This is a genomic window from Cupriavidus sp. UME77 (assembly GCF_014170355.1).
GTDB lineage: Bacteria > Pseudomonadota > Gammaproteobacteria > Burkholderiales > Burkholderiaceae > Cupriavidus > Cupriavidus basilensis.
Window position 1 is genome coordinate 1 of the sequence record NZ_LZZU01000054.1, and the last position, 112,948, is coordinate 112,948.

A 112,948-nucleotide genomic window follows, 5' to 3' on the forward strand; every position below is an offset into this window, starting at 1 on the left:
CCCCCGGTTCGTCTTACCCCGCGCCGTCATTCGCGCACCCCACGAACACTGAGGTTGTCATGCATTTCGTCCGCATTCTTGCGGCGGCTTGCCTGGTGCTCGGGCCGACCTTGTCGTCGGCCCAGTCCAGCGCACCCGCCGCCGATCCACTCGATCCGCGCGCATCCGTGCCGCCGTTGCCGGCGCCGGACGTGCTGGCGGGCTACGTGCCGTTCCAGGCGCAAGCCATCGCCCCTTGGCGCGAGTCCAACGCGCAGGTCACGCCGATGGCGGGCAAGGACGCAACGGGCGCCAATGCGCCCATGTCCATGCCCGCGTCGACACCAGCGGCCAAGCCCGCTGCCGCCGGCCACGGCCACCACCACTAAGGAGGCCGCATGTCTTTCCCATTGCCAATCCGGCCGGGACTGGCCGCGGCGGCCTGTGCCCTGCTGCTGGCCGGCTGCGCCGGATTTACCGCCGATGGTGGCTTCAGCACCGCGGCCACCGCCGCGCGCGAGCGCCTCGGCAAGGATGCCATCTGGGTCCGCTCCGACCAGGACCGCGCCGCCGTCTACGAGCGCACCCAGGCCTTGCTGGCGCAGCCGCTCGACGCCGACAGCGCTGTGCAGATCGCGCTGCTCAACAACGCCGGCCTGCAGGCGGCCTTTGCCGACCTGGGCATTTCCGAGGCCGAGTACGTCCAGGCAACGCGCCTGCCCAACCCGGGATTCTCCTTCAGCCGCACGCGCCAGGGCGACGACCTCAAGATCGACCGCGCCATCTCCGTCGGCCTGATGAACCTGCTGGTGCTTCCGCTGGCGGCCCGCATCGAGCAGGACCGCTTTACCCAAACCCGGCTCGCCGTGGCCGACACCTTGCTGCGGCAGGCGCTGGAAACGCGCAAGGCATTCGTCAACGCGGTGGCCGCGGAGCAATCGGCGCGCTATGCGGAGCAGGTCAAGAACGCCGCTGAAACAGGCGCGCTGTTTGCCCGCGACCTGGCGCGCGCAGGTAACGTCAGCGCGCTCGATCACGCGCGCGAGCAGGCCTTTTACGCCGAGGCCGCGACCCAGCTGGCCCGCACCCGTCAACGGGCACTGGCCGCGCGCGAGCAGCTCACACGCCGGCTTGGCCTGTGGGGCACCGGCGCGCAATACCGGCTCCCCGAACGCCTGCCGGACTTGCCGAAGGGGCGTCCCGCCATGGCGGACCTGGAGGGCTATGCCATCGCCAGCCGCCTCGATCTGCAAGCCGGCAAGCTGCAACTGGGTAGCCTGGCGCGCTCACTTGGCCTGACCCGCGCTACGCGCTTTATCAGCGTGCTGGACGTGAGCTACCTGCACAACTCGGAAACCGGCAAGCCGCGCGAGACCGGCTACGGCATCGATATCGAGATCCCGTTGTTCGACTGGGGCGGCGCCCGCGTGGCGCGGGCCGAGGCGGTCTACATGCAGGCCGCCAGCCGGCTCGCCGAGAGTGCCATCAATGCGCGCTCGGAAGTGCGCGAAACCTACGCCAGCTATCAGGCGCGCTACGACATCGCTCGGCATTACCGCGACGAGGTAGTGCCGCTGCGCAAGCGCATCTCCGACGAAGGCATGCTGCGCTACAACGGCATGCTGGTCAGCGTGTTCGAGCTGCTGGCCGACGCGCGCGAGCAGGTCGGCGCCGTCAACGGCTATCTCGATGCGCTGCGCGAATACTGGGTGGCCGAAACCGAGCTGCAAGGCGCGCTCGGCGGACGGCTGCCGGACGGCAGCGCATTGCCTCTGCCTGTATCCCCCTCCCCGCCCTCGCCGGCCACGCCCGCCACGCCCAAAGGACAATGACCATGGTTACCCGAAGACAATTCCTGCATGGCTCCGGCGCCACCATGCTCGGCGCGGCGCTGGTGACGCGCGCCGGCGCCGCGGTGCTGCCCGAGGCCGCGCTGCAAGCCAGCCCCGCCACCCAGCCGCCGCTCGCGCCTGCCACCGGCCGCCCGTACAACCCGGTGGTGACGCTCAATGGCTGGACCCTGCCCTGGCGCATGCGCCAAGGCTGGAAGGAGTTCCACCTGGTGGCGGAGCCCGTCGAGCGCGAGTTCGCGCCCGGCATGAAGGCGCACCTGTGGGGTTACAACGGCCAGAGCCCCGGCCCTACCATCGAGTGCGTGGAAGGCGACAAGGTGCGGATCTTCGTCACCAACAAGCTGCCGGAACACACCACCGTGCACTGGCACGGCATCATCCTGCCGGCTGGCATGGACGGTGTCGGCGGCCTCTCGCAGCCGCATATCCCGCCCGGCAAGACCTTCGTCTACGAGTTCGAGATGAAGCACGCCGGCACCTTCATGTACCACCCGCATTCCGACGAGATGGTGCAGATGGCGATGGGCATGATGGGGTTCCTCGTGGTGCATCCGAAAGACCCGGCGCAGATGCGGGTCGATCGCGATTTTGTGTTCCTGATCTCCGCCTACGACATCGACCCCGGCTCCTACACGCCGCGCGTGGCCGAGATGACGGATTTCAATATGTGGACATGGAACAGCCGCGTGTTCCCGGGCATCGACAGCCTGCCGGTACGCCTGGGCGATCGCGTGCGGATCCGCTTCGGCAACCTGACCATGACCAACCACCCGATCCACCTGCACGGGCACCGCTTTGAGGTGAGCGGCACGGACGGTGGCTGGGTGCCCCCGTCCGCGCGCTGGCCGGAGGTAACCACCGACGTGGCGGTAGGACAGATGCGCGCCATCGAATTCATCGCCGACAACCCCGGCGACTGGGCCTTCCACTGCCACAAGTCCCACCACACCATGAACGCGATGGGCCATCAACTGCCAACCATGATCGGCGTCAAGCAAAAGGACCTGGCCAAGCGGATGAACGCGCTGGTGCCGGAATACATGGCGATGGGCGAGGCAGGCATGGCGGACATGGGCGGCATGGAGATGCCGTTGCCGGACAACACCTTGCCGATGATGACAGGACAGGGGCCATTCGGGCCGATCGAGATGGGCGGCATGTTCACGGTGCTCAAGGTGCGCGCCGGACTTGGCCGCAACGACTACCGCGACCCCGGCTGGTATCGCCACCCCAAAGGCACGGTTGCCTTCGAATACGCCGGCACGCCGGGCGCCAGCCAATGACCAAGCCAGCCAGAAAAAGGAAAGACAACATGCGAAACAGGACATCCCGCGCCGCTACCGCCTGGATGGCGGTGGCCAGTGCCATTGCCCTCGCCCTCCCGTGCGCCGGCGCCTTCGCCGCCGGCAACCACGGCGGCCATCATGCCGGCGAGGCCACCAGCGCCGCCAGCCCTATTGGCGAACCTGGCGACGCGGCCAGCGTGAGCCGCACCATCCAGGTGAACATGACCGACAACATGCGCTTCAGCCCGGCCGATATCCAGGTCAAAGCTGGTGAGACCGTGCGCTTCGTGGTGCGCAACGCCGGCAGGCTCCGGCATGAGATGGTGCTCGGCACCGAGGCCGAACTGAAGGCGCACTACGCCGAGATGCTGAAGCTGCCCGAGATGGAACACGCCGACCCGAACGCCGTCACGCTCGAAGCCAGCCAGCGCGGCGAAATGGTGTGGCGCTTTACGCGCAGTGGCCGGGTGGACTTTGCCTGCCTGCAGCCCGGCCACTTTGACGCCGGCATGCGCGGCAAGGTCAGCGTGCGCTGAGCGATTTCGCGGCGCGGCGACGCCGCGCCCTGTATTCAATACCAGCCAACCAGGAAGGAGTGCAAATGAACCCCAGCAAGAACCTGCTCTCGCTGCTGCCGCTACTGGCAGCCTTCGCCACCTTGCCGGCCCAGGCCGCCACCGATGCCGGCAACGCTCTCGCCCCGGCCAGCGCGGCGCAAGCCGAGGCTTTGCCAATGACCGATGGGGAAATCCGCAAGGTAGACGCCGCGGCCGGCAAGTTGACCATCAAGCATGGCCCCATCGCCAACCTGGATATGGGCGCCATGACAATGATCTTCCGCGTGCAAGACCCAGCCCTGCTGGGTCAGGTCAAGGAAGGCGACCAGGTGAGGTTCAGCGTGATCCGGGCCAACGGCGCGCTGACGGTAACCACGCTGGTGGTGCTGCCGCCGGGGAAGTGAGAGGATTTCTATCCGATGTTTATCCGACCCGGAAGAAATCGACCGTCTGCCCCGCGTTGACTGCCCGCTGCAGCCACTCCGGACGCTCGCCGGTACCGTCCCAACTCTGGCCCATGGCGTTGCGGTAAAGCGCCCGGGCTGGCTTTTCCGCATCGGGGGCTGCCGCCGGCGCGGCGGCCGTGGACGTAACGGCCAGCGTGGCCCTTGGCACTGCCTGAGCCGGTGCCGGCGGAGCCGGGGGGGCAGCGAAACAGCCCGCTTCGAGTAAATCGTCGAGCGTGAGGCCGTGGCGATCCATCTGCTCACGGACCCACGTCGCCGCGGCTAGTTTGGCTTCATCAGACTCTGACATGACTTTCGTAATTGACTTTGCCGCCGGACAGATGGCCGGCAAAGCGGAGGAAGGGGGGCAATCCGGCGGGTCAAGCCGCCTGTGAGGCAGGATTTTACAGGGTCTTGTGTCTTTGCTGGCGTAGACATTTCCTAAGCGTTAATGCCAGTTGCCGCGCGGCCCCTGGCACTCCCTCAGATCCCGCCAATGCACTGCAAGGTGCACACTCCGTCTCTCGACGCGTGGCCTGATGCCAAGGCAGCGGCGACGCTAGGCCAGGCAGGCGGCATTGACGATGCCCGCCGCCAACGATACCACCCCCATCAGCGCCCCCATGCCGCGATTATCCGCGGTGATTTCCTCGCTGACGCCGCGCAGCGCCCGCGCCACCAGCACATAGGCCAGCCCCTGCACCACGAACGCGCCGAAGCCCCACAGCACGAACATCGAGAAGGCGGCATTGTGCTGGATGCTGGCCGAGAGCGTCAGCGAAAACCCTAGCACCGCGCCGCCCAGCGACAAGGCCGCCGCCACATTGCCCCGGCGTATCAGTTCGAACTCGCGGTGCGGCGTGATCCGCGTGTACACGAGCAAAAACAGCCCCAACATGGCGAAGCTGGAGAGAATGTAGATCAGATAGGCATAGACGGGTTGTAGGGGCAATGTCATGTGGATTCCTGGTTGGGTTGGACCGGATTTCGAGCGAATCTGAAAGGATGCGATGCAGCCTTAGCCGCCGGCTGAGCGCCCAGACCCGCCAAAGCGGCTGGTAAAGCCGCCGCGCGAGGACACCGCGGGCGCCCGGCTGACAGCAGCCGCGCGCATCGACATGCCGCTGCTCGCGCCACGCCCGAGACTGCCGCGGCTAAGCGTGGCCTCCTCGACCATCGTCGCATGCGGCGTGCCCGGCGCCTGGCTCACGCGGGTCAGGTTGCCGTTGCCGTCATAGACGCCCATGGGCCGTGAATTGCCGCTCGACATGTCGCGCCGGGTCTGCGTGCCGTCTGGGTGGTAGACGGTGCCGGACTCGGTGTAGTACGGGCCGTACCAGCGGGCCATGCTGTTGTGATAGCCGCCGTAGTAGCCGCCGCCATGGCCACCGCTGCTCGTGCTGGCGCTGCTGCCATCGCTGCCAGCCGTATCCGCCAGGCTGGAGGCGTAGATGTTGTCGACCGGCACGCCCTCGCAATCCTCGGGCGCATTCCAGTCAGCCACGCAATCGGCTTGCGAGGCATAGCTGGCACGCCGCACGGTGACGGCTTCGTCGTCGCCATCATCGCTGCATGAACCGATCACCGCCACGCCGGCTGCCAGCGCGCAAGCGCCGATCAGCCACAGCGCCGGCGAGCGGGACTTGCGCCGGAGCGCGGGCTGGGCGGACCATGCCGACTGGCTGGAGCCGCTTGCCCGCGGCTGGTAGGCGCTGCCGTACTTTGACGGCTGGCCGCCCTTCTTGCCTTTCTTCTTGGCCATTGCGCTGCGTTTCTCCTTTCTTCGGACTAGCCGTGCTGAAAATAATGCGGGACGAAGAAGCTGGTGTTCTTGGCGATCGGTCCCAGTTCCTCGCGCACGCACAGGCCACTGGGCACGTCGTCGACCAGCCATACGCCGAGCGTGGTGTAGCGATCGTCAAAGCGCTGCGCGCTCGCGTAGGCCTGGTAGATAAAGCCCTCCTCGCCGTACTCGCCGGGATTCTCGAAACGCCCCTGCGGGGTCACCAGCGCCACGCTCTCGCCCTCGCGCGACAGGAACGGCTTCTTGGCATAAGAGCGCCCGGCAAAGGTGCCTTCGCGAAACGAGGCCTCGAGCAGATTCGGATGGCCTGGGAACAGGTCCCACAGGATCGGCAGGATGGCCTTGTTGGAGAGCACGGCCTTCCAGGGTGGCTCCACCCATCGCACCGCGCTGCCTGCCAGCTCCGTGCGATAGTCGGAAGTGGCCATCCATTCCCACGGGTAGAGCTTGAAGACCAGCTCCATCGGCTGGTCGTCGCCGTCGTAGAAGCCGCCGCGCCCATCGGAGCCGACCTGCTCAAGGTCGGTCAGCTTGACCGACCACCCTGCCTGCAGCGCCGTGTCCATCAGGTACTCGACATTGCAGACATCCTCCTGGCTGTCGAACATGCAGGCGAAATGCAGGACCTTGGCGTCGCGATAGTGGCGGCGCAGCCATTGCCAGCGCGACACCAGCGCTTCATGCAGGCTGTTGAACTGGTCGGCATCCGGCCGCACCGCCTCCTTCCAGAACCATTGCGCCAGGCTCGATTCGATCAGCGAGGTGGGTGTATCGGCGTTGAACTCGTACATCTTGGGCATGCCAAGCGCATCCATGGTCATGTCGAAGCGGCCGAACAGCGTTGGCTCGTCGCGGTCCCAGGAGGTACGGATCAGCTCGGCAAAATCCGGGGCGATGGCGAGCCGCGCAAACAGGTCGTGGTCAATCACGTGCTGCACGGCTTCCAGGCAGCGCTGGTTCAGATCGAGCGCGGCGGCATACAGCGCCTCGATCTCCTGCGCCTCGAACTCGTAGGCGACGTCTTCGCGCCAGTAGAAGAACGTGTTGCGATCCACCTGGCGCGGCAGGTTCTGCTCGTCGAGCGAGTGGAAGTGAAAACCGATGCGCTCAAGCTGCTGCGGCCAGTCGGCACGCGGGGTCTGGGCAATGCGTTTCATGGCAGGGCGATCTCCGCGGCGCTCGGCGCTGGCGCCGGCGCGGATGCGGTAATGAGGAATTCGTCGAAGGCCAGCGAGCGACGGCCCGGCCTGGGGGTCCAGTCGGTGAAGCGCGTGACGAGAGGCGCCCACCAGTCGGCTGCGTGCTCCAGCACCATGTGGTGATCCATGGCATCGGACTCGGTCACGCCGCGCGCCGGATTGGCCTGTGCCCAGCGCATCGCGGCGACGATGCTGGAGGCCACCTGCAGGCTGGTGGCGGAGTTGTGCGGCGCCAGCGCACGTGCCCGGTGGATGTCGAGCTGCGAGCCGTGCCACACCGCGCCATGGCGCCCGCTCATCAGCAGCACGCCAAGCTCATCCACGCCATCGACGATCTCGTCCTTGAGGATGCGGTGGCTGGCAATGCGGCTGGCGTCGCGCTCGCCCAGCCACTGCATGGATGCCATCGTGGCGCGGGTGGGGCGGTAGGCATAGTAGGCCGTGGGCCGGTATTGCGGCTCGCCGGGCGTGGCACAGCTGAAATACTCGGCGATCGAGATCGATTCGTTGTGCGTGATCAGGTAGGCATCGAACGGACCGTGCAGCGCGGACCAGGAGCGCACACGGGTACGGTGCCCGGGCCGGTCCAGCACGATCGCCGCATCGCTGCCGTAGCCATGGCGCCGGCCACCGGCAGGCAGCGCGGGCTCGTGGCTGCCCCAGCCCAGTTCGGCGTCCTGCAGGCATTCCGTGATGAAGCCCTCGGCCGACCAGGTATTGGCAAATTCGCCGTGCGCCGGATAGCCCGGGGCGCACTGGCTGTCGTGCTCCGCCACCTGGATCACGCGCACGTCGAGCCGGCGCGCGAGCCGGGCCCAGCCAGCCTGGTCCTGCGGTGGGGTGTCCGGCACGTCGGCGTGCCGCGCGAGTTTCAGCAAGGCGGCCTTGACCAGCAGCGAGACCAGCCCGGGATTGGCGCCGTGGGCAACCAGCGCGGTGGACATCCGCTCGCGGCCGCGGGCGAATGCCAGCATCTCGCTGCGCAGGGCATAGTTGCTCAGATGGGACGCGGCCGCGCCGTCCTCGTAATCCCATGGCTCGATGCCGCTATCCAGGTAGAGCGCGTGGTGTGCCTGCGCCAGCGCGATCAGGTCGCGGCTGCACACGGCGGGCGCCAGGTTGAGCAGGCAGGTTTGCGCCCCCAGCAGCGGACTCAGCACCCGTGCAAAGTTGTCCGGCGCCACCGTGGCATGCAGCGGCGTGACGCGGTATTGCCGGGCCAGCGCCAGGCGGTGGGCGTCCATGGCCCGGTCGACAACCGTAACCGCCGCTTCCGGGTGAGCCCGCGCCAGCAACGGCAGGATGGCCTGGCCGATGCAGCCAAAACCGACAATGACGATATGCTCGATGCGCTTGCTAGACATGATGACAACGTGCCGGGCCAACACGCAGGCTGGACCGGCAAAATTCAAGAAAAATAACGATGAAGGCGATGGACCCGCTCAGGGCACCCACCAGTACCGCGTGATGTGAAAGAAGATCGGCGCGGCGAACACCACCGAGTCCAGCCGGTCAAGCATGCCGCCGTGGCCCTGGATCATCTGGCCCCAATCCTTGATGTTGCGGTCGCGCTTGATCGCCGACATCACCAGCCCGCCCAGGAAGCCCATCAAGGCGATCACCAGCGCGATCAGCCCCGCCTTCCAGGGCGAGCCGTACGGCGTGATCCACCAGAGCGAGGCGCCCAGCGCGGTGGCGCTGGCCACGCCGCCGACAAAGCCTTCCACGGTCTTGGACGGCGACAGCAACGGCGCGATCTTGGTCTTGCCTAGCAGCTTGCCCCACACGTACTGGAGCACGTCGCTGCCCTGCACCACGATCACCAGGAATGCGATCAGCAGCAGGTTGCGATCCTCGAAGCCGGGAATCGGCAAGGTCAGCAACGCCGGCACATGCGATACGCAGAACACGCAGATCATCACCGCCCACTGCACCCCCGCGCAACGTTCGAGAAAGCGCGTGGTTTCCGCAGACAGCGCTGAAAGTATGGGGAGGATCAGGAAAGCGTAGACCGGGATGAAGATGGAAAACAGCCCATACCAGCCGGTGTACACCAGCACGTATTGCAACGGCAGGAAGACGAAGAAGGCGGCGACGATGGCGCGATGGTCCCCCCGCCGCGTGGTGGTGATGGTGATGAACTCACGCAAGGCGAAGAACGACAGCAGGTAGAACAACACGATGATGGCGGTGCGCCCCATCACGAACGCTACCCCTAGCACGCCGATCATCCACCACCATGCCGATACCCGCGCGGCAAGGTTGTCGATGACCGCGTGCGGGCCGCCCCGGGCCACGCGCCAGCGCAGCAGCGCGGTCACCGTGGAAGCCAGCACGAGTACGCCCAGCACGCCGCCAAACAGCAGCCAGGTCTCATGCATCATGGTCAGGTGAGGAAAGGTCATGGGTTCTTAGTCCAGCGCGGGAGCCAGCGTCAGCAGGCCGTCCCGGCAGCGCGCCAGGAAGTCATCCTTGGCTTCTTCCGCGCCCAGGGTCAGCGGCTTGCCGAAAGTCACGGTGCACAGCAGCGGCACCGGCACGATCTCGCCCTTGGGCATCACGCGGTTGAGGTTGTCGATCCACACGGGCACGAACTCGATCTCCGTGCAAACCTTCGCCAGGTGGTAGATGCCGCTCTTGAAGGGCAGAAGCCGTTCGTCGGTGGTATTGCGCGTGCCCTCGGGAAACAGGATCAGCGAGTCGCCTTTGCGTACCGCCTGCTGCATCAGGGCCACGGGATCGCTGCCCGGCTCGCTGCGGGTGCGATCGATCAGCAGCGCGTTGAATACATCCTTGCCGATAAAGCGGCGCAACGCCGACTTGTTCCAGTAGTCTGCGCCGGCCACGGGCCGTGTGAGCGAGCGCAGCTCCGGCGGCAGGCAGCCCCAGATCAGTACGAAGTCGCCATGGCTGCTGTGATTGGCAAAATAGATACGCTGCGCCGCGGCGGGCAGGCAACCGTTCCAGCGCGCCTGCATGCCGGTCAGCAAGCGCGCGAACAGGATGATGGCGCGCGCCACCAGTCTGGAAATCCACATCGTGTGTTATCTCAGCAGCAGTAGCAGCAAGGCCACCAGCAATTGCAGGGCCGCGAGTCCCGCGCCCCAGTGGAGAAAGCGCAAAGCGCCGCGAACGCGCCGCGCCAGGGATCGCCCGGCGGCCTCGGGAGCCGCCCATCCGAGCAGCGCCAGCGCCTGGTCCAGCGAGGCCAGCGTCGAGACTGGATCGGCGATGCGCAAGGCCTCGGCAAGCGCGGCAAACAAGCGGCGGTCGATTGCCACGCGGATCAGCAACCACAGCTGGACCGCGCCGAGCAGCGCCGCCACGATGCCAAGTACCAGATAGATCTGCCCCGCCGGCGACAGGGTACCGGCCAGCAGCAGATTGATGAGTGCCAGCACCAACCCGGCCCAGAGCACGCGGCCCGCGCCATCGAGGCCACCCACTGCGGCCTGCGCCATCCAGTGCCCGGCGGCGGCATCCAGGTGATGGGCGTCATGCATCGGAACGGACATGGCCTGCTCCCCCAGAAGACTGTGCGGCCGCCTGCCGGCGGCGGATGAATTGCGACAGCGCCGCCACGCTATCCGGGCCCAGCACCACGGCCGGACGCCCCTTGCGCAGCAGGGCCAGCGCCTGCCCGGCATCGCGCGCGCCGGCGTGGCCTGCGAGCCAGGCGGCGGCCACCAGCGCGCTGCGCGAATAACCCAACGCGCAGCATACAAGCACCTTGCGGCCATCGCGATGCCACGCTTCTAGCACGGCCACCGCTTCATCCAGCTGCGCCGGCGCGGGCACGGTCAGGTCCAGCACCGGCACGCAGCGGTACCAGGCCGCATCCGCCAGCCGCGGCAGCTCGGCGGTCAGGTCGAGCACGGCGTCGGCCCCGAGGCGGCGCAGTTCGGCGCCGCCAGGGAAGCGGCCGACCCAGAGGCCGGGCGCGATCTGGCTGGCGCCGGGCTGGCGGCGCGTCCACCAGCGCGAGTTGGCCAGCGCGCCCAGCAGGTAGGGTGCGAGCACCCAGCGCGCGGCCATCGCCATGGTGCCGTCGTGGCGCTTCTGGAACATGGCCGGCGCGCCCTGCCGGTAGATCGCCGCGACGCAAGCCAGCGACAGGGCCAGCCAGCCCAGCAGCAAGGCGGCGAGGGCCGAGGCGGGCAACAGCGCCAGCGCTACCACCCCGACGGCCAGTGCGCCCACTGCGTAGCGCCCGGCCAGTTGCCGCGTGCGCACGCGGGCAGCGGGCTCTGCATTGCCCTGCCCCATCCCGAAGGGAAACAGGAAAACGCAGAACCAGCCCACCAGCCAGCCGGTGGGCACATCGATGACATGGTGCTGGTACGTGGTCAGCACCGACACGCCGATCAGCGCGAACCAGCCGTGCAGCAGCCAGCGCCAGGCGCCGCGCGCGTGCATGGCATAGGCCACCCACAGGATCACCAGCAGGCTGATGTGCAGTGACGGCGCCTGGTTGAACGGCTTGTCGAAGCCGCCCAGCAGCGTGAAGAGGTGGCCGGGCACGCCGTCGGCCTGCGGGCGATCAAAGGCGAAACGCAGCGGAAAGGCAATGAAGCAGGCAACCGAGATCAGTTGCGCCGCCAGCAAGCGCTTGGCATGGACAAGCAGATCGGCACGCGTGCGCCAGAGGAAAAAGGACAGTCCGTAGAGCAGGTCGATCGACCAGTACGGCACGATGCTCCAGGGCACAAAGGGAATGTGCCGCTCCCATTCAAAGTAGAAGAACGGGACCTCGGCACGCTGGCTCGCCAGCCAGTTGGCCAGCCCATAGGACGAGAAAAACAAGGCGCCCATGCCAGCCAGCAGGACCAGGGCAAGGCCCCAGGGGCGAGCCTGGGCAGCGCCCGGCTCCCCTGCGGCCATGTCCGCGGCCCGGTCTTCGGCCTGCTGGCGCAGCATCACGCGACCCTGCGCGCCAGGCTGACCGTGAAGATGCCCCACGGGTCGATGCGCTGCGCGATCTTCTCGAAGCCGGCTTGGCGCACCAGCTCATCCATCTCCGCCTGCGAGCGGCGCCGCATTACCCAGGCCGAGCCTGCGCGATGGCTGGTGAGCGCGCGCGCGATGAACTCGAGCTGCGGGTGCCAGGGCTGCCCGGTATAGACGAGGTAGCCGCCCGGCGCCACCGCCCGCGACAGGCCGCCAAGCGAACGAGACACCATGCCGTTGTCGCCGAACAGCTCATACAGGCCCGAGACGATGGCCAGCGTGGGGGCCGGATCGAGCGCGGCGAGATCGTCGCCGTCGAAGGCGTCGCCCTTCTCGAAGCGGGCAATGTCGGACAGGCCCTTGCTGCGGATCAGCGCGCGGCCCTGTTGCACGTTGATATCGCTGTAGTCGCGCAGCAGGATGCTCTGTACCTGTTGCGCAGCCGCTGCGTTGATGCCCTTGGCGGCCAGCGCCTCCAGCACATAGCGGCCATGGCCCGCGGCGATATCGACGATGCGCACCGGCACGCCGGCGGCGCGCAGGCTGCCGATGGCAACGCCAAGCAGCTCCTCGATGTTCACCTTGCGCTGGCGGATGCCGCGCCAGCCGATCGCGTCCAGGTAGTTGCGGTCGACCATCGGGCCGACGCCAAACCGCCCCTGCGCCTTGTTGCAGTAGACGTAGTCGAGCGTGGAGCCAGAATCGAAACCGGTCTTGTGCCCGAGCCGCACCCCGTCGGACAGCAGGCCGCCGAACTTCAGGCCAGCGCGCGCGAGGCCCCAGTAAATGCCTGCCGGGCTGGCCGGGGACAGCGGCTGTGCCAGCCGGTCGGACTCATCCTTGAAAGCACCGCCGCGATCAGCGTTCAGCAAGGAGACCGGCGCCGATGGCGTCTCGAACTCGCGCACGATAAAGCGCCTCGCCGCCACCACGGCCTGCGCGCGGTCGCGCTCGCCCAAGGTGTCGTGGTAGAAGCCGTCCAGCACGATGCGCTCCTTGACGCTGGAACCCAGCCGCTCATAGAACGCATCCTGCGGGCCGCGATGCACCACCCAGTCCGCGCCGGAGATCAGCAACTGCGTGGGCACGGTGATGGCGGCCGCGTCGGCCACGATGCGATCGGCCGTCTCGTAGAGATCCAGCAGGATATTGACGGCAATCGGGCGCGTAATCAGCGGATCTTGCTGGTAACTGGCGATACGCTCGGGATCGTGCGTGAGGAACCTGGCCTTGACGTAGCTGTTGACGAAGAACTTGCCCCGCAGCTTGTGCATGAGCTTGAGGCCCGGCCGCGCCAGCGGCACGTAGAGCTTGACCTTGAACGCCGGCGAAGCCAGCACAAGCGCGCGGATCCGCGGCGCGTAGTCGTGCACCCAGGTTGACGCCAGCACAGCGCCAACGCTCTGCGCGACCACGGCGATGCGTTCTACCGGAATGCCGTGCTCGGTGGCGATGTGGTCGATGAACGTCTGGATATCGCGCACCGACGTGGCCAGGCTGGGGCTATAGCCGCGCTCGCCCGGAGAGCGGCCATGGCCGCGCGCGTCCCAGGCGAAGAAGGCGTGGCCGGGCAAGCCCAGTTCGTCCACCAGGTGGGCGATGCGGCCCGAATGCTCGTGCCCGCGGTGAAACAGCACAACGGCGCCCTGCGGCGCCTGGCCCGTGGCAGGCGCCGCAGGCCAGTGGCGATAGAACAGCGGCTGGCCATCGTGGGTTTCGAACTGTGACTCAACAGCGGTACGGCCGGTTTGACTATCCACGTAGTATCACTCCACGGGTTGGGAAGACGATTTGGCGTGCGGGGCTGCCTGCGCACGGGCCTGGCGTGCCTGCTCGCCCTCGGCCACGCCGCGGCGCACCCGGTTGGCGATGGTCAGCAACGACAGCAGCGACAACAGCACCCACAGCCAGTGAGCGGCGTGCGCCAGGCTCAGCCCGAGGCCGGCCCATAAGCCCAGCGCGCCCAGCACCAGGGCCCGGTCGCTCTTGCCCAGGGGGCCGTCGTAGCGCCGGCTGGCACCCGCCAGCGGCCCGATCAGGCCAGCGCACTCGACGATGACGGCCAGCAGCGCAAACACCATGATCTCGCCGGCACCAAACGGCGCAACGAGGGCGAACGGCAGGATCAGCGCAATATCGGAGACGATGTCCCCAAGTTCATTGAGATAGGCGCCCAACACGCTCTGCTGCCCGTGTTCGCGGGCCAGCATGCCGTCGATGGCGTTGAGTGCCATGCGCACGAACAGCCAGAGCGGCATCAGCAGGAACACGCCCGGCAGCCAGGCTAGCGCGGCCACCAGCGCCCCCACGACCAATGACCCGCCAGCAGCCGCCAGCGTGACCTGGTTGGCGGTGACGCCGCGCGCGGCAAGGCGCTTCACCAATGGCCGCAGAAGGGCCTGGAACTTCGGTTTGATCTGGTAAAGCGTCATGTTTCACGACCTTTTCAGGCCTTATGTCACTCTCGGTCGTCGTTTTTGGTCGTCATTTTGGGCCATGGTATCCGCGCCCGCGGCCACTGGCCATGCCAGACCCGTTGCCCAACCTCCCTGCAGCCGCCTTTGACGGCCGGATGGTGTGCTGCACGCCCGACAATCGGGCAAGCATAGCTTGATTGCGCGTTTTCGCCAATCATTAAGAATTTATGAGATTTTTGGCACATTTTCGACACAGTTGGGGCGTGCCGAGCCAAGTTACTACCCGCCAGGATTGGCGAGTCACGCCAGTTGGCAAAAATTGGGCCACCGCGGGAAGAAATTGCGCGAACTTCGAAGGCGTTGGAGCTTGTGGCAATCACGTGGCGGCGGACAAGGAATGCCGCCGAGGCAACGCCCGCTGCATGACAGCATTGTCATGTGCCGGTCATGTTGTCGTGGGTGCCTGTTTCTTAGACTGCCAGCACGGTCGATCGAAAGAGATCGCCCGCCCCTCGAATCCTCGGAGAGAAACAATGCGTACACTCAAGCAAGCCCTGCTCGCCACGGCGCTGGCCGCCACCCTTGGCGGTGCCGCCGGCCTCGCCAGCGCCGCCCCGCGCAGCGTAGACCCGTATCTCGATGGCGCGGCCACCGGCCAGGCGCGGGACATCTACACCCAGGGCGCCAACAAGCTCGGCCCGCGCGACCCGTTCACCGACGGCGCACGCAGCGGCACGCGGGACCCGTTCACCGACGGCGCGCGCAACGGCACCCGCGACTCGTTCAGCGACGGCGCGTAAGCATCGGCGCCGAGCGCCGCCAATCAGCGGATCTCGCTGTAGATTTGCCTGGCTTCGTGGGCCGAAGCTAGCGGGCGCCCAAGCGTGCGCGCGCCTTCGGCCGCCTGCCCGACAAGTGCCGCGTTGCCTGGCGCGGTGCTGCCGTCGCGCAGCTTCAGGTTATTCTCGAAGCCCACCCGCACGTGCCCGCCAAACGCGGCGGCCGTGGTCACGCAGGCATTCTCCTCTCGCCCGAAGGCGCAGATTGCCCACGGCAGCGCGCCGTCATAGACCTGCAGGAACGGCAGCAGGTCGCGCGGCGACGATACCTGTCCCGCCGAATACCGGCCCAGCACAAACAGCACCGACCACGCGCCCGGCGGCACCAGCCCGCGCGCGCGCAGCGCTTGCCAGCGCGCCACGTCGGCTGCGTCGTACAGGATGATCTGCGTCATCACCCGCTCGCGTGCCAGCCAGGCCAGGAAATCGGCTAGCTCGGCCTCGGCAATGTCCGGCACGGCGATCTCGCGCAGCCCGATGGAAACCGCCTCGGGCCGCAGCTCGCGCACCATGGCGATCTGCTCGGCCGCGCGGTAGATGCCGGCGGCTTCGCTGGTCACCTGGACCAGCAAGGCGTCGCCCACTTCCTTCTTCACCACGGCAAGCGCTTCGCGATAAATCTGCGGATCCAGCGAATGGCGGCCGTCGGGCTGGCGCACGTGCATGTGCATCATGGCCGCGCCGGCTTCCAGGCAGGCCCGCGCGTCGGCCGCCAGTGCCGCCGCGGTCAGCGGCACGGCCAGGTGGTCCTTGGCGGTCTTGTAGGCGCCGTTGGGCGCGACGGTAATGATCAGCGGCGAATCCGCCAGCAAGGTGTGTTCACTCATAGTGCGCTCTGGTCTACCAAATCGATCTAATCGATCTCTTCGGTTTAGTGAATCTTGTGGATCCGGTGAGGTTCAGGGTTCGATCTTGGGCAGTTCCGGCGCGATCAGGTCGAGCCCCGCGCGCAGCAGCCGGTCATAGCGCTCGCGTTCCGCGGCGATGGTCTGCGGCGTCCACTGGTAAAAGCCCTCGCCGCTCTTCATGCCGTGGCGGCCGTCCGACGCGCGCTCGGTCAGGCACCGGGCCGGCTCCGCCGCATTGTTGAACGTGGGATACATGGTAGCCCCGGCCGCAGCGTGTACGTCGATGCCAGCGTGGTCGCGCTGCATGACCGGCCCGGCGGCCAGGAAACGAAAGCCGAAGCCAAAGCGCACCGCCGCATCCACATCCTCGGGCGAGGCGATGCCGCGGTCGATCAGGTCGAAGGCTTCGCGCGACAGCGCGTGCTGCAGGCGGTTGGCAAGGAAACCCGGCAGGTCCTTCTTCACCTTGACCGGCACCATGCCGCAACGGCGCATGAAAGCGATCAAGGCGTCGGCGCCGGTCTCGGCGCTGCCCTCGCCCAGCACCACCTCCACCAGCGGCACCAGGTGCGCGGGCATGAAGAAATGCAGGCCGAGCATGCGTTCGCGGGTGGGCAGGCCCGCGCCGATGGCGCTGATCGGGAAACTCGAGCTATTGCTGGCGAGGATGGCATCCGGGCGCGCACGCTGGGCCAGGTCGGCGAACAGCGCGCGCTTGATGTCGAGCCGCTCGGGGATGCACTCGATCACCAGGTCGACCGTGCTCCAGTCGACTGCGTCGAGCCCTGCGGCTACCGTCAATCCCGCCAGGCCAACCTCGGCCGCCGGGCCGATCGCGGCGAGATTGGCGGCTACCCTTGCGGCGACCGCTTCCGCGCGCTGCGTATCCGGCTCCACCACGGTGGTGCGGCAGTGCGCGCGGGTGAGCACCACGGCCACGTCGGCGCCCATGGTGCCGCCGCCTACCACCACGGCGTGCGCGGTGCCGGGAGCGGCTAGCGAAAAGTGGGCGGCGTCGGGCATGGCGTTCCTTTGAACTGTCTGGTGTCGGGATTGAGCATGAGTGTAGACAAGCCGCTTTGATTGATGAATCAGATTTTCCGGATAAAATGATCGACAATCAAGATCAATCCGCCATCCATGCCGTGAAAATCAACCTGTCGATGCGCGATGTCGAGACCACCCTGGTGCTCGGCCGCACCCTGAACTTCCGTCAGGCAGCGGGGCAGTTGCACCTGTCTCAATCAGCGCTGTCCACCCAGGTCCTGCGCATCGAGGAATCCCTCGGCGTGCGGCTGTTCGATCGCACCACCCGCACCGTGCGGCTGACCGCGGCAGGCGAAGTCTTCATGCAACAGGCCGCGATCCTGCAGGCGGCCTTCCGGGACGCCATCGACGCCGTGAGCGGCATTGCCAGCGCCGAGCGCGGCCATGTTGCGGTGGCCGCCCTGCCCTCGCTGGCCGCCCGCCTGCTGCCGCGCGTGCTGATGGCCTATCGGCGGGAGCATCCCAAGGTCACGCTCAAGGTCTTCGACACGCTCTCCGGCCCGGCCTTCGACCTGGTGCGTGCGGGCGAGGTGGATTTCGCGCTGACCGCGGCCGACCCGCAGCAGGCGGACCTGCACTACGACCCCATGATGTCCGACCGCTTCGTGCTGCTGATTCCCAGCGAGCACCCGCTGGCCCACGGCAAGGGGCCGGTGCGCTGGGCCGATACGGTGGACGCCGGCCATGTTTCCATGACGCACCCCAGCAGCGTGCGCCAGTACGCCGAATGGGCCTTCCTGCAGAACCGTATCCGCTTCCAGCCGGTGTTCGAGGCCGAGCACCTGGCCACCATCGCGGCCATGGTCGAATGCGGCTTCGGCGTGGCGGCGCTGCCTGAGATTGCTGCCGGCACCGTGCGCCAGCCCGGCATTGTCGAGCGCTTGCTCACCGCGCCGGTGACCGAGCGCTCGATCGGGCTGGTGACGGCACGCAACCGCAGCCTGTCGCCCGCGGCGGTGGCGCTGGTCGGCGTGCTGCGCGCCCACCTGGCCCAAGCCGGCGGCGGCGTGGCCGATCCGGCATGAGCGAGCGGGGACGGGATCGCGCGCAGTGGCGAGCAAGGTAGTGAGCCAAGCGCACGAGGCTTGAAAGCGCGCGCCATATCGCGGTATGTTCGGAGCCCGCAGCCACCTAAGCGTAAGGATCCCTCAGTGACACTGTCGTCGCCCACAGTACAACCCGGGCCGTTCCGCGCCCGGCAACGGAGGCGAGCTTGAATATCGTCGTTGACGTGCTCATCCTGGCGGGCGCGCTGCTGGCCATCGTGGCGGTAGTGCAGGTCGCCGCCGCCAAGCTGGCACTGCCTGAGTCCACGCTGCTCTCGGCCATCGGCATCGCCATCGGCGCGGGCTATGTGGCCATCGACGCCGCCTACCCGCAGTTCGCCTTGCACTTCCTCCATCCCCTGATCGACCCGGCGCTCCCGCCCGAGGCCTATCTGTGGATCTTCCTGCCGCCTTTGCTGTTCCACGCCGCGCTGACCGCCGACGTGCGCAGCATGCTGCCGGACGCCGCGCCGATCCTGCTGCTGGCCATCGTCGCGGTGATCGTGGCCACCGGCGTGATCGGGCTGGTCACCACGCTGGTCAGCGGCGCCAGCCTGGTGGTGTGCCTGCTGCTGGGCGCGGTGGTAGCCACCACCGACCCGGCCGCGGTGATCGCCATCTTCCGCGATGTCGGCGCACCCGGCCGGCTGATCCGGCTGGTCGAAGGCGAGAGCCTGCTCAACGACGCTGCCGCCATAGCCATTGCCGGCGTGCTGGTGGCCATGCTGACCGGCCATGGCGCCGAGGCCACGCTGGCCGCTGGCGCGCGGGAACTGGCCTGGTCGTTCGTGGGCGGCGTGCTGTGCGGCACGATCGCCGGACGCCTGCTGGCCGACCTGCTGCCGCGCCTGGCCGGGCTGGCCATGGCCGAGGGCGCGCTGACGCTGGCGCTGCCCTATCCGCTCTACCTGCTCGCCGACCAGTTGCTCGGCGTGTCGGGGGTGGTGGCCGTGGTATGCGCCGGCCTGATGGTGAGCGCGCTCGGGCCCACGCGGCTGAGCCCGCGCAACTGGAACCACATGCGCATGATCTGGGAGCAGTACGCCGGCATTACGGGGGCCGTCGTGTTCTTGCTGGCGGCGGTGCGCGTGCCGTCCATGCTGGCCGGGGTGACCGTGCATCACGGCTTGCTGCTGCTGGCACTGGTAGTCGCCGCGCTGGGGGCGCGCGTGCTCACGCTGTTCGGCCTGCTGCCGCTGCTCTCCGGGCTGAAGGTCAGCGCGCCGATCAGCAATGCCTACAAGCTGGCCATTGCGTGGGGCGGCCTGCGCGGCGCTGTGACACTGGTTCTGGCGCTGGGCATCGCCGAGAACGAGGCGCTGCCATACGAGGCCCGGCATTTCATCGCCATCCTGGCCACCGGATTCGTGCTGGTCAGCCTGCTGCTGAACGGCACTACCTTGCGCGGGCTTATCCACCGGCTCGGGCTGGACCAGCTCACCGCCCAGGACCGGGCATTGCAGCAGCAGGCCATCCAGCTCTCCACCGAGGAGGTCGAAACCACGCTCGACCACATCGCGCAGACCTTCGACCTGCCTCCCGCGGCAGCGCGCGAAGTGGCGCAGCACTATCGGCGCGAAATCGAGCTGGGCGCGCTGGAGTTCGATTTCGACGCCGCGCTATCCGAGCGCGACCGCGTCACCATTGGCCTGGTCACGCTGGCCACGCGCGAGCGCGAACTGATCCCGGAATACGGCGACGGCGTAATCTCGGTAGCCAATCTCGACGCCATGATGCGCAACACCACGCTGATGATCGACGCCGCGCGCGAGCATGGCCGCCTGGGCTACAACCGCGCCGCCCGGCATATCCTGGATTACCAGCGTGGCTACCGCGTGGCGCTCTTCCTGCACCGGCACCTGTCGATCGACCGGCCACTGGCCCACGCGCTGGCCGACCGCTTCGAGCTGCTGGTCTGCCGCCAGACGGTGCTGGAGCGGCTGCGCCAGTACAACCGCTCGCTGCTCACGCCAGTGTTCGGAGCGCGCATGGCGACCCTGCTGGACGGGGTGCTGGAGGAGCGCGTCAAATCGGCCGGCGGTGGCCTGGATGAGATGCGCGCGCAATTCGGCGGCTACACGGTGGCACTGGAAAAGCGCCTGTTGATGCTGTTTGCCCTGCGCAAGGGCCAGCGTTCGCTGGAGGCCATGCGCGAGGAAAAAGTCATTTCCAGCCAGGCCTACAACCAGATCGCGCAAGTGATCCAGCGCGCCTGGCGGGCCAACCTGGCGCGTCCGCCGCTGCGCAGCGCGCTGTCCGCGCAGCCGATGCCAGCTCCGGAGTCGCCGGCGCGCGAATGAGGGCCGCCATGCGTCGCGCAAGTTATCGCGCCAGGCGCCGCCGGCGCGATCAGGTTGAATCCGCCTGCACGGCCGGTTCCCGCTGGTACCGGACCGTGTTGTTGCGTCCGTTGCGCTTGGCCTGATAGAGCGCGATATCCGACATTTTCAGCACCTCGCCAACCTCCTCCGCCGACGAAGGAAAATGTGCGACGCCAAGCGAAACCGTCACGACGCCACCGGTGGGGTTAGGCGTCTTTTCCACGGCCTCGCGCAAGCGCTCCGCAATCAGGAACGCATTGTCCGCGGTCGTGCCGGGCAGCAAGATGACGAACTCCTCCCCGCCGCTACGGCATGTCACGTCGCCGCCCCGGGAACTGGCCCGCATCAGGCCTGCGATGTGCGTCAGCACCTCGTCACCGACATCGTGCCCGTAGCGGTCATTGATCGACTTGAAGTGGTCCACGTCGAGCGTGATGACGGCAAAGGACTGCCCGCCAAGCTCGTACAGGCTGAGCGCATTGCCCAGCCCGCGGCGATTGCGCAAACCCGTCAGTGCGTCGGTGATGGATTCATGGTTGAGCCGGTCCAGCTTGCTGCTGGTCAGGCTCATGCCCCGCAGCAGCGCTTTCTTGAGGCGATCGGCTTCGATATACCTGGCCTGGATCCGCTCGATCCGCTCCATCCCGTCGGGCGTGGTCCCCATGCGGGCGTCGTCGGCCAGCTGCCCCAGCGGCCGCGAGATCCAGCGGGAAAACCACAAGATAAGGACCAGCGACAGGAGCAGGATGGGAATGCTGTTGCGGAATGTCACCAGCACCAGGTCATTCAGATCAGCCAGCGTGGCTTGCGTGGATCTCTGCACCACGATGCCCCACCCGGTGGACGCGACCGGCGCATAGCCTGCAAGCATCTCGACACCGTACTGGTTCACTATCTGCTGCGCGCCCGCTGCGCCGCTGGTTACCGCCAGCACGACTGAATTCTTGAAGATCGACTTGCCAACATGGGAGTCGTCCGGATGAAAAATCACGGTGCCGTTACGATCCACCACATAGACATAAGAGCTATCCCGATAATAATGGCTATCGAGAATCTCATGCAGCAGGTTCTTGGCATTCAGGTAAATCGTGCCTCCGACATAACCAAGCAGCCGCCCCTGCGCATTAATGATGGGATGGGAAATAAAGATAATCAGCCGCCCGCCGGAGGTTGTAAAGGGCTCGCTGATCGCCGGGGTGCGGGTGGTCAGGAGCGTGTGCCCCCAATCGGTCTTCACGCTCTGTCCGCTCCGGCGCAAGGCCGCTGGCGACACGGATAGCACCATGCCATCCTGGCGGACGATGGCCACCGAATTCAGGCTCCTGGTCTGCAAACGCAAGCGCTCGGCCTCCTCGTTCACACGGGCCGGATTATCCATGGCCTCAGCAAGCAAACTGGCGCTGTAGGCCAACTGCTGCATGGTGCTTTCAATATGGGCTCCCGTGGACTCCGCCAGCTTGGCCGCATAGACACGGTTGGCTTCCAGCGTATTGCGGACCAGCAGGTCACGCTGCACGCGGTAACTGGAGTGGAGCGCATTGGCCATGGTCAGCAGGACCGATCCCAGGGCCAGGAGCAGGATCAGACCACCTAGCCCTATTTTGGGCGAGCGCTCCGGAAGTGGCTTACACGGTTGCGCTGACATCTCTTTTGCGGGCCGACAATCGTCAGAACTTCAGAAGGGGCCGATCTTAGCACGGTCCGCCGGCTAATATTCCTGCTGCAACGCGCAAATGCAAGCCCGCGCGGTTAAAGATTGGGAAAGGGATTTCAAGTTTCCCCTCGAGTGGCGTATTGATTCCCCCCAATATTTCCATTAACCACGCTTGAGAGATAATTAATATAATGTACTAAGCAGGCCCTCCGGCACGCTCCCGTTCTGCCGCGAGATATGCATCGCGCGAGGGCAGCAGATGGCTACGGCATAGCGCGACAAGATCCTCGCGCCGGCCCTCGCGCAGGGCCTCGATCATGGCCCAGTGCTCCTGCCTGGCACGCTCGCGATAGCCCGCTGCAGCCAGCGACCCAAAGCGGATCGGATGGGCGCGGCGCGCGTATTCCTCGATGGCCTGCCGCAGCACCGCATTGTCGACCAGGGCGAACAACTCCCGGTGAAAGCGCTGGTTGATGCGGAACACCGCGCGCGCATCGCCCGCGGCCACCGCAACGTCGTGCTCCTGCTGCACGGCCACCAGCGCCTGCAACCGCGCTGCGGGCACCGGCAGCGCGATCAGGCTGGCGGCATGCGTTTCCAGCACTTCGCGCAGTGCGTATAGCTCCATCACCTCGCGCGCCGGAAAGGCGCGCACCACCGCGCCAACGTTGCGCTTGCGCTCGACCACGCCCATGCCTTCGAGCGTGACGAGCAGCTGGCGCACCACATGGCGCTTCAGGTTGAAGCGCGCCATCAGGTCGTCTTCGACCAGCCGCTCGCGCGGACTCAGCAAGCCAAAGACGATGTCTTCCTCAAGGATCGCGGCGGCGGCGAGCATGGCTTGGGCGCCGCCGGCGGTATCGTCCTGAGCACTATGCGCCGCTTGCGCGCGCGTTCCTGCACGGGTTGGTTGATCCATGACTGGACGCTCAGGACTTGCGCGGCACGGTTTCGCTGGTCCGCGCGGCACGCAGGAAATCGAAGTCCACGCCCTGGTCGGCCTGCGTCACCGTGGCCAGGAACAACTTGCGATAGCCGCGCTCGGCGGTAGGCCGCACCACTTCGTGCTCGGCCGCGCGGCGGGCCAGCTCCGCGTCGTCGATCAGCAGGGAGATTTCGCGCCGCGCCACCGACAGGCGGATGCGGTCGCCGTTGCGCACGTGCGCCAGCGGGCCGCCGATGGCGGCTTCCGGCGTCACGTGCAGCACGATGGTGCCAGCCGCGGTCCCGCTCATCCGGCCGTCCGAGATGCGTACCATGTCCTTCACGCCGGCACGCGCGAGCTTCCTGGGAATCGGCATATAGCCGGCCTCGGGCATGCCGGGCGCGCCGGTCGGCCCAATGCGCTTGAGCACCAGGATATCGTCGGCGTTCACGTCCAGCGCATCGTCGTCGATGCGCAGCGCCATGTCCTCGGCATTTTCGAACACCACGGCGCGTCCTTCATGCTCCATCAGCACAGGATCGGCGGCGGATTGCTTGATGATGGCGCCGCCCGGAGCCAGGTTGCCGCGCAGCACGGCCAGGCCACCCACCGGATAGATCGGCGCGTCGAACGGGCGAATCACATCCTGCGCGAACGGCGCGGGCGCGGCGTCGAGCTCCTCGCCCAGCGTGCGGCCAGACACCGTCAGCGTGTCAAGGTGCAGCAGCGGGCGCAGCTCGCGCAGCAGCGCGGGCATGCCGCCTGCCGCGTGGAAGTCTTCCATGTAGTGCTGGCCGGAGGGCTTCAGGTCCACCAGCACGGGGGTCTCGCGGCTCATGCGGTCCAGCCCGGCCAGGTCGATGTCGATGCCCAGGCGCCCTGCGATGGCGGTCAGGTGCACGATACCGTTGGTGGAGCCGCCGATGGCCAGCAGCACGCGGATGGCGTTCTCGATCGCGCGGCCGGTGAGGATGCGGTCCGGCGTCAGGCCGGAGCGGGCCATGGCCACGGCAGTGGTACCGGTGCGCTCGGCCACCCGCACGCGGTCGGCGGTGACCGCCGGGGCCGATGCGCCGCCGGCCACCATCATGCCGAGCGCTTCGGTCAGGCAGGCCATGGTGCTGGCCGTGCCCATCACCGAGCAGGTGCCCACGCTGGCAACCAGCTGGTTGTTCACGTCGGCAATCTCGGGCGCATCGATCTCCTCGGCGCGGTAGCGGCCCCAGTAGCGGCGGCAATCGGTGCAGGCACCCACGCGCTCGCCGCGATGCGAGCCGGTGAGCATGGAGCCGGTGACCAGCTGGATCGCCGGCACGCCGGCCGAGGCCGCGCCCATCAGTTGCGCGGGCACGGTCTTGTCGCAGCCTCCAATCAGCACCACGGCGTCCATGGGCTGCGCGCGGATCATTTCCTCGGTGTCCATCGACATGAGGTTGCGCAGGTACATGCTGGTGGGCGCCGAGAAGCTCTCATGCACGGAGATGGTGGGAAAGTCCACCGGCAGGCCGCCCGCCAGCATGACGCCGCGCTTGACGGCCTCCACCAGTTGCGGCGCGTTGCCGTGGCAGGGGTTGTAGCTGCTGTTGGTGTTGACGATGCCGATCACCGGGCGCGACAACGCGTCGTCGGTATAGCCCGCGCCCTTGATGAAGGCCTTGCGCAGGAACAGCGAGAAGCCTTTGTCGCCATAGTTGGTCAGGCCCTTGCCCAAGCCGCTCTCGGCGTCTTGCGCCGGCTCGAAGGGGTCCTGGCCGGCCTGTGCCGAAGCGGAAGGGTCCTTGGGGGAATCGTGGGAGCCGGCCATGTACATCTCCAATAATATTATTGATAATCTTGGCAGGCATCATATCTGGCCTTGCCATCTCGCCGCAACGGAAAATTCAGCCTCGCACCTTTAATTGAAGATTCAGATCAGTCGATAGAAAACTTCTGATTCTTCTATCAAGAGACGCCCCCTACACTCTGCCATAGCGACGAGCCGGGCGTCCCGCGCTGCACAGCCTTGCTGTGCCATCCCATCCATACCAACCCGGCGCAGGAGATTCCCCTATGACCGGCATTCGACGCCACGCGCGAACGCGCGTTTCCGCGCCCAGGCGCCATCTGATTCTCTGCGCGCTCGCCGGCGCCATGCTGGCAGGCACAGCCGCCTTCCCTGGCCTGGCCGCTGCCGCAGACTATCCCACCAAGCCGATCCGCCTGGTCGTGCCCTACCCGCCGGGCGGCGCCACCGACGTCATCGGCCGCACCCTGGCGCAGCACCTGTCCACCGCACTGGGCCAGCAGGTCGTGGTCGACAACCGGGCCGGCGCCGCCGGCAATATCGGCGCGGAACTGGTCGCCAAGTCGCCCGCTGACGGCTATACCCTGCTGATGGGTGCCCTGACCAGCCACGCGATCAACGCGGCGCTGTACAAGAACCGCGTCTCCTACGACATCGAGAAGAGCTTTGCCCCGGTGGCCATCGTGGGTACCGTGCCGCTTGTGTTCGTGGTCAATCCCAGCGTCAAGGCCAACAGCCTGCCGCAGTTGATCGCGCTGGCAAAAACCACCCCTGGCGCGATTACCTTTGCCTCCGCCGGCAACGGCTCGCCGCAGCACCTGGCTGGCGAGATGTTCAAGCGCATGGCCGGCGTGGACATGCTGCACGTGCCTTACAAAGGCAGCGGCCCCGCCATGACCGACCTGATCGGCGGGCAGGTGCTCAGCATGGTCGAGACCGTGCCGGCGGCGCAGTCCTACGTCAAGGGCGGCAAGATCCGCGCGCTGGCCGTCACCACCAGCGAGCGCGTGGCGGCGCTGCCCGACGTGCCGACGGCGAATGAAGCGGGCCTGAAGGACTTCGAGGTCAACTCCATGTTCGGCATCGTGGCCCCGGCCGGCACCCCGGCGCCGGTGGTGGACCGGCTCAACGCCGAACTCAAGAAGATCCTGGCCGAGCCCGACGTGAAGGCTTCCCTGCTCAAGCAAGGCGCCATCGCCACCTGGACCACGCCGGCGCAGACCCAGGCCCGCATCAAGTCCGAGCTGGCCAAGTGGACCGCGGTGATCCGGGAAGCAGGCGTCAAGCCAGAGTAAGCGGGCCAGCGGCCCAGCAGCCCCGAAGCCCCGAAGCCCGATCCCGGATCGCAGCTTGCCCGCCACGCCCTGATGTGACGGGGCGGGCGCCTGCCGTCGCGCGCCTTGACACCCTGACGATTGCGCCTATGATGACTAGCGCAATGCTGCGGCGCAGCAAGTGACGATTGCCACCGGCGAAATCCCTCGGACGCGTTGCCTCGTCATGAACTATCGGAGACGCTCATGGCTACCCTCTCTCACGCTGAACACGTCGAGGCGCCTCTGCCTTACCCCGTTATCGATTTTGGCCTGGCAAGCCCCTGGGCACAGGTGGCGCAGAAGATCGGCGCGCTGAACCTGCAAACGGCAAAGACGCTCATTGCCGAAGGCACCGACTACCTGCGTGAGGCGGCCGCGCAACCGTTCAGCTTCACCACGTTCCGGCCCGAGCTGGCCGACGTGATGGCGCAGCACATTGCCGCCTATACCCACAGCCTGATCGAGATCGTGTTTGGCGCGAACGCTGATTTTTCCGACAACGTCCAACGCCATTTCGCCGCGATCGGCGGCCAGGATCCGTTTCAATGGTGCCTGATGGGCCGGGATTTCCTGCCGGAGTACGGCAACGGGCTGCCCACCATGGGCGCGGCGATGACGGGATGGGTCGCGGCCTACCTGCCAGGCGGCAAGCTGCTGCCGGAAGTCAACGCCGAAGCCGCGCCGCGCAAGACTGCGCTGCTGGCGGCACCGGCCGACGTTGTGGAGCCCGTCGTGGAGCCGATTGTGGAGCCAGTCGTAGAGCCGGCCAAGCCAGCCGAATAAGCCCGGGGCCCGCTTTGAGCGGGTGGCGCGAACCGGCGTGGCGAAATTTCAATGACAACCCGCCCTGAAGTGGGGCTCCCCGGCCCCGCCGTCCTCCTCGCGTAGAAAAAGGCGCCGATCCAATGCGTCTGAATCAGCGCTTGCACAGCACTCCTGGCTACGTCATTGGCAGGCGGTGCCGGGCACAGGCTTGCCCGAGTTGGTCATGCCCTGGCAGGCGTCGCCAACGATGGTGTCGGAGTCGAAGGCGGCGTTGTTATATGGCTTGAGCCTGCCCGCTACCGTGCAGCAAAAGCGCGGCTCGCCCGGCACGGGCGTTGCCGGCGGCGCGCTCTTCGCCATGCGGGAGGACGCAGGCACCTGACTGGCGGCGGGAGTTGGCGCGGGAGCAAACCGAGAGGCTGGCGGCTTGGCAGGCTGGTCGGCGCTCTGGTCGTCGTCATCCGGAGACACGCACTGGCCCTTTTGGCAGAGCCGCTCCCCTTTGCACTGCATGTCATATTGGCAACCCGCTGCGTATGCGTGCAGCGGCAACGCCATCGCCAACGTGGTGGCGAACAGCAAGCCCAGCGTTCTCATGTTTCCTCCTACTCGACTGCCAGCGCGAATCGTACGAATCGCCCGCACCGGATCCTATATTCCGGCACTGGCGAGCGCCGGGCATCGTGCTGCTTTGCACGGGATACCCGACTCCGGCGTCGACCGCCACGTCAGCCGAAGCGATCCACCGCCACCTCTAGCATAGGCATCGGGACCCGCCAGAGGGAACCCCGCCATGCAAGCGTGTGAGCGCCGCACCACCAAGGGCGGCGACAGCCAAAGAGCGCTGCGCGCCGGGCCCGGCCAGCAGGTCCAAACGCCCGTGTGAAACCGCTTGCGACCGGCGCGCGCACGCTGCAAGTCCTTGTATGCTTGTCGCTGGATTCATTGCACCGACCTGCCCCACCGACCATCCGATCCTCCGATCCTCCGATCCTCCAGAGGCAAGCCGAATGATGTTTCGCACCGTTGAGTCAGAGTTGCTGAACAAGCCGGTGCCGGCGCCGGTGCAAGCCGAGTTTGCCCAGCATGAATTCGAGAGGCTGCAGCGCTTTTGCCTCATGACCTTCGCGGCCAGCGTGGGGATCTGGCTCGTGTTCGATCTGCTGGTCAGCTTCAAGGGAGGCCAGGGTTTCACGATCAACTCGATCCTCCACCTTGCCCTGTTGTCGGCGCTGACCGCGGCCGTGCCCTTCGTGCGGCGCGCGCAGCAATTCCAGATCCTCAACTTTGCCTTTGTGGTGGCCTTCTGCGTGGGTGCCCGCCTGGTGCTGGACGGCACGCCGGACGACACACGTCCGATCTGGTCGATGCTGGTGGCGGCCAGCGTGCTGTTCTGCGCCTCCACGCTGCCGCTGAGCCCCAGGGCGTTTTTCGGCGTCATCGCGCTGGCCTGGGTCCTGCTCTTTCCCGTGATGCCGGCGCAGGACCTGCTGGAACTCAAGGGCATCCTGGTCGTCTGCTACGCGCTCTATTTCAGCGGCATCACGGTGTACACATTCATCACGCTACGGCGCGCGAAGCTGCAGAACTTTGTCATGGCGAAGACCTTGCTGCAGCAGGCTTATGTGGATGCGCTGACTGAGATTCCCAACCGCCGTGCCTTCATGCTCAACGTAGGCAGCCTGGTGCCGCGCGCCACCGCGGAGCAAGACCACTACCTGGCGATGGTGGACATCGACGACTTCAAGAAGGTCAATGACCGCTACGGCCACGATGTTGGCGACGAAGTGCTCAAGCACGTGGCCGCGGGGATCAAGCTGGTGATGGGGGACTGCCAGTATGCGCGCCTGGGGGGAGAGGAATTCGGCATCTATCTCAAGGGGATGACGCGCGCCGAGGCGGAAATCCGCATTGGCCTGCTGTGCCGCAGCATCCGGGATGCGCCATCGGAGCCCCCCGTGACCATCAGCATTGGCGTCACCCACATGGTCAGCGGCGACACGCTCACCAAGGCGCTCATCAAAGCCGATGAAGCGCTCTATGATTCAAAGAGGACCGGCAAGGACAAGTACACATTCCACCAGGAGCCCTGCCAGCCCGAAGGATCGCCATGACCCATACCAACCTGCTTTGCGCTGCCTGGCTGGCATCCGCCTGCCTTGCCGGCGCGGCGCTGGCTCAGTCAAGCACCGTGGTAATCAACCAGAGCGGCATTTCTGCCTCGGGCACGTCCGGGAGCAGTGTCGTCATCGTCAATGGCCAGGTGGTGACTTCCCATGACGCCACCAAGGGAAGCGGCCCCGAGAAGACAGAGCAACGCATGGTCGGCGCATTCTCCGGCGTGCAGCTCAATGCCCCGGCCGATGTGGTGTTCTCGGTTGCGCGCGCCTACTCCGTTTCCATCACCGGCCCCGAGGACATCCTGCCGCTGGTGCTCACCAGCCTGGACGACGGCAAGCTGACCATCGGCCTGAGCGCGCCAGTCGTGCTCGCGGCGCCGCTCAGGGTGGCCATTACGGGGCCTTCGCTCCAGGCGGTCAGCATTCCCGGCGCCGGCACCCTGCGTGCGTCCGGCCTGCACGAGGCATCCATCGACCTGCGCCTGTCCGGTTCCGGCTCGATCGTGGCCGAGGGCACCGTGGGCAGCGTGCGCGCCGCCATCTCCGGCTCCGGCGAGGTAGATGCCAGCGCCTTGCGCGCGCAGCGGCTGGACGCGCAGCTCAGCGGCTCGGGCCGCATCCTCGGCTACGCGTCGGATGCGGCCAGCGTGGCGCTGACGGGATCCGGCGACATCATCGTTGCCGGCAAGCCGCACCAGCGCGCCGTCAGCCGGACCGGTTCCGGCCAGGTATCTTTCGAATAGCCAGCCACGCCGGACCTACCAGGCCGCCAGCCCGTCCACCGCCTGCTGGGTGATGGCGACGCCATGCCGCACCGTGGCGTCGCGCCACGGCCGGCCCACCGGGATGAAGGCATCGAGCATGTCGGCACGCTCGCCAGCCACGCTACGGCGCCCACGGCATCGGCCGCCGCGCGGAACTTGTTGCGGGCGCCGGTGTAGTCCAGCGCGTAGAAATCCGTGAAATCCATCGGGATACCGTCCGCGCTTATTCGGTAAAGGCAAGGGTGACGCCCGCCGCCTCGGCAGGCGGCACCACCAGCAGGCCCTCAATCTCCTCGACGCCGCGGATCTCGCCTGCCGCCAGCGCGGCGCTTGCCGTTGCCAGCGCCGTGGTGCGCAGCACCAGCGCCACCATGCGGTCGCGGCCATCAATCAGCGGCGGCACGCTCGTGCCGAAGCGCCGCGCCGCCGCCTCCGGCGTCAGCACCACCACCGATGCACCGCCGGCGCGCAGCAGCTCGCCGTGCGCACCCTTGCCCACATGCTCGGCGCCGAACAGGCGCGACAACAGGCCGATGGTGCGCGCCGGGTCTGCAGCCGCGATCACGTATTGCGCCACGCCGGTCACGCCGTTGGGATGGACTTGCCAGTGCCCGCGCCAGACCAGTTCCGGCGTGAAGTGGTGGCAGAAGTAGAGGCGCCCGTTTGGCACCAGGTGCGCGGCCAGCCGCACCGTGCGAAAGCGCGCTTCGCCGGTGGCGCCGGGCAGATCGACCGGGCGCGTGAACTCACGCGGCGGCCCTTCCACTTCCAGCCCGCGCGCCAGGATCTCGCGATGCAGGCCGGTGGAGTCGGCGCTCTTGAAGACGAGCCCGGTCAGGCCAGCCGGTTCGGCCAGCAGGTCCGCGCGGCCGGTCGTCGCCTTGCCGGCTTCAAAGCCGAGCAGCTCCAGGTAATCCGTATCGAAGATCGCTAGGTGGTTACTGGACCCGAGCGAATGATGGCCGCGCGGCGTTAGCTGGAAACCCAGGCGGCGATAGCGGGTGGCGGCGTCGTCCAGGCCCTCGTGGACATTGACGACAACGTGGTCGAGCAGCGGGATCAGGTTTGGCATGAAAGGGGTTCCGTTGGAATAAGCGAGCGATGGGCGAGCGTACGCGAGCACGGTGCGATCCCCAACTGCGCGTTTCGTCTTTGCATATGCGCGCCGCGCGCGCCTGCCGGGTGCGCCGCGCGCCGCGCAGCCAACGTCTTTGCTTAGACGAAAAGCGCGTTTCCCTCGCGCGGCGGCGCCCCCTACACTCGCTGGCTGCCCAGCCTTCGTGCTCCTGCTTCCTGCATTCCTTCGATTACCGTGGAACCCCTGCCATGTCCCTGACGCGACGCGACTTCCTGATTCAATCCGGTGCCCTTGCCGCTGGCGCTTCCCTCCCGGGCACGCTGTTGGCACAGGCTGCCGACACGCCGCGCAAGGGCGGCGTGCTGACGGTGCTGCTGGGCGGCGAGCAGCGCATCCTCAACCCCGCGCTGCGCGCGTCCACCGGTGTCTACGTGGTGTCCAGCAAGATCATCGAATCGCTGGTGGACCTGGATGCCAGCGGCAAGCCCGCTCCCGTGCTGGCCACCAGCTGGAGCAGCTCACCGGACGGCAAGACCATCACCTTCAAGCTGCGCGAGGGCGTGACCTGGCACGACGGCAAGCCCTTCACCTCGGCCGACGTGCAGTACAACGCGATGGAGCTGTGGAAGAAGCACCTGAACTACGGCACCGCGCTGCACCTGTACCTCGATGCCGTCGATACCCCCAACGCACAGACCGCGGTATTCCGCTATTCGCGCCCGATGCCGATCGAGCTGCTGCTGCGCGCGCTGTGCGACCTTGGCTACGTGGTGCCGCGCCACAAGTTCGAAGGCACCAATGTGCTGGAGAACCCCGCCAATACCGCGCCGATCGGCACGGGGCCGTTCCGCTTCACCCAGTACGAACGGGGCCAGTTCGTGATCGCCGAGCGCAATGCCGCATATTGGCGCAAGACCGCGCCGTACCTGGACCGTGTGGTGTGGCGCATCATCACCGACAAGTCCGCCGCGGCTGCCTCGCTCGAAACCGGCGAGGCGCAGCTGACCACCTATTCGCATGTCGGCCTGGCGGATCTTGAGCGATTCAAGAAGGATGGGCGCTTCAAGGTGTCCACCAAGGGACTGGAGGCCAACTCCTACAACAACACGCTGGAGTTCAACGTGCGCCGCAAGGAGCTGTCGGACGTGCGCGTGCGCCGCGCCATCGCGCACGCCATCGATGTCGACTTCTTCATCAAGAACTTCCTGTACGGCACCGCCAAGCCGGCCACCGGCCCGATTCCCTCGACCTCGGCGTTCTATCCGGGCGGCAAGCAGCCCTATCCGTTCGACCGCAAGCGCGCCGAAGCCCTGCTCGACGAAGCCGGCTTCAAGCGTGGTGCCGACGGCAACCGCTTCACGCTCAAGCTGGTGCCGATCCAGAACGGCGAGGACGTGCCACTGTTCGCCACCTATGTGCAGCAGTCGCTGGCGCAGGTGGGCATCAAGGTCACCGTGCAGCAGCTCGACATCGCCGGTGCGTTGTCGACCGTGTACCGCGACTGGAATTTCGACCTTGCCACCGGCTGGCACCAGTACCGTGGCGACCCCGCGGTGTCGACCACCGTCTGGTACCGCTCCGGCAGCCCCAAGGGCGCGCCCTGGACCAACCAGTACGGCTGGCAGTCCGCCAAGGTGGACAAGCTGATCGACGACGCCGCCTCGGAGATCAACCCGGCCAGGCGCAAGGCGCTCTATGCCGAGTGGGTCAAGGAGGTCAACGACGAGTTGCCGGTCTGGATGGTGACCGAGCGCGAGTTCTACTCGATCACTAGCAAGCGCGTGCACAACGACCACAACACGCCGCGCTGGCCGTCCAGCAGCTGGTACGACACCTGGCTGTCGGCCTGAGCCGGCCATGCGCATCTTGTCACTCGCCCTGCGCAGGCTGGCAGCCAGCCTGCCCTCGTTGCTGCTGATCCTGTGCGGCCTGTTCCTGCTGCTGCAATTCGCCCCGGGAGACACCGTCGATGCCCTGGTCGCCGAGATGGGGGGCGCGGATGCCGCCGTCATCGGCCAGCTGCGGCAGTTCTACGGGCTCGACGCCTCCACCACGGTGCAGCTTGGCCGCTACCTGTGGCGTCTGGTGCATCTGGACCTGGGCTACTCCGCCATCTACGGCAAGCCGGTGGCCACCGTCATCCTGGAGCGCCTGCCCGTCACGCTGCTGCTGATGGGCTGCGCGCAGGTGCTGGCCGCCGTGTGCGGCATAGCGCTGGGCGTGGCCGCGGCGCATCGGGTGGATCGCTGGCCGGATACGCTGGTGTCCATGCTCGGGCTGGTGTTCTATGCCACGCCTTCGTTCTGGTTCGGACTGATGGGCATCGTGGTGTTCGCCATCCACCTGGGGTGGCTGCCGCCCGGTGGCTACCAGGACGTCGCCGCCGGCTACACGGGCCTGGCGCGCCTGCCCGACATCGCCTGGCACCTGGTGCTGCCCACCGTGACCCTGGCGCTGATCTACCTGGCCATCTACCTGCGCATCATGCGCGCGTCGATGCTGGAGGTGTTGACGCTGGACTTCGTGCGCAGCGCGCGCGCCAAGGGCCTGTCCGAGTACGCCGTGCTGGTGCGCCATGTGCTGCGCAACGCGCTGCTGCCGCTGCTCACGCTGGCCGGGCTGCAGTTCGGCACCATGCTGGGGGGCTCGGTGGTGATCGAAAGCGTGTTCGCGCTGCCGGGGCTGGGCCGGCTGGCCTATGACTCGGTGGTCCAGCGCGACCTGAACACCCTGCTGGGCATTGTCTTTATCAGCGCGCTGCTGGTGATCGCCATCAATTTCATCGTCGACATGCTGTATGCGCTGCTCGACCCCCGCATCCTTCACGAACGCAAGGCATGAAGCTGCTCCGACGTTACCTGCGCAACCCGGCCGCCGCCTTCGGCCTGCTGGTGTTGCTGGCGGTCATTGCCATGGCGGCCTGCGCCTCGGCCGTGTTTCCCGCCGATCCCCTTTCCCTTGCCGGCCGCCCGTTGCAATGGCCGCTGGAAGATCCGCATTTCTGGCTAGGCACCGACCAGACCGGGCGCGACATCGCCGCCCAGATCTTTCATGGTGCGCGCGTCTCGTTGCTGATCGGCTTCGTGGCCACACTGATTGCCGTGTCCATCGGCATCCTCATCGGTGCGTTCGCGGGCTACTACGGCGGCTGGACCGACAACCTGCTGATGCGGCTGACCGAAGGCTTCCAGACGCTGCCCAGCTTCTTGCTGCTGCTGGTGCTGGTGTCGGTGTTCGGCTCCGGCATCACCACCGTGACCCTAGCCATCGGGGTGGTGTCCTGGCCTGCCACCGCGCGGCTGACGCGCGCCGAGTTCCTGACCCTGCGCAACCGCGACTTCGTCCACTCCTGCCGCGCGCTGGGCATGCGCGACCTGCAGATCATCTTTCGCGAGATCCTGCCTAACGCGCTGCCGCCGGTGGTGGTGTACGCCAGCGTGGTGATGGCGCTGGCCATCCTGCTGGAAAGCGCGCTGGCCTTTCTCAACCTGTCGGACCCGAACGTGGCCTCCTGGGGCAACCTGATCGGAGGCGGGCGCAGCGTGCTGCGTTCGCAGTGGTATGTCTCGGCCATTCCCGGCGTCGCCATCCTGCTCACCGTGCTGGCTGTGTCGCTGGTGGGACAGGGCCTGAACGACGCACTCAACCCCAGGCTGAAACGCGCATGAGCGGACCGTTGCCCTTCCTTCTCAGTATCGACGCGCTCAGCGTCGCCTTGCCCGCCGGCGCCGACCGCCCGCTCGCGCTGGATGGCGTCTCGCTGGCGCTGGCGCCAGGCGAAATCCTGTGCGTGGTTGGCGAAAGCGGCTCCGGCAAGTCCATGACCGCCGGCGCCGTGCTTGGGCTGCTGCCCGATGGCGTGCGCCGCAGCGCCGGACGCATCCTGTTTGAAGGCCGCGAGCTGACGGCGCTGTCCGAGGCGGATCTGCGGCGCATACGCGGCGCCCGTATCGGCATGATCTTCCAGGAGCCGATGACAGCGCTCAATCCGCTGCGCACCATTGGCGACCAGATCGGCGAGGTGTTCCGCACCCACACCCGGTTGCCCAAGGCGGAAATCGCGCGCAAGGTGCGCAGCCTGCTGGAAGACGTGCAGATCCCGCAGCCGCTTGCCGCCGCTGGCGCCTATCCGCATGAGCTGTCCGGCGGGCAGCGCCAGCGCGCCATGATTGCCATGGCGCTGGCGCTCGAGCCCAGCTTGCTGATCGCCGATGAGCCCACCACCGCGCTCGACGTCACCACCCAGGCCCAGATCCTGCGGCTGATCCGCGAATTGCAGCAACGCAAAGGCACGGCGGTGCTGTTCATCACACACGACTTCGGCGTGGTGGCGGAGATTGCCGACCGCATCGCGGTCATGCGCCAAGGCGAGGTGGTGGAGACCGGGCCAGCCGCCGAGATCCTGGCGCGGCCGCAGCATCCCTACACCCAGGCGCTTCTGGCCGCCGTGCCCGCGCTGGAGCCGCCGCCGCGTGGGCAGACGGGTGACACGCTGCTCGCCATCGACGGCATCGGCAAAACCTACCGCGGCGGCGGCTGGCTCGGCCGGGGACGGCGCCAGGTGCAGGCGCTCGACCAGGTATCGCTCGCGCTGCCGCGCGGCGGCGCGCTCGGCATCGTGGGAGAGAGCGGCTCGGGCAAGAGCACGCTTGCGCGTTGCCTCGTGGGCCTGCTCGACCCGGATCGCGGCAGCTTGCGGCTCGATGGCGCCGATCTGCTGGCCGGCAGCGCGGGCCAGCGCCGACAGCGAGCCCGGCGCATCCAGATGGTGTTCCAGGACCCGTTTGGCTCGCTCAACCCGCGCCGCCGCGTGGGCGAGCTGGTCGCGCAGGGGCCGCTGACCCATGGGGAACATCCGCTGCGGGCTCGCCATCGCGCCGCCGAGCTGTTCGAACTGGTAGGGCTGGATCCCAGCGCCCTTGACCGTTATCCGCACGAGTTCTCCGGCGGCCAGCGCCAGCGCATCGGCCTGGCCCGGGCCCTGGCCCTGTCGCCCGACGTGCTGGTGGCCGACGAGCCGGTGTCCGCGCTGGATGTCTCCGTGCAGGCACAGGTGCTGGCGCTGCTCGACGACCTGCGCGCGCGCACCGGCTTGTCGCTGATCCTGATCACGCACGATTTGCGCGTGGCGGCCCAGGTCTGCGACCGGGTGGCGGTCATGAAGGACGGCCGCGTGGTGGAAGAAGCCGATACCGCCACGCTGTTCGGCGCGCCCCGCCACCCGTACACGCAGGCCTTGCTGGCAGCCGTGCCGGGCAGGCGGGCGGTGGGCCGGGCAAGCGCAGCTGTCAGCTAGCGCAGCCTGCGCTAAGGCTTGTTGACCGCCTCGCGCCGCCCGACATGCGCGTGCGCACAACAATTTTCCGCGCCACCGCTTGTTGACGTTGCAGTGCAAGAATGGCAGCATTCCCGGCTTCGGTGGGCTGCCCACCTGGCCAACCACTCGCCCGCCGCCAATCGCGGGCTTCGGAGTATTCAAGTCATGCGCGTTGCATTTATCGGCCTGGGTGTCATGGGCTATCACATGGCGGGCCATCTCGCCGCCAAGGGCCATCAGGTCACCGTCTACAACCGCACGGCTGCCAAGGCCGAGCAGTGGGTCGCCGCATTCGGCGGCAAGTCGGCCGCCACCCCGGCGCTGGCCGCGCAAGACGCCGAAGTGGTCTGCTCCTGCGTGGGCAACGACGATGACCTGCGCTCGGTCCTCACTGGCAAGGACGGCGCCTACAGCAACGCACCGGCAGGCTGCGTGTTCGTTGACCACACCACCGCCAGCGCCAATGTGGCGCGCGAGTTGTATGCCGCGGCTAACGAGCAGGGCCTGCACTTTGTCGACGCGCCAGTCTCGGGCGGCGAAGTTGGCGCGCAAAAGGGCATCCTGACCATCATGTGCGGCGCCGACGAGGCCGTGTTCGGTCGCGTCGAGGCCGTGCTGGGCGCCTATGGGCGCGCCGTCACCCGCATTGGCGGCTCCGGCGCGGGCCAACTGGCCAAGATGGTCAACCAGATCTGCATCGCCGGCCTGCTGCAGGGCCTGTCCGAAGCCATCGCCTTTGGCGAGCGCGCGGGACTGGACATGAAGGTAGTGCTGGATGTGATCAGCAAGGGCGCCGCCGGCTCCTGGCAGCTCGAAAACCGCGGCCCCACCATGATCGAAGACAAGTTCGATTTCGGCTTCGCGGTGGACTGGATGCGCAAGGATCTGGGCCTGTGCCTGGACGAGGCGCGCCGCAACGGCGCCAGCCTGCCGGTCACCGCCGTGGTCGACCAGTTCTATGCGGACCTGCAGCAAGACGGCTGCGGCCGCGCCGATACCTCCTCGCTGATCAAGCGCCTGCGTTGATCCTGCGCTGACCGAATGGCTGCCGGGCACATGTGCTGCCCGCGCCGTCGGCCGTTCTATCGGCCGTTCTGTCGGCCTTTTCCCAGTTGCCCCCTTTCCTGACGCCGCGCTCGCGGCGTCATCCAATTCCTACATCCGTATCAGAGGCCGTCCCGCTGGGCCGGACTGCTTGCCCGGCTATCTTGTAAGCATGGCGGGCGCGCCCGTTAGCGCCGTGCAGCATCATTCACGTAGGAGACCACTATGTTGAAACTGGCAAGCGCGCTCATCGCGAGCGCAGCGCTTCTGTTCGGATTGAACGGTTGTACCGCTACCGGCGCCGTGGCTGGCGGTGTGGCGGGCCATGAACTGTCGCACGGCAGCACCGCGGGCACCATCGGCGGTGCGGTGGCAGGCGGCGTCATCGGTCACGAACTGGGCAAGTAAACAACAGTTAACCACGAGATCAACGACGATCCAGAACGCGAACCAGAACACAAACAAGATAGCGCGAGCCTCGCGCTGATCCACCCGTCAAGGAGCCAATCATGGCCATCGGTACGATCCTGCTTATCCTTCTTATCCTGCTGCTGATTGGCGCACTGCCCACGTGGCCGTACAGCACGGGATGGGGCTACTACCCCAGCGGCGGCCTAGGCCTGGTCGTGCTGATCGTCGTGATCCTGGTGGTCATGGGCCGGCTGTAGCGCGGGCTGACATCCACAGATAAAAGAATGCGCCGCATGAAAATACGGCGCATTTTTTATTATTTTCATCGCTGAAAGAATGGCAGCACCGCCGCACGGATTGGCGGGCAATGCGTCAAGAGCGAGTTCAATACGACTTCGGCAAACCCAGCACGCGCTCGGCGATATGGCACATGATGAGCTGCGCGCTTACCGGGGCAATGCGCGGGATATAAGACTCGCGCAGGTAACGCTCCACCTGGTACTCACGCGCATAGCCCATGCCGCCCAACGTCAGGACCGCGGTCTGGCAGGCCTGGTGCGCGGCCTCCGCCGCCAGGTACTTGGCGGTATTGGCTTCGGCCCCGCAGGGCTTGCCGTTGTCGTACAGCCAGGCCGCCTTCCACACCATCATATCGGCGGCCTCCAGCGCCATCCACGCTTGCGCCAGCGGATGCTGGATGCCCTGGTTCTGGCCGATCGGGCGCCCGAACACGGTGCGCTCCCTGGCATAGCGTGTTGCCGCTTCCAGGGCGACGCGGCCAAGGCCGACGGCTTCGGCGGCAATCAGGATGCGCTCGGGGTTGAGGCCATGCAGGATGTACTCGAAGCCGCGCCCTTCCTCACCGATGCGGTCGGCCACCGGCACCGTCAGCCCGTCGATAAAGAGCATGTTCGAGTCCACCGCGGCGCGCCCCATCTTGTGGATCTCGCGCACCTCGATGTGCTTGCGGTCCAGCGCCGTGTAGAACAGGCTCAGGCCCTGCGTCGGCTTGGCCACCTTGTCCAGCGGCGTGGTGCGGGCCAGCAGCAACATGCGGTCGGCCACCTGCGCGGTGGAGATCCAGATCTTGCGGCCGTCCACGCGATAGCTGGCGCCATCCGCCGACAGCACGGCCTGGGTCTTGAGATGGGTGGTGTCCAGCCCGGCGTCGGGCTCCGTCACGGCGAAGCAGGCCTTCTCGGTCCCGGCGATCAGCGGCGCCAGCGCCGCCTCCTTCTGCCGGTCGTTGCCGAACACCACCACCGGGTTGAGGCCAAACACATTCATATGGATGGCCGATGCGCCGGAAAAACCCGCGCCGGACGCCGACACCGTCTGCATGATTAGCGCCGCCTCGGTAATGCCAAGCCCGGCGCCGCCGTACGCTTCCGGCATCGCGATGCCGAGCCAGCCCGCCTGCGCCATGGCCTGGTGGAAAGCATGGGGAAACTTGCCTTCATCGTCCAGCCCCGACCAGTAGTCGGCGCCGAAGTCGCTGCATAGCTGCGTCACCGCTTCGACGATGGCGCGCTGCTCGGGGGTTCTTTCAAAGTTCATGCCTACCTCATTCCGGCTGGATGCCAGCGTCCTTGACCAGCTTGGTCCACTTGACCAGTTCGCCGGCCACGAAGCCGGAGAACTGCTTGGGCGATTGCCCGAATGCCTCAAAGCCCAGCGCCTCGAAGCGCGGGGCGACCTCCTTGCTCGCGGCGATGCGCGACAGCTCGCGGTTGAGCCGCTCGACCACCTCCGCGGGCGCCTTCGCTGGCGCGAACACGCCATTCCAGGACGTAATATCGAAGCCTTTGAGCTCAGGCGTGTCGGCCAGCGGCGGCAGCTCCGGCAGCAGCCGGCTGCGCTGCGCGGTGGTCACCGCCAGCGCTCGCAGCTTGCCCGCCTTCACATTGGCAATGCCGGCCGCCACGTCGACAAACATCATCGGCACCTGCCCCGCGATCACATCGGTCATCGCCGGCGGCGTGCTCTTGTACGGCACATGCAGCAGGTCCAGCCCGGCCATGCGCCCCAGCGTGGCGCCCGACACAATGCCGGTGCTGTTGCCGCTGGCGTAAGACATGCCCGGATGCGTGCGCGCGTAGGCGATCAGGTCCGCCACGGTCTTGACCGGCAGCTTCGGGTTGACCACCAGCATGAACGGCAGGTTGCCCATGCGCGCCACCGGCGTGAAGTCGCGGATCGGGTCATACGGCAGCTTCTTCATCAGCGAAGGATTGGCCGAATGGGTCGTATTGGTGGTCATGAACAGCGTGTAGCCGTCCGGCGCGGCCTGCGCGACGATCTCGGCGGCAATCGCGCCATTTGCCCCGGGGCGGTTGTCCACCACCACGTTGGTCTTGAGCGCGTCGCCGAGTTCCTTGGCGGTGATGCGGGCCACCGCGTCGGTGCCGCTGCCGGCGGCGAACGGCACCACCATGCGGATCGGCTTGCTGGGATAAGCGTCGGTCGCCGCCGCGAACGGCGCCGCGGCGAGGCTCAGTAATGGCAGCGCGGCGCGCAGCAGCGTGGTGAGGCTTGGCATAGTGTTGTCTCCTGTTTTTGGCTAGCCATCTCGTTGTCGTGGATTAGCTTTGTTAGCTTTGTTAGCTTCGTTAGCTTTGTCTTTGCGATGCCCCCGGGCACCATGCCGCCTCACCGCGCGGTCTTCTCTTTGTAGTTCGTGTCCTTGACCAGCTTGGCCCAGCGCGCGGCGTCGTCGGCAATGATGGTGGCAAACTGCTCGGGCGTGCTGCCCACGGCCTCATAGTCGATGGCGGCAAGGCGCTCCCTGATATCCGGCATCGCGACGATCCGCACGATTTCCTGGTTCAGCCGGGTGACGATTTCCTTCGGCGTGCCTGCCGGCGCCAGCAACCCGGCCCAGGAATTGAAGTTCATGCCCTGGATCCCGGCCTCCTGCATGGTCGGCACATCGGGCAGCGCCGGCGAGCGCTTGGGCGACAGCACGGCCAGCGGGCGCAGCCTGCCGGCCCGGATCATCGCCATCGAGTTGAAGGGATCGATGGTCATGTCGACCTCGCCCGCCACCACGGCCTGCATCTGCGGGCCGGTGCCCCGGTACGACACACTGACCACGTCCGGGGTGCCGGCGGTGGATTTGAATGTCTCCCCGATCAGCTCGATCATGCTGCTGCCGGCCGACAAGCTCAGCGGACGGCTCTTGGCGCGGGCCAGTCCGACGAACTCCTGCACGGTCTTGGCGGGCACCGACGGGTGGACCACCATCACAAAGCCGATGCTGCTGATCAGGCTGATCGGCGCAAAGCTCTTCAGCGGCTCGTAACCTGCCTTGTACAGCACGGGGCTGAGCGTCTGCGCGCCAGCGGTGTTGAGCAGCAGCGTATAGCCATCGGGGGCGGCACGCGCGACCATATCGGTGCCGATGATGCCATTGGCGCCGGGGCGGTTCTCCACCACCACCGGCTGCTTCAAGGCCTCCGCCAGCCTCTGCGACACCAGCCGCGCCACCACGTCGGAGGCGCCGCCCGGCGCGAAAGGCACCACCATGCGGATCGGCTTGGCGGGATAGGTGCTGCTCCACGCCAATGCGGGCATGCCGCTCCAGATGGCGGCGCAAACGAGCAAACGGCGTCGGAAAGACAGTGTCATCGGAATCTCCTACCAGGCTTGAACAACAAACGTCGTATCGGGTGCGGGCACCCAGGCGAAATGGCGCGCTCGGCAGCGTTCCTCAGGCGGGACGGATCACGCGCTCCGGGGATTCCTCGTAAGGCGGGGCGTAGATCACCAGCAGCTTCACGGGCTCGTCGCTGATCACTGTGAACACATGCATGGCCTTGGCCGGGAAGAAGCAGCAATCGCCGGGGCCAAGCTCGCGCGATTGCCCGTTCACCTCGGCGCGCGCCCTGCCCTCCAGCACATAGCAGACCTGCTCGATGCCGGGATGCGCGTGCGGCAAGGCACCTTTGCCGCGCTCGATGGTGCCGTGGATGACTTCCAGCTGGGTGGCGCCGACGTTCTCGCGGCCGATGATGCGGCGGTTCAGCGTGCCGACGTGATTGGCCGGGTGATAGCCAGGCACGTCTTCGACGCGGACAAAGTAGCTCGGTGAGGACGACGAGGGGGTCATTGCAGTCTCCATGCCGGCTATGCCGCGACCCCATGAGGGCGGCTGTGATGCCGGCTGTTTTTCATGTTTGTGAAAGTTATTTTATGCTCATGAAAAAACTAGTCAACTGTTTCAGCCGGACCAAGGCACCTCAACCGCTTCCGCGGCACAAATAAGTTACTTTTTAAGCACAAATCAGGAATTTACCGGCAACCCCGGCAGATTCCGCAATCTCGCGCATCAGGGATACAGAGACGCTGCAGCCTTTGCGGCATCGGTCCCAACGCATCGGTCCCAGCGCATTTCTCCTAACTTACCCCGCCCTCGGAAAGGTAAACCGCACCTTGGCTTCCCGCCTGCCCCCGGACGCTGGACGTTCTCCCCGGTCCTTGCATGCCTCCCCATCTCCGCGCTCGCCCGCCCCCTCGCTGGCCATGCAGATCGCCTCGCGCGCAGGCGCGGCGATCCTGGGTGGCTACCTGCTTGCCTCGGCCAGCATCGTGGCTCCCGCCGCCTTGCTGCCGGCCTTGCGGGCCGAGGCCGTCATGACGGCCAGCCTGTTCAGCTACGCCATCTACACCGGCGCCGCGCTCTGGGCCTTCGCCGCACGCACGCCCGGCCGCGCCTGGCTGGGCCTGCTGGCGCCGTCCGCGGTGCTGCTGATCGCCGCTGGCGCTGGCCACTGGATGCAGGGCCGGCCATGAAGACCTCCTTGCGCCAATCGATGGCATGGCTGCATACCTGGTGCGGCCTGTGGCTGGGCTGGCTGCTGTTCGCGGTGTTCCTGACCGGTACCTTGGGTGTGTTCCACGCCTCCATCACACGCTGGATGCAGCCGGAACGGCTGGTAGTCACCACCGGCACGGTGGACAACGAACGCGCCCTTGCGCATGCCCAGCACTACCTGGAGCGCCATGCGCCGCAATCCGCCCATTGGGAAATCGAGTTTCCCGCTAACGACGATGCCGCCATGCATCTGCACTGGGATGGGCAGGCCAGCGGCGGCGACGGCGAAGCCCGGGAGGTCCGGCTCGACCCCATTACCGGCACCGTGCTTCCGCCCGCCCGGGACACGCTGGGCGGGCAGCATTTCGTGCTCTTTCACTACGAGTTGCATGCGGGCATGACGGGCGTCTGGATCATCGCAGCCGCCACCATGGTCATGCTGGTGGCAATGGTGTCGGGCATCGTCACGCACAAGCGCTTCTTCAAGGATTTCTTCACCTTCCGCCCAGGCAAGGGCCAGCGCTCCTGGCTGGATGCGCACAATGCGCTGGGCGTGCTGACGTTGCCTTTCCTGCTGATGATCGCCTACACCGGGCTGGTCATCTGGTGGCCGGACACCATGCCAGCGGGCATCCGCACCTACTACGAAGGCAGCGAGGCCAAGCTGTTCCGCGTGCTTGGCCAGGCTGGCTGGCTCGAAGCAAAGGCCCTGCCGCCGGCGGGCGCGCCGGCCGCGCTGGTGGCGCTGCCCACGCTGCTGGCTGATGCGCGCGAGCGCCTGGCCGCCGGGGCCGGCGCGGACAGCGCGATCAGATCGGTCGCCGTGACGCGGCCAGGCACCAGCACGGCCAGCGTTGCCATCGCCGGCCCCTATCTGTACGACGGCCTGGCCTTCGCCGCCCGGCGCGAACTGCGCTATGACGGCGTGAGCGGCGCCTACCTGTCGACCAAGGCCGAGGATGAAATGCTGGGCACCGGCGGCGCCGCGCCGCTGGTTGCCGGCTCGGTCATGCGCACGCTGCACATGGCCCGCTTCGGCGGCTATGCGGTGAAATGGCTGTACTTTGCCTGCGGACTGGCGGGCGCCGCCATGATGGCCACCGGCCTGCTGCTGTTCTCGGCCAAGCGCGGCAACCGCAAGGCCCAGGAGTTCGGTGCGGCCAGCGCACGTGTCTACGACGCCATCGACCGCCTGAACGTCGCGGCGATCGGCGGGCTGGCGATCGCGTGCGCGGGGTACCTGTGGGGTAACCGGCTGCTGCCCGTGGCGCTGCCTGAGCGCCACGAGTGGGAAATCGCAGTCTTCTTCGCCGTGTGGCTGGCCGCCACGGCCCACGCACTGGCCAGCCCGCCGGCCAGCGCCTGGCCCCGGCAACTGGCGCTGGCTGGCCTGCTCTGCCTGGCCCTGCCGCTGCTCAATGCGCTCACCACCGGCTGGCACGTGCTGCGCTACCTGGCACACGGAGACGGGCAAAGCGCGGGGCTGGAACTCGGCGCTCTGGCCCTCGGCGCCCTGCTGCTGTGGGCCGCCGCCAGGGTCCGCCGGGGCGGCCGCCAGGCCATGACCCGTTCACCGGCCAAGCGCGTCGGCACCGCGGCCGGGCTGGGAGACGCATGATGGCGTTGAGTTCGATGCCCCCAACGCTCGCCGCCCTTGGCAGCCTGGCGTTCTGCTATGCCGGCATGGCCAGCATCAGCCTGGCGATGGATCGGCACCACGGCCAGGTCCTGGGGCGCAATGCCGCGCCGCCGGCCGCCTCCGCGCGCTGGCTGCTGCGCGCCTGCGGCTGGCTGCTGCTGGCCCTGGCCGCGCTGCCCTGCCTGCGCGGCTGGGGCGCCAGCATAGGCGCGGTGGTATGGGCGGGTTCGGTCAGTGCCGGGGCGCTGGCCTTCGTGCTGCTGCTGGCCTATTTCCCGCGCACGGCCGCGGCCCTGGCGCTGCCGGCCACGGCGTTCGCCGCGGCAAGCCTGGCACTGTCGCCTTAGCCGGCATGGGGGCCGCGCCCGTCTTCCCGCTTTTCGGTGCGCGCTTTTCGGTGCGCGCTTTTCGGTGCGCGCTTTTCGATGCCCACCTCCCGCGATGCGGCCAGTCCAGGCCGTATCGCCACTTCCTCAACCGAAGACCCCCGACGCATGGCGCTGGCTCACCAACTCCTTCCTATCACCGGCATCGCCATCCTGGCCATTGGCCCGGTGGAGCACGGACGCCAGGCGGCGCGGGTGGACCCTGCGCAAGCATTGGCAAGCGAATGAATAAGATCAACACCCTGAATGCGCTGACCCTCCTGGTCACGCTGGCCGCCGCCATGGCCGCCACCGGCTGCGCCGCGCCGGCCGCGCCCGATGCCGCCCTGCCCACCGCGCCAGCGCAATGGCGCTACGCGCCGCAGGACCGCGCCAGTGCCGACCCCGTCAGCACGGCGTGGTGGCAGTCCATCGGCAATGCCGAACTGGACGCGCTGGTACAGCGGGCCCGGGCGGACAACCCCGGCATCGCCTCGGCCTACGCGCGTGTGCAGCAGGCCCGCGCCAGCGTCATCATTGCGCGCGCGCCGCTGCTGCCGGCGCTCACCGGCTCCGCCGACGCGCAGCACTATGGCGGCTCAGGCGTCAGCAGCAGCGACAGCACGGCGAACTTGCGGCTGGGGCTGGCGGCCAGCTACGAGTTCGACCTGTGGGGCGGCAACCGTGCCGCCGCCGGCAGCGCCGGCGCATCGCTGCGCGCCGCAGGCTTCGCGCGGGATGCGGCAACGCTGTCGGTGACCGGAGAAGTCGCGCTGGCCTGGCTGCAGACCGTCAGCCTGCGCGAGCGCATCGGCATTGCCACGCGCATGCTGGAGAACGCGCGCAGCGTGCTGGCCGTGGTCGATGCGCGCCAGCGCGCCGGCAGCGCCACCGCGCTTGAGCTGGCCCAGCAGCGCGGCCTGGTGGCCAGCCGCGAGCGCACCTTGCGGCTGCTGGCGCAGCGCGCCAACGACAGCCAGGTCGCGCTGGCGATCCTGCTCGGGCAGTCCGCCGGCGGCCTGGAGGTCGAGACGGCCAGCCTTGCCAGCCTGCGCCAGCCCGCCATCGACAGCGGCCTGCCTGCCGCGCTGCTGACGCGCCGCCCCGACCTGGCCGCGGCCGAAGCCCGGCTCGCCGCCGCCGACGGCAACATCGCCGTGGCCCGCGCACTGATGCTGCCGCGCCTTGCGCTGACGGCCAACGCCACCGTTGAGAGCGACCGCCTGCGCACGTTGTTCGAGAACCCCATCTACACGCTTGCCGCCGGCATGCTGGCGCCAATCTTCAACGCCGGCAAGCTGGCCGCCGGGCATGACCTGGCCATGGCACAAAAGCAGGAACTGCTGGCGGAGTACCGCCGCGCTATCCTCGCGGCCGCGGGCGATGTCGAAGTTGCGCTCAACACCATAGCCGGCGTGAATGCCCAGCGCGTTGCCCAGGACGAGGAACTGGCACAGGCCCGGCACGCTTTCGCGCTGGCGCAGCGGCGCTATCGCGCCGGCGCGGAGACGCTGCTGACCGTGCTGGATACGCAGCGCACCCTCTACAGCGCCGAGGACGAGGCCGCCCAGCTGCGCCTGGCGGGCCTGCAAGGCGCGGTGCTCTTGTACAAGGCGTTGGGAGGCGGATGGCAGCCGGATGCGTAGCGGCGCCCTCTTAGGGGATGTACCGGCCCGTGCCGGCAGCGGGTGCATGCCTTGTCTTTGAGTAACGACCTCACATACAATGCGAATCATTCTCAATAGCGTTTGGCGCCGGGCGCCCGCATCACACAGGCGCCATGGCCACGGCAGACACCCTTCCCCAGTCGGAACTCCACGCGCTCTACCGCAATCACCACGGCTGGCTCGTCAACCTGCTATGGCGCAAGCTGGGCAATGCGGACAATGCGGCCGACCTGGCCCAGGACACATTTGCACGGCTGCTGGTGGCTTGTGACACCAGTTCGCTGCGCGAGCCGCGCGCCTACCTGACCACCGTAGCAAGCCGCCTGGCCGCGCAATATTTCCGGCGCCTGGCGCTGGAACGCGCCTACCTGGAAGTGCTCGCCCTGCAGCCCGAAGCCGCCGCCCCGTCGCCCGAGACCCGCGCCCTGGTGGTGGAGGCGCTCACCGCCGTCAGCACGGTGCTCGAGCAGCTTCCCCCGCGCGTGTGCGAGGCCTTCCTGCTGTCGCAACTGGACGGCCTGGCGTACAAGGACATCGCGCAGCGGCTCGGCGTCACCGTCAACGTGGTCCAGAAATGGATGAGCAAGGCCTTCCTGCATTGCTATAGCGCGGTGTACGGATGACGCAGCCAGCCAGCGGGCGCATCGACATGCAAATCGTCGAGGCGGCGGCGCAATGGATGTCGCGCCTGCAGTCCGGTGAGGCCACCGCTGCCGACCATGCGGCTTGCGAGCAATGGCGCCAGGCCGACCCGGCTCACGAGCTCGCCTGGCGGCGCATGGCCCTGCTCGGCCAGGACCTGCGCGCCGGCCTGGACCAGATGCCGCCTTCCGTCGCCCGCAAGGCGCTCCATGTGGCCAGCCCCAGCGGCACCGCCGGGCGCGCCCGCCGTGTCGGCAGCGTCTCCCGCCGCAGCGCGCTGAAAACGGTTGCTGGCGTGGGCATCGCGGCAAGCGGCGCATGGCTGGCGGGCGAGCAGTGCTCCGCGCGCGGCTGGAACACCCTGAGCGCCCTTGCCGCGGACTACCGCACCGGCAGCGGCGAGCGCCGCACCGTCACACTGGCCGACAACACCCGCGTGGTGCTCAACACCGGCACCGCCATCAACGTGCGCTTCACGCCGGCGCTGCGCGAGCTGGTCTTGCTGGCCGGCGAAATCCAGGTCACCACAGGTCACGACCCGGCCGCCAGGCCCTTCAGCGTCACGACCCGCAACGGCAGCATCACGCCGCTGGGCACGCGCTTCATCCTCCGCGAAGGGCAACTCTCGCCCGACGGCACCAGCGACAAGCGCGACCCGATCAACGTTTCGGTGCTGGAGGGCGCGGTGCAGATCCGCACGCCCCAGGGCAGAGAGCCGTTTCGCCTTGATGCGGGCCAGGAAACCGCGTTCACGTCCACCACCATCGATACGCCATTCATCATCCACCCGCAAGCCAGCGCATGGCTCGACGGCATGCTCGTGGCGGAGCAAATGCCGCTGGGCCAGTTCATCGCGGAGCTGGCGCGCTACCGCGCTGGCGGCCTGCGGTGCGATCCGGCGCTCGCCGCCCTGCGCGTGTCGGGCGCCTTCCCGCTCGACAACACCGATGCGGTGCTGGCCATCCTTGAACAAACGCTGCCCGTGCAGGTGCGTTACCTCACGCGCTACTGGGTTCGCGTGGCACCCAGGTAAGCACGGCGCAGCGCGTGCGCCTCGTTCCTCAGCGTGTCTCCCAACCCTATTTTGGCCGCGGGTGGCAGCTTTCCATTTCTCGCGCATCAAGTGAATTAGCAACGCTGCAGCAGCCATGCAGCCAAAAGCCATTCAATGACACGAGAACCAAGAGGAATCCGCACCATGGCGCACCGCCCCAACGCTTGCACCAACCTGCAAGGGAACATGCCCTCGTCACAGCCTCGCAGCCACTACCGGCACACGCCGCTGGTGCTGGCGCTACGCGCCGCCTTGCTCGGCTGCGCGCTGGGCGCGACAGCGATGATGCCGGCCATCGCCCAGGCGCAGGCCGCCCCGGCCGGCAGCAAGGCATACGACATCGGCGCGGGCTCGCTGGACCAGGTGCTAGGGCGCTTTGGCCGCCAAGCAGGGGTCTTGGTCGCCATCGATCCGGAGCTCACTCAGGGCCTGCGCAGCGAAGGCCTGCGCGGCACCTACACCGTTGCCGAAGCGCTGGCCAAGCTGCTGTCCGGCCAGCAACTCGAGGCAGTCAGCGGCCCCAGCGGCGGCTATCGCCTGCGCAAGCGCAGCGCGCCATCCGCCGCGCTCGCGCCGGCTGGCGGCCCCATGCTGGCGGAGGTCAAAGTCACGGCCAGCGGGGCGGGCGACGGCATCACGGAGGGCAGCGGCTCGTACACCAGCGATGCCAGCAGCACCGCCACCCGCCTGGGCATCAGCCTGCGCGAAACGCCGCAGTCGGTCAGCGTCATGACCCGCCAGCAGATGGACGACCAGGGCTTGAACGCGCTGACCGACGTCATCGCCCAGACCCCCGGCATTACCCTCAACCAGGGCGGCAACCTGGGCTCCGACAGCAGCAGCGTGTACGCGCGCGGCTTTGCCGTGGAGAACTTCCAGCTCGATGGCGTGCTGCAGCTCAACAGCGGCTTTGGCGGCTTGTTCCAGACCAGCGACATGGCCATCTACGACCGCGTGGAAGTGGTGCGCGGCGCCACCGGCCTGATGAACGGCGTCGGCTCGCCCGGGGCCACCATCAACCTGGTGCGCAAGCGGCCCACGCGGGACTTCCAGGCGTCGGCCAGCGTCGAAGGCGGCTCGTGGGACTATCGGCGTTTCGGGGTGGATGTGTCCTCCCCGTTCAACGAGGCCGGCACCGTGCGCGGCCGCGTGGTCGCCGCTTACCAGGAAAACAATGGCAGCGTGGAACGCCTGCACGAGCGCCGCGAGATCGTCTACGGCGTGGTCGAGGCCGACCTGACCCCCTCCACGCTGGCGACCCTGGGCTTCTCGCTGCAGAGCTTCGATGTACAAGGGCACGCCCGCTCGGGCCTGCCCCTGTACTTCGCGGACGGCACACGCACGGACTGGGCGCGCTCGAAATCGTCCGCCGCCGACTGGGCTTACTCGTACCGGCGCAACCAGAGCCTGTTCGCTTCGCTCGAGCACCGCCTCGACAACGCGTGGCGCGTCAAGGGCACGGTCAGCCAGGACACCTACGGCTACGACGAGGTCTTCGGCTACGCGAACAGCGGCTTTCCCGACCGCAGCACGGGCGCCGGGCTGGCCCTCTGGGGCGGCCGCTGGGGCGGCAAGCCGGACCAGACCAGTGTCGACCTCTATGCCACCGGGCCCTTCAGCTTGCTAGGCCGCGAGCATGAGATGGTGTTCGGCGCCACCTTCGCGCGCACCTCCTACGACAGCGCCACTTACCAGCTCTGGCGCCCCGATGGCTGGAACGGCAGCATTGCCAACATCTACACCTGGGACGGCCGCACGCCGGGCATCGCAGCGAACCCGCCTGTCGGCAGGTACAACTACGCCGAGCAAACCACCGCCGCGTATGCCACGGCCCGGCTGCGCCCGACGGATGCCTTGTCCGTGCTGCTTGGCGCGCGCATCACCAACTGGAGCACCGACACCCGCGACTCGGTCAACAGCACCGGCGCAACCACCGTCGACAACCGCTCCGCGAATGGCAAGGTCACCCCCTACGTGGGCGTGGTCTATGACCTCTCCAGGCACTGGTCTGCCTACGCCAGCTATACGAGTATCTTCAAGCCGCAGAACAACCGCACCCTCAGCGGCAGCTTCATCGACCCGGTGGTCGGCAATGGCTATGAAGTGGGTGGCAAGGGCGCGTTCTTCAACAACCAGCTCAATGTGAGCGGCGCGCTCTACTGGGTCAAGCAGGACAACCTGGCCGTGGCGATTCCCGGCGCCTTCGCGCCCGACGGCTCGCAGGCCTACTACGGCGCCTCGGGCGCCAAGACACGCGGCTTCGAGCTGGAAGCCGCCGGCCAGCTGGCGCGCGACTGGCAGGCCACCGTCAGCTTTTCGCGCAACCTGTCCCAGGACAAGGACGGCATTGCGCTCAACACCAATATCCCGCAGAACACCTTCAAGCTGTTTACCACCTACCGCATTGCCGCCGTGGGCAACGGCCTGACTGTGGGCGGCGGCCTGCGCTGGCAGAGCCAGATCTACAGCGACAACACGGGCCCCCTGAGTGCGCGGTCCACGCAGGGCAGCTACTCTGTGGCAGACCTGATGGCGCGCTACCCCATCACCAGGAAGATCTCGGCCACGCTAAACATCTACAACCTGTTCGACAAGCGCTACTACACCAGTTCCAACTCGGCCTTCTACGGCACGCCGCGCAGCTTCCGGCTCGGGCTGAACGTGAGCTATTGAGCCGCGGCGTCGGTGAGGCAGCGCGGTCGGCCATGGGGGCCCCGGGACGATCGACTATGATAAGTGCTTCTCTTCCGACCAATCCGGGCCTGCCCCACCCATGACCGCCAACGACAACAAAGCGCCGCCGATGAACGTGAAGACGGCGTTACGCGTGCTCGAGATCATCGAAACCTTCGCGCGCGAGCGGCGCGCGCTGTCGCTCTCGGAGCTGGCCCGGTTGCTGGCGGTGCCGGCATCGAGCTGCCTGGCGCTGATCCGAACCCTGACTTCGCTGGGTTACCTGTACGAGACCGGCCGCCGCCAGGGCTATTACCCCACGGGCCGCCTGCTGGCCATGGCGCAGCAGATCGCGCGGCACGACCCGGTGCTGGACCGGGTCCACGGCACCATGAACGAACTGCGTGCGGCCACCGGCGAGACCGTGGTGATCGGCAAGCTGCATGAAGGCCGGTGGGTGGTGTACCTGGACGTGCTCGAATCCCCGCATGCGATCCGCTATATCGCCACCGCAGGCGAGCGGCGAGAGCTCCATGCAAACTCGATCGGCAAGGCCTTGCTATCCGTCATGCCCGAGGACGAGCGCAGCGCGCTGATCGCGCAGCTCAGCTTCGAGCGCTTCACGCCACGCACGGTAGCCAACGCGGCGCAGTTGGAAGCCGAGCTGAAGAAGTCCGCCGAGCAAGGCTGCTTCATCAACCTGGGCGAGTCGCTGCCCGATGTTGGCGCGCTGGCCTGGCCGGTGCGGTTGTCGGGAGAATGCTACGGGATTTCCATTGCCGGGCCGGCGTACCGCATCGAGCCCGCGTTGACGCGTTTCTCGGCCATCCTCAGGACGGCCTGCTCCGCGCTCGAGCGCGACGAGCGCAGCCGGTTCTCGCAATAGCCATCAGCCTGTCCGTCGTCAACTCCCGGCGGACGCTTCCGGCATGCCGCATTCGCGCAGCAGGTCGCGCAGTTCGTTGATGACCGGGAACACCTCCTGGTTCCAGTCGGCGCCCTGCTCGTCATGCGCCGCCTGCTCGCTCTCGACGATCCAGCGGTCCTCCTTGAAGATCCGCTCGGTGAACCACACCAGCAGCGGCCAGGCCAGATCCAGTATGCCGGGAATGCCGGGCTTCTTGATCGAGAGCAGCCCGAACGTGCGGTTGGTGCGCTGCTCGGCGTCGAGCGGCACGTAGACGATCCACAGGTCCATCACCAGCGTGGCATCCGAAGTACGGATCTGCAGGGTCTGGTAGGGATACAGGGTGCGGACCGTCATCACGTCCTTGCCACCTTGCCCGCCCTTGCTGCCCTTGTTGCCGCCGCCGAACACCAGCGCTTCGCCCACCGGCTGCTTGCCTTGCTCGCGAGCGAAGGTGTAGTCCACCTCGACCCAGCCGTCACCGCGCCGGCGGCCCAGCGAGCGGGCGCGCATCTGCCCCATCTGCCGCCGGTGCAGGAACTGATGGTTCATGTCCATCAGGTTCTCATGCATGAACGAGTAATGGCATTTGACCTCGCGGCCAAAACGCCGCGTCTTGTAGGCCTTGTTGGCCACCGAGCCCAGGCTGGGCAACGGGGTTTCGTCGGCCAGCACCGCGCTGCCGGGAAACACGAAGATAAGCCCTTGCACCTCGCGGCAAGGGTAGGAGCGCACGCCGTTGGGCAGGCGCTCGCGGCCCAGGTAAGGCACGTCGATGCAGCGGCCGGTGCAGTCATAGGTCCAGCCGTGATAGCAGCAACGGATCGATTCGCCGTCGACCACGCCCGCATGCAAGGGCACTTGCCGGTGCGCGCAACGATCTTCGAGCGCGAACACCGCGCCGGACGCCGTGCGCACCAGCACGATCGGCTCGCCGGCAAAGCGCACACCATGCGCCTTGCCGCGCTTGACTTCGCGCGACCAGGCCAGCGGATACCAGTGATCGGGGTGAATGGTGACGCGGCGCAGGTCGCGCAGCGGGACTTCGGCAGGAGCGGGGGTATCGCTATCGTTATCGTTGTCGTTGGCACTGCTATCTAGCAACGGAACTGCATGCATGGGGGACTTCTCCTTGCAAGACTGGTATCTCGATTGGCCGACTGCATGGGCGAGGGGGCGAAACCAAGGACTCAGTCTAACCGAAGGCGTGCCGAGCGATGGGTTGTCTGTCGCAGGGTATTGGCGGGTATCCGGGCTTACCCCGACACAGGCCGGACGTACCGGCAGTGGCGTGGATCGCGCCCGCGATGACGTGATGCTCAGGACGCATCCGCCGCTGGCGTCAGGCACCAGTAGCGCAGGTTCGCGGGCGCGGTATCCGACAACGACAGGGGGGGCGTGGCGTGGATCGCCAGGATGGCATCGCCGTGGCGCCAGGTGCAAGCATTGGCGCTGGCCGGGGTTGCCGCCGGCGACACCGCCACCGCTTGTCCGAGCATGGTCTGGAACAGTCCCCCGCCGCCGCGCTTGAGCCAGGCTTCCTTCAAGGTCCAGAGCTGGAAGAAGGCCTCGCGCTGCGCCGCCGGATCGCCGCCCGGGCGCAATGCCGGCAAGGCGGCGCGCTCGGCGTCGCTGCTGACCGCAAGCACCAGCGCGTCCAGCCCCTTGCGCGGCAGCACGCGCTCGATGTCCAAGCCGAGCGGTTCCAGCCCGGCGGCACAGGCGACGTGGTCGCCGGAATGAGAAAGGGAAAGAAAGGCGGACGCAGGCCCAATGGCCTGCGGCGGGCCGTCCGGCGCGGCGCTCAGCGTCCAGTCCTGCCAGCCGCCGCCGTAAGCTTGCGCCAGCAATTGGCGCGCAATCCAGCGCCCAGCCACGAACTGCGCGGCGCGCTGGCCGGCCCGCAGGGCGTCCAGGCGCCGCGCTTCGTCCGCGCCCAGCCATTGCCTGGCGGGCGGAACCTGTCCCGCCAGGCCAGCTACCGACGCAACACGAACGTGGATCGGGGCGGCCGGCATGGCGGGGCGTGCGGCCTTACTTGCCCGCCACCTTGGCGTACGTACCCTTGAGCGCAACACCGGCCACCACGGCGCCGGCGTGGCATTCGTACTCGGTCGGGCTGGCGACCGAGTCCTTCTTGTAGTAACTCACCACATCGACCACGGCATTGGCGCCGAGGGTCTTGGCCTTGTCCTGGAACGCGATCAGCGCGGACAGCGCGGCCCAGCGGCAGGCGTCTTCGTCGCTCTTGCCGAAGCTGTTGGTCTTGCGGTTGGACACATCGCTCTCCTTGGTCTCCAGGACCTTGGGCTTCTTCTGCCCCGCCAGGAAGAACTTGACCGAGCCATCGAGCTTTTCCTGTGCTTCCGGCATATCCAGCACTTCCTGGAACGGCAGCATGTACTTGGTATCGCGCGCCGCGGCGGGCGTGGACAAGAGCATGGCGGCCGAGGCGGTTGCGGCCAGGATGGAGAGAGCGTGCTTCATTGACCTTCCTTTCTTGGTGTTGTTGATTTTGTTGATGAGGAAAATGCGCGGTAGTACTGGCATATCAACGCCAGCGGCGGAACACCAGCGACGTGTTGATGCCGCCAAAGGCAAAATTGTTGCTCATCGCATGATCGATGTCGAGCCGCCTGCCCTCACCCACGATGTAGTCGAGCGAGGCACAGCGCGGGTCCGGGTTGGACAGGTTGATGGTGGGCGCAAACCAGCCGTCGCGCATCATCTCGACCGTCATCCATGCCTCGAGCGCGCCGCAGGCGCCTAGCGTATGGCCCATATAGCTTTTCAGCGAACTCACCGGCACCGCGTCGCCCAGCACCTCGCGGGTGGCATGGGACTCGGCGATATCGCCCTGGTCCGTGGCAGTGCCGTGGGCATTGACGTAGCCGATCGCCGAGGCCGGCAGGCCGGCATCCTCCAGCGCCAGGCGCATGGCCTGCGCCATGGTGTCCGCCTTGGGCTGGGTCACGTGGGCGCCGTCGCTGTTGGTGCCAAAGCCGACGATCTCGGCCAGGATGCGCGCGCCGCGCGCCAGCGCGTGCTCCAGTTCCTCCAGCACCAGCGTGCCGGCGCCCTCGCCCAGCACCAGGCCGTCGCGCTCGCTGTCGAACGGGCGCGGCGTGCCATGCGGCGCATCGTTGCATGTGCTGGTGGCGAACAGCGTATCGAACACGGCGGCCTCGGTGGGATCCAGCTCCTCGGCGCCGCCCGCCAGCATGGCCACCTGCCGGCCGCTGCGGATGGTTTCGTAGGCGTAGCCGATGCCCTGGCTGCCCGAGGTGCAGGCGCTGGAGGTGGTGAGGATGCGCCCGGTAATGCCAAAGAACACGCCGATGTTCACCGCCGTGGTATGCGGCATCATGCGGATGTAGGTGGTGGCGCTGACGTCCTCGGTGGTGCGGTCCATCATCATGCGGCCAAAATCGGCCACGGCCGACGGCGTGCCGGTGGACGAGCCGTAGGCAATGCCAAGCTTGCCGCTGGTGACCAGCGGATCGCCAAGCAGCCCCGCATCGCGCAGGGCGGCCTCGCTGGCCAGCACCGACATCACCGCCACGCGGCCCATGGCGCGCGTGACCTTGCGGGTGTAATGCGCCGGCAGCGTGAACGGCGGCACAGGTGCCGCAAGCTGCGTGTTGAGGCCCTTGTAGACGGCCCACTCCGGCATCTGCACGACCGCGTTGCGGCCGCTGGCCAGGCGCTCGCGCACGCTCGCCCAGTCGTTGCCCAGCGAGCAGACTGCGCCGGCTCCGGTAATGACGACGCGCTTCATCCGAACATCCCCCCGTTGACAGAAATCACCTGCCGGGTGATGTAGCCCGCATCGGCGGACATCAGGAACGCCACGGTGGCAGCCACCTCGTCCGGCGTGCCCATGCGGCGTGCCGGGATCATGCGCAAGGCTTCCTCCAGCACGTGTTCCTCGACCATTTCTGTATCGATCAGGCCGGGCGCCACGCAGTTGACGGTAATGGCGCGCTTGGCCAGCTCGATGGCCAGCGCCTTGGTGGCGCCGATCACGCCGGCCTTGGCCGCGCTGTAGTTGGTCTGGCCCCGGTTGCCCACCAGCCCCGACACCGAGGACAGCGTGACGATACGGCCCGGCTTGCGCCGCTGCACCATGGGCATCACCACCGGGTTGAGCACGTTGTAGAAGGCGTCCAGGTTGGTGTGGATCACCTCATCCCACTCTGCCCCGGTCATGGCCGGGAACGCGGCATCGCGCGCAATGCCCGCGTTGCAGACCACGCCGTAGTAGCAGCCATGGGCTTCGATATCGGCCAGCAGCGCGGCCGCGGCCTGCTCCCGCTGGCTGACGTCGAAACAGAGCACGCGCGCGGTGCGGCCCAGGGCGCGGATCGCGTCGGCCACCGATTCGGCTTCATCGCGCCGGGCGCGGCAATGCACCACCACATCGTAGCCCTCGCGCGCCATGCGCAGCGCGATGGCGCGGCCGATGCCGCGCGAAGACCCTGTGACGAGCACGGTTCGGTTCGTCATGGTTGTTGTCCTTGCAAGAAAGCCTGCGCGTCGGCAGGCTGGAAAACGGAAACGTTGGCGCGCGCCACTTCGCGCTCGCCCAGCGACAGCGAGCAGGCAAACATGCCGAGCCCGTTGTCGCCGACCAGCTCGGCGCGCACTTGTATGGTCAGCACGCTGCCCACCGGGAACGCCGGCACGTCGCATTCGTAGCGCCGCGAGCCAAGCAGGAAGCCGATGCCAGGCGCCCGGCCGGCACGCCAGTCCTGCGCGCCGGCCCAGGCGGCGATGGTCTGCGCCATGTACTCGATGCCGACCCAGCCCGGCATGCCGGACTCATCGACAAACAACTGCGTGGCGCGCACCGTGGTGCGCGCCACCGCGTGTTCCTCATCGGCGCGCAACAGCTCATCCAGCAAGCGCATCCCGCCGGCATGCGGCAGGACCTCGGCGATTGCCGGCAACGCGGCAAGGGACGTCATGGTCATGGTCAGCCGGCTCCCAGTATCACGGCGCTGTTGCTGCCGCCGAATGCGAAGGAATTGCTCATCAAGTAGCGCGGCGCGCGGCCCAGCGTTTCGCCGGGGGCCACCACCCGCAGCGCCGGCAAGGCCGGATCAGGCACGCCGTCCCACCAGTGCGGGGGCAGGCGGCCGTCCGGGTTGTCGACCAGCGTCAGCCACATCAGCGCGGCCTCGATCGCACCGGCCGCGCCGAGCGCGTGTCCGGTCATCGGCTTGGTCGAGCTCAGCGGCAAATCGGCGCCGAACACCGCGGCGCATGCCAGCGCTTCCATGGCGTCGTTCTGCGGCGTGGCGGTGCCGTGCAGGTTGAGGTAATCGATGTCCGCGGGCACAAGCCCGGCGCGCTCCAGCGCCTGCAGCATGGCGGCCCGGGCACCGGCGCCGCTGGGGTCCGGCGCCGACATGTGATGCGCGTCGGAGGTCTCGCCGCAGCCGGCCAGGCGCACCGGCCCCGGCTCGGCGGACAGCAGGAACAAGCCGGCGCCTTCGCCCAGGTTGATGCCGCAACGGTTGGCCGACAGCGGGTTGCAGCGCGACGCAGAGACGGAATCCAGCGCACTGAAGCCAGCGACCGTGAAGGAGCACAAGGTGTCCGCGCCGCCCGCGATCACCACGTCCGCCATGCCGCTGCGCAGCAGGCGCGCCGCAGCCGCTAGCGCCTTGGCGCTCGACGAGCAGGCGGTGGACAACGTGTAGGCCACGCCGGTCACGCCCAGCACGCCAGCCAGGAACTGCGCCGGCGAGCCCAGTTCCTGCTGCCCGTAGTGGAAACCCTCCGGCCACGCGCCGGTGGCAGCGCGCGCGCGCACGGCCACGCCGCCCTCGGCAATGCCGGAGGTACTGGTGCCCAGCACCACGGCCACCCGCGCCGGGCCAACCCGGGCGATGGCGGCCTGCGCCTGGGGCATGAACTGGAGCGCGGCGTGATACAGCAGCGCATTGTTGCGGGTACGGTGCACCTGTGGCGTGTCGTCCGGCAGCCTGAGCGCGGCGTTGACCGTGCCGAGCTGCAGCGGCCGGCCCAGGCTGTACAGCTCGGTCACCTCGCCGCCCTGCGGGGCGTCGGCGCGCCAGAGCGCCGCGCGCACGGCATCCGCGCCGTCGCCCAGCGCGCAGGTCATGCCCAGTGCGTTAATAAAGACATTCATTTCATCCCTCCTTGCCCCGCCGGCGGCAGGGTGCGGATGGTCAGCCGATAGCCATCGCGGTATTGCTCGAACTCGATCGTTTGCGGGTCCGGATAGCGCACCTCCGCCACCACCTCGCCACCCGCGCGCAGCACGCGCCGGCCGGCCTCGACCTCCAGGGTCCAGCCCGCCGGCAAGGCCGCGGCAATCGCCTCGACCGGCCACAACGACAGCTGCATTTCACTCAGGATACGCTCCGGCACCAGCTCGGCCGGCGCCCAGGGCGAGCGCACCACGCGCAGGTCCTGCCCATCCCAGTCCAGCCGCGCCAGCACCTGCCCGCCGGCCAGCGCGGCCAGCCGCGTGTGGGTGGCATCGGCTTCCAGCAAGGCCTGGATCTCGTGGCGTTCCTCCCCGCGCGGGGTGCGGTACACCACGGTGATCTGCTGCTGCAGCGCCAGCTCGCGGCCCAGCGATGCCGGCGGCAGGCGCAGCAACGGCACGGGCTGCTGCCCGGCAGGCAAGGTGGGCGCGGCAGGAGGCGAAGCGGAACCTGCCGCCGGCCCCGCGCCCGGGCCGGCGCAGCCCGCCAGCAGCAACGCACACGCGGCAACACCCAGCAGCATCCGCGCTGGCGCGGCGCCAATGCAGTGATGCCTGGCGATCAGGCTTCGCAAAGCTGCTCCAGCACGCCAAGGCGGCGCCGCGACTCGGTGACGAACGGGTTGGTGCGGTCCCAGGCATAGCCCGCCAGGATGGCCGAGATCATGCGGCGGATTTCCGGTGTGGCATTGGGATGGAAAATCAGCTTCTGGAAGCGGCCTTCGTACCACGCTTCCACAAAGGTGCGGAAGCAATCCACGCCGTCCTTGAGCGGGCGGCCGTAATCGGCCTGCCAGTCCACCGTCTCGCCATTCAACTGGCGCGCCAGGCAGGCCGTGGCCAGGCTGGCGGACTTGAAGGCAATGGTGACGCCGGACGAGAACACCGGGTCGAGGAATTCGCCTGCATTGCCCAGCAACGCATAGCCCTTGCCCCACAGCGATTTCACGTTGGCCGAGTAGCCGGCGATCTGCCGGGCCGGGGTGTCCCAGTCGGCGTTGGCCAGCAGCTTGGCAAGGCCGGGCTCCTCGCCCACCAGCGCCCGCAGCCGCTCGGTCTCGGTCCCTGTGTACTGGTCGAGGAAGCGCTTTTCCGCCACCACCCCCTGCGAGCAGCGGCCGTCCGAGAACGGAATGGTCCAGTACCAGACATCGACATGCTCCGGATGCACGCTGACGCGGATCTTGTTGCGATCGAAGGTGCCCAGCGGGATGCGGTCTTCCACGTGGGTGAAGATGGCGCTGCGCACGGGGAAGTTCGACGGCGACTCCAGGTCCAGCAGGCGCGGCAGCACGCGGCCGAAGCCCGAGGCATCCAGCAGGAAGCGCGCCCGCACCTGGTACGCCTTGCCATCCGGGTCGCGCACGGTGACGCAAGGCTGCTCGCCCTCCAGGTCGACGGCGCTCACCTGGTGCTTGAAACGGACCTCGGCGCCCTGCTTCTGCGCTTCGCGGATCAGCACGTCGTCAAAGCGCGCGCGCTGGACCTGGTAGGTGGTGCCCCAGCCGGCGGAGAACTTGTCGCGGAAATCGAAATCCGTATAGCGGTCGCCACGCACGAAGGCAGCGCCGTTCTTGTACTGGAAGCCGGCCTCGACCACCGCCTGCAGCATGCCCGCCTCTTCGATGTAGGCCATGCTCTGCGGCAGCAGGCTTTCCCCGATCGAGAAGCGCGGGAAGGTCTCCTTCTCGATCACCAGCACATCAATGCCGCGCTTGCGCAAGAGGCCCGCCGCCACGGAGCCCGCCGGGCCGGCGCCGATGATAAGGACATCCACCTGTTCGGTATTCATTTGCAACCCTGTTTGACTCGTTGATCTTGTTGGTTTTATTTGTCTTGCTGTTTGTCTTGCTATTTTTTTTGCTGCTACTTCAACATGAAACTAGTGCGCATGCCCATGCGGCGCGTGCGGCCGGAACCATGGCGACAGCACCCATACCGCCCCCACGCCGGACAGCATGGTCATGCCGAAGGCATGCAGCGCCGGTGTGGACGACAGCGCCAGCAGGCCAAAGGCCAGCAGCGTGCTGGCCGCGCCAAGCACGATCGCTGTCCATGACTCGCCATCGCCGGGATGCTCCAGCAGGAAGATGCCGTAGTCCACGCCCACGCCAAGCAGCAACGCCAGCGCAAGCACTGAGAACAGCTGCAGCGGCACATGCAGCCAGCCCAGCAGCGCCACGCTGAATACCGCCGCCAGCAAGGTCGGCACCAGCGCCCGCCACGAGGCCTTGCCATAGCGCCATGCCAGCAACAGCGCCACGCCCAGCGCCCCGGCACCCAGCAACCAGGTCATCAGCACGCGGTAATGCTTGAGCAGCGAGGACAGGTCGGCCACCCGGTCCACCCACTCGACGCCCGGCACCTTGGCCGCCGCCGCCTCGATCAACGCAATGGTGGCGGGCTTGTCCAGCCCGCGCAGCAGCATGACGCTGGCGTAGCCCTGGCCCTCGCGATCCAGCCAGAGGTGGCGCAACGTCTCGGAAACCGGGTTCGCCAGCCACGCCGGCAACGTCAGCACACGGTCCGGCGCGGCGGCATTGGGCGCGCCCACGGGGCCGCCCACCGCGCGCGCCACGCGCTCGCGCACGGCGGCCTCCAGGCCGTCCGTCAGCGTGGCATCGGCATGCTGGCGCGACGCCGATGGCACCCAATCGGAGATGGCCAGGAAGCCCTCCAGCTCGCCGCGCGCCACCACGCCCGCCAGCGCCGCCTTGACCGCTTCCTCGCGCGCCAGCACCTGGTCAGGCGAGTCGCCGCGCACCAGCAGGAACTGGGCGGGGCTAGGCGTGCCCAGCAAGCGCCCGGCGGTGCGCTGCGCCTCGATCAGCGCCGGCGGCGAGCTTTGCAGCTGGCGCACGTCATCCGCCACCTTGACCTGCCATAGCCCCGGCACGATGAACAAGGCCAGGGCGCCCAGCAGCAGCATCGAAGCGCGATCCATGCCCACACGCGGCCAGCGGGCCAGGCTGGCGCTCAGCCAACTCGACAGGCGCGTCTGGCGCAGCTGGCCGCGGTCGAGCAGCGGGAACCAGAACACCACGGTCAGGAAAGCCGCCACCAATCCCACGGCTGAGAACAGCGCCATTTGCCGCAGCCCCGGGAACGGCGCGATGCCCAGCGCCAGGTAGGCCACCACGCTGGTCGACAGCGCCAGCGCCATGCCCGGCAGCAGCCTGCGCATCACCTGCGGCGGCGACAGGCCAGGGCTGGCCTGCCGCGACACGAAATAGTGAATGCCGAAGTCCTCGGCCACGCCCACCAGGCTGGCCCCGAACACCAGCGTGATCAGGTGGACGCGGTCAAACACCAGCGCGGTGGCCGACACCGCGGCAGCCGTGCCGATCAGCAGCGACAGCCCCACCAAGATAATGGGGCGCAGCGAACGGAAGGCCAGCCAGACCAGCAGCAAGACCGCCGCCAGCGAGCCCCAGCCGATCACATTCATCTCCAGGTTGGCCTGGGATGCGGCGGCTTCCGCGTGCAAGGGAATGCCGGCAGCCACCACGTGCACGCCGTCGTCGCCCTGCGCGGCGGCGCGCTCGCCCAGCTGCAGCACGTCGCCGTAGTCCGTATTGCCGCTCACCGAGAACGCAGGCTTGGTGATGCGATACGTCAGCAGCACCCACTCCTTGCCCTCGGCGCTGAGCGCGGCGCGGCCATCACGCTCATGCACGCGCGTGATGGCCGCACGCGACAGCCACCAGTCCTGCCAGAGCCCGATCGGGTCGGCCGCCCAGTCCGTCAGGCGCGGGCCCGTGGAAAGCTGGTAGAGCCGGGTCAGCGCCTGTTGGGACAGTACATCGGGATCCGCCTGGCGCAGCATGGCGCGCTGGCTATCGGTCAGCAAGCGGTCGCGGTAAGGCCGGTAGAAGGCCAGCGCCGCGTCGAGGTCGAAACTGGCAATGCGGTCCACTGGCTGCAGCAAGCTTGCCTGCGGTTTCGCGGCCGCGCTGAAGCGATCGGCCGCGGCGCGGGCGCGAGCCCAGTCGGGCGCGCCGACCAGCACCACGATCTCGCGCGAGACGCCATCGGCCAGCCGGCGCAGCACGCGGTCGGCGGTGGCGGTGCGCTGGCTGGTGGGCAACAAGGCCATCACATCGGTGTCGAGCCGCGAGGCGCGCCAGAACTGCAACTGGTGCACCGTCAGCGCGATCACCAGCAGCAGCCATGCCACGGCCAGCACCCGCTCCAGGGTGCTGAGCCCGTGCGCGGGCTTGCCGGTGGCCAGGGCGGCCTTAGCGGACTTAGCCACCTTTGCCGCCTTACTCAAAGCGCTTCTCCTCATCGGCGCCAAGCTTGGCGGCCGCGCTCGGGTCGATCAGCTTGACGGTGGTGCTGTCGCCGCTGCCTTCTTCCAGGCGCACGGTGCGCACAAAGCGGTCCCCGGCCAGCTCGATGCGGGTGAATACGCGCCGCATGCCGGCATCGGTCGGCGTCAGCGTCAGGGTCCAGCCGCTCTTGCCAAGCAGTTGGCCGGCCACCTCGAAACGTGTGGACAACGCGCGCAGGTCGCCGCGCAGCACGGCAATCACCGATTCGCCCACGACCCGCATGGCGGGCTGGGCGTCTGCCTGCAACTGTTGCTGCACGCGGCCATCGGCACCGCGCATGACCAGCCGGTCCGGCGTGACCAGCAGGCTGGACGCAAACGGCTCACGCGTGCTCCACACCACGCCGCGCTCGCGCGCGAGCACAAAGTCGCCGCGTGAAACCAGCGGATTGGCAAAGCCGGACAGGCGGCGAGTCTGCTCGAAGCGTCCGTGGATGACCGGGGCATCGGACAAGCGCGCAGCCACCGAGGCCAGCAAATCCGGCGCGGCCGCGGCCGCGGCGGCGAGGCCCGGGCCAGCCAGCACGGCGCAGCACAGCGCCAGCAACATGCGGCGGCGCATCATGCCTGGCGCTCCGGCTGCGCCCCGTCTTGCACGCCAAGGCACGCCAGCAGGACCGGCGGGCAGACGTACTGCATCTCGCCATTGGCCATGTCCACCGCCACCTGGATGGTGTAGCCCTTGGTCAGGCGCCGGCCGCTGGCGGCATCGCGGACCACATACTCGATCTTGAGCCGGTTCTCCCACTCGACGATGGTGGCGCGCACGATGAACGGCTGGCCGTAGGTAAGCGGCCCGACATACTTGACGCGCATGTCCACCACCGGCCACGCATAGCCCGAGTCCCGCATGGCTGGGTAGTCGTAGTGGTAGCGCGCCAGCAGCGCGCAGCGTGCCTGCTCGAAATAGCGCACGTAGTTGCCGTGCCAGACCACGTTCATCGGGTCGAGGTCGTGGAAGGCCGCGCTGAGCGTGATCTCAAAGCTGAAGTCCTGGGAGGCTTGGGGCATAAGGTTGGGTATCGCGATATCCGGATTCAGGTTAGCTCTCGATGGGCGCGGCGCTGGCGCGCGCTGCGTCCGGCACGGCGCCGCCCTGCCCCCAGAAATCGTAGAAGTTGAACCAGTCGTAAGGCGACTCCACCAGCAGTTGCGACAGCCATTGCGCATAGCCGGCCGCATGCTCGGTCAGGATCGCGTCGCGCCGCGCGCGCGGCAAGCGCACTTCACGGGCCAGCTCGGTAAAGCGCAGCAGATGGCCGTCGCCCGAACGCACGCAGCCCATGGCGAACAGCGGGCATTCCAGCAGCGCTGCCAGCACGTAAGGCCCCACGGGAAAACGCGCGGGCGCGCCCAGGAACGGCACCGTCACGGCGCGGCCGCCATGCACCGGGACACGGTCGCCGGCAATGGCCACGAACTCGCCCGCGCGGACCTTCTCGGCCAGCTGCAAGGCGGTGGCCGGCGAAATATCGTCGACCTGGAACAGCTGCAGCCCGGAGCGGGGGTCCAGCCGCGACAGGATGCGGTTGAACTGCGCCGCATGCGCGGTATGCACCAGCACCGTCAGGCGCAGGCCAGCGCGCTGGTTGGCCAGCACCCGGCACAGCTCCAGGCAGCCCATGTGGGCGGTCACGATGATGCCGCCCTGCCCGCTGGCGATCTGCGCCAGCATCACCTCGGCGCCTTCGCGCCGCACCGCGCCGTAGCGGTAGCCGCCGCCGATGGCCAGCAGCTTGTCGAGCAACGTGTCGGCAAACGAGAACAGGTGGCGCAGGCTGTGGCGCAGCCCCGGCATCATGCCCGCCGGGCCGACCGCGCCCGTGGCGGCCTGGATGCGGCGCAGATAGTCGAGCGACGCATGGCGCGCCAGCGGCTTGGCAAGCCAGTAGTAGGTCACCACCGGGTACAGCACCGCGCGGAACAGCACGCGGCCGCACAGGCGATACAGCCAGTACAGGCTCCACACGCCCCATACGCAAGTGGATTCGCGGATCTGGCTCCAGTGACGCGCCATGCGCCCGGGTTGCGCCGCCTGGGTGGCTTGGGGCGTGCTCATGCCGGCAGCACCTTGCGCCACAGCAGTACCGGCAAGCGCTTGAGCATGCCGAAGAAGAGCCGCGTATGCATGGAAGAGATCAGCACGTTGTCACGCCAGACCTGGAAATGGGACACGCCGTCGGTGGGATACGTCACGCGCGTGGGTACATTGACGATGCGCACGCCGCGCCAGACCAGGTGCACCAGCACCTCGGTATCGAACTGCATGCGCCGGCCCAGCTTGACCTGGCGCACCAGCGGGAGCACGTGCGCGAGAGGATAGACGCGCAGGCCGCACATCGAATCGCGCACGGCGAACGACAATGTGTTGATCCAGACCCAGACGTGGGTCAGGTAGCGTGCCAGCAGCCGCACGCGCGGCACCGACTCGTCGTAGACCGGGCAGCCGCAGATCATGGCGTGCGGGCTGGCTTGCGCCAGGGCCAGGAACTGGGGGATGCAGCCGGCATCATGCTGCCCGTCGGCATCGATCTGCAGCGCATGGGTAAATCCCATGCGCGCAGCCTCCTCGAAGCCCGCCATGATGGCCCCGCCCTTGCCCTGGTTCTGCGGCAGGCGGATCAGGTGGACCCGGTCGGCATGGCTTGCGGCAAGCTCGCGCAGCACATGCTCGCAGGCCGGGCTGCTGCCGTCGTCCACCAACAGGCACGGCAACGGGTGCGCGAGAATGGCTTGCACCATCGCGCCGATGGCACGTTCGTGGTCGTAGACCGGGACGAGCGCCACGGGCTTAAACATCCGCCTCTCCAAAAATGATGCGCCCGCTGGCGTGCGGGCCGCGCGCCGAGCTCAGGCGAAAAGCCAGCGCGCTGCGCTCGGGCTGCCAGGCCAGCGTCATGTGCACCAGGGTGCCGGGCGTGATCACGGCCTGGAACTTAAGTATCTCGATCCGCCGAAAGCGCGCGCGCGGTGGCACAGGCAGGCGCTCCGGCGCCAGCGCCATCACCCAGTCGACCTGGGCCACGCCCGGCACGATGGGGCTGCCCGGGAAATGCCCGTCGAACACGGCCAGGTCCTCGCTGACCTCCAGCTCGGCGGCGGCGGACAGCGCGTCCTCCGCGGCCTGCCAGCGCACGGCCGGCAGCACGCGGCGGAAGACGTCGCGCAGCATGGCTTGCGTGGTCTTGCCCTGCGCGTTGCAGGGCAGCGCCTCGGCAAAGCTCCAGCGCCGCGGCAACGCCACCGCGTCCACGGCATCCGCAAGGCGGGCGCGCAGCGCGGCAAGCAGCGCCGCGCGGCCCCGCCCGGCCAGCATGGCCGCGCCGCTTTCGCTGGGCACCACCACGGCGCCAAGGCGCGTGCCGACATCCAGCTCCAGCAGCACCACGCGCGCCTCCCGCACCAGCGGCGACGCGGTCAGCGCCTGCTCGACCTGGGTCAGCGATACGCGCTTTTCCTCGATCTTGACGATGTGGTCGGCCCGGCCCGCCAGGGTGAAGCCACCATCCGCGGCGGGCAGCACATGGTCCGCGCACAGGAACCAGCCGTCATCCGGAAGGTGCGCGGAGCACACCGCCAGGAAGCCGTCCTGCAAGCGCCATTGCACACCGGGCAGCGGCGTCCAGCGGTCTTCATGGCGGGCACGCTGCCGCCAGGCGATGCCGCCGGTTTCCGAGCTGCCGAACACTTCGATGGGGGCTTGCCCCAGATGGCGCAGCGCGTCGGTGGCGGCCTCCGGCGGCAAAGGCCCGCCCGACGAAAACACGGCGCGCAGCACGCCGCGGGCGGCAGACCAGTCGAGCGCCTGCGGCATGCGCCGCAGGTGCGCCGGGCTGGTGACCAGCAGCGCGGGCGCATCGCCACACGCGCGCACGATTTCCTCATGGAAGGCGAGTCGGTCCGCCGGCATGGCGCGCGCCGCGGCAAGCGGCCACAGCACGCAAAACAGCAGGCCGTAGATATGCTGGTGCGACACCGTTGCCAGCACCCTCACCTGCGCCGGCAGCGCCGCGCCGAACGCTTCTTGCAGCGCCTGCACTTCCGCGTCGAGCTGCGACAGGTGCTTGACGATGGCGCCGGGCGCGCCGGTGGAGCCCGAGGTAAACATCGTCACCAGCGTGTCGCGTGGGGCCAGCGCAGGCCAGTCCATGCTGCCATCGGCCGGCTCGATCCATGCTTGCGGCCAGAGGCCATCGGGCAACTCGCCGGCGCAGCCGTCGGCGCGCTCGCGCAATGCCGCCAGCGTTTCGGCGCGCGTGTCGCCGGGCAGCACCACGTGCTTGCCCGCGTGCCAGGCGCCCAGCAGCGCCGCCGCGAACTCGGTGGTCGATTCGATGTAGAGCGCCCAGGACTTCCCTGGCGCGGCGGCAAACGCTTGCCGCCAGGCGGCCACGCGCCGCACGAACTCCGGTGCGGTGGTCGCGCCGGCCGCGCCATGCGCGACCACGTGCGAGCGCTGAGCCAGCGCCGCCATCAACCCGCTTACGCCCAGCCACTCAGCCATGCCGCCCCCTTGCCATCACACGCTGGCGCACCAGCCATTCGCCGGCGAACATGGCGCCGATCAAGCCGTAGGCAATGCCGCCGTTGTAAAGCGCCCAGATGCGGTCGCTGGCCAGCACGGCGGTCAGCGCGGCCACCGTGCCGTTGCACACGAAGAACACGCACCAGGCTTGCGTCACGCGGCGCGTGTACGCCACGCCCGAGGGCGGCAGGTCCGGCTCGCGCAGCCGCGCCAGCCGCTCCACCAGGCTGGGCGGGTGCCGCAGGCTCCAGCCAAACAAGCCCAGCATCGCGACATTGACCAGCACGGGGTATAGCTTGAGGGGCAGCGCATGGTTGGACGCGGCCACGATCGCGGCCAGCACGGCGGCGGCCACGGCAAGCAGGCGCCAGCCGGCCTGGCGGCTGGTCAGCGCGCGCAGCAGCGCCAATGCCACCAGCGCCAGCGCCATCACGCGCGGCGACCAATGCTGCAGGCCGAAGTAGATCGCCACCGGATAGCACAGCGTCAACACGCCGAGCAGCAATTTGCGCACGGGCATGCGCGCTCAGGCCGTGGCGGGAGAGTCGATCAGCAAGGCCAGCGCCTGCACCACGTCCTGCACGGTGCGCACGGCCTTGAACTGCTCCGGCTTGATCGGCTTGTTCAGCATCGGCTTGAGCTTCACCAGCAGGTCGACCGCGTCGATGCTGTCGATGTCCAGGTCGTCGTAGAGACGGGCTTCGGGACGAATGCGGGCCGGGTCGATCTCGAAGGTTTCCTCGAGCACCGCGGCCACCCGCGCAAAGATTTCGTCATGGGTCATGATGGGCTTCCCCCTGTTCGGCTATGACCGGCCGTGGTTGCCGGCCTGGCAAGTGGTATGTGGATCCTTGGTGTGTCGCGGGCGGGTTCAGGCAGAAGCCTGGCCGGCGCGCTGAGATGCGACGAACGTGGCCAGCGCTGTCACGCTGGCAAAGCGCGCACGCATGTCTTCCTTGTCGCCGTTCATCGTCACGCCGTAGCGCTTTTGCAGCGCCAGCCCGAGTTCGAGCGCATCGATCGAATCCAGGCCCAGCCCTTCGATGAACAGCGGTGCGTCGGCGTCGATATCGTCCACGCCGATATCCTCCAGCGACAACGATGAAATGATCAGTTCCTTGATTTCTTGCTCAAGCGCCTTCACGGCGAACCTCCCTGGAAAAAAACTCGGATAGCGATTGGGTCAGTTGCCGTACCGCCAGCGCGTCGTCCAGTTCGGACGGCACCATCTGGGCGACACTGACATCCTCTCGCACGTCAATGATGTAGCGAGGCCTGCGGGCCGGCACGCGGTACCACTTCTCACCCTTGGTGAGCGTGGGCGGCTCGCACCGGATCACCACAGGCGTCAGCGCAAAGCCGCCGCGCACAGCGACATTGGCCGCACCCCGTTGCAGGCGCAGCGGGCCATGCAACGGCGTGCGCGTGCCCTCGGGAAAGATGACGAGATTATTGCCCGCGCGCAGCGAGGCAATGCAGTCATCCACCATGCCTGCGCCGGAGTCATTGCAGACGTAGCCGGTGGCGCGCACCGGGCCACGGGTAAACGGGTTGTGGGCCAGGCCGGAGCGCACCACGCAATCGGCCTGGCGCGTCAGCGCGATCAGAAAGACGACATCGATCAGCGACGGATGGTTGGCCACGATCAGCAAGCCCTGGCGGCGCAGCCGCTCAGGATGCAGCACCTCGTAGCGGATCACCCCGACCGAGCGCATCAGCCACAGGAAAAGCCGGAACGCGTAATGCACCACGTTCTTGCAAACCCGCTGCCGGCGCGCCGAAGACCACAGCAAGACTGTAAGCAACGGGAACACCATCACCCGCAGCACAAGGCCGCCAACGCCGAAGCTGGAGAAGCACAGCCCGGTCGCGCAGACGCGCCAGGCCCGGTCCAGACGCTCAACCATGCCGCTGCCACCTCCAGCCCGCACGCTCCCCGGCGTGGCGCAACTCGGTGTCGCCGGACAGCATGAAGCGCAGCACCTCCAGCCCATGCGGCAGCGGCACGCCGGCGCCCGGCAGGGCCTCCCCCACCACTTCAAGACTGAACACCGGTTGCCCCGCCTGCGGCATGCCGACCCGCCATGCCCACCCGAACAGGCACTCCGGCTCGTCCGCGAAGACGGCATAGGCCTCGGGCAGCGGCGCCTCGTAGTGCACCAGCAAGACTTCCGGGGCGCCGTCGGCCAGCAGGCCGCACGCCTCCACTACCGCCGCCTCCACCGTATCGCGGCCCGCGGCCAGGGCTTGCAGGTTGCCCGGATCGCCCCGATCGATCGAATACAGCGCGCCGATGGCGTTGTGCACGGACAGGCCGAAGGCCGTGGGCGACAAGGGCTCGCCGTCCGCAAGGTCGCCGAGCATTTGCAGCGGGCGCAGGGTGTCGCCGTGGCGCGATGCAAAGATGACCGGAATGCCGTCCACGCCCGGCTGGCAGGCATAAGCGGGATGCAAGGCCGCGCGGCCCAGCGCGGTGATCCTGCGGCGCAGCATCGGGGCCATGGCGGCCAGCGTGGGCAATGCGTCGCCTTCGGGCAGCCAGGGCGCGCGGCTCCAGGCCTGCCAGGCTTGCTGCGTTTCTAGTTGTGCTGCACATGCCGCCCATGCGCGAATACCAAATTCCATTGCCGTGCCGTTCGCGTAGGGTGGATGAAAAGGCGGGTCGCTGCCGGCCCGCGGGTAATGCACACCGGCGCCAGCAGACACGCAGGCGTTTCGCACACATCACGAATCACACCCGTTGCCGAATTTTGTGGGCAGATACCGCCTGTTTGCCCAGGTTTGCCGCTTGATTGCTACTTGAATACTATTCTTGCCTTGACTCCGGAGCCGCTGCCGTGGCCGACATGGCTGCCTGCCGGCAAATGACATTGCCCTCGGCGAGTCGGTATCAAATCGGTGTTAAATAGGCGTTAACGACCGAAAACCCGCAAAACTGACCCCAGGCGACCCATCGGCGTCAGCCGCGGGACAATCAAAACATCATTTCTGGCAGGAATGCCGAATTTTGACTCGCCCTTTTTGTCAGGGCCGAATTCTCGCACAAAGGCGCGGCAACAGGGGATGCAAGAAGGTTAAGAAGGTTGTCAATTGTAACGGCGCACGCGGGCCGGCCATGCGGTGGCATAGCCATGCCTGTCAAGGCCAGGAGGGAAACGGGGGAATGAGAGCGGGAGGGAGTGTGAGCGGGTTATCCCCCGCCCGGCGTAGCGCGGCGGGGGGCCCGTGGCAAAACGAGCGTGATGCGGCTTACAGCGCTGGCAGGATCTTTCCTGCCACCTCGCCAAAGCCGACGCGATAGCCGTCGCCCTGGCACCAGCCGGCCATGACCACTTCGTCGCCATCTTCCAGGAAACCGCGCTTGCTGCCGTCCGCCAGCGTCAAGGGCTCGGCACCGTTACGGGTCAGCTCCAGCAGGCTGCCGTAGGAATCCGGCGTGGTGCCGCTGATGGTGCCGGAGCCCATCAGGTCGCCCACACGGACATTGCAGCCGGACACGGTATGGTGCGCCAGTTGCTGGACCATGGTCCAGTACATGGCCTTGAAGTTGGTGCGGCAGACGGTGGTGGCCTGCGCGGCGCCTTCAGGGCGCAGCGAGACTTCCAGCGCGATGTCATAGGCGTTGCGCTCGGGCTGCTGCAGATACGCCAGCGGCTCGGGCGATTGCACCGGATTGTCGCGGCGGAACGGCTCGAGCGCGTCCATGGTGACCACCCATGGGGAGATCGAGGTGCCGAAGCCCTTGCTGTTGAACGGGCCCAGCGGCACGTACTCCCACTGCTGGATATCGCGCGCGCTCCAGTCGTTGAGGATCACCATGCCGAACATGTGCCCGGCGGCCGCAGCGGTGCTGACCGGCTCGCCCAGGGTCGACGGCTTGCCGACGATGAAGGCCATTTCCAGTTCGTAGTCGAGCTTCTGGCAAGCCGTAAAGACCGGGCGCGGCGCGTTCGGCGGCTTGATCTGCCCCTTTGGGCGGCGCAGTTCCGTGCCGCTCACCACCACCGAGCTGGCACGGCCGTTGTAGCCGATGGGAATCTCCAGCCAGTTGGGCAGCAGCGCATTGTCCGGATCGCGGAACATGCGGCCGACGTTGGTGGCGTGCTCGCGCGAGGAGTAGAAATCGGTGTAGCCGGGGATGTCCACCGGCAGGTGCAAGGTAGCCCAGGCCATCGGCACCAGGGCCTGCTCATGCAGGGCCGACTTGGGATGCAAGGTGGTGTCGTCCGCCGCCAGCATGGACGTCAGGCGCTGGCGGGTTTCAGTCCATGCCGGCTTGCCGAGCGCGATGAAGGCGTTGAGCGTGGCGCCGCCAAACACGCCCTTGACGGAGGCAGGCAGCAGGCCCGCCTCGTCCAGCACGGACAGGTCGAGAATGAAGTCGCCGATGGCGACGCCTACGCGCGGGCCCTGCCCGTTCGGGGAAAAGATGCCGTAGGGCAGGTTCTGCAGCGGGAAATGCGTGACGCCATCATTGGCGGATTCGATCCAACTCTGCTGGACAGTGGTCATCGGGGGCTCCGGAAGGCAATGACAAGGGTGCCGGCGACATGCGCCGCACGGACACCCCGGATTCATGATGGTTGGCCGGGGGAAGCCGGCCTTGGGACTTGAGGATCAGCGCTCGTTGGGGTTGAAATGCTTCTTCAGGCCTTGCCAGCACCTGTAGTAGTCGTCCTGCAACTGCGCCGATTCCGCTGCATACGGCGTCGGCCGGATCACGGCCGGCGTCTCGAACATGAACGCCATGGTATCGCCGATACGGTGCGGCTGCGAGGTATCCGCGGCTGTGGCCTTGGCGAAGGTCTCCGCATCCGGGCCGTGGCCGCTCATGCAATTGTGCAAGCTGGCGCCACCCGGCGAGAAGCCATCGGCCTTGGCATCGTAGACACCCTCGATCAGGCCCATGAACTCACTGGCGATGTTGCGGTGGAACCAGGGCGGGCGGAAGGTGTTCTGCATCGCCAGCCAGCGCGGGCCAAAGATGACGAAATCGATGCTGTCCACGCCCGGGGTGTCGGACGGGCTTTGCAGCACCAGGAAAATCGAGGGGTCCGGGTGATCGAAGCTGATCGAGCCGATGGTATTGAAGCGGCGCAGGTCGTACTTGTATGGCGCGTAATTGCCATGCCAGGCCACCACATCCAGCGGCGAGTGCCCGATCGCGGCGCGCCACAGGTTGCCCTGGAACTTCGCCACCAGCTCGAAATCCCCCTCACGATCTTCGTACCATGCATGCGGCGTGAGGAAGTCGCGCGGATTGGCCAGGCCATTGGAGCCGATGACGCCCAGGTCGGGCAGGCGGAACAAGGCGCCGTAGTTTTCGCAGATATAGCCGCGCGCCTCGCCATCCGGCAGCTCCACGCGAAAACGCACGCCGCGCGGGATCACCACGATCTCCTGCGGCTCGACGTCCAGCAGGCCCATCTCGGTCGCCAGGCGCAGCCTGCCCTGCTGCGGCACGATCAGCATCTCGCCGTCGGCGTTGTAGAAGAAGCGATCCGTCATCGACCGGTTGGCCAGGTACAGATGGATCCCGCAACCCGACATGGCCTCCGGGCCGCCGTTGCCGGCCATGGTGATGATGCCGTCGACAATGTCGGTGGGCTCCACAGGCATCGCCGGCGGGCTCCAGCGCATCTGGTTGGGCGATGGCGGCACCGCATCGAAATGGCTGACGATACGCGACTGCTCGACCCGCGTGAACGGCTCATGCATCGCCGCCGGACGGATGCGATAGCACCAGCTGCGCCGGTTGTGCGCGCGCGGCGCGGTAAACGCCGTACCGGAAATCTGCTCGGCATACAGGCCATATGGCGCGCGCTGGGGCGAGTTCTGCCCCACCGGCAGCGCACCGGGCAATGCCTCGGTGGCGAACTCGTTGGCAAAACCGGATTGGTAGCCGGGCGTGCCGTGGTCGGGCGCCTGCCCTGTCACGTTCACAACGTTCAATTGCGTCTGCGTCATGTCTTGGGTCTTCCTCTTACGCTTGCGATTTCGCTTTCGATGAATCGAGCACGCCCGCGCGGGCAAGCTCCATGGCTTCCTGCAGGACAGCAAGATCGCCGATGTGGTTGGCCAGCAGCAGGATCAGTTGCGCGTTGGCGGCCTGGCTCTGCGCGTCGGTGAGATCGCGATGCATGTCGATCAGCGCCTCGTAGAAGTCGTCCGGACGGGCAAGGTTGGGGTCGGTACTCAGCGGCATTGGCTTGTCTCCCTACGCCTCAGGCCATTGCCGCGGCGGGCATAGTGGCCGAGTAATCACACTGGTGGTGTCTTTCGAATTTTGAATCGTGAATTTCACAATCCGTAATCGATTTACCATATCGTAATCTCAGGTCCCGGACGTGTCAAACCGGTATCGGCCCTTATTTCGCTGCGGATGGCGAAAACCGGTGGACACTACGTCTGTAGGTTAGGCGCGAAGGACGGGATGGGACAAAGACGCGACGCCAGGCGGCGCACAAACGCAGGCAGCCCGAGCAATGTCAGGCGGAGAAAAGAATCAGGAAGCGCAGGGAGAAAGCGACAGGCTCGACAGGCAAACGCACGACCCGGCCTCGGCGCGGGGCCAAGGCCGTCAAAGACAGGCGGATGCCGCCAGGCGCGGCGTCCGGCCATCCATCTAAAGCGGGCAAAACCCCAACAGCAGGCACGTGGGGACGTGCCCGCTGCTGGCATGACAAGCGCACGCCAGTCCGGCCGCAGACCCGGCCGGAACCAGCGCGAGTGCTCAGGCTGGCTTGTGACCTTCGCCCGGGCTCGACGCGAAGCCTGTGCTGACCGGGGTGGCCGGCGCAGTGCTTGCGGCGGTAGGCGTTGCGGCAGGCGCCTGCCCGGCCATGGAAGCGGCCGTGACGCCGCCATTGCGGCTGGCAATAAACGCGTTGACGTCGGCTGCAAGATGCTGAGGTGCCAGCACCACTTCCAGGCCAAGCGCCTCGCAAGCCGCTAGGAAAGTCGACATGCGGGGGTCGGCCTGACCCGATTCTGCCCGCAAGTAAGCTTCCCGGGAGATCCCGGCCTTACGGGCGACGTCTTCCTGCTTGAGCTTTCGCGCTCGGCGCAACGCCCGCAGTTGCCGGAACGGTTCGCTAGCGCCTCTAGGCACGGCTGTACTGTTCATGTCGGTCTCCAGTCACCAGTGAAAAAAAAGTGCGCGGACGTGCATTCGAGTATAGAGCACGCAAAGCGTTCCGTATGTAATCAGGGCAACACTTTGTGCAGATTTCTTGTTGGCACCCTGCGCAGGCTAATCCTAGCCTGTCAATAGGTCCGATAAAGCACAATTATCTGCCTCCGTGGTGACATAACGGGCGGCAGTGAAATAGGTTGACGAGGACGCACAAGCGCAAGATTGACAATACGACCGGTCGTGCTATTCTTTCAAGATGCAGAAAGGACAACTTACCCGCGCAGCCATCATCGAGCAGGCCCTGGACACAGCCGCCCAGGTCGGGTTCGAGCAGTTGTCGCTCGCCACATTGGCCGCCGACACCAGCATGTCCAAGAGCGGGCTTTACGCGCATTTCAAGTCCAAAGAAGCCTTGCAGCAGGCAGTTTTGGCGCTCGCCCTGGAGCGCTTTTCGGACATCGTCATCAGGCCGGCCATGCGCCTGCCTCGCGGCACGCGCCGGGTGCAAGCCCTCTTCGAAGGGTACATGCTCTGGCTCGGTGGATCCGTCAATAAAGGCCGCTGCCTGTTCATGGCGCTAGGCCAGGAATACCGCGACCGGCCCGGTGCCGTCAGGGATCAGGTGGTGCAATCGCTGAAAGACTGGCATAGCCTCATTGCCAGGGCCGTGACCGACGCGATCGAGGAAGGCGATCTGTCTCCGGCACAAGACGCGCGGCAGTTCGCCTTCGAGATGGTCGGCATCGGCATGTCCTTTCAACAGTCTTACAAGCTGCTGGGTCGTGAAGACACCGAGACCATGGCCCGCCGGGCGTTCGAGGCGCTGCTCCGCCGCGCCGAGCTTGCGCAACCCGTGCGCAAGTAGCCAAGGGCGCGGAGGCACCTGCGCGAGACGCCTTTCGCGAGACAGATCGGGATGAATTTCGAGACGGCAGGATGTCGTCTTTTTTTGAAATAAAAAATAGCACGACTGGTCGGTCTTTCAGAGGGGTATCACCCCGCTCCAATGACCCGACCCGGAATGCCAGAAGATTTCGCTGGAGGTGACCGCCGTGACGCAAGCGATTTACTCATCCACCAAGAACCGCCAGGCAGCGCCGAGAACCAGGGCGCCAATACGCTTGGGGCGCCTTGGCTGGCAATTGGCCGAGCTGCTTTATCCAGCCGGCGTAGCGCGCGCGCTCGAACACGCGTGGTTCCGTCCGCCCCATGGCAACGGCCCGGATAGCGCTGGCCGCGAGCTGCTTGACCGTGCACGCGCGGACTGGGCGCTCGTGACCGGCCAGGGAGCGAGCCGGCGTGTGCGCGTCTATCGATGGGGCAGCACCGGGCCGACCGTCTTGCTGGCCCACGGCTGGGGTGGCCATGCCGCACAGTGGCAGCCGCTGGTTGCCCCGCTGCTGGCGGCTGGCATGCGCGTGGTCGCCTTTGACGCGCTATCGCACGGCGGCTCCGACGCGGGCGCGCGTGGCGCGAGCCAGACTTCTGTTGTGGAAATGTCACATTCGCTGTTGGCCACGGCGTGGCACGCCGGCCCGATCCACGCGGTGATTGCGCATTCGCTCGGCAGCGCCGCCTTGGCGCTGGCCGTGCGCGAAGGCTTGCATCTGCAGGCTGCCGTGATGATCGGCCCGCCGGCCGACATGCACACTGCCGCCGCGGCATTGGCCTGGCAGCTCGGCATTGGCCCCGGCGTACTGGCCCGTATGCAGCGCAACAGCGAGCGCTGGCTGGGCATGCCGTGGTCTGCCTTCAACGTCCCGGCCATCGGGCGCGCCCGCCCGGTGCCGCCCACGCTGGTGATCCACGACCGGCAAGACAAGGAAGTAGGCTGGGAAAGCGGCGCGGCCATTGCCGGTGCATGGCCTGGCGCGCAGTTGATGGCCACGGACGGACTGGGCCATCGCCGTGTCCTGCACGACGCGCAGGTCATCGCGCGGGCGGTATCGTTTATCCACGGCGCCGCGAACGCGCCCGGGCTTACCGAGGCAACTCGCAGGATGCCGGCCCAGGCCGATGCCTGAGTGACTCCGAGACCCTGCTTGCGGCAGCGATTCCGTGGCATGCCACGGAATCGCCGTTGGCGGTTTGGGTCAGGTCTTGGCGGTTAATTGCCGATTAAGCAAAAAAGGAAGGCCGGCTGGCACCTCGCCCGCCGGCCGCCTCCTTGGAGACGCGTCCGAACCCTGCGTCAGAACCCCTCCAGCACCAGCTTGCCGATGGTCCGCCCGCTCTCCAGCATGGCATGAGCGCGTCGCAGGTTGGTCGCGTCGATCCGCCCGAGGTTCTCGCCCAGCGTGGTCCGCAGCCGTCCGGCATCGACCAGCCGTGCCACCTCGTTGAGCAAGAGATACTGCTCGATCATGTCCGGCGTGCCAAACATCGAGCGGGTGAACATGAACTCCCACACGAAGGTGGCGCTCTTGCTCTTCAGGTCGCCCACGGCCAGCGGGCCGCTGTTCTCCACGATCGAGCAGATCTTGCCTTGCGGCGCAATCGCGGTCGCCATGGCAGCAAAGTGGCGGTCCGTATCGTTAAAACACAGGATGTAGTCGACCTCGGCAAACCCGAGCTGGCGCAACTGGGCCGGCATGTCGCCACGGTGATCGATGGTGTGGTCAGCGCCCAGCTCGCGGCACCAGGCGGCCGACTCCGGCCGCGATGCGGTGGCGATGACCGTCAGCCCCGCCAGCGTCTTGGCCAGCTGGATGCCGATGGAGCCCACGCCCCCTGCCCCGCCGATGACCAGCGCCGAGCGCCCGGCATGCTCGCCCTGCGGCGAGACGCCCAGGCGATCGAACAGGGCTTCCCACGCCGTAATGGCGGTCAGCGGCAACGCGGCAGCCTGGGCAAAATCGAGCGATGCAGGCTTATGGCCGACGATGCGCTCATCCACCAGGTGAAACTCGCTATTGGCGCCAGGCCGGGTAATGCTGCCAGCGTAGAAGACCGGGTCGCCCACCTTGAACAGGGTGACATCCGGGCCCACCGCGGCCACTGTGCCCGCCGCATCCCATCCGAGCACGCGCGTGGCGGGCTCGATCTTGTCCTTGGGCGCACGCACCTTGGCATCTACGGGATTGACCGAGATCGCCGCCACCTTGACCAGCAGGTCGCGTCCTTCCGGCACGGGGGTGGCGATGTCCACATCGACCAGGGATTGCGGGTCGTCGATCGGCAGGTAACGGGTCAGGCCAACGGCTTTCATTGCGGGTTCCATCAAGTCAATCAAGCAGGTTCTGCGGCACGGGATTGCGCCATGGCCATAGCGTAGCCCCATTGCCACGCATTGATTAGCCGGAAAATCCAACAATCAATTTCCCGATTTTCCGGAAAATCTAGCCATTTCCTTGCTTGCTGCCCGCCGCAAGGATCTGTCCGCCCCCAAAACTAGACTGCCGCGGCACCTCGCCACCCAGCGTGATGCGGATCGCGCAGTACTTGAACTCCGGGATCTTGCCAAAGGGGTCCAGCGCCGCGTTCGTCAGCTCGTTGATGGCGGCCTCGTAGTAGCAGAACGGCACGAACACCGCGCCGCGCGGCGTACCGTCGTCCACCCGGGCAAACAGCGATACCTGGCCCCGGCGCGATGCGAGCGTCACCACATCGCCCGGCTGGCCACCGATGGCGGCAAGATCGAGCGGATGCACCAGCGCCACCGGCTCCGGTTCGATGGCATCCAGCACGCCCGCGCGCCGGGTCATGCTGCCGGTATGCCAGTGCTCGAGCTGCCGGCCGGTGATAAGCACGACCGGGTACTCCTGATCGGGCCGCTCTGCCGCGGGAATGATGTCGGCAGGGACGAACCGGGCCCGGCCCGAAGCCGTCGGAAACGCGTCCGTAAAGATGACCGGCTCCCCCGGGTCGCCTTCAGCGCGGCAGGGATAGGTCACCGCATCCTCCCGCTGCAAGCGCTCCCAGGTAATGCCGCCGATGCTGGGCATGGCATGGCGCATCTCGTCGAACACGTCGGCCACGCTCGCGTAGGACCAGCCCAGCCCCAGCCTGGCGGCCATCTGCTGGATGATCCACAGGTCCTGCCGCGCTTGCCCGGGCGGATCGATCGCCTGGCGGCCAAGCTGCACCGTGCGGTCGGTGTTGGTAAAGGTGCCCGTCTTTTCAGGGAACGCCGAAGCCGGCAGCACCACATCGGCGAGGTAGGCGGTCTCCGTCAGGAAGATATCCTGCACCACCAGGTGGTCCAGCGCCGCCAGCGCCTCGCGCGCATGCCGGGCATCGGGATCCGACATAGCCGGGTTCTCGCCCATGATGTACATCCCGCGCACTTCGCCCCGCTCGATGGCCTGCATCACTTCGACCACGGTCAGCCCCGGCTGGCGATCCAGCGGCATGCCCCACAACGACTCGAAGCGCGCAATGGCCCCGGGATCGTCGACACGATGGTAGTCCGGATACATCATCGGGATCAGTCCGGCGTCGGAGGCACCCTGCACGTTGTTCTGGCCGCGCAGCGGGTGCAGCCCCGTGCCCGGCCGGCCGATCTGCCCCGTCATCAGCGCCAGGGCGATCAGGCAGCGGGCATTGTCTGTGCCGTGGATATGCTGGGAGATCCCCATGCCCCAGAGGATCATCGAGGCCTTGGAGCTGGCATACAGCCGCGCCACATAGCGGATGGTGTCTGCATCGATGCCGCAAACCGGCGCCATCAGCTCCGGGCTGTAGGCCGCCACATTGCGCTGCAGTTCCTCATAGCCGATGGTGCGGCTGGCGATGAAATCCTGATCGACCAGTCCTTCGGCCACGATCACATGCATCATGGCATTGAGCAGCGCCACATCGGTATCGGGCTCGAACTGCAGGAAGCGATGGGCGAAGCGCGCCAGGTCGCAGCGGCGCGGATCGGCCACGATCAGCTTGGTGCCATTTTTTACGGCGTTCTTGATCCAGGTTGCCGCCACGGGATGATTCACCGTTGGATTGGCGCCGATCACGATCACCACCTGCGCACGCGCCACATCCATCACCGGGTTGGAAACCGCGCCCGAGCCGATGCCTTCGAGCAGCGCCGCCACCGACGACGCGTGGCAAAGCCGCGTGCAATGGTCCACGTTATTGCTGCCGAAGCCGGTGCGCACGAGCTTTTGAAACAGGTAAGCCTCTTCATTGCTCCCCTTGGCGGACCCAAAGCCGGCCAGCGCGCGCTTGCCGTACGTGTCGCGGATGGCCGACAGGCTGGTGCCAGCTAGCGCAAGGGCTTCATCCCAGCTGGCTTCGCGGAACACATCCATCACGCGCGCGGGATCCATCACGAAATCGCCACGCTTGGCGGGGGCGCCTTCGCGCCGCACCAGCGGCACCGTCAGGCGGTGCGGATGCTGGGCGTAATCGAAGCCATAGCGGCCCTTCACGCACAGACGCATCTGGTTGGCCGGCCCAGGACGCCCTTCGACAAACAGGATGCGGTTGTCCTTGACGTTGTAGGTGAGCTGGCAGCCCACCCCGCAGTATGGGCAGACCGAATCCACCTGGCGATCCGGCTCCGGCAACGCGGCGTCGCGGGCCGGCATCAGCGCGCCGGTCGGGCAGGCCTGCACGCACTCCCCGCAGGCTACGCAGGTGGAGGCGCCCATCGGGTCGCCCATGTCGAACACGATCGCGGCCTGGTCGCCGCGAAAAGCCAGCCCGATCACATCGTTGACCTGCTCCTCGCGGCAAGCGCGTACGCAGCGGGTGCACTGGATGCAGGCATCGAGATTGACCGCGATGGCGGGATGGGACAAATCGGCTGGCACGGCGGCGCGCGGCGCAAAGCGCGGCTTGCCGACTTCCAGCCGGGCGGACCACTGGTCCAGCTCATTGTTGCGCGTGTAATGCGCCTCGGGCATATCGGACTGCAACAGCGCCAGCACCGTGCGCTGCGAGCGCAACGCGCGCTCGGAGGCGGTCTGCACCTCCATGCCCTGCGCAGGGTAGCGGCAGCACGACGGCGCCAGCACGCGCTCGCCCTTGATCTCCACCATGCAGGCGCGGCAGTTGCCGGCGGTGTCCAGGCCGTCCTTGTAGCACAGGTGCGGGATGTCGATCCCCTCGCGCTGCGCCACCTTGAGCAAGCTCTCTCCCGGCCCGGCGCGCACATCCCGGCCATTCAGGCGGAACGTCACCGTGGTACCCGAGGAGGCATCCACTTGCGCGCGCTCGGCGCGGGTCAGTGCATTCATCTCGCCCTCGCTTATCAGGCCAGTTCCTGGGGAAAGTACTTGATCACGCAATCCACCGGGTTGGGCGCTGCCTGCCCCAGCCCGCAGATCGACGCATCCCGCATCACCGCAGACAAGTCCGCCAACGCGGCCAGGTCCCATTTCGGCTGCGCGATCACATCCAGCGCCTTGGCCGTGCCCACACGGCATGGTGTGCACTGTCCGCAGGACTCATGCTTGAAGAAGTGCATCAGGTTGCGCGCCACGGCCACCGCGCTGTCCTGCTCGGAAAACACCACGATGGCGGCCGATCCGATAAAGCAACCGTGGGGCTGCAGCGTGTCGAAATCCAGCGGAATATCGCCCAGGGACGCCGGCAGGATGCCACCCGAGGCGCCGCCCGGCAGGTAGCCATAGAAGCGATGGCCGTCCTGCATGCCACCGCAGTATTCCTCGATCAGCTCACTTACGGTGATCCCCGCCGGCGCCACATGCACGCCGGGCAGCTTCACGCGCCCCGACACCGAGAACGAGCGCAGCCCGTGCCGGCCATGGCGTCCCTGCGCGGCGAACCAGCCCGCGCCTTTTTCAAGGATCTCGCGGACCCAGTAAAGGGTTTCGAAATTGTGCTCCAGCGTGGGCCGGCCGAACAAGCCGACCTGCGCCACATAGGGCGGACGCAGCCTGGGCATGCCGCGCTTGCCTTCGATCGATTCGATCATGGCGGACTCTTCGCCGCAGATATACGCGCCAGCGCCACGCCGCAACTGGATCTCCGGCATGTGCGGAATTGGCGGGTCGGCCTGCAGGCGGCGCAGCGCTTCGCCAAGCACGGCACGGCAGCCTGCGTATTCGTCGCGCAGGTAGATGTAGATGGCGCTGACCTGGGTCACCGCGGCGGCGATCAACATGCCTTCCAGGAAGCGATGCGGGTCGCGCTCCAGGTAGAAGCGATCCTTGAAGGTGCCGGGCTCGCCCTCATCCAGGTTGACCGCCATCAGGCGCGGGGCAGGCTCGGCCATCACGATCCGCCATTTGCGCCCGGTGGGAAAACCCGCGCCACCCAGCCCGCGCAAGCCAGAATCCTCCATCGTGCGCAGCAAGGAAACGGGATCGCGCTCACCCGAGGCCACCGCGCGCAGCAACTGATAGCCACCTTGCGCGCGATAGTCGTCATAGCCCAGATGGGCTTCGGGGGCGTGATGCACGGCGCGTGTGGCCACCGTGTCCGAAATGGCCTGCGCGCTCGCAAAATCCACCGGGTTCTGCCCGACCAGCGCTGCGGGCGCGCGCTCGCAGCGGCCGATGCAGGGCGCTGCCACCACCTTGACTTCGCTGCCCAGCAGGGCCGGCAGCCGGGCGAGCAGGTCGCGCGCCCCGCCCAGCTCGCAGGCGATGCCTTCGCACACGCGCACCGTCACCGCAGCCGGGGGCCGGATGGCGCCGTCCCCATCCTCGCGCACGACATCGAAATGATGATAGAAAGTGGCGACTTCATAGACCTCCACCATCGACAGCCCCATCTCCTGCGCCAGTGCCACCAGGTGCGGGATCGCCAGCTGGCCGTAGTGGTCGTTGATGGCATGCAGGTGCTCGATCAGGAGGTCGCGCCGCCGCGGCGCGTCGCCCAGGGCGGCCCGGACTTCGGCCAAGGCTGCCGGGGCAGGCTGCCTCCCCTTCGGCTGGCGGCGCTTGCGCGCTTTGCCGATATCCTGGACCGCGATGGGAATAACGACCTGGTTCATGGCAATCTCGAAAAGCTGTCTCTTGGGGGTGCCGGATGGCAACGGGGCAAGCGCTGCTAATGCTTGCCCGCCGCTCTGGTTTTATCTTGCATTGCACGCGGCCTCGCTACATGCGGCGGGAGTCGCGGGAGGGTTTTCGTTTTCGTTTTCGTTTTCGTTTTGGCTCTCGCCTTCGATCATATCCCTATTCCCGCGGCGCATTGACCGCGCCGACCGACGCCGGCAAGCCCCTCAGGTCAGGTCCTCCGGCACCGCGCGATATCCCATCGGCGCGGTGGTGTTGGCATGCACATATTTTTTGGCATGGGCTTCGCGCATTGGCTTGAGCACGAACAGAGCCAGGAAGGCGGACAGCGCAGCCATGCCCGAGGCAAGCATGAAGACCGCATGCCAGTCGCCGGTGGCGGCGGTGATGACGCTGGAGAATGGCACCAGCAGCGCAGCCGTGCCCTTGGCGGTGTACAACAGGCCAGCATTGGTGGCGGCGAACCTGGGCCCGAAGGTGTCACCGCAGGTTGCCGGGAACAGGCTGTAGATCTCCCCCCAGGCGAAGAACACGACACCGGTCAGCACCACGAAGGCGATGGGATCCTGCCCATACTTAGCCAGCAACAGAATGCCCACCGCCTCGATCGCAAAGGCCAGGAACATCGTGTTCTCACGGCCGATGTTGTCCGAGATCCAGCCAAAGAAGGGACGCGTCAGCCCATTGAGCACGCGGTCGATGGTGAGGGCGAAAGTCAGCGCGGGCAACGTCAGGCCGAGCAGCGAAACCGGCATGCCATCGAGGCCGAAATCCTTGGCGATCGGGCCCAGCTGGGCGGTCGCCATCAGGCCGCCGGCCGCCATCATCACGAACATGGCGTACATCACCCAGAAGATCGGCGAGGACAGGACCTGGCGCGGCGAGGCATTGTAGGCCGCTGTCTTGACCACGGACGTGACCTGGTTCAGCACCTTGGCCGAAGGGGGATAGAGCGCCATGCCCAGGAAGAAGACGATCAGGCCCTGGCCCAGGCCGAACCACAGGAACGTGGCCTCGTAGCCGCTGGTCTTGATCATGTTGGCGATCGGCACCACGGTCAGCGCCGAGCCCGCGCCAAAGCCGGCGGCGGTGATGCCTGCGGCCAGCCCGCGCCGGTTGGGGAACCACTTCAACGCATTGCCCACGCAGGTGCCATACACCGCGCCCGCCCCCACCCCGCCCACGGCTGCCGCGAAGTAAAGCATCGGCAGCGACGAGGCCACGGAGTTCAAGGCCCAGGCAATCGCGCACAACAGCCCGCCACCCACCACGACCGGACGCGGGCCGTACTTGTCCACGAGGTAACCCTCGATCGGCACCAGCCAGGTTTCAGTCACGACGAAGATGGTGAACGCCACCTGGATCGCCGTGCGGCCCCAGTGGTATTTGTCGTCAATCGGGTTGACGAACAGTGTCCAGCCGTACTGCATGTTGGCGATCATCGCCATGCAGATCACGCCAAAGACAAGCTGAACCCAGGGTGAGGCAAAGCGTGACTCGGGCGCGTTTTGCTGATGTTCCATGGTGTCTCCTTATGGCGGACGGGGCCGCCTTATGTGGAAAGGGCGTCTTCGGACACCTCTTTTGGGACGGCACCGCTTGTGCTGCATCCCAGATACTGCGGTCGTTTCAGTGCTATACAGTATGTGATATATCAATATAGTCAAGACGCTTTTAGCCCACTTGGCGGACCATGAAACTACCCGGAAATGGCGGTGGCCATGCACCGGAAAGCGGCACGGAGGTTACTCGTGCGCCACGCGCATCAAAGCGGGCGAGCAGCGCAAGCCGGCTTGCTGAAGGATCAATGACTTAGGGGTTTTGCGCCTCATCAATGGCGCTCATGGACAAACGGCTATGGGGCACGACAAGTTGGTGCGGGGACCCTTGCCGGCGCATCGTCTCAAAGACCATCCTCGGGAAAGTCCCTAGATAAAGTCAGGCAGACTGCGCATCAATGTACTGAATGTCTGGCCCTTCAGGACAGAAGAGCGGAGGGAGCGAACAAGGAGCTTGCGATCCGCGGAACGGCGAAAAGGTGCCCAGGAGAGCTTTGTGCAAGTGAACCTTGCGATCAAACCAAGGGAGTCTGGCGGGGGAATCAGGCGGGAAAAGGCCCCTGCTCCAGCGCAGCGGCAGCGATTGGCGGCCAGGCGGCCCGCCAATCGCACCACGCGAGCATCAGGCGCGGGCCAGTTTGGGTTGCGCGCTCACGCCGGACGGAGCCGGGCTGGCGCGGCCGATGCCGGCAGTTTCCTGCGAGGCGCCAAGGCCTGCAAAGCGGCCATGCTCCTGGGCGCGAGCGAGCACAGGGGTCGGCACGCGGGTAGCAATCAGGAAGGTAACGCCGACGCCGAGGGCAATCAGACCAAAGGCAAGACCGAAAAGAAGACCGCTTTCCATCAGAAAACTCCGCTAGGGATGGTGAGTAGGAGTTTTCATTATATGCTGCGGCGCACTATGTGTAAATATCCTGTATGTAATATATCATGAGATTTTTGGCACGAACGCAACGGCCGTTCGCAACACCCTTCCCCTACCCTACGCGCGCCAGTAACGTCTGCTCATGCTCCATGCCTCGCAGCGCGTCCCAGATGGCAGCGGCATTGGGCTTGAGCGACCGGCTCTTGCGCCGTACCAGCATCACCGAAGACGTGACCTGTGGCCGCAACGGCCGCATGACGGCAGCGGGGCCTAACCCGGCCGTCTGGGCGCGCGACGGCACAATGCCGATGCCCAGCCCCAGCGCTACCATGCCGAAGATCGCGGCAAAGTGGCCAAGCACCTGCAGCGAGCCGGCGCGCACGTGATACACGCCAAAGGCCTGCTCCACGGCTGGCTGGATGCCCGAGTATTGGTCCAGCATCAGCACGTTGGCATCGTTCAGGTCGCCCCACCCTACGGTTGCGCGCGTAGCCAGCGGATGCTGCGATGGCAGCACGGCATGGAACGGATCGACGCACAGGCCCTCGCAGTAGAGATCGTCCCCGGCCTGCGGGTTCGTGGCGATGCCGAAGTCCACCTCGCCGCTGCGCACGCACTGCAGCACGGCCTCATGCGAGCGGTCCTTCAGGCTGATGCCGATACCCGGCCAGGCCGCACGGCAACCCGCGAGCCAGCCCGGCAGCGACATCGACGACAGCACCGGATCGGACGCGATCTGCACCGCGCCCTGGCACGGCCTGGCGGCGCCCTGGCTCTCGCGCAGCGTCTGCTCGACTTCCTCGATCAGGTGGCAGATGCGCTGCGACAGATGCTCGCCGGCGTCGGTGAGCTCGACCTGGCGCGTGGTGCGGTCAAACAGCCGCTGGTCGATCTCGTCCTCCAGCTCGCGCACGCTGCGGCTGATGGCGGACTGCGTCAGCCCGAGCTCAGCCGCGGCGCGGGTAAAGCTCTTCTGTCGCGCGACGGCCGCGAAGGCCTTGAGCTGGGGAAGCGAAATATTCATGATCACCCCTCCTGTATGCATTGGGCGCGCAGAGCGGCTCTGCCATGCCCCGCGCATCGTGATAGACGCCGGGCCCGGATTCGCCTCACGCGAGTCCGGGCCCGGCTGGTGATTCAATCGCTCTTGCGGGCAGAGAGCCCCGCCAGGTACGCCGCGGGATCGGTCGCCGGCACCAGGGCCTCGGCTTGCCCGGTGATAAACCGTCGTCGCATCGGGGCCAGCACGAACTTGGCGGACAAACCAGCCGCGATGGTCACGATCGCCGCCACCGTAAAGACGGCATCCCACCCACCACGCGCCGACAGGATCGAGGCCAGTGGCACCAGCATCGCCGCCGTGCCCTTGGCGGTGTACAGCGTGCCGGCATTGGCCGCGGCGAACTTGCTGCCGAAGGTATCGGCGCACAGCGCGGGAAAGATCGAGAAAATCTCGCCCCAGAACAGAAACGTCAGCGCCGCGAACGTCATGAACAGATAAGGGTTATGCCCGAACTCCATCAGGCCCAGCAGCGACAGTCCTTCGCCAATGAAGATAAAGAACATGGTGTTTTCCCGACCGATGCGGTCCGAGATAAATCCGCACAGCGGTCGCGTAAAGCCATTGCACAAGTTGTCGATCGACAGCGTCATGGTGAGCAGCGGCAGCGTGAACCCCAGCATCGTCACCGGCATCGACGCGAAGCCGAAGTCCCGTGCAATCGGACCCAGTTGCGCAGTGGCCATGATGCCGCCCGCCGCGACCGCCACGAACGAGGCGTAGATCACCCAGAAGACGGGCGTCTTCACCATCCGGCCCGGCGTGAACTCGATGGGATTGGTCAGCACCGCCTTGGCCGCCACGGCGCCCACAGGCGGACGCGGCTTGACCAGCAGCAAGGCCATCAGCAGGATGCAAGCGCCTTGCAGGATGCCGAAGGTGATGAAGGCTTGCTCGTAGCCCGAGCGCTGGATCATGTTGGCGATAGGGATCACGGTCAGCGCCGAGCCCGCGCCGAAACCAGCGGCGGTCAGCCCGGCCGCCAGGCCGCGCTTGTCCGGAAACCACTTGAGTGCATTGCCAACACAGGTGCCATACACGCCGCCGGCGCCGATGCCGGCGATCACCGCCGCCAGGTAGAGCTGCGGCAGGCTGGTCGCGTACGCATTGATGACCCAGGCCAGCCCCGCGCACACCGCGCCACATGCCACTACCGGGCGCGGGCCTATCTTGTCGACCAGCCAGCCTTCAAGCGGCACCAGCCAGGTCTCGGTCACGATGAAAATGGAAAAAGCGACCTGGATCGCCGACTCGCCCCACTGGTGCTTGGCATTCATCGGGGTCACGAATAATGTCCAGCCGTATTGCAGATTGGCTACCAGCCCCATGCAGACCACACCGATCGCCAGCTGGAACCAGCGGTTGTGAAGCCAGCCCAGACGGCTTGCGGCCATTGCCGCCGAATTGTCGTGCGCCATGTCGTGTCTCCTGCATAGTGCGTGTCGCGCTCCGTGGCGCAACGGGTAGGCTTCTCTGGAAGGGGGAGCCCTTGGTCACTACCTGATTGAGCGCGCCTGACATTGCGGCACGTGCATCCGTGGACTGATGCTAGTTCAAACTAAGTTCGGCACAGCTTAAAGTTTTTTATTATGATCATTCACGATCCTCTATGCATGGGACGGACGAGTGCATGAAGAACGCCACGCTGCGCCAGTTGAAGGTTTTCGAGACGGTCGCCCGCCACCTGAGCTTCTCCCGGGCGGCGGAGGAGCTACACCTGACGCAGCCCGCGGTCTCGACGCAGGTGCGCCAGCTCGAGGGCCATGTTGGGCTGCCGCTGTTCGAGCAGCTTGGCAAGAAGATCTACCTGACCCCGGCCGGCATCGAGATGCTGCACTACAGCCGCAGCATCATGCAGCAATTCCGCGAAGCGGAAGACGCGATGTCGCAGCTCAAGGGCATCTCCGGTGGACGGCTCAATGTGGCCGTCATCAGCGCAGGCGACTACTTCTTCCCGCGGCTGCTCGCGGAATTCATGCAGCGCCATGACGGCGTGACGCTTAACCTCGCAGTGCACAATCGCGAGGAATTGCTGCACCAGCTCGCGGGCAACCTGACCGACCTGGCAGTGATGGTGCGGCCACCGGAAGGCATGGACACCATCAGCGAATCCTTCGCGCCCCACCCTTACGTCATCGTTGCCGCGCCCAACCACCGGCTGGTGGGCGAGCGCAACATCCCGCTGGCGGCGCTGGCCGACGAAGCCTTCGTCGCGCGCGAGAAAGGCTCCGACACCTGGAACTCCATGCAGGAAGGCTTTGCCGGACGCTTGTCCAACCTGCGCATTGCCATGGAGATCAAGAGCACCGAGACCATCAAGCAGGCCGTCATCGCCAACATGGGCATCGCGTTCCTGTCGGCACACACCGTCGGGCTGGAGCTGCAGACGGGAAATCTCGCCGTGCTCGATATCGAGGGCTTCCCGGTCATGCTCAACTGGTACGTGGTGCATCGCAAGAACAAGCGCCTGCCACCTGTGGCGCTGGCCTTCAAGCATTTCCTGATGGAAGAAGGCGCCACCCTGATCCAGCGCATCACCGGCGTCGACAACCTGATAAAACATAAACGATAGGTTATGGTTATTCAATCTAACTTTAATTATCGTTAATTGATCGGCAAACCTATCCTCGTCTCAGGCCCAACCTTTTCAGGCCCAACCATTCACTGAGAGCCCGAGGAGTCCGATCATGAACCAGGTCCAGTTCGAAACCCGCACCAGTTCCCATGCCGACACCACTGCCAGCGCACCGCGCAGGGTCGACGAGTCGCAACTCGCCGCGTACAACGCCGCGTTCGCCGAGCTTGGCCTGCGCTTTCGCTGGGACAGCGAGATGTACGCCTGGCTATGCGGCATCGAATGCGAGCACAGCCGCATCGCGCGCTATATCGAGCAGTATCATGCGCACCTGCTCAAGGCCTACGATGCCGGCTTCCTCAGCCGGCTGATCCTCGACAAGAAGGCCGACTACCTGCGTGCCATGGCGCTTCAGGCCAACTGAGCAACGGCGCCTCTTTCCCCGGCGGGCCTGCGCCATGCACCAAAATCGCGCCGAAAGTGCGTCACCGCACATTTCAGAGATGCCTGACTCGCTAATGTCTGCCTACCAGTCAAAGACAAGGAGGCAGCCATGGGGTCACAAACGATGTTCGGCGCCGACGCGCCGGTCGGCACGCTCGCGCAGCAGCGCGAAGGGGCTTTCGCCAGCACCGGCGATTTGCCGATGCAGAATTGCCCGATCGAACCCACCTGGATCCGCACCGGAGCCCCGCAATCGCGCGCCGCGCAGCATTCCCGCGCGATCGACGGCCTGGCATCCACCAATGTGTGGGAATGCACGGGTGGCACGTTCGAGTGGTACTACGGCTGGGAAGAGACCGTGCTGATCCTGGAAGGCCAGGTCAGGGTCACCAGCGCCACCGGGCGCGTGCATGTGCTGCGGGCCGGCGACATCGGCTATTTCCCTGCCAATACGACCTGGTTCTGGGAGGTCGACGGCTATGTGCGCAAGGTAGCGTTCTGCCGCAAGCAGGTCCCGGTCACGCTGCGCTTTGCCACCCGCGTGCTGGCACGGCTGAACTTCACCAACCGTGCTGGCGAGGCCTGCGGTACCGCCACGGCTGCCCTGCGCCGCGCGATGGCGCGGATTGGCCTGCGCGATACGTCCGCCCTCACCCTGCTGATGACGCTGCCGCTCTGACGCGGAACCGGGCGAGCAGCTTGCCCTGTTCCTTGCTGATGCCTGCGCCTGGACTATCGACTATCCGCGCATGCGGTTGACCAGCGACCCGATGCCATCGATCGTGACCTCCACCACGGCGCCATCCTTCATCGAGCCGACGCCGACCGACGTGCCGCAGGCGATCACATCGCCAGGCATCAGCGTGAGATCCTGCGAGATCAGGCTGACCTGCTGCTCGGGCGAGAAGATCAGGTCGGACAGCGGATAGTTCTGCCGCTGCGCGCCATCGAGCCGCGTCACCACGCTGGCGGCGCGCCAGTCGAACTCCGTGACGATCACGGGGCCAAGGCAGCCAAAGGTGTCGAAGCCCTTGGCACGGCACCACTGCGGGAAATTCGGGTCCTCTCCGATCAGCTCGGCTGCGGTGACGTCGTTGACCACGGTGTAGCCGAAGATATGCGCCGCGGCATCGTCCGGGGCCACGTTGCGGCATGGGCGGCCAATCACGATGCCAAGCTCGCCCTCGTAGACGATCTTGCCGCTGTAGCTGCGGGGCCGCAGGATGGCATCTCCCGGCCCCGCCAGCGAACTCGCCGGCTTGATCAGGAATAGCGGATGCACCGGCACCGGCTTTTCCAGCTTGCGCGCCAGCGCATGGAAGTTGTTCCACAGCGCCACGATCTTGCCCGGCTCGCACGGGCTCAGCAACCGCAGGCCCTCGCGCGGCAAGGTCGCGCCGGTGGGCTCTGGCCGCGCGTGGCCCGGCCCGTCGTACTCGATGACATGATCGCCCTCGATCCGGCCGAAGCCGACCTCGCCGTCACCGGTCTGGAAGCGAATCCACGTTTGCATCGCAAACTCCTTGGGCGAGAACGGCAAACTGCCCTTGTCCGCGCCTTTGCCGCATTGTCAAGAAGCGGACCCGCGCATGCGTACATGGCGGGCCCGGTTTTACCGCATGGCGTTCAGATCAGATCTTGCCTGCGCCGCGGGCCCACTTGTACTTGGCCCCCAGCACCGCGACCGGGATCTCGGTCGAGTACGCGTAGGACGGCACACCGTGCTCGTACAGGTATTCGGCAGCCTCCTCCACCTGCACGTCGCCCGCCAGCGAAGCCACGATCGGCTTGTCGATGCCGCGCGCCGCCATCTCCTCCTTCACCTCCACCACCAGCTTGGCAAACACCATCGGCGGCGTAATGATGGTGTGCCAGTAGCCCAGGATGATGGCGTGGATACGCGGGTCCTCCATGCCCAGGCGCAAGGTGTTCTTGTATGTGGCGGGCGGCTCGCCGCCGGTGATGTCCACCGGATTGCCCGCCGCGCCAAAGGGCGGGATGAACTTGCGAAACGCCGCGTCGAGGTCGTCCGGCATGGTCATCAGCGACAGGTTGTTGTCCACGCAAGCGTCCGACAGCAACACGCCCGAGCCGCCGGCGCCGGTGATGATCACCACGTTCTCACCCTTGGGCGTGGGCAGCTTGGGTATGCCGCGCGCGAATTCCAGCAGGTCGCGCAGCGAGCGCGCGCGGATCACGCCGCACTGCTTGAACACGTCCTCGTAGATCTTGTCGTTGCCGGCCAGCGCGCCCGTATGCGAACTGGCGGCGCGCGCGCCCATGCTGGTGCGCCCGGCCTTGAGCACGACCACCGGCTTTTTCTTCGAGACCCGTTTCGCCGCTTCGGCAAAGGCGCGGCCGTCCTTCAGATCCTCGCAGTGCTGGGCAATGATCTCGGTGTTGTCGTCCTGCTCGAAGAACGTCAGCAGATCGTCTTCATCGATATCCGACTTGTTGCCCAGCCCGACTATGGCCGACACGCCCATCTTGGCCGAGCGCGAAAAGCCGATGATGGCCATGCCGATGCCGCCGGATTGCGACGACAGCGCGGCCTTGCCCTTGACGTCATACGGCGTGCAGAAGGTCGCGCACAGGTTCTTGGGCGTGTAGTAGAAGCCATATATATTCGGCCCCATCAAGCGGATATCGTGCTTGCGCGCGATGGCAACGATCTCCTCCTGCCCATCCACGTTGCCGGTCTCGGCAAACCCGGAGGGAATCAGCACCGCACCCGGAATGTGCTTGCTGCCCACCTCTTCCAGCACCCCGGCCACCAGCTTGGCGGGAATGGCAAAGACCGCCACGTCCACCTCGCCCGGCACATCGAGCACGCTCTTGTAGGCGGCCCTGCCCATGATCTCGCCGCCCTTGGGATGGATCGGGTAGATCTTGCCCTGGTAGCCGCCGTTGATCAGGTTCTTCATCACCGAGTTGCCGATCTTGCCGTCCTCGTTCGAGGCGCCGATCACGGCTACAGAATCGGGACGCATGATGCGGTTCATCTGCCTGACGATATCCTCCTGGCTGGGGCGATAGCGCACCGGCTGCGGCGCGAAATCCACCACGATGCGCACGTCCGCGGCGATGGCGCCATCCTTGCTGGCAAACACCGGGTTGAGGTCAAGCTCCGAGATTTCCGGGAAATCGCTCACCAGCTCGGAGACCCGCTGGATCATGCCGGCCAGCGCCTCGCGATTGGCCGGATCGGCGCCGCGCACGCCCTTGAGCACTTCGGCGCTGTCGATGCCATCGAGCATCGACAGCGCATCTTCCTGGCTGGCCGGGGCCATGCGGAAGGTAATGTCCTTGAGCACTTCCACCAGCACGCCGCCGAGGCCGAATGCCACCAGCTTGCCGAAAGACGGATCGGTGACCGCGCCGATGATCACCTCCTGCCCGCCGGCGATCATCTGCTGCACCTGCACGCCGACGATATTGGCCTTGGCGTCGTACTTCTTCGCGTTCTCGATGATGCGCAGGTAGCCGCTCTCCACATCCGCCGCGCTCTTCAGGCCCACCAGCACCCCACCCGCCTCGGTCTTGTGCAGGATGTCGGGCGACACGATCTTGAGCACCACCGGGTAGCCCATCTTGCCCGCCAGCTCGACCGCACCGGTGGGTGACTTCGCCACACCCTCGCCCGGCACCGAGATGCCATAGGCGTCGCACACCAGCTTGCCCTCGGGCGCCGTCAGTGCGTTGCGGCCTTCTTCCTTCACGGCGGCGAGGATCTTCCGCACCGCGTCCTTGTTGTGTGCCATGTCAGGTCTCCATCTGTTCATGGATTGCGTAGGGATGAGCCGGTCCGCGCCCCCGCGTGAAACGCGAGGGCGGGCGGCTTGTGAACTCAGTTCGGGAGGTGCGTGAGGTAATGCAGGGACGCCCTGGGCGTCAGACCGCCCCGGCGGCGCGCAAGGCTGCGATCTGCGAAGGCGTGCGCCCCAGCCAGTCGAGGATTTCCTCGGTATGCTCGCCCAGCAGCGGCGAGCGCTCCACCTCCACCGGCGACGCCGACAAGGTGATCGGGCATCCCAGCTGCACGTACTGGCCGCGCTCCGGGTGATCCAGCTCCACCAGGTAGCCGCGCTCGTACATCGACTTGTCCTCGATCAGGTCTTTCATCGACAGGATCGGGCCGCATGGCACGTCGACCTCGTTGAGCGCCTCCATCACCTCGAACTTGGTGCGCGTGCGCGTCCATTTCTCGATGATGGAGAAGCACTCTTCCAGGCATTTGAGGCGGGCTTCCGGCGTCGCGAACTGCGCATGCGTGATCAGGTCTTCCCTGCCGCACAGGCGCATCAGCGGCTCCCAGCCTTGCGGCTGGACGATGACGTAGACGTAGTCGTTGGCCCCGCCCGGGGCACAGCGCAGCGCGGCGCCGGGCTGGCCACCGCCCGAGGCATTGCCGGCGCGCGGCACGAAGTCGTCGAAGGCCTGGTTGGGGTACTCGCGCATCGGCCCCGCGGCCAGGCGCTGCTGGTCGCGCAGCTTGACCCGGCACAGGTTGAGCACGGAATCCTGCATCGCCACTTCCACCCGCTGCCCGCGCCCGGAATGCTCGCGCTGCAACAGTGCCGCCAGGATGCCCACCACGCAGTGGACGCCCGTACCGGAGTCGCCGATCTGCGCGCCGGTGACCGTGGGCGCGCCATCCGCCGTGCCGGTGGTGCTGGCCGAACCACCCATGCACTGGGCTACGTTCTCATAGGCCTTGCAATCCGCGTACGGTCCCGGGCCGAAGCCCTTGATCGAGGCGTAGATCAGCCGCGGGTTCAGTGTGCGCAGACGGTCCCAGTCGAAGCCGGCACGGTCCAGCACGCCGGGGCCGAAGTTCTCCACCAGCACGTCGCAGCGCTGCATCAGGTCCTCCAGCAACGCCTTGCCCTCCGGCGTCTTCATATTGAGCGTCAGGCTGCGCTTGTTGGAGTTGAGCATCGTGAAGTAGAGGCTGTCGGCATTGGGCACGTCGCGCAACTGGCTGCGCGTGATGTCGCCGCGCCCCGGCAACTCCACCTTGATCACATCGGCCCCCAGCCATGCCATCAGCTGGGTGGCCGAAGGGCCGGCCTGCACATGGGTCATGTCCAGGATTCGCACGCCTTCGAGTGCCTTGTTCATGGTCTTGTCTCCTCGCACCGGGATTACTTGTACATGGTCTGGTTCTTGGTGCCCGGCGCGTACTCGCGCGGATCCACCCAGATATTGATCACGGCCGATTTGCCGGTGCGCTGGACCGCCTCGCGCCCGCGCTGCAGCGCGCCGGCGATCTTGCCCGGGTCGCGCACTTCCTCGCCGTAGCCACCGAGCATTTCGGCGAACTTGGAGAACGGCACGTCCGACAGCAGGTTGCCCACGTTGCCGCGCGCCTCGCCGTACTTGGCAAGCTGGCCGTAGCGGATCTGGTTCATCGCCGAGTTGTTGCCGATCACCGCCAGGTACGGCACGCCGAAACGGTTGGCGGTTTCCATGTCGAAGGCCGTCATGCCGAAGGAGCCGTCACCGTAGTAGCAGAGGATCTCCTTGTTTGGGTTGGCCAGGCCAGCGGCAATGGCAAAACCGGTGCCAACACCCAGCGAGCCCAGCGCGCCCGGGTCCATCCACTGCCCGGGACGGCGCGGACGCACCGCTTGCGCGGAGATGGTCACCACATCGCCGCCGTCGCCGATGTACACGGTGTCATCCGAGAGGAACTCGTTGAGTTCATACGCCACGCGGTACGGATGGATCGGCGTGTTTTCCGAGCGGAACAGCGGCATCAGCTTCTCGGCCGCCACGGCCTCGGCTTCGGTCAGCTGGCCCATCCATTTCTGGCGCGCCTGGCGCTTGTCGTTCTTGATGCGCCCGCTGGCAGCCTGCAGCACCGCGCCGAGGATGGCGCCGGGGTCGCCCACCAGGCCAAGATCGATCTCGCGGTTCTTGCCGACCGTGCGGTAGTCCATATCGATCTGCACCAGCGTCAGCTCCTTGCTGATGCGCTTGCCGTAGCCCATGCGGAAGTCGAACGGCGTGCCCACGATGATCAGCACGTCGGCGTTGGCGAAAGCTTGCGTACGGGTGCGGTCGAAGTGATGCGGATCGCCCGGCGGCAGCAGGCCGCGGCTGGCGCCATTGAAATAGCCAGGAATATCCAGGCCCTTGAGCAACGCGATGGCCTCTTCATGACCGCGCGCGGTCCAGACCTGCTGGCCATAGAGGATGGCCGGGCGCTCGGCATTGACCAGGATGTCGGCCAGGCGCTCGATATCCCTCGGGTCGCCGATGGACCTGGTGGAGGCGCGATAGTGGCCGGGGCGCGGAACCACCGCGCGCGATACATCGACTTCGCGGTCGAGCACGTCACGCGGGATTTCCAGGTAGGCCGGGCCGGGTGCGCCGTTGAAGCATTCGCGCGCCGCCATCGAGATCATGTCCGCCACCCGTTCGGTGCTGGGGATGGTGGCGGCAAACTTGGTGATGGCCGACATCATGTCCACGTGCGGCAGGTCTTGCAGCGAGCCCATCTTGTGCTGGGACAGCGCGCCTTGTCCGCCGATATGGATGATCGGGCTTTCCGAGCGGAACGCCGTCGCCACGCCGGTCACGGCATTGGTGCAGCCCGGGCCGGCGGTGGTCACCACACAGCCCAGCTTGCCGGTCTGGCGGGCGTAGCCGTCCGCCGCGTGCGCGGCAACCTGCTCATGGCGCACGTCGATGATGCGGATGCCCTCGTCCACGCAGCCGTCGTAGATGTCGATGATGTGGCCGCCACACAGCGTGAAGATGGTGTCGACGCCTTCGTTCTTCAGGGCCCGCGCTACCAGGTGGCCGCCGGAAATCACGCCGGCATCGCGGGTTTTCTGCTTCAGGGTGTCTTCGGCCGTGGTGGATTCAGGCCGCGTGGGTGCGACTGCAGACATGTCTTGGTCTCCTCGTTGACTGGGTTGCGACAGGCTGTGACCCGGACCTGGCCCGTTGTCACGACATCCTTTCGCCCTTTGCTGCCTGGCTGCCTGGCCGATGCCTGCACTGCTTGTCACCTGGCCCTGCGATGCTATCGATCCTTTTCGCGGGATCTTGATGACATACGGTATGTGATATATCAACGAAGCTCAAGGAATATTTCGGTCTTGGAAGCGGTGTTTCAACGACGCGATGCAGCAATTCAGCCCAAGAAAGACGATGCATAAGCGAAATTTCTGAGTCCGCGCACATTCATTCCGATGCCTCACGGGTTGGATCTGCTCACCGCTTCGTACTGCCACTGCGGGGAAAATGGCCTTGTTTATCGTTGATATATTACATACCATATTTTACAGCGCGTCTTGCCGGACCATCCGGTTTGGCGGATAGCCGGCACGCGCATTACCAAGAGCGAGGAGACTGTGAACATTCACGAATATCAGGCCAAGGAATTGCTTAGGCGCTTCGACGTGGCGGTGCCACGCGGCGCGGTCGCCTTTACCCCCGACGAAGCCGCCAGCGCGGCGCGCAAGATCGGCGGATCTACCTGGGTGGTGAAGTCCCAGATCCATGCCGGCGGCCGCGGCGCCGGCCGCTTTGCCGGCGACCCCGACGGCAAGGGCGGCGTACGCGTGGTGAAATCCATCGACGCAGTGCGTGCGCAGGCCGGGCAGATGCTCGGCAAAGTCCTCGTCACCAAGCAGACCGGAGAGGCCGGGCGCGAGGTAAGGCGCCTATATGTGGAAGAAGGCTGCGAGATTGCCCGCGAGCTTTACCTGGGCATGCTGATCGACCGCGCCACCTCCCGCATCACGCTGATGGCCTCGACCGAAGGCGGCATGGAGATCGAGGAAGTGGCGGCCCGCACGCCGGAGAAGATCCTGAAGGTTGCGATCGACCCGGCCAGCGGCATCCAGCCCTTCCATGCGCGCCGCCTGGCCTTTGGGCTGGGGCTCGCCGGCAAGCAGGTGAGCGCGGCCTCGCGCTTCATCTTGTCCGCCTATCGCGCCTTTACCGAACTGGACGCCTCGGTCGTGGAAATCAACCCGCTGGTCGTCACGCGCGCGGGCGACGTGATCGCGCTCGACGCCAAGTTCAATTTTGACGACAACGCGCTGTACCGCCATCCGGATATCGAATCCCTGCGCGACGAGACCGAGGAAGATCCCGCCGAAGCGGCAGCCGCCCGCCACGGGCTGAACTACGTCAAGCTCGACGGCAGCATCGGCTGCATGGTCAATGGTGCCGGGCTGGCGATGGCCACCATGGACATCATCCAGCTCTACGGCGGCGAGCCGGCCAACTTCCTCGACGTGGGTGGCGGCGCCACCAAGGAGCGCGTGACAGCGGCCTTCCGCCTGATCCTGGACGACCCCAAGGTCAAAGGCATCCTGGTGAACATCTTCGGCGGCATCATGCGCTGCGACGTGATCGCCGAGGGCGTGGTGGCCGCCGCGCGCGAGATCGACCTCACGGTGCCGCTGGTGGTCCGGCTTGAAGGCACCAATGTGGAACTCGGCAAGGCCATCCTGCGCGACTCGGGCCTGCCGATCCTGTCGGCCGATCATCTTGCCGACGCCGCCGAAAAAGTGGTCAAGGCTGTGAAGGCCGCGCAAGGTCACGTCCAAGTACAGGGAGGGCATTGACATGGCCGTACTGGTCCATCAAGACACCAAGGTGATCTGCCAGGGCTTTACCGGCGCGCAAGGCACCTTTCACTCCGAGCAAGCGTTGGCCTATGGCACGTGCATGGTCGGCGGCGTGACGCCCGGCAAGGGTGGCGAGTCGCATCTCGGGCTGCCGGTGTTCGACACCGTGGCCGCGGCGGTCGCGTGCACCGGCGCCGACGCCTCGGTCATCTACGTGCCGCCACCCTTCGCCGCCGATGCCATCCTGGAAGCCGTGGATGCCGGCGTCGGCCTGATCGTGTGCATTACCGAAGGCATCCCGGTGATCGACATGGTGCGGGTCAAGCGCGCGCTCTGCGGTTCGCGCAGCCGCCTGGTCGGGCCCAACTGCCCGGGCGTGATCACGCCGGGCCAGTGCAAGATCGGCATCATGCCAGGCCATATCCACCGCCCCGGCAAGATCGGCGTGGTGTCCCGCTCCGGCACCCTCACCTATGAGGCCGTGGCGCAAACCACCGCCGCGGGGCTAGGGCAAAGCACCTGCATCGGCATTGGCGGCGATCCGGTCAATGGCACCAGCTTCATCGACTGCCTGGAGATGTTCCTGGCCGATGACGACACAGAAGGCATCATCATGATCGGCGAGATCGGCGGCTCGGCGGAAGAAGAAGCGGCGCAGTTCCTGCAGGACGCGCGCAGCGGCGGGCGCGTCAAACCCGTGGTGGGCTTTATTGCCGGCACGACTGCCCCGCCGGGACGGCGCATGGGACATGCTGGCGCGATCGTCTCGGGCGGCATGGGTACGGCCGAAGCCAAGATCGACGCCATGCGCGCCGCCGGGATCCGCATCGCGCGCTCGCCGGCTGAGCTGGGCGAGACGATGGTGGAGGCGATGGGAGTGTAGCGGGTGGCTGCCGGATCAAGAACGAGAACGGCGGGCAATGTCCGCCGTTCTTGATTGCCAGAGGCAGGCGCCTCAAGTTTCAGCCTTCAATCCAGGAAGTCGCAGTTCTTCTCGACATAATCCGCCAGATCCAGCGAATGCTGGCGCACCAGCTTCTCGGCCAGTTCAGTGTCGCGTTTTTCCAGCGCCTCGATGATGCGCAGGTGATCGACGATGGAGCGCGAAGCGCGATCGCTTTGCGAGATCGTCATCTTCCGGATGGCGCGCACATGGATAAAGATGTTCTTGATCGAATCCATGATGATCTGCGACTTCGACAACTGCACGATCGCCTGGTGGAAGGCGATGTTCGCGTCGGAGTATTCCTCGATATGCTCGGCCGGCGTGGCATCGCGGAAGCTGTCGAACATATGGCGCAGTTGCGCGATCTCCTGGTCGCTGGCGTTCAGCGTGGCCAGGCGCGCGGCCATGCTCTCGAGCGCGGCCCAGACCTGGATCATCTCGACGATTTCGCGCTTGGTCTTGCGCATGATATAGATGCCGCGGCGCGGCACCGTGCGCAGGAACCCTTCCTGCTCCAGCAGCGTCATGGCCTCGCGGATCGGGGTGCGGCTCACGCCCAGCGCCTCGCTCAGGACTCGCTCATCCAGCCGGATTTCCTCGGTCGACTGATAGATGTCGGCGTCGGCAATGGCCTGGCGCAGCATGGCGTACGCCTGGTCGCGCAGGCTGGCACCGGCGTTGATGGGTTGTAGGGACAGGGTCAGTGCAGCAGGCTGGACCGCGGATTGAGTTTGCGCAGACATGAATGGGCTCTTGTTGAAACCAGCGCCGCGGCGGACGGGACAGTCGCCTGCGGCTTCCCGCCTAGCTTACCAAAAGCAGCCATTGCATGAGCTGAATGCATAGGAAAATGCACAATTGATATAAATCGGCTGCCAGGGTGGCGGTTTTGCGTATATGGTATATCACATGGTGCGCCGCCGAAACCGGCCGGCGCCACCATTTCCTCCCGGCCGGCCCGGCACCCGCACTCAAGCCGCCTGCGCCATCCGTTCACGCTGCTTGATCAGGCCCAGCACCGCGTCCACCATCGGCGTGGGTTGCTCCACCAATCGGCCCATTTCCTGCACCACCGTCAGCAAGGGGTCGATCTCCATGGCCCGCCCTGCCTCCAGGTCCTGCAACATGGAAGTCTTGTGTGCCCCAACCGCGCCGGCGCCGTCGATGCGGCGCTCCACATCGACCCGGAAGCGCACGCCAAACCGTTCCGCGATCGCTTGCGCTTCCAGCATCATTGCGCGCGATAGTCCACGGGTGGCCGGATCGGCAGTGATGATATCCAGCGTGGCATGCGTGAGCGCGCTGATCGGGTTGAAGCACAGGTTGCCCCACAGCTTGAGCCAGATCTCGTCGCGGATATTGTCGCGGATGGGCGCCTCCAGGCCGCCGGCCACCATCATTTCGCTCAAGTGGCTCACGCGCGCCGACTTGCTGCCGTCGGGCTCGCCCAGCGGGAATTTCTTGCCGTAGACATGGCGGATCACGCCGGGCGCGGCGATCTCGGCGGCGGGATAGAGCACACAGCCGATCGCCCGCTCCGGCCCCAGGCCGCGCCACTGGCGCCCGCCGGGGTCGACGCTTTCCAGCCTGGTGCCCGCGAGCGGGCCGCCGTGCTGATGGAAGTACCAGTAAGGGATGCCGTTGACACCCGTCACCACCGCCGTCCTCGGACCAAGCAACGGCTGCATCAGGTCCACCACGCCCGGCACGGAATGCGCTTTCAGGGTGATGAAGACATAGTCCTGCGGCCCCAGCGTGGCCGGGTCGTCGGTGCAATTGACCTTGGCCACCCTCTCCTCGCCCTCGCTCAGCAGCCGCAAGCCGTTGGCGCGCATGGCGGCCAGGTGGGGGCCACGTGCGACCAGGCTGACTTCGGCGCCCGCCAATGCCAGCTGGACGCCGAGATAGCCGCCGATGGCGCCGGCGCCATAGATACACACTTTCATGATGTCGTCTCCCGGTGCTTTTGTGGGTGCATGTTTTGATATATCACATACTATATTCCACAAAGACCGAACACAACCTCAATCTGCCGCTGCCCTGAACCGGATGCCCGGCAGGCAGCAGACGCCACCTCGATTGCCGCCCGCGCGGCCGGTAACCGACATAGCGCAGGCGTGATGTTGCCGAGCCTGGAGCGGGTATCATGTGCGACGCAGAGCAACGCACAACAATGCACAACAACGAACAATCACCACGGGATCCCACCCGCCTAATGATTTCCGCAGATCCAGCCGGCGCGGCCGGCACCGGCCCCGACGCCTCGCTGCCCCGTGCCGAGCGGGCGTACCAGCACCTGCGTAACGCGATCCAGGCCGGGCAGCTGCCCTCCGGCACCCGCCTGCGCGAAGTGGAACTAGCCGCCTCGCTCGGGCTGTCGCGCACGCCGGTGCGCGAAGCGCTATCGCGGCTGGAATCCGAAGGCCTGGTCGTCAACGAGCCTAACCGGGGCATGATGGTGACCCAGCTCGACGCCAGCATGGTGAGCGAGCTCTATGTCATGCGCGAGGTGCTGGAAGGCACCGCCGCCGCGCTCGCCGCGCGCCACGCTACCGATGTGGAAATCTCGCTGCTGCGCGACATCGTCCAGCGCGACCTGGCCATCGCCGACCAGCCCGACAAGCTTGCCGCCAACAACCGGCTCTTCCACGAAACGCTGCACCGCTGCGCGCACAACCGCTACCTGCTCAAGACCTTGCGCTCGCTGCACGAGTCGATGGCGCTGCTGGGCCGCACCACGCTGGCGCTGCCGGGACGCGCCCGGGTCTCCTACGAAGAGCACATTGCACTGGTGGAAGCCCTGGAGCAACGCGACCCCGCGCTGGCCGAGCAAATCACGCGCCGGCACATCCAGCAGGCGTACAAGGCGCGGCTATCGATGTGGATCGAGGATCAGTCCGAGGCCTGAGTCCTGAATCCTGAGTTCTGGCATGCGGGCGGCAATCTTCACAATGCTCGCTCAGGTCGCCGCCATCGCCCGTGCCCCGCGCCACGTCCCCAGGCTAAGCACCACCAGCGCTCCCAGGATCAACGCCACGGCACCGAGCGTCTGCGGCGCAATCTGCTCGCTGCCCAGCCACGCGCCCACCGCCAGCGCCACCGGCGGGTTCACGTAGACATAGCTTGACGAAACCGTCGGCGAGACGTTTGCCACCAGGTACATATAGGCGGAAAACGCCACCAGCGACCCAGCCACCACCAGGTAGACCCACGCCCACCACGCCTGGCTGCTGACCGTCCGCGGCCAGGGCTCGCCGAACGCAACGGACAGGACGAGCAAGATCGCCCCGCCCAGTAGCATCTCCGCGGCAAACGCCACTGCACCCTGCGGCAAATCCAGGCGCCTGGCGATCTGCGAACCGAACGACCAACTGGCGATAGCCACCAGCAAAGCCATGACGCCCGTGGCACTCGCGCGAAACTCCGCGCCGCCGGTCAGCACCAGGATGCCCGCGCTGCCCAGCGCAATGGCCAGCACTTCGTACCATCGCGGCCGCGCGCCAAAGCAAATTCCCCAGAACAAGCCGAAGATCGGCATCGCACCAATCATCACGGTAGTCGCCCCGGACGAGATGGTCTGCTCCGCCACCGCCGTCAGCCCCATTCCGCCAACCAGCAGGAAACCGGCCAGCACCCCGCAATTGCGCAGCTGGCGCAAGGTCGGCATGGCGGCGCCGCGATAGCGCAGCCACAGCGCCAGCAACAAGCCGGCGCAGAGAAAACGCGAGCCCATCATCAGGAACGGCGGAAAGCTCTCCAGGGTGAAACGGATGGCGAGATAAGTCGTGCCCCATACCAAGTAGGTAATCAGCAGGCAAAGCAGCAAGCGGGGGGAGATGGTGGGCACGGGAAGATCGGGAGAAAGCACAGGGGGCCTTCAAGATAGCGCGATCCGGTGCACCCGCAAAAGGAAAATGACTCGCAAGGCTTGTGAGGCGATCTCACAAAGGTGCACAACGGTGCTAGCACCCATAAAAAAACCGGCCAAAAGGCGCTGCACTCCTCGGAGCGACGCGTTGGCCGGTTTTGCCGCGCGAAAGAGATCCGCGCCGGTTTGACATGGTATCTGCCGCCCACGCCAGGACAGATGCGTTAGCGCATCGCCGCGACGGGCAGCATTAGAGCCGTCAAACCAAGACTACATACATCAACAACAAACAACAGTTAACTACGACGCACTACGGCAGCATTCACTCTTGATTCTTGATGTCGGTGCGCGGCTCAATCAGCCGTTCGCGAAAACGATCTTTGCCTTGCGAGCCTGGTTCTGGAGGCGGCCCAGCACGGATTGCACAGCGGCGATGGCGCTCTTCACGTCGTCGACGAAGGCCGGGCTGCGGGGACCAAGTTCGCGTTCGATCAGTTCGCGCTCGAGTTGGTCGGTCATCTTGATGTCGGATTGGGTGTTCATGGCTTTCTTCCTTTCAGGGATAACCCTCATCGGGTTTTCCCTAATTGTAGCAAAAGAAATGACGCAGAGCAGCATTAGGTGATAGTACGTACCCCGCGCACCGCAGCGGGTGCTGAGTAAGGCCACCAACCATAAGATGTCGCGGCCACCATCTCATGCTTTGTCGTGCACTCTGCTTTCCAAGTCACTTTCCCGGATTCTTGCGTGAAACTGGAACTCGGCGATGCTGTAGCCGGCTCGCCGCCGCCCTTACGGTTCGTAGGAAGCGAATGCCGACGCCCCTTCGGACCTCGGCCTGGTGACAAGCTGCCGCCGCGATGCGGGCTCAGGGCAAGTCCACCTCCAGGAACACTGCAGGCACATCACCCTTGTTTTGCAGAGCATGCATCCCGGCGCCCTGAGTAGCGTATGACTGCCCGGCGACGATCTGCTTTCCCTCCGCTTCGCCCTCAAGGTATTCCGTCAATGTGCCCTTGAGCACATACGACACCGAGGGCCGGTCAGCGTGGCTATGCATCGGCAGGATGCCGCCAGGTGCGATCGTCACTTCGCGCATCCGCAGGGCACGGCCTTTGCTGACGTTGAAGTCAGTGGGTAGCTTGAGCGCCGCGAGTTCTTTACCGTTGACTCCCACACGCTCAGTGGGCAAGGGTTGGGGCTGCGTGGCCGCATGGCCGGCTGCCATCCATCCGCAAAGCATGGGCAAGCTAAGTAAAGCAAGGGTGCGTTTCATGATGTCGATGTACTCCATATCGATGTACTCCAAGGTTGAGGGGGCTGGCGCGCGAACCTTGCCCGTCGCCTGCCCTCAGTTGCCGCGGCGCGCCATTACTTCACGCTACGCGTGATCCAGCCGTTCAGGCGTTCGGCAATGTCAAGGCTGTTCTTCTCCTGCATCATCAGGTGGCCGTTGCCCCGGACCCCCTGCTGCTCGAGGCGCCAGAAGGTAGCGGGCACACCCGCCTGGGTCAGGAAGGCAGCCGTGCAGTGGTCATAAGGGGCGTGGTATGAGGCCTCGCCGGTGACTACCAGCACGGGAATATGTTGCAGATTGGCCAGCTTGCGAGCCGGCTCGCGCTGCCGCCAGCATTTGAGCAAGCCATTGCCATCAGCTTGGGCCTGCTGCTCAATCTCGATCTCGGCCGGGTCGTTGACCGCCGGCGCGTAGCGCACCGGGATATTGGTCAGCCCCCAAGCCAGTTCGCGAGTGGCCTGGGCAGCGTTCTGGAACGGTGGGCCGGAAGGTTCGACCGCCACGATGCCTTTCACCAACTGCGGCCGTGCGTCGGCTATCGACCAACCAAACGGGCCCGCCTGTGAGTGCACCAGCAACACGGCCGGGCCGATCTTGTCGAGCAGCGCCGAGGCGGCCTTCTGCACCAGTTGCTCGCTCTGTTTGTTGTCGGCCAGGGAGGGCACGATGCCGGCGTAGAAGGCGTCGAACAGCGGGTCGCCACGCTGTCCCGGCGTGGGGCCTTCGCCGGGCCACTGGGTGTGCTTTTCCGCCTGCGGCCACGCTTTGTATTGCTCCGAAGCCGTGAACAGTTTTTGCACCAGCGTCAAGTCGCTGGTGCGCAGCTTGCCGCCAGTATCCGGCAGCCAGGGCGAGCGACCGCGGCTGGGCTGGTCGACCATATAGACCACATATCCTTGGTCTACGAAGTAGTCGGCCCAGCCCTTGCGTCCATCGGGCGTGCCCATCCAGTTGGTGGCGGTTTGACCCAGGCCATGGAATAGCACCAGCGGATACTTGTGCCTGACCTTGGAAGGCGCCCAGGCTTGCACGTACATCTGCCCGGCCATCAACTCCTTGCCCGCCTCACCCACATAATCTCCGCCAACATAGAAGGAAGCATGGCGGGTAGCCCGTGTGGGCGTAAATTGCTCCGGCCCGAAGGATGCGCCCTGCGCGAGCGACGCGCTGCCGGCCAGGGCAAGAAGCGCGGCGAGCAGACGTGTTGAATACTTAGTGTGCATCGAAAACTCCTTGGATGACAGGCGCACAAGCACGCCTAATGCCTCAATAGGCCAAACCCTGGCCGTGGCGGTAGGCCACCGGACTGGCGACGGTCATACTGCCCCGATTGGTCCACGGCAAGTCATAGGGCAGCTTGGCGCTAGGTGCCTGCTCGCCGGTTAGTACATCGAATAAGGCATCGAAGCCTAAGCCAAAATTGCCGACAATCGAGACGGCTGGGCCAGCGATACCACTCAGGTCAGTCGGCCGCTCCAGGTACAGCGAGACCACAGTCGGCACTTTGGCGCTGACGCGCTTGAACTCCTCAAATGCCGGATCCCCATCTTTGAAGCCGGTGTCACCTTCGCGATAACGCGCGCCAAAGAAGTAATTCGGGTGCAGGACTTCAAACGGCGTGGAAAGAGCCATGATGGCCACATCTGCATCCTCAGGACGCTGTACCACCGTAAAGCCACGCTGGCGGGCCACGTCGGCATCTACCTGATACAGATAGACCTTGCGAGCCTTGGTGGCCCGCAGCGGAAGCGTTTGCTGGTCGTTCTTGATCAGCACCACTGAGCGGCGCTGCGCGCTCAGAGCCATGTCTTTAAAGGCCGGGTTACCCACGACGCGGATAGCGTCAGCCACATCAACATACGGATTCTCGAAAAGGCCCTGCTGGAACTTCTGCTCCAGAATGCGCTGCGCCGACTCATCGACTACAACCATGCTCAACCGGCCCGCTTTCACTAACCCAACGATGATCTCGGGCTCCTTGGAACCACCGAACTGGTTCACCCCCGCTTGCGCCGCCTTGGCGAAGCGCTCAGGCTTGCTCAGATGCTCCACCCCCCAGGGCATGGCCATATCGATAGGGGCGGGCTTCTGACCCGGCTTGGCGCCGTACTGGCACACCGCAGTACAGTCATCCATGAGTACAGTCATCCATGATCTGCCAGTCGGACACGATCACACCATCGAACTTGAAGCGGCCACGCAACACCTCGGTGAGCATCTGTTTGTTGAAGCCCACTCCTACACGTTCAATCGGCTCCGCACTGCCCCGGATCCTGAGATGTTCCAGCGGCTGTCCGTAGGATGGCATCACGCCGCCTACCTGAGCAGCAAAGGCGCCGGTGAACGGCAGGATGTGATTCTCGATGTCAGCCGACGTCACGGCCAAGTGTCGGCCGTAGTAATTATGCGCATCGAAACCGTCGGGCATCGTCGCGCCATATCCTACCCAGTGTTTGACCACCGAGACCACGCTCTCGCGGCCCATGCCCTGGCTGCCGTTTTGCATGCCACTGACATAGGCTTGCACCAAGCGCGCGGCCAACTGCGGATCGCTACCAAACGTGCCGTTGGTTCGAGACTACATGCGATTTAGCACAGTTACATCCACCAATTTCCACCTGGTAGAACGGTTCAGCTTCACTCGCACAGCGGAGTGTCCGTGTGGCTCGAAAAGGCGAGAAGCCTGAGCAGAGTAGCGGATATGAAGGGAAGTTCTGAAGAGCGATTGCAAGCCCCAGCGAGCTAAGGAGGGATAGTGCGGGAATCCGCGGGATACGGCTCGCGTACGAAGCCGATGTAGGGCGGGTCGGCACCGGCATGGCAGTGTCCCGGTGGGGCCGCTGCGTCCGCTGCACAGCAATTCTATTCCCTCGCAACATTAGCCGGCATCACTCCCCTGCCTGCTTCTTGCCGGCCGATCTTTCTTACTGCGACAAAACCGTCAATATCGCAATGGGCGGGCTGATGCTACGCAGAATCGCCCATCCTTGAATTATCAGATTGGCTCTAAGCTTAAGCGGATGGCTTCGGCCTGGTATATGTCCATCTTCGGGCTCCCTTCGGAGAGTTGGGCCATCGAGTGAGCAAACTGTCGAGAAGCATCCAGCCGAAAATGTTGCTGCAGCGCGGCCATGCCTGACCAGCGCTCGATGAACACAAAACGCCGTGAATGCCGAACATCGCGGCTAACCTCGTGGGAGATGCATCCAGGCTCGGCGCGAGAACGCTCAACGTGTTCTACGGCAAGTTTCTGCATTGCTTCTTGATAGCCTTCTCGTGCGATCGCGTGGCCTGTAACGATGATCATTGGTTCATTGTCTGAATAGTTGTGGATGGACGATTCAACGGGCGCTCGCTCCACCGTCAACAGGAATGATGGAGCCCGTCATATAGCTGGAAGCCGACGACGCAAGCAGCAGCGCAATGCCTTTAATCTCCTGTGGCTCAGCAATTCTGCCCAGAGGAATATGCGTGCGCATACGTTCCGCGCTTTCCGGCAGGAGCAGCCGTCCACCGTTGATACCGGTCGCAAAGGGACCTGGAGCCATCGCGTTGACGAGCACGTTGAAGGGGGCCAACTCCACTGCCGCCTGGCGCACGATATTGTTGACGGCTGCCTTGGACGCAACGTACGCATAGCCGGAAAGAGATTCGGAGCGCAGCCCGGCAATCGACGACGTGACGATGATTCTGCCGCGCCCGCGCGGCTTCATGTGGCGAGCAGCGGCGCGCATCGTAGCCAATACCCCATCAAGATTCACCCTAAGCACTCTATCCCAGGACGCTTGATCCACATTTGTCAGCTGTCCCGCTTCGACGGCGAAGCCTCGTCCGGCGCTAATGCCAGCGTTGGCGAATACGCAATCAATACGCCCATCAACTGCCACCGAATCCATGACGTCGTCCACTGCAGCGACATCACTCACGTCGAGGACCCGACTCTCCACCCCGGGATAGCGGCTCCTTAGACATCGAATCTCCGCATCCAGACGCTCAGTATCGTGATCGGACATGACCACCTCTGCACCGGCTTCCAACATGGCCTCGGAGATTGCCAATCCGATACCGCTTGCGGCGCCTGTGATAAAAACCCGCTTGCCGCTCATGTCAAACATCATTGACAGGTTCATGCCAGCTCCATCTCCAGGTCAGATCTTGTTGAGTGGGAGCAGGTGATCCCAGCGTTCCGCTGCTTCGATCATGTAGTGCACACTCAACGTAACGCGCCGGAAGAGCCACTCCCCGTCGATCTTGATGTATTCATCATCAAAGCGCCCCACCACGTAGTAGCTCTTTCCATCTCGCACCGGTCGGCCATCCAGATAGCTTGAGCCAGTGCCGTGATTGCCGTTCACGTGGACAACATGGTTGTGGATGAACTGCCGCGCCCACTGAATAGGAAACGACGCGAAGAAGGACCGGATGTTGTCTCGCCCCCGTACCTCAGCACGCCCCCCATAGGCAACCGAGGCGTCAGGCGCAAAAAGTTCATGTAGCCGATTGCCTGCGTCTTCATTGACCAACTCGTGATAACGCGCACGCAGGGCACGGATTGCTTCGATATTGTCGAGGTGCTCGACCCGGGCAGCAAGGGCTTGGACTTGATCTTGGAGCGCAGCTAGTCCGCGAGAGTTGGCTGTAGTCACTGAATGTTCTCCTGATGGATCTGCTGAAAATCGTCGAGGATCTGTTGAGTGCGACGCTCTACCGAAGCGCCTGTCTGATGGTGGGGAATGACGTAGAAGCGGCGCGCGTGAATTGCCTCCACTGTCATTCGAGCGACGTCGGCCGCATGGATCGTCGAGGCGGCCATGCCCGCACGAACTCGCTCTTCATAGGCGGATGCAGTCGGTCCTGAACCTGCAAGTGAAGCTGGCCGGTTCCGTTGGGATTTGTGGATCCCACTGGGCAACAGTGCCGGACACAATACAGATACGCGGATGGGGGCAGCTGCTTGTTCGAGGTCTTTGGCCAAGCATTCGGAAAAGCCAACTACCGCATGCTTTGTTGCACAATACACGGCGGACCCGGCAAGCGTTGCCAGACCTGCTGCAGAGGAGGTATTGACGACATGAGCAGAAGCGCCCCTTGACAGCATGCGAGGAACAAAGCTGCGCACGCCATTCACAACTCCCATGAGATTCACGCCAAGAACCCATTGCCAGTCAGCCCCAGTAGCATCCCAGGCATTCCCAAGGACCGCCACGCCAGCATTGTTGAAAAGCCAATCTACCCCGCCCCACTTATCCCAACTCGCTTGGGCGAGTCGTTCAACATCCTCGGCATTCGACACATCGCAACACTGGGCCAGGCATGGGGCACCCAAGGCGTCTAGCATTGCCCGAGTTTGCGCAAGAGCGGTGGTTTCTATATCCGAAATCACCACCGCCATTTTTTCCCGCGCGCAGGCGAGCGCCAGTTCACGGCCAATGCCAGACCCTGCTCCGGTAACCACGGCTACTCTTGGGGTTGTCATCAGAGGCTTGCTCCGGATTTGCGGATCACGTCTGCCCACTTGACCGCCTCGGTCGCAACGTACGACTGAAACTCCTCGTGTGGCATCCCAATTCTGAAACTGCCAACCGCGTCAAGCGAGGATTTGACGTCTGGCGAGTTCATGACCCGACTCACCGCGTCTGACAGACGTTTGACTATGGCAGGGGGCGTATTGGCCGGCGCAAAGAGGCCTCCCCAGCTCAATGCCTCCACGCCGGAAAATCCCGCTTCGGCCATGGTCGGCACGGTGGGCAGCACCGGAATGCGATTGGAGCTGGTGACAGCGAGCGCGCTGATCTTTCCGTCTCGAATGTGTGCCCTCGACGTTTGGACGAAATCGAACATCACGTCCACATTCCCCGCGATCAGGTCGACCAACGCGGCTGCGCTGGACTTGTAAGGAATGTGCGTGAAGCGTGCCCCGGTTCGTGTTTGAAGCAATGCCAGACAGAGGTGGCCCGAAGTGCCATTTCCGCCGGAACCGAAATTGAGCTTGCCGGGCTGTTGCTTGCCGAATTCGACCACGTCGGCGACGGTACTGAACTTTCGACTCGGATTAGAGATCAGTACGTTGGCGTTCCCGGTCAGTCCGTGGATAGCAACGAAATCTTTGACCGGGTCATAGCGGATGGTCTTGTAGAGGGCGCTATTGGTTCCTTGGGTACCCTGTGTGCCAATCAAGAGTGTGTAGCCATCGGCCGCAGCACGCGCCACGAACTCGGCGCCTATGGAGCCGCTCACGCCCACCCTGTTGTCAATGATGATGGGTTGGCCAAGGTTCTCACTCAACACCCGCGCGATCACGCGGGATTGTGCGTCCACAAAGCTTCCGGCAGAGAATGGCACGACGAGGGTAATAGCTCGCTGCGGGTAGCCAGCCTGAGAAAAGACCGAAGGCGAAAGCGCCATGGCACCGATGGACGCTGAAAACGTGCGGCGATTGATCATGAGCATGTCTCCTTGATAGATGGCTGCGCAGTGAGTTGACACTGCGTGCGCGGAGCGCCGCGTCGATTCACCGGCGCCCCCCCCCGCGACTCATCAGATCATCGTGAAGCCGCCCGAGGCGCCGATGGTCTGCCCTGTGATGAACAGTGCCTTGTCGGACGCCAGGAAGGCCACAAGCCCCGACACATCGGTCGGGCGGGAGAGGCGGCCCACGCCCTTGGAAATGGGGTAAGCGTTGAGCATCTTTCCAAGAAGCTCGTTGTTCTCTACAGTGGCATTGACGTTCAACGGCCCGTCCTTAATGCCCTCATGGGACACCGCCCCGAGGGCCACCGAGTTCACGGTAATCGCGTGGCGCCCATGCTCACGAGCAAGCGCCTTGGCGAATCCGGCGATTGCGGCCTTTGCGCCCGAGTAAACCGCCATGTTCGCCTCGCCGATACGACCGGCCTCCGAGATAATGTTCACAATGCGTCCCGTCTTGCGCTGGACCATCCCGGGCAAGACCGCGTGGCAGCAGTGCATGGTGCCGTAGACATTCAGATTCACGATCTTTGCCCAGTCGGCCACCGGCATATCTACGAATGCAGGCGTGCGGCCACCCTTCTCCCGTCGCTCGGGGATGATCCCGGCGTTGTTCACCAGCACGGTGACCGGCGCTCCGAAGTAGCTGGTCGCGCTCGCGACCATGGCTTCAACCTCCTCTTGCTTGGTGATATCTGCGGGTGCTGCGTACGCCTTGCCTCCGGTAGCGTTGATTTCGGAGACGACCGCATTGGCACGGTCTGCGAAAAGGTCATTTACGACGACGTGAGCGCCTTCTGCAGCCAGTTCAAGGCAAATTTGGCGGCCCACCCCCTGACCACCGCCAGTGACGAGTGCTATCTGTCCATTCAATCCGAGTTGCATGTGTGATTCCTTTCAGTGCTTGTTGTTATAGGCCTAGCGCCCGTTGAACTGGGGTTCGCGCTTTTCTAAAAACGCCCGCATGCCTTCGACGCGGTCCTCGCTATCCACGATCATTGCTGAGGCATAGCGCTCGTACTCGAGTCCGGAGTCAAGGTCTGTCTGCATGCCGCGGTTGATGGCCCGCTTTGCAAATCGAACGGCAAGCGGGGGGTGTCGCGCGATGCGCTGACTCAATTCCATCGCCGTCGGCATCAGATCGGCAAGATCCACCACGCGGCTGACAAGTCCATAGCGCTGAGCGGTCTCAGCATCCACAAGGTCGGCGGTGAGGATCAGCTCCTTGGCGCGGGCTTCGCCAATAAGCCGTGGAAGCCGCTGAGTACCTCCTGCCGCAGGGATGACACCCAGCTTGACTTCTGGAAGACCGAAGCGAGCGTTGGTTGATGCGATCCGGATGTCGCAGCACAAGGCGATCTCCAGTCCACCTCCGAGTGCAACGCCGTTGATTGCCGCGACGACGGGTTTTTCAAACTCTTCAATGCTACGAAACAACTCGTGGGTGGATTTCTGGCGAACGAAGTGTTCAGTGCCGCGAACCGCATCGGTGGCACGCTCCTTGATGTCCGCGCCAGCACAGAAGGCACGATCACCGCTTCCGGTGATGAGCACCGCTCGGACATGGTCATCATTCCTCGCAAGTTCAAAGAATGCACGGGCAAGGTCAGGCTTCATCGTGCCGCCTAGCGTGTTCATCCTGTCAGGCCGGTTGATAGTAATGACGGCAACTTGGTCACGTACTTCGTAGAGCAACGTGCCCAACTCATGGGTGTCTTTGGAAGTCATTGGGAAGTCCTTGCGGGATTTTCGGTTGCTCAAATAGATGCCGAGAGCACGTGAGCGACTGAAACAGAGCCCAGGCCGATCATGTGGGCCATGCCCCAGCGCGCATTGGGTTGCTGCCGGCCATCAGCTTCACCGCGCAGTTGGCGAGTAATCTCGGCCAACTGGCCAATACCGGTAGGTCCGAGCGGATGACCCATCCCGATAAGCCCCCCCGACGCGTTGATGGCACATCGCCCACCAATCTGCGAGTCGCCACGAGCGAGGAAGCGGGCTCCTTCGCCAGGCTCGCAGACTCCAACGGCTTCGCTGTAGAGAAGTTCCTCGACGGAGAATGCGTCGTGCAGTTCAAGGAGATCCAGCTCCTTTGGCGCGATGCCGGCTTGCCCGAGTGCAGACTGAGCACTGATGCGGACAAGCTCCACTGCGGCGTCGCCATATTGCCTTTCATCGCGCTCGCTGCCGGCCACCGAAGCGCGAACCTGCACACAGCGTCGCGGGTCAAGGCCCAACTTCTTGATCGCATTGCCAGATACGACGACAAGTGCGGCCGCCCCCTCTCCACGGGGGCAACACTGCTGCACCGTAAGGTCCCCCACGACGCGCGGCGATGTCAGCACTTGTTCCAGCGTCCGTGGCTTACGGAACTGTGCGAAGGGGTTTCGGGAAGCGTTCGCGTGGTTCTTCACGGCCACGTTGGCCATATCTTCGATGGTTGCTCCACGCTCGCGCAGGTATGTCCGCGCCATCATCGCGAACTTGACTGCCGGGATGGTGGCGGTATCGCTCAATCTCTCCAGGCCATCTTTGTTCGCTGCGCGACGCCCATCGCCATGTTTGTCCACACCCACCGCGAGGACTACGTCGCTCATGCCAGTCGCAACCTCCATGCAGGCTTGGCGGAAAGCGAACGAGCCGGACGCGGAAGCATTCTCCACCTGCGTGACACTCAATCCGGTTGAGCCCAAGTGACGCAGCATCACGCGGCCTGCGGCCATCCCAATCGAGGTGGTGCCTATATATGCGCTTTGAACCCGACTCCATTGCACACCGCCGTCCGCGAGCGCGGCGCGCACCGCGATGAGACCCAGGGCCGTGTAAGGCGTCTCCGTGGGAAACTGATAGGGGTGCAAGCCGATGCCAGCGATAAACACGCCGCCATTGCCCTCGAGCCAGTTGTTTGCGGAATATGCGCTCTGGGTCATTGCGCCACCTCTGCGTCAGCGGGAACGAAACGGCAGCCATAGATGCCCCCAACCTCTCGGATCTCGGCAACCGCTTTGAGTGCCATACCCGGTTTGAGCACCTTTTCGTCCGGGACAGCGATCACGCCTTCCTCGATGATCCCTCTGGCAATGCGCACATCGCCTGCGATGCTCGGCACTGCCATGCCAGGCACAAGTGCAACGTGCAACGTGACGAATTCCAGGAGCTCTCCACCACCTGGCAGGGTGAGCTTGCGCGCATCACTCAAAGGTTCACCGCAATGCACGCACCCTGGTGCATTGGCAGGGAAACTGAGTTCATTGCATGCGCTGCACTGAGCAAAGAAGAAATTTAGCGAGCGGCCATCCTCTGCAAGTTCGTAGAGCGTCGGATGCAGCGGCTTCAAGGGTGTCTGTGATTCGGTCATGGGTAGGAAAGTTTGGAGAGGAGAGGAGCTAGAGGCGATTCGGCTCAATCGAGCTTGGCACCGGACTGCTGGACGACGGCGCGCCACCGGGTCATCTCGGACTTGACGAAGGCCGCCAGCTTGGCGTCGCGCAGCCCCGTAAGTGGGACGCTGCCAAATTTCTCGGTGCTCTGGAGCATTTCAGGATTGACGATCGCTTTGGCGATCTCATCGCCCAGTCGCTTCACGATGT

General features: G+C 66.1%; 110 protein-coding genes and 1 pseudogene (1 of these 111 cut by a window edge). 35 read left to right on the forward strand and 76 right to left on the reverse strand.

The window, feature by feature from the left end; all coding sequences use genetic code 11:
* From A9975_RS21340 to A9975_RS21360, 5 genes are all read left to right on the forward strand, one after another.
* On the forward strand, positions 1-368 hold a 368-nt coding region (locus tag A9975_RS21340; RefSeq protein ID WP_255503346.1), incomplete at its 5' end, for a hypothetical protein.
* Positions 369-377: 9 nt separating this feature from the next.
* On the forward strand, positions 378-1,811 hold the full coding sequence (locus tag A9975_RS21345; RefSeq protein ID WP_183034552.1) for a TolC family protein: 1,434 nt from the start codon (positions 378-380) through the stop codon (positions 1,809-1,811).
* Between the two features lie 2 nt (positions 1,812-1,813).
* Positions 1,814-3,115 carry a multicopper oxidase family protein gene (locus A9975_RS21350; protein ID WP_183034553.1) on the forward strand — a complete coding sequence of 434 codons (1,302 nt, stop codon included), beginning with the start codon at positions 1,814-1,816 and terminating at the stop codon, positions 3,113-3,115.
* A gap of 29 nt (positions 3,116-3,144) precedes the next feature.
* Positions 3,145-3,654, forward strand: coding sequence for a plastocyanin/azurin family copper-binding protein (locus tag A9975_RS21355; RefSeq protein WP_370565157.1), 510 nt, complete (start codon positions 3,145-3,147; stop codon positions 3,652-3,654).
* 65 nt (positions 3,655-3,719) lie between these two features.
* Positions 3,720-4,079 (forward strand): copper-binding protein, encoded by a 360-nt coding sequence (locus A9975_RS21360; protein WP_183034555.1) that lies wholly within the window; start codon positions 3,720-3,722, stop codon positions 4,077-4,079.
* Positions 4,080-4,098: 19 nt separating this feature from the next.
* Here the strand turns inward: A9975_RS21360 and A9975_RS21365 are convergent, their stop codons facing one another.
* From A9975_RS21365 to A9975_RS21415, 11 genes are all read right to left on the reverse strand, one after another.
* Positions 4,099-4,431, reverse strand: coding sequence for an H-NS family nucleoid-associated regulatory protein (locus tag A9975_RS21365; protein ID WP_183034556.1), 333 nt, complete (start codon positions 4,429-4,431; stop codon positions 4,099-4,101).
* A gap of 249 nt (positions 4,432-4,680) precedes the next feature.
* Entirely contained in the window at positions 4,681-5,079 is a 399-nt protein-coding gene (locus A9975_RS21370) for a DUF350 domain-containing protein (protein ID WP_183034557.1), read from the reverse strand.
* A gap of 60 nt (positions 5,080-5,139) precedes the next feature.
* Positions 5,140-5,883 carry a hypothetical protein gene (locus A9975_RS21375; protein ID WP_183034558.1) on the reverse strand — a complete coding sequence of 248 codons (744 nt, stop codon included), beginning with the start codon at positions 5,881-5,883 and terminating at the stop codon, positions 5,140-5,142.
* Positions 5,884-5,909: 26 nt separating this feature from the next.
* The gene (locus A9975_RS21380) at positions 5,910-7,082 is read right to left on the reverse strand and encodes a glutathionylspermidine synthase family protein (RefSeq protein WP_183034559.1); all 1,173 of its coding nucleotides are present in this window, start codon (positions 7,080-7,082) and stop codon (positions 5,910-5,912) included.
* A complete protein-coding gene (locus tag A9975_RS21385; RefSeq protein WP_183034560.1) occupies positions 7,079-8,488 on the reverse strand; it encodes a saccharopine dehydrogenase C-terminal domain-containing protein in 1,410 nt (469 codons plus the stop codon). The genes A9975_RS21380 and A9975_RS21385 overlap by 4 nt, the downstream gene beginning before the upstream one ends.
* A 78-nt stretch (positions 8,489-8,566) precedes the next feature.
* A complete protein-coding gene (locus A9975_RS21390; RefSeq protein ID WP_241754747.1) occupies positions 8,567-9,529 on the reverse strand; it encodes a phosphatidate cytidylyltransferase in 963 nt (320 codons plus the stop codon).
* 6 nt (positions 9,530-9,535) lie between these two features.
* Positions 9,536-10,162 carry a 1-acyl-sn-glycerol-3-phosphate acyltransferase gene (locus tag A9975_RS21395; RefSeq protein ID WP_174427546.1) on the reverse strand — a complete coding sequence of 209 codons (627 nt, stop codon included), beginning with the start codon at positions 10,160-10,162 and terminating at the stop codon, positions 9,536-9,538.
* A 6-nt stretch (positions 10,163-10,168) separates the two neighbouring features.
* On the reverse strand, positions 10,169-10,639 hold the full coding sequence (locus A9975_RS21400) for a hypothetical protein (protein WP_255503347.1): 471 nt from the start codon (positions 10,637-10,639) through the stop codon (positions 10,169-10,171).
* On the reverse strand, positions 10,620-12,041 hold the full coding sequence (locus A9975_RS21405) for a phosphatase PAP2/dual specificity phosphatase family protein (RefSeq protein WP_370565205.1): 1,422 nt from the start codon (positions 12,039-12,041) through the stop codon (positions 10,620-10,622). The genes A9975_RS21400 and A9975_RS21405 overlap by 20 nt, the downstream gene beginning before the upstream one ends.
* Complete coding sequence (locus tag A9975_RS21410; protein WP_183034561.1) at positions 12,041-13,831, reverse strand: bifunctional alpha/beta hydrolase/class I SAM-dependent methyltransferase; 1,791 nt, start codon at positions 13,829-13,831, stop codon at positions 12,041-12,043. The genes A9975_RS21405 and A9975_RS21410 overlap by 1 nt, the downstream gene beginning before the upstream one ends.
* Positions 13,832-13,837: 6 nt before the next feature.
* The gene (locus tag A9975_RS21415; protein ID WP_183034562.1) at positions 13,838-14,503 is read right to left on the reverse strand and encodes a CDP-alcohol phosphatidyltransferase family protein; all 666 of its coding nucleotides are present in this window, start codon (positions 14,501-14,503) and stop codon (positions 13,838-13,840) included.
* 518 nt (positions 14,504-15,021) lie between these two features.
* On the opposite strand from A9975_RS21415, the gene A9975_RS21420 reads away from it, so the two are divergent.
* A complete protein-coding gene (locus A9975_RS21420) occupies positions 15,022-15,288 on the forward strand; it encodes a hypothetical protein (protein WP_183034563.1) in 267 nt (88 codons plus the stop codon).
* 23 nt (positions 15,289-15,311) lie between these two features.
* Here A9975_RS21420 and A9975_RS21425 read toward each other — a convergent pair whose 3' ends face one another.
* A complete protein-coding gene (locus A9975_RS21425) occupies positions 15,312-16,154 on the reverse strand; it encodes a 3-keto-5-aminohexanoate cleavage protein (protein ID WP_183034564.1) in 843 nt (280 codons plus the stop codon).
* 72 nt (positions 16,155-16,226) lie between these two features.
* Complete coding sequence (locus A9975_RS21430) at positions 16,227-17,198, reverse strand: 3-hydroxyacyl-CoA dehydrogenase family protein (protein ID WP_183034565.1); 972 nt, start codon at positions 17,196-17,198, stop codon at positions 16,227-16,229.
* A 122-nt stretch (positions 17,199-17,320) separates the two neighbouring features.
* On the opposite strand from A9975_RS21430, the gene A9975_RS21435 reads away from it, so the two are divergent.
* Positions 17,321-18,247 carry a LysR family transcriptional regulator gene (locus A9975_RS21435; RefSeq protein WP_183034657.1) on the forward strand — a complete coding sequence of 309 codons (927 nt, stop codon included), beginning with the start codon at positions 17,321-17,323 and terminating at the stop codon, positions 18,245-18,247.
* A 188-nt stretch (positions 18,248-18,435) separates the two neighbouring features.
* Positions 18,436-20,568, forward strand: coding sequence for a sodium:proton antiporter (locus A9975_RS21440; RefSeq protein WP_183034566.1), 2,133 nt, complete (start codon positions 18,436-18,438; stop codon positions 20,566-20,568).
* A 49-nt stretch (positions 20,569-20,617) separates the two neighbouring features.
* Here the strand turns inward: A9975_RS21440 and A9975_RS21445 are convergent, their stop codons facing one another.
* The 3 genes from A9975_RS21445 to A9975_RS21455 form a co-directional block, all read right to left on the reverse strand.
* Positions 20,618-22,234 (reverse strand): sensor domain-containing diguanylate cyclase, encoded by a 1,617-nt coding sequence (locus A9975_RS21445; RefSeq protein WP_220810846.1) that lies wholly within the window; start codon positions 22,232-22,234, stop codon positions 20,618-20,620.
* A 205-nt stretch (positions 22,235-22,439) separates the two neighbouring features.
* Positions 22,440-23,081, reverse strand: coding sequence for a GntR family transcriptional regulator (locus A9975_RS21450; RefSeq protein ID WP_052495292.1), 642 nt, complete (start codon positions 23,079-23,081; stop codon positions 22,440-22,442).
* 91 nt (positions 23,082-23,172) lie between these two features.
* Positions 23,173-24,972 carry an IlvD/Edd family dehydratase gene (locus tag A9975_RS21455; RefSeq protein ID WP_255503348.1) on the reverse strand — a complete coding sequence of 600 codons (1,800 nt, stop codon included), beginning with the start codon at positions 24,970-24,972 and terminating at the stop codon, positions 23,173-23,175.
* A 245-nt stretch (positions 24,973-25,217) separates the two neighbouring features.
* Between A9975_RS21455 and A9975_RS21460 the strand changes: the two genes are divergently transcribed.
* Positions 25,218-26,246 carry a tripartite tricarboxylate transporter substrate binding protein gene (locus A9975_RS21460; RefSeq protein WP_150986594.1) on the forward strand — a complete coding sequence of 343 codons (1,029 nt, stop codon included), beginning with the start codon at positions 25,218-25,220 and terminating at the stop codon, positions 26,244-26,246.
* A gap of 225 nt (positions 26,247-26,471) precedes the next feature.
* Positions 26,472-27,050: a phasin family protein gene (locus A9975_RS21465; protein ID WP_183034567.1), complete on the forward strand. Its 579-nt coding sequence runs from the start codon at positions 26,472-26,474 to the stop codon at positions 27,048-27,050.
* Between the two features lie 162 nt (positions 27,051-27,212).
* Here the strand turns inward: A9975_RS21465 and A9975_RS21470 are convergent, their stop codons facing one another.
* Positions 27,213-27,629 carry a hypothetical protein gene (locus A9975_RS21470; protein WP_183034568.1) on the reverse strand — a complete coding sequence of 139 codons (417 nt, stop codon included), beginning with the start codon at positions 27,627-27,629 and terminating at the stop codon, positions 27,213-27,215.
* A 413-nt stretch (positions 27,630-28,042) separates the two neighbouring features.
* Here A9975_RS21470 and A9975_RS21475 point away from each other — a divergent pair, with 413 nt between their 5' ends.
* Together A9975_RS21475 and A9975_RS21480 are read left to right on the forward strand one after the other, a co-directional pair.
* Positions 28,043-29,146 (forward strand): GGDEF domain-containing protein, encoded by a 1,104-nt coding sequence (locus tag A9975_RS21475; protein WP_255503349.1) that lies wholly within the window; start codon positions 28,043-28,045, stop codon positions 29,144-29,146.
* Positions 29,143-29,895, forward strand: coding sequence for a head GIN domain-containing protein (locus tag A9975_RS21480; RefSeq protein WP_183034569.1), 753 nt, complete (start codon positions 29,143-29,145; stop codon positions 29,893-29,895). Before A9975_RS21475 ends, A9975_RS21480 begins: the two co-directional genes overlap by 4 nt.
* A gap of 15 nt (positions 29,896-29,910) precedes the next feature.
* Here the strand turns inward: A9975_RS21480 and A9975_RS38150 are convergent, their stop codons facing one another.
* Both A9975_RS38150 and A9975_RS21485 read right to left on the reverse strand, forming a co-directional pair.
* The gene (locus A9975_RS38150) at positions 29,911-30,036 is read right to left on the reverse strand and encodes a hypothetical protein (RefSeq protein WP_255503350.1); all 126 of its coding nucleotides are present in this window, start codon (positions 30,034-30,036) and stop codon (positions 29,911-29,913) included.
* A 103-nt stretch (positions 30,037-30,139) separates the two neighbouring features.
* Entirely contained in the window at positions 30,140-30,988 is an 849-nt protein-coding gene (locus A9975_RS21485) for a VOC family protein (protein ID WP_183034570.1), read from the reverse strand.
* 254 nt (positions 30,989-31,242) lie between these two features.
* Between A9975_RS21485 and A9975_RS21490 the strand changes: the two genes are divergently transcribed.
* The 7 genes from A9975_RS21490 to A9975_RS21520 all read left to right on the forward strand — a co-directional run bounded on the left by A9975_RS21490 (position 31,243) and on the right by A9975_RS21520 (position 38,023).
* The gene (locus tag A9975_RS21490) at positions 31,243-32,844 is read left to right on the forward strand and encodes an ABC transporter substrate-binding protein (RefSeq protein ID WP_183034571.1); all 1,602 of its coding nucleotides are present in this window, start codon (positions 31,243-31,245) and stop codon (positions 32,842-32,844) included.
* A gap of 7 nt (positions 32,845-32,851) precedes the next feature.
* Positions 32,852-33,835: an ABC transporter permease gene (locus A9975_RS21495; RefSeq protein ID WP_183034572.1), complete on the forward strand. Its 984-nt coding sequence runs from the start codon at positions 32,852-32,854 to the stop codon at positions 33,833-33,835.
* Positions 33,832-34,662: an ABC transporter permease gene (locus A9975_RS21500; protein ID WP_183034573.1), complete on the forward strand. Its 831-nt coding sequence runs from the start codon at positions 33,832-33,834 to the stop codon at positions 34,660-34,662. Before A9975_RS21495 ends, A9975_RS21500 begins: the two co-directional genes overlap by 4 nt.
* Positions 34,659-36,290, forward strand: a complete 1,632-nt coding sequence (locus A9975_RS21505; protein WP_183034574.1) for an ABC transporter ATP-binding protein — start codon at positions 34,659-34,661, stop codon at positions 36,288-36,290. Before A9975_RS21500 ends, A9975_RS21505 begins: the two co-directional genes overlap by 4 nt.
* 135 nt (positions 36,291-36,425) lie before the next feature.
* A complete protein-coding gene (locus A9975_RS21510) occupies positions 36,426-37,337 on the forward strand; it encodes an NAD(P)-dependent oxidoreductase (RefSeq protein WP_183034661.1) in 912 nt (303 codons plus the stop codon).
* A 243-nt stretch (positions 37,338-37,580) separates the two neighbouring features.
* Positions 37,581-37,763, forward strand: a complete 183-nt coding sequence (locus A9975_RS21515; RefSeq protein ID WP_183034575.1) for a glycine zipper 2TM domain-containing protein — start codon at positions 37,581-37,583, stop codon at positions 37,761-37,763.
* Between the two features lie 101 nt (positions 37,764-37,864).
* Positions 37,865-38,023 (forward strand): DUF3309 family protein, encoded by a 159-nt coding sequence (locus A9975_RS21520; protein ID WP_183034576.1) that lies wholly within the window; start codon positions 37,865-37,867, stop codon positions 38,021-38,023.
* Between the two features lie 127 nt (positions 38,024-38,150).
* On the opposite strand, the gene A9975_RS21525 is transcribed toward A9975_RS21520, so the two are convergent.
* From A9975_RS21525 to A9975_RS21540, 4 genes are all read right to left on the reverse strand, one after another.
* A complete protein-coding gene (locus A9975_RS21525) occupies positions 38,151-39,323 on the reverse strand; it encodes an acyl-CoA dehydrogenase family protein (RefSeq protein WP_183034577.1) in 1,173 nt (390 codons plus the stop codon).
* A gap of 7 nt (positions 39,324-39,330) precedes the next feature.
* The gene (locus tag A9975_RS21530; protein WP_150986607.1) at positions 39,331-40,305 is read right to left on the reverse strand and encodes a tripartite tricarboxylate transporter substrate binding protein; all 975 of its coding nucleotides are present in this window, start codon (positions 40,303-40,305) and stop codon (positions 39,331-39,333) included.
* Between the two features lie 110 nt (positions 40,306-40,415).
* Positions 40,416-41,393: a tripartite tricarboxylate transporter substrate binding protein gene (locus tag A9975_RS21535; RefSeq protein ID WP_183034578.1), complete on the reverse strand. Its 978-nt coding sequence runs from the start codon at positions 41,391-41,393 to the stop codon at positions 40,416-40,418.
* An 82-nt stretch (positions 41,394-41,475) separates the two neighbouring features.
* Positions 41,476-41,874 carry a cupin domain-containing protein gene (locus A9975_RS21540; protein ID WP_183034579.1) on the reverse strand — a complete coding sequence of 133 codons (399 nt, stop codon included), beginning with the start codon at positions 41,872-41,874 and terminating at the stop codon, positions 41,476-41,478.
* A gap of 368 nt (positions 41,875-42,242) precedes the next feature.
* Here A9975_RS21540 and A9975_RS21545 point away from each other — a divergent pair, with 368 nt between their 5' ends.
* From A9975_RS21545 to A9975_RS21580, 8 genes are all read left to right on the forward strand, one after another.
* Complete coding sequence (locus tag A9975_RS21545; protein WP_255503351.1) at positions 42,243-42,557, forward strand: DUF3649 domain-containing protein; 315 nt, start codon at positions 42,243-42,245, stop codon at positions 42,555-42,557.
* Complete coding sequence (locus tag A9975_RS21550) at positions 42,554-44,197, forward strand: PepSY domain-containing protein (RefSeq protein WP_255503352.1); 1,644 nt, start codon at positions 42,554-42,556, stop codon at positions 44,195-44,197. The genes A9975_RS21545 and A9975_RS21550 overlap by 4 nt, the downstream gene beginning before the upstream one ends.
* Positions 44,194-44,565, forward strand: coding sequence for a DUF3325 domain-containing protein (locus A9975_RS21555; RefSeq protein WP_255503353.1), 372 nt, complete (start codon positions 44,194-44,196; stop codon positions 44,563-44,565). Before A9975_RS21550 ends, A9975_RS21555 begins: the two co-directional genes overlap by 4 nt.
* Before the next feature lie 263 nt (positions 44,566-44,828).
* Positions 44,829-46,229 (forward strand): efflux transporter outer membrane subunit, encoded by a 1,401-nt coding sequence (locus A9975_RS21560; RefSeq protein ID WP_183034580.1) that lies wholly within the window; start codon positions 44,829-44,831, stop codon positions 46,227-46,229.
* A gap of 134 nt (positions 46,230-46,363) precedes the next feature.
* Positions 46,364-46,873 carry a sigma-70 family RNA polymerase sigma factor gene (locus A9975_RS21565; protein ID WP_183034581.1) on the forward strand — a complete coding sequence of 170 codons (510 nt, stop codon included), beginning with the start codon at positions 46,364-46,366 and terminating at the stop codon, positions 46,871-46,873.
* Positions 46,870-47,925: a FecR domain-containing protein gene (locus A9975_RS21570; RefSeq protein ID WP_183034582.1), complete on the forward strand. Its 1,056-nt coding sequence runs from the start codon at positions 46,870-46,872 to the stop codon at positions 47,923-47,925. The genes A9975_RS21565 and A9975_RS21570 overlap by 4 nt, the downstream gene beginning before the upstream one ends.
* A 165-nt stretch (positions 47,926-48,090) precedes the next feature.
* On the forward strand, positions 48,091-50,619 hold the full coding sequence (locus A9975_RS21575) for a TonB-dependent receptor (protein WP_255503354.1): 2,529 nt from the start codon (positions 48,091-48,093) through the stop codon (positions 50,617-50,619).
* Between the two features lie 130 nt (positions 50,620-50,749).
* Positions 50,750-51,505 carry an IclR family transcriptional regulator gene (locus A9975_RS21580; protein ID WP_043358260.1) on the forward strand — a complete coding sequence of 252 codons (756 nt, stop codon included), beginning with the start codon at positions 50,750-50,752 and terminating at the stop codon, positions 51,503-51,505.
* An 18-nt stretch (positions 51,506-51,523) separates the two neighbouring features.
* On the opposite strand, the gene A9975_RS21585 is transcribed toward A9975_RS21580, so the two are convergent.
* The 24 genes from A9975_RS21585 to A9975_RS21700 form a co-directional block, all read right to left on the reverse strand.
* The gene (locus tag A9975_RS21585; RefSeq protein WP_183034583.1) at positions 51,524-52,645 is read right to left on the reverse strand and encodes an aromatic ring-hydroxylating dioxygenase subunit alpha; all 1,122 of its coding nucleotides are present in this window, start codon (positions 52,643-52,645) and stop codon (positions 51,524-51,526) included.
* Positions 52,646-52,845: 200 nt separating this feature from the next.
* Complete coding sequence (locus tag A9975_RS21590; protein WP_183034584.1) at positions 52,846-53,544, reverse strand: 4'-phosphopantetheinyl transferase superfamily protein; 699 nt, start codon at positions 53,542-53,544, stop codon at positions 52,846-52,848.
* Positions 53,545-53,560: 16 nt separating this feature from the next.
* A complete protein-coding gene (locus tag A9975_RS21595; protein ID WP_174427567.1) occupies positions 53,561-54,013 on the reverse strand; it encodes an excinuclease ATPase subunit in 453 nt (150 codons plus the stop codon).
* A gap of 64 nt (positions 54,014-54,077) precedes the next feature.
* Positions 54,078-55,304 carry a beta-ketoacyl-ACP synthase gene (locus A9975_RS21600; RefSeq protein ID WP_183034585.1) on the reverse strand — a complete coding sequence of 409 codons (1,227 nt, stop codon included), beginning with the start codon at positions 55,302-55,304 and terminating at the stop codon, positions 54,078-54,080.
* Positions 55,301-56,032, reverse strand: a complete 732-nt coding sequence (gene fabG / locus A9975_RS21605; RefSeq protein WP_150986618.1) for a 3-oxoacyl-ACP reductase FabG — start codon at positions 56,030-56,032, stop codon at positions 55,301-55,303. The genes A9975_RS21600 and fabG overlap by 4 nt, the downstream gene beginning before the upstream one ends.
* On the reverse strand, positions 56,029-56,499 hold the full coding sequence (locus A9975_RS21610; protein ID WP_206702558.1) for a hotdog family protein: 471 nt from the start codon (positions 56,497-56,499) through the stop codon (positions 56,029-56,031). Before A9975_RS21610 ends, fabG begins: the two co-directional genes overlap by 4 nt.
* 2 nt (positions 56,500-56,501) lie before the next feature.
* A complete protein-coding gene (locus A9975_RS21615) occupies positions 56,502-57,683 on the reverse strand; it encodes a beta-ketoacyl-ACP synthase (protein WP_183034586.1) in 1,182 nt (393 codons plus the stop codon).
* Positions 57,680-58,339: a DUF3261 domain-containing protein gene (locus tag A9975_RS21620; protein ID WP_255503355.1), complete on the reverse strand. Its 660-nt coding sequence runs from the start codon at positions 58,337-58,339 to the stop codon at positions 57,680-57,682. The genes A9975_RS21615 and A9975_RS21620 overlap by 4 nt, the downstream gene beginning before the upstream one ends.
* Complete coding sequence (locus A9975_RS21625) at positions 58,327-59,556, reverse strand: NAD(P)/FAD-dependent oxidoreductase (RefSeq protein ID WP_183034587.1); 1,230 nt, start codon at positions 59,554-59,556, stop codon at positions 58,327-58,329. The genes A9975_RS21620 and A9975_RS21625 overlap by 13 nt, the downstream gene beginning before the upstream one ends.
* Before the next feature lie 90 nt (positions 59,557-59,646).
* Positions 59,647-62,019 (reverse strand): MMPL family transporter, encoded by a 2,373-nt coding sequence (locus A9975_RS21630; RefSeq protein WP_370565176.1) that lies wholly within the window; start codon positions 62,017-62,019, stop codon positions 59,647-59,649.
* 10 nt (positions 62,020-62,029) lie between these two features.
* A complete protein-coding gene (locus A9975_RS21635; RefSeq protein ID WP_183034588.1) occupies positions 62,030-62,662 on the reverse strand; it encodes an outer membrane lipoprotein carrier protein LolA in 633 nt (210 codons plus the stop codon).
* A complete protein-coding gene (locus A9975_RS21640; RefSeq protein WP_183034589.1) occupies positions 62,659-63,108 on the reverse strand; it encodes a thioesterase family protein in 450 nt (149 codons plus the stop codon). The genes A9975_RS21635 and A9975_RS21640 overlap by 4 nt, the downstream gene beginning before the upstream one ends.
* 31 nt (positions 63,109-63,139) lie before the next feature.
* Positions 63,140-64,156, reverse strand: a complete 1,017-nt coding sequence (locus A9975_RS21645; protein WP_183034590.1) for an acyltransferase — start codon at positions 64,154-64,156, stop codon at positions 63,140-63,142.
* Positions 64,153-64,896 carry a glycosyltransferase family 2 protein gene (locus tag A9975_RS21650; RefSeq protein ID WP_183034591.1) on the reverse strand — a complete coding sequence of 248 codons (744 nt, stop codon included), beginning with the start codon at positions 64,894-64,896 and terminating at the stop codon, positions 64,153-64,155. The genes A9975_RS21645 and A9975_RS21650 overlap by 4 nt, the downstream gene beginning before the upstream one ends.
* Positions 64,889-66,601, reverse strand: coding sequence for an AMP-binding protein (locus tag A9975_RS21655; RefSeq protein WP_183034592.1), 1,713 nt, complete (start codon positions 66,599-66,601; stop codon positions 64,889-64,891). The genes A9975_RS21650 and A9975_RS21655 overlap by 8 nt, the downstream gene beginning before the upstream one ends.
* Entirely contained in the window at positions 66,594-67,142 is a 549-nt protein-coding gene (locus A9975_RS21660) for a hypothetical protein (protein WP_183034593.1), read from the reverse strand. Before A9975_RS21660 ends, A9975_RS21655 begins: the two co-directional genes overlap by 8 nt.
* A gap of 6 nt (positions 67,143-67,148) precedes the next feature.
* Positions 67,149-67,406, reverse strand: coding sequence for an acyl carrier protein (locus A9975_RS21665; protein WP_043355719.1), 258 nt, complete (start codon positions 67,404-67,406; stop codon positions 67,149-67,151).
* Positions 67,407-67,493: 87 nt separating this feature from the next.
* Positions 67,494-67,766 (reverse strand): phosphopantetheine-binding protein, encoded by a 273-nt coding sequence (locus A9975_RS21670; RefSeq protein WP_150986626.1) that lies wholly within the window; start codon positions 67,764-67,766, stop codon positions 67,494-67,496.
* Positions 67,753-68,529: a 1-acyl-sn-glycerol-3-phosphate acyltransferase gene (locus A9975_RS21675; RefSeq protein ID WP_183034594.1), complete on the reverse strand. Its 777-nt coding sequence runs from the start codon at positions 68,527-68,529 to the stop codon at positions 67,753-67,755. Before A9975_RS21675 ends, A9975_RS21670 begins: the two co-directional genes overlap by 14 nt.
* Complete coding sequence (locus A9975_RS21680) at positions 68,522-69,247, reverse strand: beta-ketoacyl synthase chain length factor (RefSeq protein WP_183034595.1); 726 nt, start codon at positions 69,245-69,247, stop codon at positions 68,522-68,524. Before A9975_RS21680 ends, A9975_RS21675 begins: the two co-directional genes overlap by 8 nt.
* 624 nt (positions 69,248-69,871) lie before the next feature.
* Positions 69,872-71,134 (reverse strand): fumarylacetoacetase, encoded by a 1,263-nt coding sequence (fahA, locus tag A9975_RS21685; protein WP_183034596.1) that lies wholly within the window; start codon positions 71,132-71,134, stop codon positions 69,872-69,874.
* A 105-nt stretch (positions 71,135-71,239) separates the two neighbouring features.
* Positions 71,240-72,589, reverse strand: a complete 1,350-nt coding sequence (gene hmgA / locus A9975_RS21690; RefSeq protein ID WP_255503356.1) for a homogentisate 1,2-dioxygenase — start codon at positions 72,587-72,589, stop codon at positions 71,240-71,242.
* Between the two features lie 16 nt (positions 72,590-72,605).
* Complete coding sequence (locus tag A9975_RS21695) at positions 72,606-72,827, reverse strand: DUF2783 domain-containing protein (protein WP_150986630.1); 222 nt, start codon at positions 72,825-72,827, stop codon at positions 72,606-72,608.
* 528 nt (positions 72,828-73,355) lie between these two features.
* Positions 73,356-73,748, reverse strand: coding sequence for a helix-turn-helix domain-containing protein (locus A9975_RS21700; protein WP_183034597.1), 393 nt, complete (start codon positions 73,746-73,748; stop codon positions 73,356-73,358).
* Between the two features lie 343 nt (positions 73,749-74,091).
* Between A9975_RS21700 and A9975_RS21705 the strand changes: the two genes are divergently transcribed.
* Complete coding sequence (locus A9975_RS21705; protein ID WP_241754738.1) at positions 74,092-74,622, forward strand: TetR/AcrR family transcriptional regulator; 531 nt, start codon at positions 74,092-74,094, stop codon at positions 74,620-74,622.
* 187 nt (positions 74,623-74,809) lie between these two features.
* Positions 74,810-75,781 carry an alpha/beta fold hydrolase gene (locus A9975_RS21710; RefSeq protein WP_183034598.1) on the forward strand — a complete coding sequence of 324 codons (972 nt, stop codon included), beginning with the start codon at positions 74,810-74,812 and terminating at the stop codon, positions 75,779-75,781.
* 167 nt (positions 75,782-75,948) lie between these two features.
* Here the strand turns inward: A9975_RS21710 and A9975_RS21715 are convergent, their stop codons facing one another.
* The 7 genes from A9975_RS21715 to oxlT (A9975_RS21745) form a co-directional block, all read right to left on the reverse strand.
* Complete coding sequence (locus A9975_RS21715) at positions 75,949-76,965, reverse strand: zinc-binding alcohol dehydrogenase family protein (RefSeq protein WP_183034599.1); 1,017 nt, start codon at positions 76,963-76,965, stop codon at positions 75,949-75,951.
* A gap of 130 nt (positions 76,966-77,095) precedes the next feature.
* Positions 77,096-79,936, reverse strand: a complete 2,841-nt coding sequence (fdhF, locus tag A9975_RS21720; protein WP_183034600.1) for a formate dehydrogenase subunit alpha — start codon at positions 79,934-79,936, stop codon at positions 77,096-77,098.
* Positions 79,937-79,950: 14 nt separating this feature from the next.
* The gene (locus A9975_RS21725; protein ID WP_183034601.1) at positions 79,951-81,660 is read right to left on the reverse strand and encodes an NADH-ubiquinone oxidoreductase-F iron-sulfur binding region domain-containing protein; all 1,710 of its coding nucleotides are present in this window, start codon (positions 81,658-81,660) and stop codon (positions 79,951-79,953) included.
* A gap of 231 nt (positions 81,661-81,891) precedes the next feature.
* Positions 81,892-83,208 (reverse strand): oxalate/formate MFS antiporter, encoded by a 1,317-nt coding sequence (oxlT, locus tag A9975_RS21730; RefSeq protein WP_183034602.1) that lies wholly within the window; start codon positions 83,206-83,208, stop codon positions 81,892-81,894.
* A 658-nt stretch (positions 83,209-83,866) separates the two neighbouring features.
* Entirely contained in the window at positions 83,867-84,088 is a 222-nt protein-coding gene (locus tag A9975_RS21735; RefSeq protein WP_183034603.1) for a hypothetical protein, read from the reverse strand.
* 133 nt (positions 84,089-84,221) lie between these two features.
* On the reverse strand, positions 84,222-85,133 hold the full coding sequence (locus tag A9975_RS21740; protein WP_183034604.1) for a LysR family transcriptional regulator: 912 nt from the start codon (positions 85,131-85,133) through the stop codon (positions 84,222-84,224).
* Positions 85,134-85,246: 113 nt separating this feature from the next.
* A complete protein-coding gene (oxlT, locus tag A9975_RS21745) occupies positions 85,247-86,587 on the reverse strand; it encodes an oxalate/formate MFS antiporter (protein ID WP_183034605.1) in 1,341 nt (446 codons plus the stop codon).
* A 212-nt stretch (positions 86,588-86,799) separates the two neighbouring features.
* Here oxlT (A9975_RS21745) and A9975_RS21750 point away from each other — a divergent pair, with 212 nt between their 5' ends.
* The 3 genes from A9975_RS21750 to A9975_RS21760 all read left to right on the forward strand — a co-directional run bounded on the left by A9975_RS21750 (position 86,800) and on the right by A9975_RS21760 (position 88,867).
* Positions 86,800-87,741: a LysR family transcriptional regulator gene (locus A9975_RS21750; protein WP_183034606.1), complete on the forward strand. Its 942-nt coding sequence runs from the start codon at positions 86,800-86,802 to the stop codon at positions 87,739-87,741.
* A 115-nt stretch (positions 87,742-87,856) separates the two neighbouring features.
* Positions 87,857-88,168, forward strand: coding sequence for a LysR family transcriptional regulator (locus tag A9975_RS21755; protein ID WP_183034607.1), 312 nt, complete (start codon positions 87,857-87,859; stop codon positions 88,166-88,168).
* A gap of 129 nt (positions 88,169-88,297) precedes the next feature.
* Positions 88,298-88,867 carry a cupin domain-containing protein gene (locus A9975_RS21760; RefSeq protein ID WP_255503357.1) on the forward strand — a complete coding sequence of 190 codons (570 nt, stop codon included), beginning with the start codon at positions 88,298-88,300 and terminating at the stop codon, positions 88,865-88,867.
* A 60-nt stretch (positions 88,868-88,927) separates the two neighbouring features.
* Here the strand turns inward: A9975_RS21760 and A9975_RS21765 are convergent, their stop codons facing one another.
* The 4 genes from A9975_RS21765 to A9975_RS21780 form a co-directional block, all read right to left on the reverse strand.
* Positions 88,928-89,701, reverse strand: a complete 774-nt coding sequence (locus A9975_RS21765; protein ID WP_183034608.1) for a fumarylacetoacetate hydrolase family protein — start codon at positions 89,699-89,701, stop codon at positions 88,928-88,930.
* 118 nt (positions 89,702-89,819) lie between these two features.
* Positions 89,820-91,949 carry an acetate--CoA ligase family protein gene (locus A9975_RS21770; RefSeq protein ID WP_183034609.1) on the reverse strand — a complete coding sequence of 710 codons (2,130 nt, stop codon included), beginning with the start codon at positions 91,947-91,949 and terminating at the stop codon, positions 89,820-89,822.
* A 130-nt stretch (positions 91,950-92,079) separates the two neighbouring features.
* Positions 92,080-93,309: a formyl-CoA transferase gene (gene frc / locus A9975_RS21775; protein WP_183034610.1), complete on the reverse strand. Its 1,230-nt coding sequence runs from the start codon at positions 93,307-93,309 to the stop codon at positions 92,080-92,082.
* A 23-nt stretch (positions 93,310-93,332) separates the two neighbouring features.
* A complete protein-coding gene (locus A9975_RS21780) occupies positions 93,333-95,087 on the reverse strand; it encodes a thiamine pyrophosphate-binding protein (protein ID WP_183034611.1) in 1,755 nt (584 codons plus the stop codon).
* 465 nt (positions 95,088-95,552) lie between these two features.
* Between A9975_RS21780 and sucC the strand changes: the two genes are divergently transcribed.
* Entirely contained in the window at positions 95,553-96,776 is a 1,224-nt protein-coding gene (gene sucC / locus A9975_RS21785) for an ADP-forming succinate--CoA ligase subunit beta (protein WP_183034612.1), read from the forward strand.
* Position 96,777: 1 nt separating this feature from the next.
* Entirely contained in the window at positions 96,778-97,662 is an 885-nt protein-coding gene (gene sucD / locus A9975_RS21790; protein ID WP_183034613.1) for a succinate--CoA ligase subunit alpha, read from the forward strand.
* A gap of 86 nt (positions 97,663-97,748) precedes the next feature.
* Here the strand turns inward: sucD and A9975_RS21795 are convergent, their stop codons facing one another.
* Positions 97,749-98,468, reverse strand: coding sequence for a GntR family transcriptional regulator (locus A9975_RS21795; protein WP_183034614.1), 720 nt, complete (start codon positions 98,466-98,468; stop codon positions 97,749-97,751).
* A 228-nt stretch (positions 98,469-98,696) separates the two neighbouring features.
* Positions 98,697-99,671, reverse strand: a complete 975-nt coding sequence (locus tag A9975_RS21800) for a 2-dehydropantoate 2-reductase (RefSeq protein ID WP_183034615.1) — start codon at positions 99,669-99,671, stop codon at positions 98,697-98,699.
* Positions 99,672-99,940: 269 nt separating this feature from the next.
* On the opposite strand from A9975_RS21800, the gene A9975_RS21805 reads away from it, so the two are divergent.
* Positions 99,941-100,633, forward strand: a complete 693-nt coding sequence (locus tag A9975_RS21805; protein ID WP_183034616.1) for a GntR family transcriptional regulator — start codon at positions 99,941-99,943, stop codon at positions 100,631-100,633.
* 51 nt (positions 100,634-100,684) lie between these two features.
* Here A9975_RS21805 and yedA read toward each other — a convergent pair whose 3' ends face one another.
* From yedA to A9975_RS21885, 16 genes and pseudogenes are all read right to left on the reverse strand, one after another.
* Positions 100,685-101,563, reverse strand: coding sequence for a drug/metabolite exporter YedA (gene yedA, locus A9975_RS21810; protein WP_183034670.1), 879 nt, complete (start codon positions 101,561-101,563; stop codon positions 100,685-100,687).
* Positions 101,564-101,950: 387 nt separating this feature from the next.
* On the reverse strand, positions 101,951-102,136 hold the full coding sequence (locus A9975_RS21815; RefSeq protein ID WP_150986638.1) for a hypothetical protein: 186 nt from the start codon (positions 102,134-102,136) through the stop codon (positions 101,951-101,953).
* A 325-nt stretch (positions 102,137-102,461) separates the two neighbouring features.
* Positions 102,462-102,887, reverse strand: a complete 426-nt coding sequence (locus tag A9975_RS21820) for a cupin domain-containing protein (RefSeq protein WP_255503358.1) — start codon at positions 102,885-102,887, stop codon at positions 102,462-102,464.
* 77 nt (positions 102,888-102,964) lie between these two features.
* The gene (locus A9975_RS21825; RefSeq protein WP_183034617.1) at positions 102,965-104,113 is read right to left on the reverse strand and encodes an alpha/beta hydrolase; all 1,149 of its coding nucleotides are present in this window, start codon (positions 104,111-104,113) and stop codon (positions 102,965-102,967) included.
* A 43-nt stretch (positions 104,114-104,156) separates the two neighbouring features.
* A complete protein-coding gene (locus A9975_RS21830) occupies positions 104,157-105,026 on the reverse strand; it encodes a hypothetical protein (RefSeq protein WP_183034618.1) in 870 nt (289 codons plus the stop codon).
* Positions 105,019-105,453 (reverse strand): annotated as a pseudogene (locus tag A9975_RS21835) (glycoside hydrolase family 3 N-terminal domain-containing protein); the annotation flags it as partial. The gene A9975_RS21830 and the pseudogene A9975_RS21835, both read right to left, overlap by 8 nt.
* Before the next feature lie 432 nt (positions 105,454-105,885).
* Positions 105,886-106,197: a putative quinol monooxygenase gene (locus A9975_RS21840; RefSeq protein WP_183034620.1), complete on the reverse strand. Its 312-nt coding sequence runs from the start codon at positions 106,195-106,197 to the stop codon at positions 105,886-105,888.
* A 34-nt stretch (positions 106,198-106,231) separates the two neighbouring features.
* Positions 106,232-107,020, reverse strand: coding sequence for an SDR family NAD(P)-dependent oxidoreductase (locus tag A9975_RS21845; protein ID WP_183034621.1), 789 nt, complete (start codon positions 107,018-107,020; stop codon positions 106,232-106,234).
* A gap of 18 nt (positions 107,021-107,038) precedes the next feature.
* Positions 107,039-107,536, reverse strand: a complete 498-nt coding sequence (locus A9975_RS21850; RefSeq protein WP_183034622.1) for a nuclear transport factor 2 family protein — start codon at positions 107,534-107,536, stop codon at positions 107,039-107,041.
* A complete protein-coding gene (locus A9975_RS21855; RefSeq protein ID WP_183034623.1) occupies positions 107,533-108,366 on the reverse strand; it encodes an SDR family NAD(P)-dependent oxidoreductase in 834 nt (277 codons plus the stop codon). The genes A9975_RS21850 and A9975_RS21855 overlap by 4 nt, the downstream gene beginning before the upstream one ends.
* Positions 108,366-109,334, reverse strand: a complete 969-nt coding sequence (locus A9975_RS21860; protein ID WP_183034624.1) for a tripartite tricarboxylate transporter substrate binding protein — start codon at positions 109,332-109,334, stop codon at positions 108,366-108,368. The genes A9975_RS21855 and A9975_RS21860 overlap by 1 nt, the downstream gene beginning before the upstream one ends.
* A gap of 93 nt (positions 109,335-109,427) precedes the next feature.
* Entirely contained in the window at positions 109,428-110,243 is an 816-nt protein-coding gene (locus A9975_RS21865; RefSeq protein WP_183034625.1) for an SDR family NAD(P)-dependent oxidoreductase, read from the reverse strand.
* 33 nt (positions 110,244-110,276) lie between these two features.
* The gene (locus A9975_RS21870) at positions 110,277-111,086 is read right to left on the reverse strand and encodes an enoyl-CoA hydratase/isomerase family protein (protein WP_183034626.1); all 810 of its coding nucleotides are present in this window, start codon (positions 111,084-111,086) and stop codon (positions 110,277-110,279) included.
* Positions 111,087-111,115: 29 nt separating this feature from the next.
* Positions 111,116-112,288 (reverse strand): thiolase family protein, encoded by a 1,173-nt coding sequence (locus A9975_RS21875; RefSeq protein ID WP_183034627.1) that lies wholly within the window; start codon positions 112,286-112,288, stop codon positions 111,116-111,118.
* Positions 112,285-112,716, reverse strand: coding sequence for a hypothetical protein (locus A9975_RS21880; protein ID WP_255503359.1), 432 nt, complete (start codon positions 112,714-112,716; stop codon positions 112,285-112,287). The genes A9975_RS21875 and A9975_RS21880 overlap by 4 nt, the downstream gene beginning before the upstream one ends.
* Positions 112,717-112,760: 44 nt before the next feature.
* Positions 112,761-112,948, reverse strand: the 3' portion of a protein-coding gene (locus tag A9975_RS21885; RefSeq protein ID WP_255503360.1) for a tripartite tricarboxylate transporter substrate binding protein. It continues 793 nt past the right edge of the window; only the last 188 of its 981 coding nucleotides appear in the window; the start codon falls outside the window, past its right edge; its stop codon occupies positions 112,761-112,763.

Bases quoted from the DNA above. Each gene is read 5' to 3' on its own strand.
- A9975_RS21495 (WP_183034572.1), top strand. From the start codon at position 32,852: ATGCGCATCTTGTCACTCGCCCTGCGCAGGCTGGCAGCCAGCCTGCCC.
- A9975_RS21425 (WP_183034564.1), bottom strand. From the start codon at position 16,154: ATGAGTGAACACACCTTGCTGGCGGATTCGCCGCTGATCATTACCGTC.
- A9975_RS21360 (WP_183034555.1), top strand. From the start codon at position 3,720: ATGAACCCCAGCAAGAACCTGCTCTCGCTGCTGCCGCTACTGGCAGCC.
- A9975_RS21640 (WP_183034589.1), bottom strand. From the start codon at position 63,108: ATGCCCCAAGCCTCCCAGGACTTCAGCTTTGAGATCACGCTCAGCGCG.
- fdhF (WP_183034600.1), bottom strand. From the start codon at position 79,936: ATGAATGCACTGACCCGCGCCGAGCGCGCGCAAGTGGATGCCTCCTCG.
- A9975_RS21880 (WP_255503359.1), bottom strand. From the start codon at position 112,716: ATGACCGAATCACAGACACCCTTGAAGCCGCTGCATCCGACGCTCTAC.
- A9975_RS21580 (WP_043358260.1), top strand. From the start codon at position 50,750: ATGAACGTGAAGACGGCGTTACGCGTGCTCGAGATCATCGAAACCTTC.
- A9975_RS21560 (WP_183034580.1), top strand. From the start codon at position 44,829: ATGAATAAGATCAACACCCTGAATGCGCTGACCCTCCTGGTCACGCTG.
- fabG (WP_150986618.1), bottom strand. From the start codon at position 56,032: ATGACGAACCGAACCGTGCTCGTCACAGGGTCTTCGCGCGGCATCGGC.
- A9975_RS21515 (WP_183034575.1), top strand. From the start codon at position 37,581: ATGTTGAAACTGGCAAGCGCGCTCATCGCGAGCGCAGCGCTTCTGTTC.
- A9975_RS21475 (WP_255503349.1), top strand. From the start codon at position 28,043: ATGATGTTTCGCACCGTTGAGTCAGAGTTGCTGAACAAGCCGGTGCCG.
- A9975_RS21750 (WP_183034606.1), top strand. From the start codon at position 86,800: ATGAAGAACGCCACGCTGCGCCAGTTGAAGGTTTTCGAGACGGTCGCC.
- A9975_RS21735 (WP_183034603.1), bottom strand. From the start codon at position 84,088: ATGGAAAGCGGTCTTCTTTTCGGTCTTGCCTTTGGTCTGATTGCCCTC.
- A9975_RS21445 (WP_220810846.1), bottom strand. From the start codon at position 22,234: ATGTCAGCGCAACCGTGTAAGCCACTTCCGGAGCGCTCGCCCAAAATA.
- A9975_RS21715 (WP_183034599.1), bottom strand. From the start codon at position 76,965: ATGAAAGCCGTTGGCCTGACCCGTTACCTGCCGATCGACGACCCGCAA.
- A9975_RS21540 (WP_183034579.1), bottom strand. From the start codon at position 41,874: ATGACCCCCTCGTCGTCCTCACCGAGCTACTTTGTCCGCGTCGAAGAC.
- sucD (WP_183034613.1), top strand. From the start codon at position 96,778: ATGGCCGTACTGGTCCATCAAGACACCAAGGTGATCTGCCAGGGCTTT.
- A9975_RS21860 (WP_183034624.1), bottom strand. From the start codon at position 109,334: ATGATCAATCGCCGCACGTTTTCAGCGTCCATCGGTGCCATGGCGCTT.
- A9975_RS21570 (WP_183034582.1), top strand. From the start codon at position 46,870: ATGACGCAGCCAGCCAGCGGGCGCATCGACATGCAAATCGTCGAGGCG.
- A9975_RS21615 (WP_183034586.1), bottom strand. From the start codon at position 57,683: ATGAATGTCTTTATTAACGCACTGGGCATGACCTGCGCGCTGGGCGAC.
- A9975_RS21525 (WP_183034577.1), bottom strand. From the start codon at position 39,323: ATGAACTTTGAAAGAACCCCCGAGCAGCGCGCCATCGTCGAAGCGGTG.
- A9975_RS21635 (WP_183034588.1), bottom strand. From the start codon at position 62,662: ATGATGCGCCGCCGCATGTTGCTGGCGCTGTGCTGCGCCGTGCTGGCT.
- A9975_RS21415 (WP_183034562.1), bottom strand. From the start codon at position 14,503: ATGACGCTTTACCAGATCAAACCGAAGTTCCAGGCCCTTCTGCGGCCA.
- A9975_RS21455 (WP_255503348.1), bottom strand. From the start codon at position 24,972: ATGGCCGGCTCCCACGATTCCCCCAAGGACCCTTCCGCTTCGGCACAG.
- A9975_RS21660 (WP_183034593.1), bottom strand. From the start codon at position 67,142: ATGCCCGTGCGCAAATTGCTGCTCGGCGTGTTGACGCTGTGCTATCCG.
- A9975_RS21450 (WP_052495292.1), bottom strand. From the start codon at position 23,081: ATGCTCGCCGCCGCCGCGATCCTTGAGGAAGACATCGTCTTTGGCTTG.
- A9975_RS21820 (WP_255503358.1), bottom strand. From the start codon at position 102,887: ATGGAGTACATCGACATCATGAAACGCACCCTTGCTTTACTTAGCTTG.
- A9975_RS21805 (WP_183034616.1), top strand. From the start codon at position 99,941: ATGATTTCCGCAGATCCAGCCGGCGCGGCCGGCACCGGCCCCGACGCC.
- A9975_RS21575 (WP_255503354.1), top strand. From the start codon at position 48,091: ATGGCGCACCGCCCCAACGCTTGCACCAACCTGCAAGGGAACATGCCC.
- A9975_RS21780 (WP_183034611.1), bottom strand. From the start codon at position 95,087: ATGTCTGCAGTCGCACCCACGCGGCCTGAATCCACCACGGCCGAAGAC.
- A9975_RS21370 (WP_183034557.1), bottom strand. From the start codon at position 5,079: ATGACATTGCCCCTACAACCCGTCTATGCCTATCTGATCTACATTCTC.
- A9975_RS21430 (WP_183034565.1), bottom strand. From the start codon at position 17,198: ATGCCCGACGCCGCCCACTTTTCGCTAGCCGCTCCCGGCACCGCGCAC.
- A9975_RS21855 (WP_183034623.1), bottom strand. From the start codon at position 108,366: ATGACAACCCCAAGAGTAGCCGTGGTTACCGGAGCAGGGTCTGGCATT.
- A9975_RS21405 (WP_370565205.1), bottom strand. From the start codon at position 12,041: ATGCTGCGCCAGCAGGCCGAAGACCGGGCCGCGGACATGGCCGCAGGG.
- A9975_RS21675 (WP_183034594.1), bottom strand. From the start codon at position 68,529: ATGGTTGAGCGTCTGGACCGGGCCTGGCGCGTCTGCGCGACCGGGCTG.
- A9975_RS21375 (WP_183034558.1), bottom strand. From the start codon at position 5,883: ATGGCCAAGAAGAAAGGCAAGAAGGGCGGCCAGCCGTCAAAGTACGGC.
- A9975_RS21355 (WP_370565157.1), top strand. From the start codon at position 3,145: ATGCGAAACAGGACATCCCGCGCCGCTACCGCCTGGATGGCGGTGGCC.
- A9975_RS21740 (WP_183034604.1), bottom strand. From the start codon at position 85,133: ATGAATATTTCGCTTCCCCAGCTCAAGGCCTTCGCGGCCGTCGCGCGA.
- A9975_RS21700 (WP_183034597.1), bottom strand. From the start codon at position 73,748: ATGAACAGTACAGCCGTGCCTAGAGGCGCTAGCGAACCGTTCCGGCAA.
- A9975_RS21420 (WP_183034563.1), top strand. From the start codon at position 15,022: ATGCGTACACTCAAGCAAGCCCTGCTCGCCACGGCGCTGGCCGCCACC.
- frc (WP_183034610.1), bottom strand. From the start codon at position 93,309: ATGAACAAGGCACTCGAAGGCGTGCGAATCCTGGACATGACCCATGTG.
- A9975_RS21465 (WP_183034567.1), top strand. From the start codon at position 26,472: ATGGCTACCCTCTCTCACGCTGAACACGTCGAGGCGCCTCTGCCTTAC.
- A9975_RS21390 (WP_241754747.1), bottom strand. From the start codon at position 9,529: ATGACCTTTCCTCACCTGACCATGATGCATGAGACCTGGCTGCTGTTT.
- oxlT (WP_183034605.1), bottom strand. From the start codon at position 86,587: ATGGCGCACGACAATTCGGCGGCAATGGCCGCAAGCCGTCTGGGCTGG.
- A9975_RS21845 (WP_183034621.1), bottom strand. From the start codon at position 107,020: ATGAACCTGTCAATGATGTTTGACATGAGCGGCAAGCGGGTTTTTATC.
- A9975_RS21565 (WP_183034581.1), top strand. From the start codon at position 46,364: ATGGCCACGGCAGACACCCTTCCCCAGTCGGAACTCCACGCGCTCTAC.
- A9975_RS21815 (WP_150986638.1), bottom strand. From the start codon at position 102,136: ATGAACACCCAATCCGACATCAAGATGACCGACCAACTCGAGCGCGAA.
- A9975_RS21830 (WP_183034618.1), bottom strand. From the start codon at position 105,026: ATGGATGACTGTACTGCGGTGTGCCAGTACGGCGCCAAGCCGGGTCAG.
- hmgA (WP_255503356.1), bottom strand. From the start codon at position 72,589: ATGACGCAGACGCAATTGAACGTTGTGAACGTGACAGGGCAGGCGCCC.
- A9975_RS21655 (WP_183034592.1), bottom strand. From the start codon at position 66,601: ATGGCTGAGTGGCTGGGCGTAAGCGGGTTGATGGCGGCGCTGGCTCAG.
- A9975_RS21600 (WP_183034585.1), bottom strand. From the start codon at position 55,304: ATGAAGCGCGTCGTCATTACCGGAGCCGGCGCAGTCTGCTCGCTGGGC.
- oxlT (WP_183034602.1), bottom strand. From the start codon at position 83,208: ATGGAACATCAGCAAAACGCGCCCGAGTCACGCTTTGCCTCACCCTGG.
- A9975_RS21395 (WP_174427546.1), bottom strand. From the start codon at position 10,162: ATGTGGATTTCCAGACTGGTGGCGCGCGCCATCATCCTGTTCGCGCGC.
- A9975_RS21555 (WP_255503353.1), top strand. From the start codon at position 44,194: ATGATGGCGTTGAGTTCGATGCCCCCAACGCTCGCCGCCCTTGGCAGC.
- A9975_RS21725 (WP_183034601.1), bottom strand. From the start codon at position 81,660: ATGAACCAGGTCGTTATTCCCATCGCGGTCCAGGATATCGGCAAAGCG.
- A9975_RS21460 (WP_150986594.1), top strand. From the start codon at position 25,218: ATGACCGGCATTCGACGCCACGCGCGAACGCGCGTTTCCGCGCCCAGG.
- A9975_RS21535 (WP_183034578.1), bottom strand. From the start codon at position 41,393: ATGACACTGTCTTTCCGACGCCGTTTGCTCGTTTGCGCCGCCATCTGG.
- A9975_RS21550 (WP_255503352.1), top strand. From the start codon at position 42,554: ATGAAGACCTCCTTGCGCCAATCGATGGCATGGCTGCATACCTGGTGC.
- A9975_RS21795 (WP_183034614.1), bottom strand. From the start codon at position 98,468: ATGTCTGCGCAAACTCAATCCGCGGTCCAGCCTGCTGCACTGACCCTG.
- A9975_RS21840 (WP_183034620.1), bottom strand. From the start codon at position 106,197: ATGATCATCGTTACAGGCCACGCGATCGCACGAGAAGGCTATCAAGAA.
- A9975_RS21380 (WP_183034559.1), bottom strand. From the start codon at position 7,082: ATGAAACGCATTGCCCAGACCCCGCGTGCCGACTGGCCGCAGCAGCTT.
- A9975_RS21800 (WP_183034615.1), bottom strand. From the start codon at position 99,671: ATGAAAGTGTGTATCTATGGCGCCGGCGCCATCGGCGGCTATCTCGGC.
- A9975_RS21765 (WP_183034608.1), bottom strand. From the start codon at position 89,701: ATGCAAACGTGGATTCGCTTCCAGACCGGTGACGGCGAGGTCGGCTTC.
- A9975_RS21650 (WP_183034591.1), bottom strand. From the start codon at position 64,896: ATGTTTAAGCCCGTGGCGCTCGTCCCGGTCTACGACCACGAACGTGCC.
- A9975_RS21500 (WP_183034573.1), top strand. From the start codon at position 33,832: ATGAAGCTGCTCCGACGTTACCTGCGCAACCCGGCCGCCGCCTTCGGC.
- A9975_RS21470 (WP_183034568.1), bottom strand. From the start codon at position 27,629: ATGAGAACGCTGGGCTTGCTGTTCGCCACCACGTTGGCGATGGCGTTG.
- A9975_RS21530 (WP_150986607.1), bottom strand. From the start codon at position 40,305: ATGCCAAGCCTCACCACGCTGCTGCGCGCCGCGCTGCCATTACTGAGC.
- A9975_RS21755 (WP_183034607.1), top strand. From the start codon at position 87,857: ATGAACCAGGTCCAGTTCGAAACCCGCACCAGTTCCCATGCCGACACC.
- A9975_RS21875 (WP_183034627.1), bottom strand. From the start codon at position 112,288: ATGACCCAGAGCGCATATTCCGCAAACAACTGGCTCGAGGGCAATGGC.
- A9975_RS21345 (WP_183034552.1), top strand. From the start codon at position 378: ATGTCTTTCCCATTGCCAATCCGGCCGGGACTGGCCGCGGCGGCCTGT.
- A9975_RS21680 (WP_183034595.1), bottom strand. From the start codon at position 69,247: ATGGAATTTGGTATTCGCGCATGGGCGGCATGTGCAGCACAACTAGAA.
- A9975_RS21665 (WP_043355719.1), bottom strand. From the start codon at position 67,406: ATGACCCATGACGAAATCTTTGCGCGGGTGGCCGCGGTGCTCGAGGAA.
- A9975_RS21505 (WP_183034574.1), top strand. From the start codon at position 34,659: ATGAGCGGACCGTTGCCCTTCCTTCTCAGTATCGACGCGCTCAGCGTC.
- A9975_RS21385 (WP_183034560.1), bottom strand. From the start codon at position 8,488: ATGTCTAGCAAGCGCATCGAGCATATCGTCATTGTCGGTTTTGGCTGC.
- A9975_RS21590 (WP_183034584.1), bottom strand. From the start codon at position 53,544: ATGCCGGCCGCCCCGATCCACGTTCGTGTTGCGTCGGTAGCTGGCCTG.
- A9975_RS21865 (WP_183034625.1), bottom strand. From the start codon at position 110,243: ATGCAACTCGGATTGAATGGACAGATAGCACTCGTCACTGGCGGTGGT.
- A9975_RS21695 (WP_150986630.1), bottom strand. From the start codon at position 72,827: ATGCCGCTGAGTACCGACCCCAACCTTGCCCGTCCGGACGACTTCTAC.
- A9975_RS21490 (WP_183034571.1), top strand. From the start codon at position 31,243: ATGTCCCTGACGCGACGCGACTTCCTGATTCAATCCGGTGCCCTTGCC.
- A9975_RS21870 (WP_183034626.1), bottom strand. From the start codon at position 111,086: ATGACTTCCAAAGACACCCATGAGTTGGGCACGTTGCTCTACGAAGTA.
- A9975_RS21770 (WP_183034609.1), bottom strand. From the start codon at position 91,949: ATGGCACACAACAAGGACGCGGTGCGGAAGATCCTCGCCGCCGTGAAG.
- A9975_RS21825 (WP_183034617.1), bottom strand. From the start codon at position 104,113: ATGCACACTAAGTATTCAACACGTCTGCTCGCCGCGCTTCTTGCCCTG.
- A9975_RS21625 (WP_183034587.1), bottom strand. From the start codon at position 59,556: ATGAATACCGAACAGGTGGATGTCCTTATCATCGGCGCCGGCCCGGCG.
- A9975_RS21480 (WP_183034569.1), top strand. From the start codon at position 29,143: ATGACCCATACCAACCTGCTTTGCGCTGCCTGGCTGGCATCCGCCTGC.
- A9975_RS21595 (WP_174427567.1), bottom strand. From the start codon at position 54,013: ATGAAGCACGCTCTCTCCATCCTGGCCGCAACCGCCTCGGCCGCCATG.
- A9975_RS21645 (WP_183034590.1), bottom strand. From the start codon at position 64,156: ATGAGCACGCCCCAAGCCACCCAGGCGGCGCAACCCGGGCGCATGGCG.
- A9975_RS21610 (WP_206702558.1), bottom strand. From the start codon at position 56,499: ATGACCATGACGTCCCTTGCCGCGTTGCCGGCAATCGCCGAGGTCCTG.
- A9975_RS21520 (WP_183034576.1), top strand. From the start codon at position 37,865: ATGGCCATCGGTACGATCCTGCTTATCCTTCTTATCCTGCTGCTGATT.
- A9975_RS21350 (WP_183034553.1), top strand. From the start codon at position 1,814: ATGGTTACCCGAAGACAATTCCTGCATGGCTCCGGCGCCACCATGCTC.
- A9975_RS21485 (WP_183034570.1), bottom strand. From the start codon at position 30,988: ATGCCAAACCTGATCCCGCTGCTCGACCACGTTGTCGTCAATGTCCAC.
- A9975_RS21400 (WP_255503347.1), bottom strand. From the start codon at position 10,639: ATGTCCGTTCCGATGCATGACGCCCATCACCTGGATGCCGCCGCCGGG.
- A9975_RS21760 (WP_255503357.1), top strand. From the start codon at position 88,298: ATGGGGTCACAAACGATGTTCGGCGCCGACGCGCCGGTCGGCACGCTC.
- fahA (WP_183034596.1), bottom strand. From the start codon at position 71,134: ATGACCACTGTCCAGCAGAGTTGGATCGAATCCGCCAATGATGGCGTC.
- A9975_RS21585 (WP_183034583.1), bottom strand. From the start codon at position 52,645: ATGCATGCAGTTCCGTTGCTAGATAGCAGTGCCAACGACAACGATAAC.
- A9975_RS21365 (WP_183034556.1), bottom strand. From the start codon at position 4,431: ATGTCAGAGTCTGATGAAGCCAAACTAGCCGCGGCGACGTGGGTCCGT.